The sequence below is a fragment of the Chitinophaga sp. ARDCPP14 genome, assembly GCF_051362515.1.
In the GTDB taxonomy this organism is placed as follows: domain Bacteria; phylum Bacteroidota; class Bacteroidia; order Chitinophagales; family Chitinophagaceae; genus Chitinophaga.
On sequence record NZ_JBKIXB010000008.1, the window covers coordinates 230,686 to 346,028 of the forward strand.

Here is a 115,343-nt window from a genome sequence, read left to right on the forward strand (position 1 = left end):
CATCGTTTTCCCCGCGGGCAGGAAGACGAAGATAATAACCACCGTATGTACTATACCGCCACAAAAGATTTCAAAACATTTTCTCCCGCAAAATTATTTCTCGATCCTGGGTTTAGCGTGATTGATGCCACCATTGTTCAGCAGGCCGCAGGTAAATATGCGCTGGTGCTAAAAGATAATACCCGTCCCGAAAGGAACCTGAAGATGGCGTTCAGTAAGCATCCCACGGGTCCTTATACCAATGTCTCTGCCCCGTTTACGTCTTCTTTTACGGAGGGGCCTGCTACGGTAAAAGTGGGCAGCGAATGGCTCATTTATTTTGATGCTTATGGAGAGAAATATTACGGCGCAGTAAAGACAAAGGATTTTAAAACATTCACCGATATATCAGACCAGGTGCAGGTGCCGGAAGGGCATAAGCATGGTTCTATCTTCCAGGTAACAGAAAATATACTGGATGTTTTACAGCAACCCGCCGCCGATACCGTAAGATATACCGGGCAAACCCGCGTTAATGTCGATTACCATCACGGGCAGCTAAGTCCCGCTATGGGAGTGCATAACATTCAGGTGTTGCGGGCCAATCGCGAACATCCTGAAAAGGCCGAAGGTACCGGTTATACTTATAACCACGCACCAATGCTGGCTTACCGGAACCACACTTTTTACCTGGAATACCTGAGTGATGAGGTCAGCGAAAGTGTGGCGCCCGGGCAAACACTACTTGCCACCTCCAAAGATGGTTACAATTGGTCAAAGCCGGCCATCCTCTTTCCTCTCTATAAAATACCGGATGGCACTACCAAGCAAGGCTATCCCGGTGTGGCGCATAACCTGTATGCGGTAATGCATCAGCGCATGGGTTTTTATACATCAAAAAAAGGACGGCTGCTGGCGTTGGCTTTTTATGGTATCTGCCTTGATGAAGACGACCGGCCCAATGATGGACAAGGCATTGGCCGCGTAGTGCGTGAAATACTCCCTGATGGCAGCTTTGGTCCCATTTACTTCATCCGCTATAACGCTGCCTGGAATGAAAAGAATACGTCTTACCCACACTACAGTGCCAGTCCCGATAAGGACTTTGTAGCCGCGTGCAACGAACTGCTGGCGGATCCGCTGGTAACGCAGCAATGGAATGAAGAAGCAGACAGGAATGATCCGCTGATACCGCTTAAAAAACAATACAAAGCCCTCAGCTATTATCATTTGCCCGATGGCAGGGTAGTAGGGCTATGGAAAAATGCACTCACCGCTATCAGCAACGATGGTGGTAAAACCTGGCCTGAATCGGCTGTAAGGGCGCCGGGCTTTGTAAACGCCAATGCTAAAATATGGGGGCAGCGTACTGCAGATGGCCGCTATGCCACCGTATATAACCCTTCCGAATACCGCTGGCCACTGGCTATTTCTGTAAGTAATAACGGTCTCGATTACACGAATATGTTGCTGGTGCAGGGCGAAATATCTCCCCTGCGCTATAAGGGATATTTTAAGGATTATGGTCCGCAGTATGTGCGCGGCATCACAGAAAATAACGGTACGCCTCCCGGCGGTAATATGTGGATCACGTACAGTATGAATAAGGAAGATATCTGGGTGGCACGCATCCCGGTACCTGTAACCGATAAAGCAACCGCACCTGTAAATGATGTGTTTAAGCAGATGTTGCCGGACACAGCATTGCAGCAATGGAACATCTACAGCCCTGCCTGGGCGCCGGTAAAAATGGAGCAATCCGCAAACGGCCCGGTGTTGGCATTGAAAGACGGCGATCCATACGATTATGCAAAAGCAGAACGCTTGTTTCCCGAAACGCAGCGGGTAGTGGTGGAGTTTTCCATTACCCCTGCACAAAATAATAGAGGACTCCTGCATGCGGAATTGCAGGATACCAAAGGGAATCCCTGCGTACGGCTCATGTTTGAGGCGGACAGTACATTAAAGGCAAAGGCCGGCGCCAAATTTAAAAACATTCTGAAGTACCAGGCCGGCGCTACTTATAATATCCGCATTACCCTGAACACTGCCACCCGTTTTTATACCGTTAATATAAATGGGAAGGATGTATTGACGCAACTCACTTTTGCGCCGGTGCAAAGTGTGGCGCGTATGGTATTCCGCACGGGTATGCCACGGCATACGCCGGATGCAGATACCCCGGCAGAACAAACTTTTGATCTGCCACACGGAGGAGAACCGGAGCAGCCGGCGATATTTTATATCGGGTCATTAAAAACAACAGATCCCAATCACAGCTAAACTATTCTGTCGAAAACAACGCTTATGACTATACGTATTTTTTGTACAACGATTTTATTGTTCGCTGGTTTACTGACACAAGGTCAGGCTGGAAATTATCGCGCCGGCATTGTCACCGACGAATTTATATTTGAAAAAGCAGCATTTCCTTCATGTCATGCTTCTACCATCGCGGAAACGAAGCAGGGCCTCGTAGCTGCCTGGTTTGGAGGCACAAAGGAAGGACATCCGGATGTGGGCATATGGGTAAGCCGTAAAAAGCAGAGCGGTGAATGGACTGTGCCCGTGGAAGTAGCCAATGGCATACAGCCAAACGGTACCCGCTTTCCCTGCTGGAACCCGGTATTGTACCAGGTACCCGGCGGCGATTTACTACTGTTCTACAAAATAGGTCCTAAAATATCCGGATGGAAAGGATGGCTGATTACCTCCAAAGATGGCGGCGCTACCTGGTCCGCGCCGGAAGCCTTGCCGGATGGTTATCTGGGACCGATAAAGAATAAACCGGTACTGTTAAGCAATGGTACATTGCTTTGTCCGTCCAGCACAGAAGGAGACCGCTGGAGAGTACATGTTGAATCAACAAAAGACAATGGTAAAACCTGGGAGAAAACGGCGCCCGTGGATGGTGGTGACACTTACAATGCCATACAACCCAGCATATTGTTTTATCCGGGTGGAAAGCTCCAGGCGCTTTGCAGAAGTAAGAACCGGGCCATACTGGAGTCCTGGTCAACGGATAACGGCCGCACCTGGTCGCCTTTAGCACCTATTGCACTGCCCAACAACAATTCAGGAACAGATGCAGTAACCCTGCCTGATGGCCGGCAGGTACTTGTTTACAACCACGTACTGCCACCGGACGGATTGGCCAAAGGTCCACGCACGCCGTTGAATGTAGCAGTATCAGAAGATGGCAAAAACTGGAGCGCAGCATTGGTGCTGGAAAACTCACCCATCAGCCAGTATTCATACCCGGCGGTGATTTATGGCGCGGATGGATTTATCCATATCGTTTACACCTGGAGACGGGAGCGGATCAAATATGTGAAAGTCGATCCGAAGCAACTACAATTGAAAGCAATTAAAAACGGGCAATGGCCTGAGTAACCTGTAACTACTATGAACCGTCGTCATTTTTTAATCAATACAACCGCCGCTATTACTGCGGGACTGCTGTACCGCAAGGTATCGTTCGCCGCAGCGCCGGCAGCGCAACGTTATAAGATTGCTGTTTGCGACTGGATGATCCTGAAGCGGCAGAAGCTGGGCGCATTCCAGTTAACGAAAGACATTGGCGCTGATGGGCTGGAGCTGGACATGGGAGGTTTGGGCACCCGTGAAACGTTTGACAACAAACTAACAGATCCCGCGATCGCCAAACAATTTATAGCAGAAGCGCGCAGGCTTAACCTGGAGATCAGTTCTATTGCCATGTCGGGGTTTTATGCGCAGTCGTTTGCAGAACGGCCTGGTGTAGACCGCATGGTACAGGATTGTATCAATACCATGCAGCAGTTGCAGGTGAAAGTAGCGTTCCTGCCGCTGGGCGTACAAGGCGACCTGGTACAACATCCGGAACTGCGCCCCGCTATTGTTAAACGGTTGAAGGCTGCGGCTGCACAGGCAGAAAAGGCAGGCGTGGTCATTGGCATAGAAACCGCGCTGGATGCTGCCGGAGAAGTGCAGTTGCTGAAAGATATTGGTTCTCCTGCTATCCAAAGCTATTTCAATTTTGCCAACGCCCTGGAAGCAGGCCGCGACCTGCAAAAGGAATTGCGCATACTTGGGAAAGACCGCATCTGCCAGATTCATTGTACCGATAAAGATGGCGTATGGTTGCAGGACAACCCGCGTATTCATCTCCCCAAAGTAAAACAAACACTGGATGAGATGGGCTGGCGTGGATGGCTGGTGATAGAACGCTCGCGTAATGCACAGGACCCGCGTAACGTAAAATGGAACTTTGGCGCTAACGCCGCGTATTTAAAATCGGTTTTTCAACAAGTGTGATCGGCGTCATGAAAAAAATAGTAACTACTTTATTGCTGCTCGCCACTATTGGCGCCCATGCACAGGAAACACAGCTTTTTGATAACGACTGGCGCTTCCATCGTGGTGGCGCGCAAGGCGCTGATAAAGCAGCTTTTGATGATACGCAATGGCGCATCGTGGATCTGCCGCACGACTGGAGTATAGAAGATCTTCCCGGCACTGCGTCACCTTTTAACCGTGATGCGGTGAGCCAGGCAAGCGGCGGGTTTACCACCGGCGGTACCGGCTGGTATCGCAAAACATTTACGCTGCCTGTAACCCAGAAAGGGAAACGGATACAGGTACAGTTCGATGGTATTTATATGAACGCAGAAGTGTGGATCAATGGTAAACGGTTGGGTAAGCACCCTTACGGCTATACGTCGTTTTATTACGATGTCACTGACCGCGTAAAATTCGGTGAACAAAATGTACTGGCCGTAAAGGTCAGGAATGAAGGGGAAAACAGCCGTTGGTACGCTGGCTCAGGCATTTACCGCCATGTATGGTTAAAGGTGATGGACCCCGTACACGTAGCGCAATGGGGCACTTATATTACTACGCCGGAAGTAAATGCCGCTGCCGCAAAAGTACATGTACAAACTAAAGTGATGAATGAAACCAGCAGCACTGCTGCGGTGAAAGTAATCACCCACCTTATGGATGCAAATGGGAAGGAAGTAGTTACGGCGACGGATACACGTGAATTAACACCGGGCGCGGTTGCCACGTGGGAACAGGATCTCGCCGTACGCAAACCGGCGTTATGGTCGGTGCAATCGCCGGTGCTATATACCGCGGTAACGGAGGTTTACCGCCAGCAACAATTAACGGACCGTACTGTCACGCCTTTTGGTATCCGCAGTATTACCATTGACGCCGTGAATGGTTTCCGTTTAAACGGGCAACCGCTGAAACTAAAGGGCGGCTGCGTGCATCACGATAACGGCCCGCTCGGGGCAAAAGCCTACGACCGTGCAGAAGAACGCAAGGTAGAACTGCTTAAAGCCAGCGGTTATAATGCGGTAAGATGCGCGCACAATCCGCCTTCTCCTGCTTTCCTTGATGCCTGCGACCGGCTCGGTATGCTGGTGATCGATGAAGCATTTGATACCTGGGAAGATGGAAAGAATCCTGACGACTATCACCTGTATTTTAAAGACTGGTGGAAGAAGGATGTAGAAAGTATGGTATACCGCGACCGGAATCATCCTGCCATCATCATGTGGAGCACCGGCAATGAAATCCCTAACCGCGAAAAGCCGGAAGTAGTGGAGGTGGCAAAGGCGCTCAGTAGTTTTATACGCACATTGGATACAACCCGGTTCGTGACCTGTGGTGTAAACGGCGTCACGGAAGATAAAGATGCTTTCCTCGCAACACTCGATGTGGCAGGTTACAACTATGCAAGAGATAAGTATCAAACGGATCACCAGCGGCTGCCGCAACGGGTGATGTTTGCAACGGAGTCTTTGCCGCTGGAAGCTTTTGACTATTGGATGGGCGTGGCAGATCATCCCTGGGTGATAGGTGATTTTGTATGGACCGCTTTCGATTACATCGGCGAAGCCAGTATTGGCTGGTTAGGATATTGGCAGGAGCAGGGCTTCTATCCCTGGAACCTTGCGTATTGCGGCGATATTGATGTTTGTGGTTGGAAGCGCCCGCAGTCGTATTACCGCGATGTATTATGGAAAGAAGGACAGGTGTCTGTTTTTGTAAAACCACCGCAGCCGTCGTTTGCCACTAATCCGCATAAGGTGGACTGGAGCCGCTGGGAATGGCATGATGTATTAGCTAGCTGGAATTGGGAGAACACCGCACAACCATTGGAAGTGGAAGTATATTCCTCCTGCGAACAGGTGGAGCTGTCGCTCAATGGCCGGTCGCTGGGAAAAAAAGCAACCAACCGTTCCAATAAATTCACAGCCACCTGGCAGGTGCCTTACCAGGCCGGCACACTGAAAGCAACGGGTTATAATGGCCGTAAAGCAGTAAGCAATGCAGTATTGCAAACAGCCGGTGAACCGGCAAAGATTAATATGGTAGCCGATCGTATGGCTATCCGGGCAAACGGGCAGGACTTAAGTTACATCACCGTGGAATTGCAGGATGCAAATGGTGTTCGTCATACTAAAGCAGACAACCAGGTACACTTTGATGTGGAAGGCCCTGGAACTATTGTGGGCGTTGGCAATGCGAACCCGCTCAGTAAGGAGAGTTACCAGTTGCCACAGCGTAATGCCTGGCAGGGGAGATGCCTGGTGATTGTGAAATCTTCCGGGCAGGCGGGAAATATTGTTGTAAAGGCATCAGCATCCGGATTGCAAAGCAGCCAGGTAAGCATTGCAGTGAGATGATGTTATCGCAGCATTACCTGGACATCTTTTTTTCTTTCTTCAGGAAATACTTTCAGGGACAACAGCTTACCATTTTTTAAAACGCCTTCTACCGTTGTGTTGTAAGGTGCATGCAGTTTAAAATGAACGTCCCATGCAGCCGGCCATGCCGGGAAAAGATAAAGGTGTTTACCGTCGTTTTGCAGCAGCATTTCCTGCAATCCGATCATGCCTGATCCACCCTGGTTATGATCCGGTGTCCAGTCGAAACCCGGCCCCCAGAAAGCCGGGAAGCGCGTGCTGGCATTCTTCAGTTTTTCGATAGTATAATAGGCGGCGCTGTCGGTAAGGCCGAGCCGGGCGCAGAAAATATTGTCCTGCTTCCAGCCAACGGCGCTGCGGTGTTTAACCGCGGTAGTATCATACAACCAGGTATTAATTGCCGTATCCAGTCCTGGTTTTCCGATGCCATATATGCCATAGGGAAATACCGGGTATAGCTGCGGCGTTTCCTGGTTGTTGATCCGCTCCCAGGATTGGGCCGGCGCAATGGTCGTGTAGCCATTCACGTTACGATAGGAGAGTAAGGGGATACGTTGCCGGAACAACTGCAGTTGTGTACGCGTGCTGTCGGAAAGATATTTGCCTGGTAGCTCCAGCATCCTGCTGGTAACGGTACTTAGCCCGGAGATGGTGGTGGCCGAATTATAGGTCATCTTGTACGTTTCTGCTGCCGAGCCGGGATATAACACCAGGTGGCCGTTTCCATCCAGTGCTTTGGAGCCGCGTAACCTTGCGAGGTATTGATAATGTTCATCAAAAAAAGTAAGACAACTTTCTATAAGCGGTATATACCGTGAAATATCTTTCCCGCTGAAGCGCTCCATGTCCAATATCATCAGGCAAAATTCAAGTACGGTATCCCACTCATATTCCAGCCAGTTGTTGTACTCTACGCCTTTATCAAACCAGGAGGGCCGTTTCCATCCATATTCACTGGCAGCAGGCAAACCAAAATATTCCATTTGTTCGGTGAAGCAGGCGCCGTTATGTCCCCAGTAAAACTGGCTCCTGGTGGTGGCATTTTTCAGCGCACGCAAATAGAAATCAAATTGCGCAGTCATCATATCAAAGTCGCCGCTTTTGAGCATGGGCCAGTATAACAGGCGCTGGTTCTGCGCGGTAAAGGTGCCGCCTCCCCAGTTGCGGTGATCCGGTGTAAAAGGAAATTTTTCATTTACAAATACCGGGTCATACGTAAAAAGCCCGCCATTGAATTTCGTAGGATAAGCGCCATATGCATTACAGCCAAGCATGTAGCGGAACAACTGGTAGTTCCGGCCCGCCTGCCATACGGCATTGGCAGTATCACCGCCCATAAAAATATAGCTCCTGTTCCAGTATTGCTGCCACCATGCGGTGGTTTGCTGAAAGGTGGTTTTTTCTGCTACGCTGGCTATCCGCAGTTGTTCCTGCAGTCCTTTGTACCATGCTTCCTGCGTGGATGTTTGCGCTGTATGCAGCAGCACATTGATGTGATGCGACTTTGAAGGACGGATGCTTTGCAGCTGCCAGGAGGTGTACGCGGTGTTTATATATCGCCCGGTATCTGTACCGGCGGGCTGCATATCACTGCCCCAGACGAAACCACCAAACGTAAGTCCCTGTTGGGGATTCCATAGTTGTGCCTTTACGGAGTCCAATCCCTGTTGTTGTACCGTGAAATCAAATATCAGCGCATCATTCCGGTTGCGGTGATAAAACAACACCTTCCTGTCATCAAAAGTAACTTCATCATGATAAGCCGTAACGGCTACCGGTGCGCCTTTATAACCGGAGCATGCCAGCAGCTCCATTTTTGACATTACACGGTCGCCCGTTCTCCAGTTTTCATAGTGCACGGTGGCCGTTACCGGCTGACGGGTGTTCACGTCCACATGCACTACCGGGTGATGCACATCTACCCATACCCGGATCTGCGCCTGCTGCTTTCCTTTACTGCCGGTAATAGCTATGTAGCCTTCCCGCAGATGCAATGTTTGCCGGAATTGTGTACCTGCTTCAAAAGGATTGGGCATTAATTTTATTCTTAGCCTGCCCTGCTTCAAAAAGGTACTGTTTTCATCAAAGGTGCCGCTGCGCGACAGGTAACATAACAATTCCCCGTTTTCCATCCATACATTCAGTCCTATGTCGCCGCCGCCACAAGGCATGGATTCCGCCGCATTCCGGCTCTGGCTGTTCCAGGTAATATTGTGGTTGTCCAGTTCCGGGAGCTGGGCAAAAGAAGGAGAGGTGTGAAGAATAGCGGCTGTGATAATAATATATCGGAAAATAGTTTTCATACAGATAGTGAGAAGATAAAGTTAACAGAACATTTCCTATTATGCTATACCACCGCGTTCCGGCAACGATTGCGTAAAAAAATACTTTTTTGCATAGATATTTCTGTAGCTTGATTGCGGTAAAGGAGAACAGAATTCCATGTTGATGAAAATATTTACGCGTAGCCTTTTACTATCCGATAAGTGTTACTTACACAATTATTTAACGGCTGCCATACTGATTCCATTTATTTTATTGCTGCCGGCCACAACGGTATGTGCGCAAGCGCCTGCCAGTATTATCGACTGGGGCGCAGATAAAATGCTGAACACCTACCTGATGCAGCAAATGCACCGGCAGTATGCGGGGCGTAGTAACCGGGTGCAGCAGGCCATGCAATCAGTTTCCAGCGTACAGGCTTACCAGCAACAGCTTCGTGCTTCCTATCGCCAGCTGTTGGGCGTATTGCCGGAAAAAACGCCGTTACAGCCAACGGTCACGGGTATACTCCGTCAGGATGGCTATCATATTGAAAAGATCATTTATCAGAGTTTCCCCAAACATCACGTAACGGCCAGTTTGTATGTGCCGGCAGGTAACGGTCCGTTTCCCGGTGTGCTATTGTTTTGCGGTCATGAGGCAGAAGCAAAGGCTACGCCCTCGTACCAGCAAACCGCTATCCTGTTCGCCAGGCAGGGGTTTATGGTATTGATGATTGATCCTGTTTCACAAGGAGAGCGGCATCAGCTGACAGACAGCACCGGCCAGCCTTCCACAAGAGGAGGCACTACGGAACATACGCTGCTGAATACCGCAGCAGCCCTGGTAGGCTCCAGTGTGGCCGCTTATGAATTATGGGATAATGAGCGGGGGCTCGATTACCTGCTGTCCCGTAAAGAAGTAGATACCACCAGGATCGGTTGCCTGGGGAATTCCGGCGGCGGCACACAAACCGCTTATTTCATGGCCTTTGAAAACAGGATAAAAGTTGCCGCGGTATGCAGCTACATCACCACCCGTGAAAGAACGTTTGAACTGTCTGGTCCATTGGATGGCTGCGTGCAAATACCCAATGAAGGTAAATACGGATTGGAGATCACCGACTATATGCACCTGCTGGCGCCTAAGCCGTTGCTGGTACTGGCCGGCAGATACGATTTTGTAGACTATACCGGCGCAGAACAGGCTTACAACGAAGCAAAACAATGTTATACTACCCTGGGAGCACCGGAACGGGTACAGTTGTTAACTGTAGACGACGGGCATGGCATATCGCAACCTAAGCGCGAAGCCGCAGCCCGCTGGTTCAGGAGGTGGTTGTACCAGGATGATAAACCGGTACAGGAAGGGGCTCTTGCCGTGCTGCCAGCTACCGCGCTGAATTGTACCGGCAGCGGGGAATTAAATAATAGTATCTCCGGAGAAATTACCCTGCAACAACATTTCCTGCAAACCGCTTCCGCGCTCGCCGCCCGCCGTACGCAATTTCAACGCACGGCTACTAAAAAAGCGTTTACAGATACATTGCAGCAATTACTGGGCATCCATGTCCGGCGGAATAAAGTGCAGGTGGAACGTGCCGGCACAGGGCAGCAACAGGAATGGGCGTACGAAAAGTTATTGTTGCGCAGCGAAAATGAACCGCCGCTTCCTTTTATACTGATGCGGCCACCGGGCAATAGTGCGGTGCAAAAGGTAGTGATATGCATGAACGATGAAGGCAAGCGCACACTGCTGGACAGCACTGTCCTCCTGCAATCATACCTGCAAAAAGGTTATGCGGTGTTATTGCCTGATCTGCGTGGAATAGGTGAAACGGCCGATGGAGCTGCATTCAATCATCCAAAATTTTATAACAGGGAGTACCGGAATGTGATGTCTTCCCTGCATATTGGCCGGCCGTTGATCGGTCAACGTGTAACAGACCTGTTGCTGCTGCTGGATTACCTGCAGTCGGACCAGGAGTTTCAGAAAACCAGGATCGATATAAAAGCCTCCGGCGCTACGGCGCTGGTAGCCCTGCATGCAGCGGTAATAGATCCACGGATTAACCGCCTGCAAATAGACCAATACCCGGATTCTTTTATCACGATGATCCGCCGGATAATGAAGAAGGATCAATACAGTAACATAATTCCGGGCGCATTGCAATATTATGATGTGCCGGATCTTGTGCGGATGATGGATAAGCGTGTAGCTTTTCTGTAAGCAGCGTAGCAACTTTTTTTAATTCTTTGATAACCTGTCAATGTCGATCAGATCTCTTTTATTACAAAGCCTAACCATACTAAGTGTGGCATCCTGTTCGTCCGGCAGCAAAAATGCCGTTCCGCCGGAAAGCCTGCCCATGGAGGAAATCAACCTGGATAATACGAATGCTTTTACGGCAACGGATCACCATTGGCGTATAGCCGGCAACGTATATGCGGACCGGCAGCAACCGCATCACATGGAAATTGCAGCCGGCAAAGGCATCCTGGTGTGTGACCTTTCCGGAAATACGGCAGACAGTACGGAGCTGCGCACTAAACTGGTACATGGCGATCTTGACCTGGAGCTGGATTTCATGTTATCTGCTGATGCCGCAGCAAGTATTCTTTTCCAGGGAAAATATACATTGCAGCTGAAAGACAGCTGGTTAAAAGACAGCGTTACGAACACAGACTGTGGCGCCATTGAAGGAAGACCGCCTGTATTGAACGCCTGCAAGGCGCCGGGTTTATGGCAGCACCTGTCGGTGAAATATAAGGCATTGCGTCCTTCAACACCGGATAGCAATGGTGTTTACTCCGCAAGCGAAAGCGGCTTTGCATCCGTGGAACTGAATGGCCGCGCGGTGAGCCGGTTGCAGATCATTAACACACACGACACCGCATTGCGTGATGTACCAGGACCGCTGCGTTTTATCGTACACAAAGGCCCGGTGGTCTTCCGGAATATCCGCTATAAAACCTATGGCAATGATCGCGCAAAATTAGCAGATATGCGTTTCCGTGTGTATAAGGGCGTCTATAAAAATCACGATACGCTGCAACAGCTAACGCCCGTAAAATCAGGCAGCACCGATTCACTGACCTTCCATACCGGCGATAAACGCGCCCACTTATTAGTGGAAGGAAAACTACTGGTACCGGTAACAGGCCAATACATCTTCAGGCTGCAGGCCGGTGGTCCTGTGCGGTTAATGATTGATGGAAATGAAATCGCCAACAACGGCGGTACCCGCGACTACCAGCGCGCTTTTTACGGTGATACTACGCTGGAGAAAGGAGGACATACTTTTCAACTCAGCTACGCCAATTACGACGAAAGCCTGGTACTGCTGTATGAAGGTCCGCATATTCCCTTTACCGCCCTTACTACGCCTGCTTCTGAAAGGATGGCAGAAATATCGCCACAGATGGAATATCCTGTTAGGAATGCCCCGGCAGTACAACGCGGTTTTATAGAACATCGCGGTAAGGTTAATCCATACAGCATAGCAGTGGGTATGCCCGGCGGATTGAACTACGCTTACGATATGGTTAACTATAGCCCTTTAATGACCTGGCACGGCCGGTACCTGGATATCGCTGAAATGTGGCATGAACGCGGTGAGAAGCAACTGGAAAAACCTTTGGGCGCTGCCCTGGAACTGGCAGGTACGCCGTCTATTGCGGAGTTGCAGGCCCCGGATGCCCCATGGCCGGACTCCATACGGGAAGACAGCAGCAGCTATACTAACCGCGGATATAAACTGTTGCCGGATGGATTGCCGGTGTACCTGTATACCTTGCATCAATGGTCTGTGGAAGATTATCTGCATCCCCGCAGCGACCGGAAAGGATTGATCCGCGAGGTGACGGTAACCAATAACGGAAGCACTAACGGGAACGCCTGGTGGTTAATGGCAAGCGGCGGCGTCATCGAAAAATTACCGGATGGCAGTTATGCGGTAGATGATAAACAATATTATATAGAAACAGCCTTGTCGCCGCAGATCGTGCAAAGTAAAGGACAATACCGTTTGTTAGTACCCCTGCCGGCGGATAGCAAAAAGGTGAACATTCATTATTCCATTATCTGGTAAAAATTATGATAAGCAAACAACATAGGTCTTTTTTGTTGCTCGTGTGGAGTATGCTGTTACCCTACATCGCAGCTGCACAACAGGAGATGAAGGCCAGGGAAAGTAAATATTATGCTATCACAGACGTGCCCATACCAGACAGCGTAGCGCTGGAGGTTGGAGGTCTCACATTTACACCGGACGACAAGCTGGGAGTGGCCACCAGGCACGGAGAGATATGGCTGATTACAGATCCCTACCAGAAGAAATCAAGGTATCCGCATTACACCCGCTTTGCAGCAGGCATGCATGAAACTCTGGGCCTTGCCTGGCACAACGGTTCCTTTTACACTACGCAGCGCTCGGAATTAACCCGTGTTACAGATACAGACAAAGACGGGAAAGCCGATCTCTTTCAAACGGTTGCCTCGTGGCCTTTATCGGGCAACTACCATGAATATTCCTACGGACCGCTGTTCCTGCCCAACGGAGATATGATCGTTACACTCAACCTTTCCTGGATTGGGCGCGGCGCAAGCCTTACCAAGTGGCGTGGCTGGATGATGCAGATAAAACCGGATGGCACCATGAAACCTTTTGCCGGCGGCATGCGGTCGCCCGCAGGTTTTGGATTGTCGGAGAGCGGGGATATTTTTTTTGCAGAAAACCAGGGCGACTGGATCGGGTCCGGAAGGATCACTCAACTGGACTATGGCGATTTTGCGGGTCACCCTGCAGGTATGCGCTGGTCCGGCGAATACGGATCACCACTGCATTTAAAGCCGCAGCAATTTCCTGACTCCATCGGTATCCTGCACGATTTTGCCCGTAAAATACCGCACTTCAAGGAACCCAGCGTATGGTTTCCGCATACACTCATGGGCACTTCTACGTCAGCAGTCATCAACATCGACTCAGACGCATTTGGTCCTTTTAATGGCCAGCTGCTGGTAGGCGATCAGGGACACAGCAAAGTAATGCGCGCCTTCCTGGAGAAAGTGAACGGCAAATACCAGGGCGCCTGTTTCCCTTTCCTGGAAGGGTTTTCGTCAGGTGTGCTGCGGCTTGTATGGGGAAGCGATCATTCGTTATTTGTTGGTATGACCAGCAGGGGATGGGCCTCTACAGGGCCGGCTCCCTACGGTTTGCAACGGGTGAACTTTAAGGGCAACACGCCTTTTGAGATAAAGGCCATGCGGGCGCAAAGCAATGGCTTTGAACTTGAATTTACATCTCCGGTAAATAAAAAACAGGCGGTGAATAACCGCTTATTCCAGGTAACAGGATTTACGTATAGCTATCACAGTAAGTACGGCAGCCCGGTGATTAACAGTCAACCCTGCGCTGTTGTAAAAAGCGAAGTATCTGATGATGGCCGCCGGGTAAGGATCTATGTAGAAGGTTTACGCGAGGGATATATTCATGCGTTGGATATAACCGGCTTGCAATCGCAGGTTGGTGTACCGCTGTTGCATAATACGGCCTATTACACGCTCAATGCTATTCCGGCTGGAAGTGGCGGTATGCCTGGTTGTGCTATAACACCCAAAAGCGCGGCAGCCACCGCCAATAATAATACTGCCTGTGGCAGTGATCCTTCGAAATGCGTAAATGTGCAGCCGGCCAGCTGGACCAAAGGTCCCGATGTGGTCATCAAAATAGGTACCCTGCCGGGTCTGAAGTTTGACCCGGCTGAAGTGCAGGTGCCGGCGGGAAGCAAAGTGAAACTGGTGTTTAATAATAACGATGATATGCTGCATAACCTGGTGATCGTAAAACCCGGCAAAGGAGATGTGGTAGGAAAACTGGCGATGGATATGGGATTGAATGGTTCCCAGCTCGCCTACGTGCCGCGTTCAGCCGACGTGTTGTTTAACACCTGCCTGCTGCAACCGGAAACATCACAGGGCATTTATTTTATTGCACCGGCAACACCGGGTAATTACCCTTACGTATGTACGTTCCCTGGGCATTATACCGTGATGAAAGGAATAATGAAAGTTGTAAAGAAATAAAGTGATCATGCAACGATTTTTCTATGTTTGTTTATGGATATGCGTGTCGGCCAATAGCTGGGCACAGGACAGGAAAGCTGTATTAAGTACAGATAAACTGAAGAAATATGTTACGCTCTTCAACCGCCTGGACACAGGAGAAGTGAAACAATACATCCCGGATGACCAGGCAGCTGCATGGCTTGAAAGCAATGTGCCGTTATTTGATTGCCCTGATAACGTGATCGAACAAACGTACTATTTCCGCTGGTGGAGTTTTCGTAAGCATCTTAAAAAAACTCCTGACGGGTTTATCTTCACAGAATTTATTATTCCTGTAAAACATGCAGGCAGATATAATGCACTGAGTTGCGCACTTGGCCATCATATTTATGAAGGACGCTGGTTGCGCGATACACAGTACGTTCATCAATATATCCGCTATTGGCTGGAGAAGGACCAGCAGCAGGCCAAACCGCGTTTCCACCAGTTCAGCAGCTGGGCGGCGGATGCTATCTATAATTATTATCTCGTAAATGCGGACCGGAATTTTGCCCTAAGCCTGCTGGATTCACTCGATAAAGATTACCGGCTGTGGGAGCAGGAAAGAGGTTTGCCCGACGGCATGTACTGGCAGTTTGATGTGAAAGATGGCATGGAAGAATCCATCAGTGGTTCACGTAAGGAAAGAAATATCCGTCCCACTATCAATAGTTATATGTACGGAAATGCCAGGGCATTGTCGCAGTTGGCCGCTATGGCCGGGCGCGACAGTCTCCGGCAGAGATACGTGCAACTGGCAGCACAGCTCAAAGCCGGTGTGCAAAACAGGCTTTGGGATGATACCGCCGCTTTTTTTAAGGTGCAGTTGGCCAAAGGCCCGTTGTCAGGCGTAAGAGAAGAAATAGGGTATATCCCCTGGTATTTCAACCTGCCGGACGATCAGCCTGAATATGCAAAGGCCTGGCAACAGTTGACAGACCGCAACGGCTTTAATGCGCCCTGGGGGCTTACCACCGCAGAGCAGCGGCATCCGGCTTTTCGTACGCACGGTACCGGTGGTTGCGAGTGGGACGGCGCCATATGGCCGTTTGCCACTACGCAAACACTAAAAGGGCTTGCGAACCTGCTTACGCGTTACCGGCATCATGATGGCATCACTGCGGGTGTATATTTCCGTGCGTTACAAACCTATGCGCGCTCCCATCAGAAAAACGGGCAGCCTTACCTGGGTGAATACCAGGATGAAAAGAACGGCTACTGGCTGAAAGGTGATGATCCGCGCAGCAGCTATTATAACCACTCCGGCTTCTGCGACCTGGTGATCAGCGACCTGGTGGGACTGAAACCACGGGACGATGAACAGGTGGAGATATACCCGCTGATACCCGCCGGAACCTGGGATTGGTTTTGCCTGGACCAGGTACCTTATCATGGCCGTTTGCTTACCATCCTGTGGGATAAAACGGGTAAAAAATATCATAGAGGAAAAGGCTTCCAGGTATTTGCAGATGGAACGAAAATATACAGCGGAACCAATCTTACACCTGTACTAACGCCACTGCCGCGAAAAAAAGCAGCGTTAACGCTTTGGTATGACCACCCCGCTGCTAAATGGACCGCCGCAATACCCATCGGCAACGGGCGCTTGGGCGCCATGATCTTTGGGGGTGTAAATGAAGAACACCTGCAGTTCAATGAAGCTACCTTATGGACTGATGGTCCGCGTGAACATGCGCGTGCCGGTGCGGTGCAGTACCTGCCAAAGATCCGTGCACTCCTCGCCGAAGGGCGGCAAAAGGAAGCGGAACAACTGGCGGAAGAGCATTTCATGGGACAGAAAAGCGCGCCGCCGGTATCCCGCTATGAGGCGGATTATCAGCCGTTCGGCGACCTTTGGCTACGTTTTAAAGATACCCTGCCGGCCGCAACAGGTTACCGGCGGGAACTGGACCTTGCTAACGCTGTTGCCCGTACGACTTATACTGCCAATAACGTGGAATATACCCGCGAATATTTTTCGAGTGCACCGCATCAGGCCATCGTCCTGCAGCTGTCGGCCAATAAACCCGGCAGCATCAGCTTCACCGCTGCTTTGAAAAGTCCGCAGCCATTGTATTCCACCCGGAAAATAAATGACAGCACACTGGCGCTTTCCCTGAAGGTACAGCACGGCGTGTTGAAAGGAGAAAGCTGGCTGAAGGTGAGTGTGTCAAACGGACGTGTAGCCGTTACAGATAGCAGCATCACGGTTACTAACGCGAACGCAGCTACGCTATATCTTACTGCTGCTACCAGTTACCGCAATTATAAGGATGTTTCAGCAGATCCGGTAGCGCTGTGCAGGAAGGTTATACAGCCGTTATCATCTTACCAAAACATACGCTCCGCACATATCAAAGACTACCAGCAGTATTTCAATACCTTCTCGGTGGATCTGGGCGAGGGACAAACGCAGTTGCCTACAGACCAGCGGATCAGCCGGTTTACCGCGACTACCGATCCCGCGCTGGCCGCATTGTATATCCAATACGCCCGGTACCTGATGATCTCCGGGTCGAGGCCAGGCGGACAACCACTCAACTTGCAGGGTATCTGGAACGATCAGATGTCGCCTCCCTGGGGCAGTAAGTATACCACCAATATTAACCTGGAAATGAATTACTGGCCGGCAGAAGTGTTGCATCTCTCCAAATGTGCGGAGCCGCTGTTCGCCATGACCCGCGAATTATCGGAAGCGGGCCGCCGCACCGCAACGGAGCATTACGGTGCTCCTGGGTGGGTGTTGCATCATAACACGGATTTGTGGAGAGGAACAGCGCCTATCAATGCCGCCAACCACGGCATATGGGTTACAGGCGCTGCATGGCTGTGCCACCATCTGTGGGAACATTATCTCTATACAAAGGATAAAGTTTTTTTACAGCAACAGGCTTATCCGCTGATGAAAGCAGCAGCTGATTTTTTTGTAAGTTTCCTCGTGAAAGATCCTGCCACCGGCTGGTTGATCAGCACCCCTTCCAACTCGCCGGAGAATGGTGGCTTAGTAGCCGGTCCTACGATGGACCACCAGTTAATAAGAGACCTGTTCCGGAATTGTATACAAGCCAGCGAAATATTGCACCAGGACGCCGCCTTCCGTGAAACGTTGCAGGCAAAATATAAACAGATTGCGCCCAACCAGGTAGGGAAGCACGGACAGCTGCAGGAGTGGTTGCAGGATGTGGATGACCCGGAAAATCATCACCGCCATGTATCGCATCTGTGGGGCGTGTTCCCGGGTACCGACATTACCTGGGATCAATCGCCGTCCATGATGAAAGCCGCCCGCCAATCGCTTCTTTTCCGCGGCGATGATGGCACCGGCTGGAGCCTGGCCTGGAAGATCAACCTCTGGGCAAGGTTCAAAGACGGCAATCACGCGCTTACCATGATCAACAAATTGCTTACTCCTGCAGAGGGCCCTACCGGCAAAGCACACGGAGGATCGTATATCAACCTGTTTGATGCCCATCCACCTTTCCAGATAGATGGAAATTTTGGCGGCGCTTCCGGCATGGCAGAAATGATTGTGCAAAGCCATATGGATTATATTGAACTGCTGCCCGCGTTGCCGGATGCCTGGCCCTCGGGACAGGTCAGCGGCATTTGCGCCAGGGGTGGTTTTGTATTGGATATCCGCTGGCAACAAGGCCAATTGCAGCAACTAACGGTAACGGCTACTTCAGATGGACCTTGTGAATTACGCTATAAAGAACAACAGGTGAAATTTACGGCGAGGAAAGGAAAGCGCTACCAGCTACAAATGACAGCCGGCCGGTTACAAATGATCAAGCAATGATTTCTCTATGAAAACAATTTATCTTTTTACAGCATTCCTTTTTTTTACATACGCTGTGCAGGCACAGGAAATAAAACCGGAAGCTACGGAGGACTGGTCCACGCAACCGCCGCAGGTGACGCCCGGTAAAAATGCAGGCCCCCCTTCCGATGCCATCGTGTTGTTTGCAGGGGAAAAAGACCTGGGCAAATGGGAGCATGCCGACAGCAGCCCGGTGAAATGGACCGTAAAAGGAAGCGAACTAACGGTAACGCCTAAAGCAAAAGATATCCGTACCAAACAGGCCTTCGGCAATATACAACTGCACATAGAATGGAAAACACCTGATCCCCGGGAAGATCGTGGTAATAGTCGTGGTAACAGCGGGGTACTGTTCATGGGACTATATGAACTGCAGATATACGAGAACTATCAATATCTTCATAAAATCTATTACAACGGGCAGGCGGGCAGTATCTATAAACAATATGCGCCGCTGGTAAATGCCTGTTTGCCGCCACAAACCTGGCAAACATTTGATGTAGTTTTTGAAACCCCGGTATTCAACGCCGACCAGTCGCTGAAAACACCAGCCTATATCACGGTATTTCACAACGGGGTATTGATACAATATCATGTTGCTATCAAAGGACCAATGGTGTATGCCGGTTACCCGGAGTATCAATATCATGAAAATAAATTACCGCTGGTATTACAGGAACATAACAGCCGCGTGAGCTTCCGGAATATCTGGTTAAGGGAATTCTAAAAATCATCCATATGAAAAAAATATTTTACCTGCTACTTATTATATGCTCCGCCGCAGGCGCAATGGCGCAGCAAACATATCCCTCGCGGTTAACGGTGGCTAAAGATGGCAGCGGAGACTATACCACCATCCAGGAAGCGGTGAATGCCGTCAGGGCTTATTCTCCTGTACCACTCACCATTACTATTAAAAACGGGGTATACCCCGAAAAGCTGGTCGTTCCTTCATGGGTAACAAACATCACCTTCATCGGTGAAAGTCGTGATAGCACTATTATCACCAATGATGATTATTCCGGTAAGCTGGTGGGAGATAAGAAGTTAAGCACTTTCAACTCCTACACCGTATGGGTGCAGGGCAATGATGTGAAAATAGAAAACCTTACGATCCGGAATACAGCAGGGCGTGTAGGCCAGGCCGTTGCATTGCATGTCGACGGTGACCATTTTGTGATCCGCAACTGTAATCTGCTTGGCAACCAGGATACGCTGCTGACTGCTAACAGCAACAGCTGCCAGTATTATGAGAATTGTTTCATTGAAGGCACCACCGATTTTATTTTTGGCCCGGCTACGGCGTTGTTTCGTCGCTGTACCATCCGTAGCCTTTCCGATTCCTATATCACTGCCGCCTCTACCACAAAGGAACAGGCATACGGCTATGTATTCCTGGAATGCAACATCACAGCTGGTAAAGAGGCCAGCAAAGTATATCTCGGCAGGCCGTGGCGTGCGTATGCCCGTACCGTTTTTATCCGATGTGAAATGGGCAGGCATATTTTGCCGGCAGGCTGGCATAACTGGGATAAAAAGGAAAATGAACAAACTGCTTTTTACGCAGAATATAATAACACGGGAGAAGGGGCCACTGTTGCAGGGCGGGTTCCCTGGAGCAAGCAATTGAGCGCCAGGGAGGCCAAAAGATATGTGGCGACTAATATATTGGGAGGGTGGGATCCTGTTAACAAAGAAAAATAACTGGTATGAACATACGAAAGATAAGCATCTTAATGGCCGCAGGCATAGGAATAGCTGTACACGCTTTTTCGCAGTACTCCTGGACGCGGTTACCTGAAATAGCATCTCCTGTTTTTAAGAAAGATACTTTTAATATCACCCGCTATGGCGCGGTTCCGGATGGTATTACATTGAATACAACGGCGATCAATAACGCGATCACCGCATGCAGCCGGAATGGTGGCGGCGTGGTGCTGGTGCCGGAAGGACTCTGGCTTACCGGGCCTGTGGTCATGAAAAATAATGTGAACCTGCATCTGAAAAGTGCCGCTACGCTATTGTTCACACCGGATAAGAGCCAGTATGCGTTGGTGGAAGGTCTTTATGAAGGCCGTTCCGCCGCCCGTAACCAATCGCCGGTAAGCGGCAGCAACCTGCATGACATCGCCATTACCGGAAAGGGTGTGATTGATGGCAACGGTGATGTATGGCGCGCAGTGGGCAAAGGTCAGCTAACCGAAAGTGAATGGAAAAAGAAAGTAGCGTCGGGTGGTGTACTTGGAAAAAATGGAAATGAATGGTATCCGAGTGAGCAATACAAAGCGGCTAAGGAACAAGGCATGAGCATGCTGCTGGTGCCAGGCAAGCTACTGGAGGAGTATGCCGTGATGAAAGATTTCCTCCGGCCCAATCTTGTAGCGCTGAATAACTGCAAAAGAGTATTGCTGGAAGGTGTTATTTTCCAGAACTCCGCTGCGTGGTGCCTGCATCCTTCTCTTTGCGAAGATCTCACTTTGCGTAACCTGCTGGTTAAAAACCCGGCTTATGCGCAAAACGGGGATGGCGCTGATATTGAGTCGTGCCGCAACTTTTTGATAGAAGGCTGCACCTTTGATGTTGGTGATGATGCCATTTGCATCAAATCCGGCAAAGATGAAGAAGGACGCCGGCGGGGCAAGCCAACCGAAAATGGTATTGTGCGTAACAGTATTGTGTATAAAGCCCACGGCGGTTTTGTGATAGGCAGTGAAATGAGTGGCGGCGCCCGGAACATTTTTGTATACAACTGTACTTTTGTGGGAACGGATAAGGGGCTGCGTTTCAAATCTACCCGCGGCCGTGGAGGTGTGGTGGAAAAGATCTATGCAAAGAATATATTCATGAAAGATATTGTGGAAGAAGCGGTATTTTTTGACCTGTACTACTTCGTGAAATTTGCTACAGACAGCCAGCGGGATGAACGGCCACAGGTAAATGAAGGTACGCCGGTATTCAGGGATATGGAGTTTGATAACATTGTTTGTAATGGTGCAAAGAAAGCAATTTTTATCCGTGGCTTGCCGGAGATGCCGGTGAAAAATATCCGGATCAGCAATAGTGTCTTTAAAACAACTATCGGAAAAGAATTAACGGATGCCGATAATATTGTGCTTGATAATGTGCGGATGGACACACAAGTGCCGCGGGATACGTCTTTCGCCGTTTGGAGTACTTATCAGAAACAACGTTTGAAGTTTCCATTTATAAAAATTGCATCGCCAACGCCGCCCGCCGGTATGAAGCAGGCAATGGATGTGCCTTATCGCGAAGCAAGCGGTCGCAGTTTATTACTGGATGTATTTTATAGTAAAGAAAAACAGCGTAAACCTGCGGTGTTACTGATCTTTGGCGGTGGCTGGCATTCGGGCGATAAAACCCATAACCATGCAATGGCAGTGGAGCTGGTGAAAAGAGGATACGTAGCAGTATCAGCAGAATACCGTTTGTCCGGGGAAGCGCAATACCCCGCGGCTGTGCAGGATCTGAAGGCGGCTGTACGTTGGATGCGCGCTCATGCCGGCGAATATGGTATTGATACCAATCACATTGCAGCACTGGGTTGTTCTGCCGGTGGGCAGCTGGCTGCGTTAATGGGCGCCACCAACGGCGCACCAAAGTTTGAAGAGGGCAACATAGCTCATTCCTCCGCTGTTCAGGCGGCCATTGATATCGATGGTATCCTGGCATTCAAACACCCGGAGTCGGCGGAAGCCGGCGCGGCGTCTGAATGGCTGGGCGGCACCTATGAGGAAAAGCCGGAGCTATGGAAGGAGGCATCTGCATTAACTTATGCAGGAAGCAATACGGTTCCCATGCTTTTTATTAACAGCTCCTTTTCCCAGTTTCATGCCGGCAGGAACGACATGATGCGTGTACTGAAAGAACATAAGATCTATTCGGAAGCCCATGAGCTGCCGGATACACCGCATCCGTTCTGGTTTTTTGATCCCTGGTTTGATAAAACAATGGATTATTCCACTGCATTTCTGCAGAAGGTTTTCAGGTAAAACAGCTACTTTAAGAAATGAAACCCGGTTATTTTATATCACACTCAGCTTCTGCGATATCAGTTCTGTTACTGCATTGATGGCTTTCGGGAAAACCCTGCGCAAATCTATGTCCTGGCTGGTCAGCAATTGTTGCTGCAATGTTTTCATAAAAATATTTTTTGTTTCTGTGGCCAGGTTCACTTTGGTGATACCGTTTTTAACCGCTTCTTTCAGCTGGTCGTCCGGAACACCGGAGCAGCCGTGTAATACAAGGGCAGCGGGCGTGGCGGCATGGATCTCTTTAAGCAGGCCGATCTGCAGATGCGGAGGTGATTTATAAAAACCATGCGCGGTACCGATGGCGACGGCCAGTGCGTTAACACCGGTTTCTTCTACAAATTGCTTCGCCTGTTCCGGGCTGGTGAAGGCAGCTGTTTGTTCCTGTCCGAGTTTTGCAATATATCCCAGTTCAGCTTCCACATTCACATCATAACCAGCGGCTACCCTTACAACGGCAGTGGTAGTACGAATATTTTCTTCAAAAGATCTTTCACTGGCATCGATCATTACGGAGTCGAAGCCGGCATCCAGGCATTCTCGGATCGTGTGTATGTTGCTGCCATGATCAAGATGTACCCATCCGGTTACGCCATACTGACGAAGCGCTACCCTCGCCATGTTAACGGCGGAGTTGATACCCAGGTATTGCAACGTGCTTTCTGATAGTTGCAGTATCAGGCTGCAGTTGGCTGCTTTGGCCGCCATCAGCAAGCCTTTCAGTGTTTCGAAATTATAAAAATTCACGGCCAGCAAAGCGGAGCCCGACTGTGAACATTGCTGTAGTTGTTGTTTCAGGTTCATGCTGGTAGGTAATTAAATTTTTGAATGGCAATAGCGTGGAAGGTATCAAGACTATGAAAAGCCGTGGTGCCCCCGGGCGCGGTGGTGTTAATGGCGCCGGCCAGGGCGGCGTATTCAGCGCATTGCCGCAACGAACGGTTACGGATATACTGACTGATAAAGCCTGCATTAAAGCTGTCGCCCGCCCCGATACAATCGGCAATGTCTGTTTGTTTAAAGGAAGGCTGGTGGAACAGCGAGTGACCGTCCCACACATAGGCGCCTGCTTCCCCATGCTTAACCGCTACAATATTGGCATAGGCGCTGATCGTTTGCAGGCAGGAGGAAACGCTGTTGCCGCCGGTGAATGCACATAGTTCGGCGATGTTGGGCAGAAAGACATCTACGTGGGGCAATAATGTGGGGAGGTCGATATCCCACTGTTCTGCCGGGTCCCATTGCGGGTCAAGAGAGGTGGTGAGTCCCAGCATTTTTGCCCGGGCAAAAAGCCGGCACAGATCAGGTTTCAGGGCTGGTTGTAAAAATACAGAGCTTACATGCAGGTGCCGGGCGTTTGCGAGCGTGGCATCTGTAATATCTGCCATACTCAGTTCTTCCATAGCGCCGGGGTACGTGATCATGGCTCTTTCCTGCTCATGACTGAAAGCAATGCTGATGCCGGTACCGGCGGTCCGGCTATATACAATCCCGGAAGTATCCACGCCTTTCGAGGATAGTTCGGACAGCACTTTATGGCCGAACATATCATTACCTATTTTACCGGCAAAGGTAACGGCAGCGCCAAGGGTACTAAGGTTGCAGGCAAAGATGGCGGCGCTGCTGCCCAGTACGAAGGTCATGTCTTTTGCGAGTATTTCTTTGCCCAGAGCGGGCAATGTGTTAAGCTTGTTGAGTATCAGGTCAACATTCAGTTCTCCGACCACCAATACATCAAACGTTGTGTTGTTCATAGCGGTGTTTTTATCAGGCATTGAGCGGATAGATGGCAACACCTTCCACAACGCGGGTGATGGCGCCGTTTACGGAAGGATTGTCCGGCTGAAGGCCCAGGGATAAAGAAGTAAAAAAGGCCAGCAGTTGCAGGGGCAATATACTGCATACACATAACAGATCTTCCTCCAGCAGCAACGGCTGATCGCCCGTGAGCAGAATGGTATCCAGTTCAGGCACTTCGCCGTTAGCCGGCAGTATACCCATTTCCAGGAGTGCCTTGTTACCCTGCTTCATGGAAATGACGAGGTCCTTTTCATAATTTAAAACGTAGCTGTTGTTCGAGAATATATATACGACGAGGGTGTTTTCATCGATGATAGCTTTCGGGCCATGCCGGAAGCCGAGGAAACTGTCGCTTTTGCAAATGACTTTGCCGCCGCTGAGTTCCTGTAGTTTCAGGTGAGCTTCTGTGGCAGTACCGTAAAATGCGCCGTCGCCCAGGAATACCGCGCGGGTAAATTTTTTGCCGGCGATAGTGCGGAGCAGGGCCGTGTAACGGGTGAGCAGCTGCTTCCCATAGGTGCACAGTACTTCCACTTGCTGCCGCATGGCGGCGATGTTATGCAGCCGGGTGATCAGGGCGCCGGTAAGCAGCATGCCGGTATAGCTGCTGGTCATGGCGAGGCTCTTATCATTACATTCCGGTGGCAGCAGGATCATGTGTTGCGGGTGTTGGCTCTGCCAGCCGGCCAGTTGCCCGCTGTGATTGCAGGTAATGATCAGGTGGTAACAGCGCCGGGAGATGTTGTCTGCCAGTTCCAGTGCAGCGCAGCTTTCCGGGCTGTTGCCGGAGCGTGCAAAGGAAATGATCAGTGGTATCCTGTCGGAATGAAAATAATCGTGCGGGTGCGCTACCAGGTCTGTGGTGGGTATAGCCCTGGTGATAACGCCGGTATGGCGGAAGAAGCTGCCTGTGAGCGAAAGACCAATAAAAGCACTTGTACCGGCACCGGTAAGAATGATGTTGTCCACTGTATGATAGGCTTCTTCCAGGAACGCCGACAGGGCAGTGGCTTCGCCGGTCAGCCCGTTCATGATCTTTTCCCATATGTAAGGCTGTTGCGCAATTTCCCGGGCAGTATGGAAGGCTCCTTTTTCTTGCAATGCGGAAGGTTCCAGTTCAAGTACTGATTGCATAGTTAAGATATAAGTGAGTAATACAATACAAATATATCAAAAGGTAAATTACTTTCAAAACCTTTTTATTATTTCGGTTAACTTGTTTTAAATTTCGTTTGAAAGAGATTGCACAATAATTTGTAACTTAGCTGGCTTGTAATAGTAAAATCTCAAAATAAATAACTGCAAATGGAAGAGAGCCAAAACGGATCAACTGTAAACAGGAGGAAAGAAATACTGCAGAAGCTGTATAAAAATGGCCAGGTGATCATCAGTGAACTAAGCAAAGAATTTAATGTAAGCGAGGTGACCATCCGGAACGACCTGGACCAGCTGGAGCAGAAGAACATGCTGTTACGGGCCAGGGGCGGAGCTATCAAGCTGGAGAATAATGTGGGAGTGGATCAGCGGATCAGTGAAAAGAACAAAATTCATTACGTCGAAAAAGTGGCGATCGGCAAAAGTGCCGCTGCCCTCATCAGTGAAAACGATACCATGATTATTGATTCGGGTACCACTACCGCGGAGATGGTAAAGCATATGCAGTCTTTCAAAAGCCTGAACGTCATTACCAATGCCATGAACATTGTGAACATGCTTTCCGGCTATCCAAATATCAATGTAATCATCCCTGGTGGCTATCTGCGGCAAAATTCCATGTCGCTCGTTGGTCCGCTGGCGGAAAAGAACCTGCGCAGTTTCCATGTAGATAAGGTTTTTCTTGGGGTAGATGGCTTTGATACCCGCAATGGTATTTATACGCCCAATATGGAAGAAGCCTACCTGAATGAAATCATGATAGAAATCGCCAACGAAGTGATTGTGCTGGCGGATTCCAGCAAGTTTAACAAAAAGAGCCTGGCATTTATCTGCCCTGTAAATAAGATCCACACCGTAGTTACCGACGCCGGTATTTCCGCAGAAGATAAGAAGCGGCTGGAAGACCTGGACGTAAAGGTGATTATAGTATAGCATTCATTTTCCCGCAAGCCGGAAGCCGCAAAGACGATCATAAAATAGTCGTTTTTGCGGCTTCTGTCTTTGTATACCCCGATGCCTTCGTTTCCTTTGTTATGCATCTTCAAAATCTTTCTAAAAAAATATTTATCACTTGTTTTCTATTTAAAAAACTTATATTTACTTTGTTTTAAAATGAAAAACAAGGTTTCGAAGGTTAAGGCGCCTTGAAACAACAAATATCCGCGTATGCACAAATCCCGGCTTTGGCTTTTATATACCGCTATCAATACTGTATTTGTAGGAGTATGGGGGGCTTTTATAGAAATACCTGAAAAAGCCGGCTTTCCGGCAACGCTCGGATATATTGTGTGGACGCTGACTATGCTGCCCTGTGCTATCGCAGCGTTGCGGATAGTGAAGTGGCAACTGGAACATACGCCGCGGGATATTTTCCTGGGGTCTATGGTGGGCCTGCTCGGTGCCGGAGGACAACTCATTCTTTTCCAGGCATTGCGGATAGGACCGGCCTATATTTTATTTCCGCTCATTGCCCTTTTCCCGCTGCTCACCATCCTGCTGTCGGTGGTGTTCCTCGGGGAAACCTGCTCCCGCAGGCAATGGCTGGGTATTGGCGTAGCGTTGCTGGCCGCATTTTTCCTGGCCTTTCAGCCAGGACAGAATAAACAGGCGCAGGGCTACACCTGGCTGATCATGGCCATGCTCGTGTTTGTGATGTGGGCCACCCAGGGCTTTGTGATGAAGTTTGCCAATAGCCGTATGAAAGCAGAAAGTATCTTTTTTTATATGACAGTGTCGTCTTTACTGCTGGTGCCCGCGGCCATTGGCATGACAAACTTCTCCGGCGCCATCAACTGGGGATGGAAAGGGTTTGGGCTGGCTGTTCCCATCCACCTGTTAAATGCCATCGGCGCCCTGATGCTGGTATATGCACTGCGCTACGGCAAAGCGATTATTGTAATACCGCTCACCAGTTTATCATCTGTCATCACAGTCATTCTTTCCCTCATTATTTATGGAGTAGTGCCGGATGCGGTGCTGACAGCAGGTTTGCTGCTGGCAGCGGTGGCGATCTTCATCCTGTCTGAATAAAAATAAATACGATTAGCAACATAACTGTCCGGGCGTTTATAACGCCCGCGACTATACGGAGTATTGATTTTATTTATTGTTCACCAGCAGTGCATAAAAAATAAAAGCACTGGAAAAACCTCACATAATGACCACGCTAACATGGAAAAAATTCCTTATCGCCCCGGCTATGATAGCCCTCTTTGCCGGATCATGTAAAGTTGATCCAAAAATACTGTCTGCAGAAGCATCACTCACCAAAGGCGCCCTGCTGGCAGATACCGTGAAAATTACGGTAAACAAGAATGCTGTGCTGATGACCAGTTCGCTCAAGCTGGGTGTGACCTATATGAAAAATAACCTCGACGCCTGGGGTGATGGCCCCTCCATTACCAGGGGTACCAATTTGCTGAAAGGAGCGGTTGTTTATCACAACCAGCATATATTCGGTTTCGGTGCAGATAACATTGAGCCAAGACCCGGTGTATTTGACTGGGAATCACTGGACCTCCGCGTAAACATGATGGCCGCGATGCAATCAACACCGGTGATCACTCTTGCCACGGCCCCCACCTGGATGGTAGACCCCGACTGGGCGCCGGGAAAGTATGAAGACAGCAGCGATACGGATTGGAGCAAAGTGGAATGGGCGCCTTTACCGGAACATGAAAAGGATTTTGCCCACCTGTGTGCATTGGTAGCGAAACGTTATCCCGCGGTAAAAACCTTCCAGGTATGGAATGAGCTGAAAAGTATGTGGGACGAGACGAATAACCGCTGGGATTATGTGCGCTATACCCGGCTGTATAACCTGGTATATGACTCTGTGAAAGCGGCACGCCCGGATGCCATCATCGGTGGTCCGTATATCGGGATAGATTCCTGGCATAGTGCGCCAGGCAACGCCCATAGCGGTATCACAGATCCCACTTACGGAGAACTGGATAAACGTTGCCTGGATGTAGTAACCTATTGGCTGCAGAACAAACATGGCGGCGACTTCCTCTGCGTAGACGGAGGCGTGGATTCAAAAGACGGGGTTGCCACCAACGTGATCGCCTCTACGAAGAAGTTCAGGGATGCCAGTAACTGGCTGCATTCGCAAACTACACTGCCTATATGGTGGTCGGAAGATTATGTGGGCCTGAACACAGATACCACCATTCAGCCGGCAGCACTGGGTTGTATGCTGATACACCACGCATTGGCCGGCGATGCCGCATCACTGCGCTGGGCGCCCGAACAGCAGGAAGGGGAAGGGAATGTAAGCAACTTTTTCAGCAGTACCCTGGTGCCGAACGGAGGCAAACCATTCAGGAATTATTCGCTGTACAAAAATTTCAACACCTATTTTCCGGCAGGCACTAACTTATGCGCCACTACGGTATCAGATGAACAACGGGTGATGGTCATGTCTTCCAAAACAAAGATCCTGATGATCAATAAAACGGCGGCCATACAAAAAACAAAGATCAACAACACATTAGCAGTAAACCTGAATCCATACGAGGCAAAATATGTTACATTACCGTAACGCCTATATGAAAAAACAGATCAACAGGGAATATCCGGGTATTCCGGGTATTCCCCATCTGGCCTTGTTTTCAGCCCGTCGCCCGGTACCATGACTAAAGTATTTTATATCCTGCTGAAAAATAAACTGACATTTTAAAAACAGATGATTATGGATCTCGACAAAGTAAAACCAAAGCCATTAGCAGATGTTTCGTCATCACCGGAACATATCAGATTACAGGACTACCGGCCGAAGTCGATATTTAAAACGCCGGAAACAGCCATTGTAAAAGCTGCTTTCCCGGTGATTGATATGCATACCCACGCATGGCAGCCGGAGCTGGATGTAAGCAAATGGATTGCCCGCATGGACGAGGCAAACATTGAAAAAAGCACGGTTCTTACGTTTGAAACCGGCGCCGGCTTTGATGCCGTTACGAAGCAATATGCAGATTATGCCAACCGCTTTGATCTGTGGTGCGGATTCGACTACACCGGTTACGACCAGCCAGGCGACAGCTGGATTGATCATGCGGTAGCAGAACTGGAACGTTGCCACCGGATGGGAGCAAAAGGCGTAGGAGAGCTGGGCGACAAAGGTCTTGGCGAATTTTATTCCCGGCCTGTAGCCGGATACGGCCTGCACCTGGATGATCCGCGCATGAAACCACTCTTCGAAAAGTGCGGCCAGCTGCATATGCCGGTGAATATACACATCGCAGATCCCATGTGGATGTACCTGCCGATGGATGCTACGAACGACGGATTAATGAATGCATACGAGTGGCGCATAGACCACACTCAGCCAGGACTCCTGGACCATCCCACACTGATAAAGACCTTTGAAAACGTAGTCAGGGACAACCCCGGTACCATTTTCATCGCCTGTCATTTTGCCAACTGCACCTATGATCTCAGCATAGTAGGGAAAATGCTGGATCGTTATCCTAACCTGTATGTAGATAATGCCGCGAGGTTTGCAGAAACCGCCACCATTCCGCGTTTTGCCAAAGCATTTTATGAAAAGTACCAGGACCGGCTGCTATTTGGTACCGACCTGGGCTATGATCCTAAAATGAATATGGAGTATGCCGCTAAGTTTTACCGTACTGCTTTCCGGATTATGGAAACAACAGACGATCATTTTTATGAACATGAAATATTCACTTATCACTGGCCTTTATACGGGCTGGGATTAAGTGCCGCCATACTGGAAAAAATTTACCGTTTGAATGCTTTGAAGTTAATGCAGTTATGAAGAATCAGCCAGCGATCAACTATTTACAGACTACCTAATACCGTAAGCGTATGTATTTCCAATGTATGAAGAAGGGCCCGTTGACCGGGCCGTCAACCAAAAGACAGCGCAACGACGCTAAAAGAAAATACCTGTATTGTCATGTGTGCCTGATCCTGTTACTGCTTGTTTTCAGCGGACAAAAAAGCGCCGCTGCCAATGCGCAACTGCGGCAGGATACGCTGATCCCCGTCTCCGGCCTGATCACGGATGAAAAAGGAAATCCTTTTCCCGGTGTAACCGTATACGTGCCTTCCCTGAAAACGGGTACTGCCAGCGATGCCACGGGGCATTACCAGGTAAAGGCACCCGCAAAAGGGAACCTCGTTTTTAAGGCCATGGGATATGCATCGCAGGAAATGCCGGTGAATAGCCGCAGCAGGATAGCGGTGAAGATGGAAGCTGAAAATGCCAACCTGAATGAAGTAGTGGTAACCGGTTATACTTCGAAACGGTTATCGCAGATCTCCAGCTCTGTGGCCGTAGTTTCCGGGAAACAATTAAATGATGTCACCTCCAATAACGTAGCCAGCCTGTTGCAGGGAAAGGTAGCCGGAGTGGTGGTACAAAACGCCTCCGGTAATCCCAGTGTAGCCGCTAACGTTACCATCCGCGGATCCAGTTCTATCACCGCCGGTTCCGGACCGTTGTACGTGGTAGATGGTATCATTGGCGGTACCGCCAACCCGAACGATATTGCTTCCGTTACCATCCTGAAAGATGCCGCGGCAGCAGGATTGTACGGCGCCAGGGCATCCAACGGCGTAGTCATCATCACCACCAAATCAGGCCAGGCCGGTAAAACACAGATCAGCCTGAATTCCAGCGTTGGCTTCAATAAAATGAGCATGGGCAATATGAAGCTCATGAACAGCCAGCAGCTGTATGATTACCAGAAAAGTTATTTTGCTCCCGCCGATTTTGCAAGGGATCGTCCTGCCAGCTTGCTGTCGCAGAACACCGACTGGATGAACCTTGCTTATCGCACAGGGCTTACCCAGAATCACCTGTTATCTGTATCCGGCGGATCTGAAAAAACGCAGTTTTATGTCTCCGGAAATTATTATAAAGAAGATGGTATTATCAGGCATACCAGTAACGAAGTATACAACCTGCGGGCCAACATCACCCATCGCATCAATGAGAAGCTGAAGCTAAGCACCAGGATCAACGCAGCTTCCCGCAATTTTGAAAATGAAGCTTCCGGGAATTACGGCGCACTGGTATTGTCGAAAATCAATTTGCCCTGGGATAATCCCTATAACGCAGATGGCTCCATAAAGATGGGGACTGAAGAAGGATGGATAGGCCGGGAACACGACAACTTCCTCCACGGATGGCAATTCAATTATGATAAAGGAAAACAGCTGATCACCTATGCCGATATCAATCTTGATTATTATATCACACCACATCTCACCTTTTCTTCGTATAACCGTGTAAGTTATTCCAACCTGCGAAGTGAACTGTATTATGATGTGCGCTCCAAAGCAGGCAGGGGACTGGGGGAAATGTATAACAACTCCAGCTATGAAAACAGGTTGATCACCTCCAACCGCCTTAATTACCAGCGCACCTTTGGCGAACACGCGCTGAGTGCCATAGCGGTGGCGGAAGGAGAGAAGAACTATTTTGAAAACAACAGCCTGTATGGCAACAAGATCCCGGCAGGATTGCATATCATGGATGCAGCGGCTAACATCCAGAAGTCGCCCTTTGGCCCCGGCAGCAAGTCTGAGAGCCGTTTTACAAAAGGACTGGTGCAGGTCGATTATACCTTCCGCGAAAAGTATAATCTCATCGGTGCATACATCAATGAGTCGTCGTCCCGCTTTGGAGCCAATCACCGCTCGGCGGGCTTTTACACATTAGGCGGCTCCTGGATACTGAGCAACGAATCGTTTATGAAAGGGCAACGGTTCATTGATCAGCTCAAGATCAGGGCCAGCTATGGCATTACCGGTAATGCGGAAATCGGCGACTACCAATCGTTAGGCATTTATGCATACACCTCGCAGTATGCATCCAACCCGGGTTCTGTGCCATCTGTTTTACAAAATCCTGATCTCACCTGGGAAAAATCAAAGACAACCAACATCGGGCTGGATATAGACCTGTTAAAACGTATATCCCTGACCGTAGATGTATACGATAAAACCACCAGTGCGCTGTTGCTGGATGTACCGGTTCCTTACACCAGCGGGTATGCTTATGTTACCCGCAATGTAGGCTCTGTGCGCAACAGGGGAATAGAGTTCAACCTGAATACCAAAAATATAAATGGCGCCCGCTTTAAATGGGAAACCAGCTTCAACCTTTCCATCAACAGGAACAAGGTGCTGAAGCTGAACAACCATGAAGACATTCCTTATTCATCCCTGCAGTGGATCAGCGAAGGCCGCGATCTGTACAGCTGGCATATGCGCAAATGGGCAGGCGCAGATCCGAAGAACGGCGACCCGCTCTGGGAAGTAGTGAGCACAGACGCCAACGGCAAGCAAACCATTGGTACCACTAATTCATATGACGATGCCACCTTGCAGTACATCGGCAGCGCTTCGCCCGATTTTACCGGTGGTATCAACAACCGCTTTTCCTGGAAAGGAATAACATTGAGCGCCTTCTTCAATTTTGTAAACAGCAACCAGGTATATGAAGAAAACACGAACGATGGCAGCGAGCCCACTTCCAATTCAAGGGTACTGCCTAAAAACCATAACAGGTGGCAGAAAGAGGGGGACATTGCCACAGATCCCAAAGCAGTATACGGCGGCAATAAAAACTCTGACCTGGAATCATCCCGGTTCCTGGAAGATGGCAGCTACCTGCGTTTGCGCAACATCACCCTTTCTTACGATGTGCCGGAATCTTTCCTGCAAAGGATAAAGGTGAACAATGCAAGGATATTTATCAGCGGCGATAACCTCTGGACGCTCACCCGTTTCTCCGGTATGGACCCTGAAATGGGACTGCGCCCGTATTCGCAGCCGGCAGGAGAAAGCGGTAACAATTTCCAGCAGAACAGCACCAAATATCCGCTGGCGAAGAAAGTCCTGTTTGGTATTAATGTCACCTTTTAAAAACAGCAGCTATGAAAAGAAATCTCTTTAAATATTATACACTCGCTGCCGCTATTATAGTCATAACCGGCAGCTGCAGCAAAGACCTGGAGCCTTATAACGGTAAATCGGACGATGCGGCCCTGGAAACGCCGGAAGACCTGCAGACAGCCACCTATGGGGTTTATTCCGGGCTGGTAGACAGGATGTACACTAAAAACCTCAACCAGTTGGGTGAATATCCTGGTGATGATGTGGCATTAAGCGGCGCTACGGGCGACCAGGTATTTTATACCTATACCTATACTCATTTCCCGGGAATGGGAAACACCGAACAGTTCTGGCAGGGCGCTTATAAAGTAATCTATTCTGCCAATGCCATTATTGAAAGAATAAATGATGGCACTTCCCCGCAGCTGGACCAACTGAAGGGAGAAAACCTGTACCTGCGGGCCATGGCGCATTTCGACCTGGTACGTCTTTTTGGAAGACCCTACCCGCAGGGCGCGGGCAACAATCCCGGCGTGGTGATCAAAGACAATACAAAAGATGACCGCCCTGCGAGGAGTTCCGTAAAAGACGTATATGCGTTTGTGATAGCCGATCTCAAACATGCAGCCACGTTAATGAAAGAAAATAAAAGTGCGGCCTTTGCATCCAGAGAAGTGGCGGAGGCGTTATTATCGCGTGTGTACCTGTACATGGAAGATAACGCCAATGCCCTGTTATATGCCAATAAGGTGATCGGCTCCAACCGTTATCGCCTGATGGAAACCCAGCCTTATAAAACGTATTTCCGCGTAATACCGGAAGAAAATCCCGAGACGATATTTGCTATCAGGCATACGGTGGCAGATGACCGGGGTAAAGATGCGATCGGCTCCATGTACTATAATGATCCGGTTACACAATCCACCGGCTGGGGAGAGGTATACGCCTCTCTTGCTTTTGTAAAGCTGCTGGACCAGAATCCCGAGGATGTGCGCCACAGCTTTGTAGAGCCACAGCGTGATGCGAATGGGAACATGCAATTACGCAACCAGACGCCGGTATATTTTATCAACAAATACAACTGGCAGGAAGGAGTGGCTAACCTGAGTTCACCTGTCATCCTGCGGTTGGCGGAGATGTACCTGATCCGCGCAGAAGCCAATGCCAAACTGGGTAATGCGCAAGCCGCCATTGACGATGTAAACCTGATCCGCCGCCGCGCCGGTTTATCAGGTGCCGCGTTATATACTACCGGCAATCTGAAAGGTCGCGCGTCTGTACTGGATGTAGTGCTGGAAGAACGCCGCCTGGAGCTGGCGTTTGAAGCACACCGGCCTTATGACCTGTACCGCAACAACCGTCCCATGGTGCGTGCCTATCCCGGCTTTCATGGCAGCAATCAATATGATCAAACCATCCAGCCAACAGACCCGCAGGTGATCAATTATATTCCCGAACGCGAAACCGGCCTTAATCCTAATCTCACTCAGAATCCATGATCATGCTGTTATATTGTAAACGGGTATTGGTGCTTGCAGGGATCTGCTGCAGCATGTCATTAGCTGCGCAGCAACCCGCGGTGCTGAAAGTAGCCGCTACCAGCGACTTTAAGGTAACCGGCGAGGGCAGTCATCCGGGTTGGACCAAGGCGGCATGGATCACGCTGCCGCAACGCAGCGGGCAGTCGCCTGCATCAACAAAAGTAAAGGCCCTGTATTCACCCAACGGGATATACTTCCTCTTCGATTGCGCGGACCAACGGATCAGCGCCTCCATGCAGGCAGATTTCCTGGATCTGTGGACAGAAGACGTTGCCGAAGTATTCCTGTGGCCGGACACGTTGCAGCCGGCTTATTTTGAATATGAAATTTCTCCGCTGAACTATGAACTGCCTATTCTGATATCCAACCAGCAGGGCGACCTGGTGCGCTGGCAGCCATTTCATTATGATGCCGACAGGAAAACACAGCACGCCACCACCGTACAGGGAGGCAAAAAGAAAAGCGGCGCTGCAATCAAAAGCTGGACAGCAGAATTCTTTATTCCTTTTCAACTCCTGCGGCCATTGCAAAATATTCCTCCCCGGAGGGGAACTACCTGGAAGGCAAACCTGTACCGGGTAGACTACGACAAAGGGGAAGCGGAGTGGTCGTGGCAGCTGACCGGGAAGAGTTTTCATGACATAGAAAAATTCGGTTACCTGGTATTTGAATAAAATCAATTTTTAAATTTTTAATAGTATGAAGATGATGAAACAATTAGTAGCCTGTATCTTTTTTGTTATGCCGGTTATTGCCTTTGCGCAAAAGGGCAAGCTGGTATGGTCGGATGAATTTAATTATACCGGGCATCCGGATCCCAGAAAATGGCGATATGAAGAAGGTTTTGTGAGACATCGCGAAGCGCAGTATTACACAAAAAACCGCTACGAAAATGCACATGTGGAAGGCGGGAACCTGATCATCAGGGCGATCAAGGAAGAGCCGCTGCGTTTGATCAAGGGCGGCACCAGCTTCGTTACTTCCGACAGCGGGGGAGAGTTTACGTCTGCCTGCCTCAACACGGAAGATATTTTTGAATTTACTACCGGCAGGGTGGAAGTGCGGGCCAAACTGCCACATGGCAGGGGCGTGTGGCCGGCTATCTGGACACTGGGTAATAACATGGCCTGGGGTCCCGGTGATTCTACCCAGGTGTATTCTGAAATTGACATCATGGAATTTGTTGGACATGATCCCAACAGCATCCATGCCAACATCCATCCGGGTTATGATGGCGGCAGCCGTGGCGGAAAGATCACCGTGGAAAAACCCTGGGAGAACTTTCACGTGTATGCCATTGAGTGGTATAAGGACCGGATCGATTTTTTCTTTGATGACCAGAAATATTTTTCTTACGAAAAGAAAGATGTACCCGAAGGCAAATGGGCCTATCATGTGCCACAATACCTTTTGCTGAACCTGGCTATTGGCGGTGACTGGGGCGGAGAACAGGGCATTGATCCTACCATCTTCCCGGCAGATTTTGTTATTGATTACGTACGCGTATATGAACTGAAATGACGAAAAAAAATGAACATGAAAAAAAATGTCAGCCGCCTGATAGCGGTGCTTCATTTGTTGCTGTTGCCCGTGATACTGCTCGCGCAAAAAGGCGACCTTAAACTGCTCGACTGGCAGCCACGCAGTCAGCTGGTAGTGAAACAAACCAGCGTGATGAAGCCGAAGTTCCCGGTGATAGATATTCACAACCACCTGGGCGAATTAAAAAATACCGCGCACTACCTGTCGGAGATGGATAAAGCCGGCGTGATAAAATGCGTAAGCCTGGATGCTTATTCTGCCGGTGATAAATACCTGAATCATCTGAAGGCTTCACAAGCCGTATCAAAAGACAGGTTCCTCGTATTTTTCCGGCCCGACTTCGGCCGGATCGATGAACCCGATTTTGGTATAAAAGAGGGGAAGAAACTGGAAGCAGCCGTGAAGATGGGCATCCGCGGTGTAAAAATTGCCAAGGAACTTGGGCTGATCATAAAGGACAAAAGCGGGAAGCTGGTGCCGGTAGATGATCCGCGCATCGATCCCTTCTGGGAGAAATGCGGTGAGCTCGGAATTCCGGTACTGATACACGTGTCTGATCCAAAAGCTTTTTTTACGCCGGCAGACCGCTATAATGAACGGTATGATGAGCTGGGCGCGCACCCGGACTGGTCCTTTTACGGGCCGCAGTTTCCCTCCAAAGAGGCCATACTCACGCAACGTGATCATATCATTGCACGTCATCCCAAAACTATTTTTATCGGCGCGCATGTAGGCAACCTGCCGGAGGAACTGGAGCGGGTATCCGGTTGGCTGGATAAATATCCCAATTTATATGTGGAGATTTCTGCGCGCATCAGTGAGCTTGGGCGACAACCGTATACCGCGCGCGATTTCCTGATCAAATACCAGGACAGGGTATTGTTTGGCACAGACACACCTTGTGATGCAGCAGCCTATCGTATTTATTACCGTTTCCTGGAAACAAAGGATGAATATATAGATCCGTCGCCCAGTCATCATATGCAGGCGCGCTGGATGATTTATGGATTGTACCTGCCGGATGAAGTATTGGAAAAGATTTATAACGGGAATGCTTCGAAAATACTGGGGCTATACAACGGGGGAAAGTAATCTGAACAATTCACATGCGATGATCGATACAGGGATGGCAACTGCCATCCCTGTTTTTATATTTTTAGTGATTGAAGTTTAAAACGCTTTCACCGTTTCAATGATAACAGTAATATCGCCCACACTTTTATTGTCAGTGGACGTGGCGATACAGTGAAGCTTAAACCGGTTATCAACATACGCTTCCTGTTTAACATGCAGTACCACTGCCTCCCCGGAAAACCCCAGGTTATCGGCCAACAACGTCATTTCCCTGACATACATTTTTAATGATTTGTCAGCGGTGATGTGATGAATATACCTGGCCGCCAGGTCCAGCAGCGTATTCATCAGGATAGCCACCGGCATCGCCGGGAAGTGAGGGAAATGCCCTGCACAATAATTATCCTGGATTTTACCTAATGAGGCCGCCGCCGATAAGCCGGAAAACTGTACATCAAAAAGTGGTTTCTTTTGATGATACGGATTTGTTACGCCGAAATCAGGTGTTTCTTTATGGAAATTGTAATACAGCCGTTCGAAGAGGGCATGGGGCACTACATGGAAACTGGTTTCTATTCCACAGATAAGCTGATTGTCTTCATCCAGCAGGCAGGCTTTTATGCTAGCCATTCTTTTACTAAAAAAAGTACACGTGGCGGTGGCCACTAATTTCTTTCGGGTGTAATGTATTTTCTCCGCGGCCCTTTTATAGGTTCCCCGGTGGGCAAGATAGTAGTGTTTTTGTTTTACTGGGTTGATCAGTGCACAACATACGGATCCCAGGATGGCAAGATGCCTGCATGCTTCAGCCGCGGCAATAGGGGAGATCTCTTCTCCCAGCGGTTGTTCTGCTTCTATTGTGGCAGTTACAAAATTATGTTCATCCACACGTACCTCTTTCAGGGCGTAATAGGGCTCATGAACATCTATCAGTTTAAAGATCTCCTCCTTTGATAATACTTTGATTGAATTTCCGGTATGGGTTAACTTAATCGCTTTGGATTGGATCTCCACCATATCGTCACTTTTAATTGTTTGCAGGCTTTCCATAGTTTATATGTTTCGGTTTTAAATGGTTATCTGAGGATGCAAAAGGATATCACCACCACCGGATGCGGGTGGTTTGCCGGGCTGCAAAAATGCCTGGTAGTTTACGTGTATAGGAGGAACTATTCCCGTATACGGCAATACAGCATATAAGATAGTTTTTGGAAACCGGTGAGGCGCTCCATGGTTATTAATTGAGTAAATGATTACAAACAACTGGTTTTTCAGGTAACGGTAAATGTCTTATGGTAATGATACTTTTACAGCGGGTAAACATGCTGTATTATGCAGCCGGTGAAGGATGCAGGGTTTTAGGAATAGCTATTTACGGTCGTTACATAGGATTCAGTCGATATTTAAAATTAAATAGTTTTGTCAAAAAACCAAAATGAAAACCCGGCGGGAATCAGAATGAATAAAATGAATAGCTGTATCCAAATAACATCTGAACGTAATATATTTGTCCGATTGACAATAATTTATGAAATTGGCTGGTAAAATTTAGTATTTTACCAGCACAGTGACTGTTCATTATCATAAGCAGATGGATATTCTGTCGCGGCAACCATAATAATAAAAGGGAGTCCATCTTTTCAAGTCAACCAATAAATGCCGGTTACCATCCTGTTGTTCCTTTCATGGCGAATAATCCTAATTAAAAGAAGGCGCTCATTGACTGCCGGCTTCGTGGTTATTCATTTTTTTAGTATATCATATAAGCGGGGATGCAGTTGATTAAATCGTTTGAACGTGACCAACCATATGGAGAAGCAGAACTGCTGCAACGGCTTGCTGTTGCCGATGAAGCCGCGTTTTCTGTTGTTTTCAGGGAATACTATGGTGTTTTGTGTGCTTTCGCACAAAAAATTATCCAGGAAGCAGGCGATCCGAAAGACCTGGTAAACGACGTGTTCCTGAAGTTATGGAACAGGCGCCAGGCATTTGAAGACGTCCGGCACCTGAAGGATTTCTTGTTCAAATCTACCCGCAATGCGTGTTTCGATTCCATAAAGGTGGCCATTCACAGTAAAGAACGCCAGGCTGTATTTCTCGGCGCCCAGGCCGACTGGGAAACCGCTGCAGATCTTGAAATGATCCGCCTGGAAGTATTCAATGAACTTTATCATGAAATCAACCAGCTGCCGGAACAATGCAGCAAAATTATACGCATGGGTTATATAGAAGGGTTGAAAAACGATGAAATTGCCCGTGAGCTGGGGTTATCTGTACAAACGGTGAAAAACCAGAAATCCCGGGGAATAATGCTGTTAAAACGCAGGCTCCCGCCTGAAATTTTTGTCATTCTCCTGCTGATGACAACTCATTCCTGATTTTTTTTTGGATGCTTTGGTACGGTAAGAATATCACGTCGTAATAAGAGAAAGCGCCGTGCCAATATGGATGAACCAACATCAAATGCCTTTTATATAGCCGCCCTGCTCAGCAAGCATTTAAAGGGAACCCTGACGCCGGAAGAGGCGGTGGAGCTACATGCATGGGTGGCGGATAACAAGCAACACCAGCAGGTATGGGAGGAAATTAATGATGCCGCCGTTCAACAGGCGGCAGTAAAGCTGATCGCCCAGTACAATGAGAACGAAGCGCTGGCGCAGTTCCTGGCCAGGTATTCACCAAACGCACAACCAGTCCCCGGGGAGCGCGTTCATTTCCTGCAACGATGGAGATGGGCGGCTGCTGCAGCGGCTATTATATTTATGGCAGGCACCTTCTATTGGTTCCAGTCCCAACGACCGGCTCCTGCCGGTTTTGCCGGTAATGCGCCGGTAACCGACATCGCACCCGGAAAAAATGGTGCTATCCTGAAATTAGCCGACGGTTCCCGCATAGCGTTGGATAGTCTGCAAAACGGTGTGGTGGCCACACAGAACGGCACCCGGATCTTATTTGATAACGGCCGGCTGGTGTATGGCCCTGGCGGAAAAGAAAACAATGAAGTTGCCTATAATATCATTACGACCCCGAATGGTCGCCAGTTCCGGGTAAGCTTACCGGATGGTACGCAGGTGTGGTTGAACGCCGCCAGCTCTATCCGCTATCCTACGGTATTTGAAGGTAAGCACCGGAATGTGGAGATCACCGGGGAGGTATATTTTGAAGTAGCACAAAATGCGCAAATGCCATTCCAGGTAACCGTGCCGGATAATGTCCGTATTGAAGTACTGGGCACCCATTTCAATGTAAATGCCTACGCAAATGAAGAAAGCCAGCATACCACCTTGCTGGAGGGCGCTGTGAAAGTACTGTCGCTGAAACCACAGGCGTCAGACCTCTACCGCAAGGGTATTGTGCTCCGCCCGGGGCAACAGCTGCAATTGTCAGAAACCCCCAGGGTGATCAGCAATGCAGACATCGACAAGATCATGGCCTGGAAAAACGGGCTTTTTGATTTCGATGGAATGGATTTGAAATATGCAATGAAACAAATCGCACGATGGTACGATGTAGAGATCGTATACAAAGGGGCTGTGCCCGATATTAAATTTTATGGAAAGATCAGCAGGAACATAAGTCTGGCTGGCCTGATCAAAGGCCTGAACAGCACCGGGGTACATTTGAACATTGAAGAAGGAAAAAGACTGGTAGTCACACAATAATCATCATCATAAAAAAGATCATCAAACAGGGTTAGTCGAAAAAACAAAAAGCCGGAAGCAGTAGGAGCGCTTCCGGCAGGTAGCCGGCTAAACTTAAAATTTCGGTGTAACGAATTTTTTATCAACCAAACCACAACCAAATTTATGCAAAAAATCGCTCATGTAGAACGAAAGGGATTTCTATTGCCGGTCCCTATACAAATATTGCGGATTATGAGAATTACTACCTTCTTCCTCTTCGCCTCCTTACTGCACGTTTCTGCAAAATCTTTATCCCAGGCGGTCACTATTTCGGGGAAGGATATGCCTCTGAAGAAAATCTTTGACGCCGTTTACAAACAAACCGGTTTCGTGGTATTCAGCAACGACCGGTTGATGGAACGTGCGATCCCTATTACCATTAACGCCAGGGAAATCCCTTTGCAGGAGTTCCTGGAAAACGTATTTAAAAACCAACCATTAACTTTTTCTATCGACAGTAAAACCATCTTCCTCTCTGAAAAGCCTTATCAGCAGGAGTCTGCCACGCTTTCAGATTCTACGGTGATTCCCCTGCTGAAAGGCAGGATCCTGGATTCCACCGGTTTGCCGATACCGGATGTTACAGTGGCGGTACGCAATACAAAGCTCATGGCCGTTACCGATATCCAGGGGGATTTCTCTTTTGTAAATGTGCCCCGGAACGCTACGTTGGTAGCCACTAATATTGCTTATCAGCGAAAAGAATTAAAGCTGGAGGGAAGAAGCGCGGTTACATTCCGGCTTTATGCAGACATCAGAAAACTCGGGGAAATACAGGTAGTGGTGAATACCGGGTATCAGGCGCTTCCACAGGAACGGGCTACCGGATCATTCGGCGTGGTTACCGGGAAGCAGCTGGCACAGGTGCCGGTAGTAAGCATCCTGGAGCGGTTGCAGGGCATGGTGCCGGGCGTGGAAATTTCCACCAAAACCACGGCGGGTAAAAGCCGTAACGGGTCGGTAAAAATCCGGGGCCTGTCTACTATTAAAAGTGAGTACACCAAAGTAAGTTTAGATCCTTTGCTGGTCATAGACGGATTCCCTTCGCAAGTGTCTATTGCCAATGGCGCGCTGGACCTGCTTAATCCAGATGATATTGACCAGATCACTTTTCTGAAAGATGCGGCAGCGGCTTCTATCTGGGGCATCCAGGCAGCCAACGGCGTAATTGTGATCACCACAAAAAGAGGAGTACGTAACAGCAAACCGGTTTTCAGTTTCTCCACTACGATGGGTACCAGCAGTAAACCTACTCTTGGATATGGAGAAATGATGTCGGTATCACAATACGTTGACCTGGAAAAAGAACTGCTGGATAAAGGAAGATATTCTGATCCGGTTCCCCGTAGCACACCGGGAAGCTATTATCCGGAGAATGGCAGCCAGGTGCAGGCTATTTATTTCAGGAACAAACGCGGAGAAATAACAGATGCCGAGATGAACGCACAGCTGGCGGCGTTAGGCGCAAACGACAACCGCTCGCAGATGGAAAAATACATGATCCAGTCACCCACTACCCAGCAATATAACCTCTCTGTTTCCGGTGGCGGAGTAAACAGCTCTTACTTTCTGTCGGGTTATTTTTATAAGGAAGACCGTGTTTACAGAAATAATACGAACAGGGGATATTCCCTCAAAGCAGGGAACACCTCCAGTTTGTTGAATGGACGCGTTACAATCAGTACAGATCTGACTTTCGGGAATACAAAGGATAAGATAAACAACGCCGCTGTAAAGGCAATGAGCACTGTGTCGGGCGGTATGCGGCCTTACGATATGCTCAAAGATGCATCTGGTAACAATATTTATTATGATCTGCTGACTATTCCGTCAACAGCCAGGTACCTTGAAAACAAGGGATATCTTCCGTTTCGTTATTCTCCCATCGACGAACTGCAGTATTCCAACAGTTATAATACCGCTAATAACGTGGCATTGAATCTGGCGGTGAACGGTAATATCACGTCCTGGTTAGGAGTTAATATTTCAGGAAATGTAGGCAGGATGTTTACGGAATACGAGCAGTACTGGGAACCGGACAGCTACGACGCCAGGATGCTGGTGAATAAGGCTACCAGTTTGAGTTCCACGGGCACCCGTGTGTATGGCGTGCCTCCGGGCGGCAGGCTCGATCTGGGCAACGGACAGGGAAGAAGTTACAACCTGCGTGGGCAGATCAATGTAAACAAGAACTGGAAAGACCGGCATCAGCTGAATTTACTGGCAGGTAATGAAATCAGGGAATCCTATAGTAAAAACAGCGGGGAAATGCGCTACGGTTATGATAAGTCTATCAACGCTTTTCGCAGTGTGAATCCTTTTGTCGGATATACAGATATCTATGGGATCACGCAGAGTATCGGCGCCACTACCAGGCCGGTCACAGAAAAAACCACCAGGGCGCTGTCGTACTACGCGAACGGATCTTACACATTCGACAATAAATATACCGTTTCCGGAAGTGCACGTTTTGATGACTATAATTTACTGGGTGTGGAACGGCGTAAAAGAGCCATCCCTTTATGGTCTGCCGGCGCGAAATGGAACCTGGGTAAGGAAGAATTTCTCCGTAATATTACCTGGATAGATCAGCTGTCGGCACGTTTTACCTATGGCTTCAGCGGAAACGCGCCACAGGGTTATGCGCCGGTTACTACTATCAATATACTCGGTGCTGACTATTATACCAACTACCCTTATGGTGTGATTGCCACTCCCGCTATGGAAAACCTTGGATGGGAAAAAACCAGGATGATGAACTGGGGTCTCGATTTTTCCCTCTTTAAAAACAGGGTATTCGGTTCTGCAGAATATTATAAGAAATATACGACAGATATCATCTGGCAACTGCCGATCAACGGTACCTACGGTTTTATATCTACCTTATTTAATACCGCCAACCTGGAAGGTCATGGGGTGGACCTGGGAATCAATGTAGTGCCGGTTCTCAGCAAAAACTGGAGATGGACAGCCACCATCAATATGTCTTATAATACAAACATTATCAAAGATCCACGTTTCGAAAAACCGACTACTTACTTTGCGCCGGAGATGCTTTATTCAGGTTATCCCACAGATTACCTGTTTACCTACGCCTGGGCAGGATTGGATAATACCGGTCAGTCATTGATTTATAATGGTAAAGACCGTTCAAAGAAATATACCGTAAATGAGTATCCGTATGAAAACGTCCGTGTCTATGCCGGGCGGACGACTTCTCCCTGGTTTGGAAGTTTCAGTCACTCGGTGCAATACAAAGGCTTCGACCTGAACGTACAGTTCCAGTGCGCTTTTGGTGGTGTTTTCCTGAAACCTTCTATCCAGGATATCGGATTCAGTAATAACCTTTTTGTAGGAAGAAACGGGGACCTGGCCAATCGTTGGAGACAGCCGGGAGATGAAGCTTTTACCAATGTTCCGGGACTGGAATTCGGTGACAATACCTCTTTCTATACCAGCTCGGCCCGTTACAGGGAATCAGATCTGTTGGTAAGAAGCCGCAGTAATATCAAATTGCAGCAGGTGATGCTGTCTTATACTATTCCTGCTACTTTACTGGGAAAAGCAGGACTGAAAAGCCTGACCGTTTCAGCGCTCGCACGCAACCTCGGAATGATCTGGGCAGCCAATAAGGAGAAGCTGGACCCCGATTATCTCTATACCACCGGGAATAACTACCAGCTTCCTCCATTAACCAATTATTCTTTCAGAGTTGCACTGAGTTTCTAATTCATTAAACCGAAAAGTATGCGTCACTATACAATAGTTATTGTTTTTTTATTACTGGGTGCCGGCATGGTTTCCTGCCGTAAATATGTGGAAGAAGTGCCCATACAGGGCCAGCGTGTGCTGGTGTATACAGAAGACTACCGCGCTTTGATGAATAACCGGGATCAGCAGGAGAGCGCCTTTGGTTCAGCCCCGCTTGTGAGCTGTGATGACGTGGAGTTCCGTGCGCCGGAGATCCAGGATAATATTAAAGGTAACACTGTTCAAACGGCCACCTATACCTGGCGTAAACCCGTTTACACGGATCTTATGCAGGACAATGACTGGAATTCCCTGTATGCCGGTATGTACACTTACAACGTGGTAATTGACGGCGTAATGGACAGTAAAGGAGGAGATCAGCTGTTGAAGCAAACGATCCTGGCAGAGGCGCTGATGCAAAGGGCCTTTACCTACTTTAACCTGGCTAACCTGTATGGAAAGCAGTATGATGCTGCTACTGCGGAAATCGATCCTGCTGTGCCGGTATTACTAAAGGCGGCTCTTTTTGTGGATTTAAAACGGGCCACGGTGAAACAGGTATATGAGCAGGTGCTGAAGGACATCACGGCGGCAATTCCCATGCTGCCACTCAAACAGGATATTAATTTCAGGCCCAATAAGGCATCGGCTTATGCGCTGTTAGCCAAAGTATACCTTAACATGCGCGACTTCACCAATGCCGCTGCTTTTGCTGATAGTACGCTGGCGTTATCAAGTACCTTGTACGACTATAATTTAGCCGTTGCCGGAAGTACCTATTTTTTCCCTTCCCAGTTCAACGATAAGCAGATCCTGCTGCGGAAAGTGCCCCGTGGAATGTATAGCGCTCCGCAGTTAAGTCAGGCAATACTGGACCTGCTCGGAACAAAGGATTTGCGCTACCAGCTTTTTGTAAAAACCGGTACTTCGTTTTATCCTTCATTTACCGGGTTGGGTTTCTGGTCGCGTGAAAAATATTCAGGCGCCCCGGATAAGCCCGCAGTGGGCCTATCCGTAAATGAAACCTGGCTGATAAAAGCAGAATGCCTTGCCCGTGCAGGCAAAACAGATGAAGCTGTGGGTATGCTGAATACACTCCGTAAATTCCGTTTCCTGGCCGCCGATTATGCAGACCTTACCGCTGCTACTGCAGCAGAAGCATTGCAACTGGTAGTGGAGGAACGCCGTCGCGAATTCTTCGGCACCGGCCTGCGTTGGTTTGATCAGCGCCGGCTGAACAAGGATCCGCAGTTTGCTAAAACTGTTACCAGGTCATTCAATGGTAACACGTACACATTGGCGCCCAACAGCAGCGGCTACGTATTTCCACTGGCCAATATACTCATCACCCAGAACCCGGAAATGGAACAAAATCCATAGACTGTACATCTGCAAAAAAAAATTATAAAATAAATGGCATCAAGTATTCTCAGAATTGAAAAGTTGTCCCACCGGTACAGTACTTCCTGGGCCATCCGTGATATTAATATGGAAATAAGCCCAACAGGTATTGTCGGTTTGCTGGGCTCAAACGGTGCGGGAAAGTCGACCACCATGAATATTGTATGCGGGGCACTGAACCAGACCGAAGGCGATGTTTATATTAACGGCGTTAACATGAAAGAGCATCCGCAACAGGCCAAAAGGGATATCGGTTTCCTGCCGCAGCATCCGCCGCTTTACATGGATCTTACGGTCGATGAATACCTCAGCTACTGCGCCGGTCTGCGGCATTTGCCAAAAGATAAAATGAAACCCTCCATAAAAGAAGCCAAGGAACGTTGCGGGGTGGATCATTTCAGCAAAAGACTGATCCGGAACCTTTCCGGCGGTTACCGCCAGCGTGTAGGCATTGCACAGGCCATTGTACACCAGCCCAAACTGGTAGTGCTGGACGAGCCTACCAACGGACTGGATCCTAACCAGATCATAGAGGTACGGTCGCTGATCAAAGAAATCGCCCGCGACAGGGCCGTGATTTTTTCTTCGCACATCCTGTCGGAAGTGCAGATACTCTGTAAAGAAATCAGGATGATCGAAAACGGGAAAATTGTTTTCTCAGATACAATGGACACGTTTAACAACTATGTAGAACCACACAGTGTGCTGGTGCATATGGAGAATCCCCCGGTGGAAGCAGAGCTGTTAAAAATTAACGGTGTTACCCAGGTGGAATTTCTTACAGAAAGACAATTGCGCATTTACTTCAATGGTGAACAGGAGATCACGGAAAGGATCATTGCTGTGTCGGTACATAATGGCTGGCGACTCCGGGAGATCAGCCTTGATAAAAGCGCACTCGACGAAATATTTAAGCAGTTATCCCATCCATCATCAAAACAATAACGGATTAATGAAGACGATATTCAGAATAGCCAAAACAGAGTTACGCACCCTGTTTTACTCACCTATTGCCTGGTTTTTAATGATTGTATTTCTCATCCAATGCGGGGCAACCTACCTCGGCGTAATGGAAGCCATCGCAAGGGACCAGGATGCGGGCGGGAAATTTTTCGGCAGTGTAGGAGAATTTGTTTTCCTGAGTAACAGGGGTGTATTAGGCGGCGTAATGCGCAATTTATACTTATACATTCCATTGCTCACGATGGGCCTGATCAGCCGTGAAACCAGCAGCGGCACTATTAAACTGTTGTATACTTCGCCTATCCGGGTAAGGGAAATTGTGTTCGGGAAATTTTTGGCGATGATGATCTACAGCTTGTTGCTGGTGATGATCTTTGGGATCTTTGTTACTTCCAGCATGTTCCAGATTAAATCGCCGGATACCGGTATGCTGTTCAGCGCTATGCTGGGGCTTTACCTGTTGCTTTGCGCCTATTCGGCCATCGGGTTGTTCATGTCGTGCCTCACCACTTACCAGGTGGTGGCTGCGGTATGCACCTTTGTAATGATAGGCCTGTTATCCTATGTAGGCACACTCTGGCAGGATATTGCATTTGTGCGGAACCTGACTTACTTTCTGTCTATTTCAGGGCGTACGGGGAACATGCTGCTGGGGCTCATTACTTCAAAGGATGTGATCTATTTCCTGGCCATCGTTTATCTTTTCCTCGGGCTCAGTATCTATAAGCTGAAAGCCGGCATGGAATCCAAACCGGCTATTGTAAAAACAGGAAGATATGCTTTTGTGATAGTGTCCACACTGGCCGTTGGCTACTTTAGCTCCATCCCTTCAATGGTGGGCTATTATGACGCCAGCCGTGGCAAGCAAAGAACGCTGACACCCAATGCGCAGAAAATTATAAGGGAACTGGGAGATGCTCCCCTGGAAGTGACGGCATATAATAACCTGCTGGGACGCCACTGGGACCTGGGCAGCCCCGATTCATATAACCGGAACCTGGGCCGTTGGGAACCCTATACCCGGTTCAAACATAACATTGAACTTAAAACGGTTTTATATTATGATTCATCCTATGAAAATCCCGGTATGTACCGGTACTACCAGGGCAAAACGTTGGACCAGATAGCCAAGCAATATGCAGATAGCAGGGATCTTTCAATGGATCAGTTTAAAACGCCGGCTGAAATGCGGAAGGTGATTAACCTGAAACCGGAGTTGAACCGGTACGTAATGCAACTGAAGTATAAAGGGAAAACGACGTTCCTCCGGGTGTTTGATGACAACCAGGAATGGCCGGGCGAAACGGAAGTATCGGCTGCATTTAAGCGTTTGCTGCAGGCAAAAATGCCCAAAATAGTTTTCCTGACAGGGCACCTGGAGAGAAGTATAAATAAGCTGGGAGACAGGGAATATAAAGTGCTCACGAACCTCACTACCTTCCGTAACTCATTGCTGAACCAGGGTTTTGACGTGGATACACTATCATTGGAGTCGCAGGATATTCCCACTGATATCTCCGCCCTGGTATTGGCCGATCCGAAGGTGGCCATCACAACGGCTGGTATGGAGAAATTGCAGCGTTATGTAAACAATGGCGGAAACTTGCTGGTGGCCGGAGAGCCGGGCAAGCAAGCCATATTGAATCCTTTTCTGCGGCAGCTGGGCGTGCAATTGATGGATGGTATATTAGTGCAAACCAGCAAAGACCTGCAACCGGAGCTGATCACGCCTTATCTCACAGCCACGGTCGCATCGTTTTATCCGGCGCTGGCGCATAGTCACCACGATAGCGCTATGGCTTCCATGCCGCGGGCAACAGCCCTCTCTTATAGCGATACCGGCGCATTCACCATCAAGCCATTGCTGGTAACGGATATAAGAAACTGCTGGCTGAAGAAAGATAACCTTGTAACCGATTCTGCGGAAGTGGTTTTCTTACCGGAAAGGGGCGACGAGCGCAAATCTTTTGCCACAGCGGTTTCCCTGACACGGAAGATCAATAACAAAGAACAACGCATTATAGTGACCGGTGATGCCGATTTCATGGGCAACGCGGAGCTGCAGCGTTTTAATTTAAGAGCCGCCAATTTTGTTTTTAATACCGCTTTGTTCAGCTGGCTCAGTTATGGCGAATTCCCGATCGATAGCACCCGCCCCAAGCCGGAAGATACAGCCGTACTGTTAACAAAAGACCAGGTGAAGTTCCTGCGGATTATTTACCTGTGGGTATTGCCCGGCATCCTGCTGGCATTCGGCGCCATATTGCTCATCAGACGGAAAAGGAAATAGTCAGGGATAGTTTTAATTTTTTATAAGATGATTTTTAATACCGATAAGCAAACCCTTACTGATCTCAATATACTGGGGAAACCGGGAGCTGATTCCATCTACACTGTTTTTAATCATACCAGCACACGTGGTGGCGCCGCTGTGCTGGAAGATATGTTCAGGTACCCGCTTGCGGAAAAAACCGCTATCAACAATAGAAGCGGCAAGATCCGGTTTCTTCAGTCTGTTGATGCCCGTTTCCCCTTCAGCAGCGGTTTGTTCGACGTAATAGAAGGCTACCTGGCCGTGCAGGACGACCGGACCCGTTTATCGCCGGAGGGCAATACCCTGGCAAGGAAATTCAACCACCTGATAGCGGCCGATACTAATTTTAAAACGGTCAGCGATGGGGTCCGGTCGGTGATAGAAATGCTGCAAACGCTGCAAGGGTTTTTTATTGATATGACAAAAATGTCCGCTGATCACCCATACCTGCCGGATATCGCTGAAATGAAAAAACTCCTGCAAGACCCGGCACTGGAGCCGGTATTGCAGGAGCCGGCGGGAACTAAATTGCCTTACGACAAAGTAGTAGCCTATGATCAACTGCTCAGGTTCCGGTTCAGAAATGAACTGGGCAAAATGTTGTCGCTGATCTATCACTTAGATGTATATATCACGGTAGCCAACGTGGCGGCACAAAGAAAATTTATATTCCCGGTTGCATTGGATGCCGGTAGTCATCATATACGGCTGGAGGGCGTTTACCATCCCCAGGTAGCGAAGGCGGTGCCCAATACGATACATATTACCCCGGAAAGCAACGTGGTTTTTTTAACCGGCGCCAACATGGCGGGTAAGTCCACCTTTATGAAATCACTGGGCATAGCCATGTTCCTGGCGCATATGGGTTTTCCCGTTCCTGCGGAGAAAATGGAGTTTGCCGTAAGGGATGGTATTTACACCACTATCAATTTACCGGACGACCTTTCCTCCGGAAGCAGCCATTTTTACACGGAGGTATTGCGGATAAAAAAGATCGCCAGGGAGCTGTCGAAAGCCAGGAACCTGTTGCTCATCTTTGATGAACTTTTCAGGGGCACCAATGTAAAAGACGCCTATGAAGGTACGGTGGCAGTTACCGCTGCCTTTGCAGAAAGAGAGAATGGTGTTTTTGTCATTTCAACGCATATCACCGAGGCGGGAGAAGTGCTGAAAGAGCAGTGCCGTAACATTCAATTCATTTTTCTGCCTACCCGCATGGAAAACAACAAACCCGTTTATACCTACCGGTTAGCCAATGGTATTACCACCGACCGGCATGGGATGATTATTATCAAAAATGAAGGTATCCTGGATATCATTGGCAAAAAGAAAGATAAAAATAAGGACGTATGAGTTTTCTCGCAGACAAACAAACGCTTGATGATCTGAACATTCCCGGGAGGTACAACAACAAATCCATTTACCGTATATTCGACAACGTTATAACCGGTGGTGGCAGAAAGTTACTGGATGATATGTTCCGGTATCCGTTAACAGATCATCTTGCGATCAATGAACGCAGCAGTATATTTCAATACTTTGACAGCAACCCTGCTGTACTGCCTTTCAGTGCTGAATCATTCAGCATAGCAGAAAATTATCTTACCACTGGCGCCAGTGCTACCATGCCGGCCACTGCATGGAACATAGTATACAGGAAGTTACTTAAAACAGTGATCCGCGATAACAGCTATGAGCTGCTTGTAACAGGGCTGGGAAAAACGATCACATTGTTAATAGCCTTTCGTGATTTCATTTACAAATTAGCCGAACCGGGCGCCTATGGCCCTGTTCAGGAACAGGTCGAAAAAATCCGGCAGATCTTTAACGACCGGCGGCTGCTGTGGCTCCGGAAAGAAACAGATGTAAAGAATATTCCGCTGCCAAAGCTTATAAAATACGACTACCAGTTAAGAACAGGATGCCTGGAGGAGATGAAGACTGTGATAGACATTATTTACCAGTTTGATGTATATATAGCCGTATCCACTGTTGCGCGGACAAAGCACTTTTGTTACGCCAGGGCTTTACCCAAACATAAAAATGTAATCAATATCAGCGGATTGTTTCACCCCTCAGTGGAGCATGCCGTGCCTAACGATATTTCATTTCATCCGGCATCGAATGTTGCTTTTCTTACCGGGGCAAATATGGCGGGGAAGTCAACATTTATGAAGTCGTTTGGCATTGCCGTTTTTTTATCACATATGGGGTTCCCGGTGCCGGCAGCGGAAATGGAGTTCTCTGTAAAAGACGGGCTCTTTTCTACAATTAATGTCCCCGATAACCTGGAGCATGGCTATAGTCACTTTTATGCGGAAGTATTGCGGGTGAAAAGTGTAGCGGAGCAGGTAGGAGCGTCAAAAGATCTCGTAGTTATATTCGATGAGCTATTTAAAGGCACCAATGTAAAGGATGCTTATGATGCTACGCTCGCTATTACTGCTGCTTTTTCGGAACACAGGAATTGTTTCTTTATTATATCCTCGCATATTATCGAAGTGGGCGAGGCCCTGAAAAAACAGGATGGAAGTTACCGCTTTTTATACCTGCCAACGGTGATGGAAGGAAATGTGCCCAGGTATACTTATCAATTGAAAGAGGGTATTACGGCAGATCGTCATGGTATGATTATTATCGGGAATGAAGGGTTAATAGCATTGATCCGTAAGCGGGAGTGAGTTTTATGCACGATCATAAATTTACGATATGTCGTATATTTTTTATTAAATAGTTTTGCTTATGATGTTGATTATGAGATGATTGCGAGGTGGCATCTTTGTTGTCTTACCGGGCGGAAACTATTTAATTTATGAAACCGTCACCGAATCTGTTATCACCGGAGAACCACGCATTAGTATTAATTGATTTTGAAGGCCAGATGGCTTTTGCCACCAAGAGTATTCCGCTCAGTGAACTGCGTACCAATACCGCCATTGTTGCCGGCGCTTCAAAGATCTTTAATATCCCTACCATTGTAACAACAGTTGCCGAAGAAACCTTTTCAGGCCCTGTATTTCCTGAAATTGAAGAATTTTACCCACAGGCTACTTCCGGGTACATCGACCGTACCTCCATGAATACCTGGGAAGATGAAGCTGCGTATAAAGCCATTACCGGCGCCGGCAAAAAGAAGCTGGTACTTGCTGGCCTGTGGACAGGCGTTTGTATTGTAGGTCCTGCGCTGTCGGCCATTGAAGAAGGCTATACCGTGTATGTTATTACCGATGCCTGTGGCGACGTTAGCCCCGAAGCGCATGAACGCTCCGTGCAACGCATGGTGCACGCAGGCGTTAAACCCATTACCGCTATTCAGTACCTGCTGGAATTGCAGAGAGATTGGGCCAGACAGGAAACGTATGTAGCAGTTACCGACCTGATGAAAAAGTATGGTGGTTCTTATGGCATAGGCATTCATTATGCCCATCATATGCTTAAACACTGATTTCTTCTGTAAAATCCTCTACCAGCTTTGCGAGTTTCCAATTTCTGTTTATGGCAAAAGTCAGCAATGCTGATCATGCTCCTGCTGATCAGCCATGCAGGTTTCACACAATCATTTAAAGGGATGCGTTTTGATGAGAATTATGCCTACCTGCGTGATTCTGCACCCACCTTTTATCGCCAGGTAAAATATACTTCCCTCTCCGCTGAACATAACATCTATGTTTCTTTCGGCGGATCGGCAAGGTGGGAATATGTTGATTTTAATAATGAAGACTGGGGACGGCTGGGAACAGGTCACAATAATTTCTTATTGCAGCGCTACGACCTTCATGCGGATGTTCACCTCGGAGAACGCATCCGGGTGTTCACGCAGCTGCGAAGTGCCTGGGAAGGAGGTCGTAAAAACGGTCCCAGGCCTATTGATGAAGATCACCTGAATATTCAGAACCTCTTTATTGATGCACAGCTGTATAAACGTAACACAAACAGCCTTACTGTCCGCGCCGGCCGCCAGGAGCTGGACTATGGCAGCGGGCGGCTGATCTCTGTCCGCGAAGGGCCCAACCTGCGGCTTTATTTTGATGGACTTAAATTAATGTATGCCGCCGCAGGTTTTACCGCAGACGCATTTGCAATGGCAGCAGACACCGTGAACACAGGCGCATTCGACAATAAGATCAGCAAACAGGTAAACCTCTGGGGGCTATATGCGAAGCGTATTTTCCCCCGGGCTGGTAACCTGGATGTGTATTACCTGGGTGTCCGGCGGGATCTGGCAGTTTTCGAAGATGGAGCTGCAAAGGAAGTAAGACATACACTGGGCAGCAGGCTTTGGAAATATGGCGGCGGCTTCATTTACAACTTCGAGGCGGCATGGCAGTTCGGAAAATTTGGCGTTGCGGATATCAGCGCCTGGACTGCTTCCGCAGATATCGGCTATATGTTTGAATCTGTGAAAGGCCGGCCAACGATCAATTTACGTAATGACTACATCTCCGGAGACCGTAACAAAGGCGACGGAAAACTGGGCACCTTTAACCCGCTGTATCCCAAAGGAGGATATTTCGGATTCAGTCCGCAAATAGGCCCGGTAAACCTCATTGATATCCATCCTTATGCTACTGTGAACCCGGGGCCTAAACTGCTGTTGCAGGCAGATGTGGTATTCAACTGGCGTTACTCCCTGCAGGATGGTGTATATCGCCCCAGTGGCAATTTTAACCTGGCAGGTGCTTCTTCAGCAAAAAGATATATAGGTACCGCTTACCTCGCAAGTGCAGTATACACACTGAACCGGTTTATTTCGCTGAATGCCGGTATACAATATTTTAAGACAGGCGCTTTTGTAGATGATCTGATCAAAGATCATAAAGACGGATTATTCATCAACACCAGGATTGCATTCAAATTTTAACAGGAAAATAAACTATTCATCATGAGAAATTATAAGCGTAATGGAAGTCTTTGGGTAACAAAAGTAAGAAGCCTGTTGCCAGTAATTTTTGCGTTGCTGCTGGGAACCACAGCATATGCCCAACAAGCGGCAACCGCGGATACCACTGTGAAGACAACTGCGATCGGCACTTCAAAGATCTGGGGAAAGGTAGATGGGATCGCCATCGAGGGATTGGTCCAGGGGCCTTCAGCCGCTGAATCTCCTTTACAGGTGGCTTGTGTGTTCGAGTACACGGAAGGGGATATTTTTAATCCTCCTGCATTGCCCGCCGCGCTGAACGGCATGGTTCATTTGGATGAGGCGCTGCACGGTCAAATTACAGCACTGCGCAAAACAGGCAGGTTTGCCGGGCATGCATTGGAAACGATTCTGATTACGCCCGCCAAAGGCGCATTGAAATCCCCGCGTTTATTATTGATTGGTATGGGCAACCGGAATAATTTCACGCCCGATCTTATGACCTCCGTGGCAACTGTGGCCATGCGTGAAGCACTGAATTTAGGCGTGACCAGTTTTTCTTTCGCCAGCGATATCAAAGATGGCGGTATCGATTCACCGACGGCCCTCGTTGCAGGTAACGTCACCAAAGGCATTATTGAGGCATACAGAACGCAGCTGTATCTCCATAAAAATAATTTAGCCGCCCCGAAAAAAATAACCAAAGTAATACTGCTTGCAGGCCCCGCATTTTTCGTCACTGCCGGCGAAGGAATCAAAGAAGCCATTGCTTCATTTCATAACTAAAACTGACGACGATGAAAAAGGCCGATTTAATTCTTTATAACGGTAAAATCCATACCGTAGACCGGCACCAGCCTTCAGCAACAGCAGTGGCGATCAAAGAGGGCAAATTCATTGCTGTGGGAGACGACGCTACGGTACTGAACGGATTTCAGGATACCGGCACGGTATTGATCAACCTGAAAAACAAAAGGGTGATACCAGGATTAAACGATTCGCATATCCATTTAATCCGCGGTGGCCTGAACTATAATCTTGAATTAAGATGGGATGGAGTGCCTTCCCTGGCAGATGCATTGCGCATGCTGAAAGTGCAGGTGGCGCTAACACCATCGCCGCAGTGGGTGCGTGTGGTAGGTGGCTGGACTGAATTCCAGTTCGCTGAAAAACGAATGCCCACCTTGGATGAAATCAATGCTATTGCGCCGGATACGCCGGTGTTTATTATGCACCTGTACGACAGGGCACTGTTAAACCGTGCAGCATTGCAGGCAGTTGGATTTACAAAAGACACGCCGGCGCCGCCGGGAAGCCGCCTGGAGAAAGATGCCAAAGGCAATCCCACCGGACTGCTGCTGGCAGCGCCCAATGCACTCATCCTGTATGCCACACTCGCCAAAGGACCGCGGTTGTCGTATGAACACCAGGTAAATTCTACCCGTCACTTTATGACGGAGTTAAACCGCTTTGGCATCACCAGCGTGATAGACGCCGGTGGCGGCTTTCAGAATTTCCCCGACGACTATAAAGTTATCAGTGAACTGAATGAGAAAAAGCAGCTGACCGTTCGTATCGCCTACAACCTGTTCACACAACGGCCTAAACAGGAGCGGGAAGACTTTGAAAACTGGACCAGCTCCGTTACCCTTCACCAGGGAGACGATATGTATCGTCACAACGGCGCCGGCGAAATGCTGGTGTTTTCTGCGGCCGACTTTGAAGATTTTCTCCAGCCGCGGCCGGACTTGCCCGATACAATGGAGGAGGAGCTGGAACGGGTAGTGAGGCTGCTGGTAGAAAAACGCTGGCCTTTCCGTTTACATGCTACCTATAACGAAAGTATCACCCGGTTTTTAAATGTTTTTGAGAAAGTAAACCGGGAGATTCCTTTTAACGGTCTTCCCTGGATCTTCGATCATGCGGAGACCATCGATGAGCGCAACATTGACCGTGTTCGGGAACTTGGCGGCGGCATTGCCATTCAAAGCCGCATGGCTTTCCAGGGCGAATACTTTGCCGATCGTTATGGGCCTGCCGCAGCGGCGCATACGCCACCGGTTAAACAAATGCTTCAATCAGGGGTACCCGTTGGCGCAGGTACTGATGCCACCAGGGTTAGCAGTTATAATCCATGGGTAGCCCTGTACTGGCTTACTGCCGGCAAAACCGTAGGAGGGTTGCAACTATACGGCGATGCGAACAAATTAAGCCGGGAAACTGCACTGGAACTGTATACAAAAGGGAGTGCATGGTTCTCCGGGGAGCAACAAAAGAAAGGCAGTATCAGGGTAGGGCAGTTTGCCGACCTGGCGGTATTGGACCAGGACTTTTTTGAAGTGGATGATGAAGCGATCAAATCTATTGAGTCCATCCTCACCATTGTTGACGGAAAGGTGGTATACGCCAAAGACGATTTCGCTACCCACGCACCGCCAACAATACCTGTGTTGCCCGACTGGTCACCCGTAAAAAACTATCCGGGTTACCATAAAGATGCTGCGGTTGTTGCCAAGGCGCCAGCTGCCGAAGCAGTTGCTGCTGCCGGGATACATAGCTGCAAAGGCAGTTGCGACGTTCACGGGCATCATCACGATATTGCCCGTAAGAGCAACATCCCTGTTAACAATTACACCGCATTCTGGGGGGCATTTGGTTGCTCCTGTTTTGCATTTTAACGCGCATATTATGAACGATATTATCATCTCCATACTTTACTCCGACCTGGGCAGCACCTGGAATAACGCCGCTATGCTGGTATTCCGCTGCCTGCTGGCACTGGAGCTGTTCAGGGTACATGGCATGAAAAAATTCCGCGTAGTGAACGGGCAAAAAGAGCATGTACCCAATCCGCTTCATTTACCGGAAAAGCTCAACGCACTGGTGGCTACGTTTTCAGATACGGTAGTGCCTTTCCTGGTAATGCTGGGCATCGGTACGCGGCTGGTAATTCTGCCGACGATTGGAGTAACCGCCATCGGTTACTTTGTGGTACACCGTAACGACGACCTGGAGGTACGCGATGTGCCCTATATGTACACGCTCTCTTTACTTTTTTTACTGGCGCTGGGCGCCGGTACCTATTCTTTGGATACCTTTTTTATTGCTTCAATTATTTAATTAAAAAAGATGATTACACGTATTGGTATTAAACCAGAACACCTTTCTGCCGTAGCCCATTCGCTGGGAAAAATAATGGCAGACGAATTCGTTCTCTACACCAAAACCCTCAAAGCGCACTGGTGTGTAACAGGACCTGATTTTCACAGCAAGCACCTGTTTTTTGAATCCCAGTATGGGCAGATGGAAGAAATAGTGGATGATGTGGCGGAAAGGATCCGGTCCCTGGGTCATTTTCCGCCGGCAACGCTGAAAGAATTTTTAAGCCTGACGCACCTCACGGAGCAGTCGAGGGAAAAAAATGATGCAACAGGGCACATCAAAGAACTGCTGTCGGACCATGAAAGTATACTGATCCGCCTGCGGGAAAACATTGACGGCTACGTAACCGCATTCCATGATGCAGGAACCAGTGATTATATCACAGGGCTGATGGAAAAGCATGAAAAAATGGCCTGGATGCTAAGGGCGCATCTTGAATAGCAAAAAAGGTTTTAAACACCACAAAATTAAAACATGACAGAAGCTACACACAATATCAATTGGGTAACCTTTTTACTTGCATGGGTGGCGGGTTTTTGCGATACCGCCACCTTTGTATCGGGAGATGGCATTTTTTCTGCACACGTGACCGGCAATTTTATTGTGTTTGCGGCGCAGGTGGCAACGGGTGGCGATCACATGGAGTCCTGGATGAAACTAATCACCTTTCCTGTATTTGTATTCGCTGTAATGGCCGCCGGATGGGCCGTTGAGAAAACGCAGAAAAAGTATAAAATACTCCTCGTGGAGGGCATCGTACTCATGATTTGCGGAATTGGCGCTATCTTGCAGCCTATGCTAACGGGAGTGGAAGAGAAAGTAATGATCTATTCAATTGTGATGACTACTGCAGCAGCAATGGGGCTGCAAAATGCTTTTGGGAAATTATTTGCCAAAGAAACACACGGACCAACCACCATGATGACCGGCAACGTTACCCAGGCCTCGCTGGATCTGGGAAACCTGATCAGGAAGGGCCGGAGCGGCGATGCCCTGGCGTGGAAGGATTTCCAGGGCCAGGTGTTCACCATCGGGGGGTTTTTAGCCGGTTGCGTGATCGGCGCAATAATGGCTAAATGGCTGGGACTCAGTGCTATCCTACTGCCGGGAGTGGCCGTTGTTGTTTGTTATTTGCAGGGAGAGGTGCTGGCGCGTAAATTTGCGCCATGAGGAAAATGATCCGGGGGAAAATATGGATATGGATGTTGCTGGGACTGGCGGTTACCGGGGAAGCATATGGACAGTCCGTTGCGGGCCCCGAAACAATAGGCCGGTTGGTTCAAAGCAGTAAAGGAGATACCGCTACTATCACCGCCTGGATGAAGCGGGGAGAATCGTTCCTCGACAAACCGGGGTCACTGGAGCCTGATATGAAAATGGCTTTCCAGATCGCCGGCCAAATGGAAAAATTAAGTAAGGAGCTGAGATACCCGGCAGGACTTGGGCTGAGTAAACTGTTACTGGCAAAAGCCTACCGGGAATCCGGACGTTCTGCTGAAGGCAGAAAGATAAGTGAGGAAGCGGTTCGCCTTTTAAGTGTTTATGGAACACCCAGGCTAAAGGCGGAAGCAATATTGGAGCTGGGCGGCAGCTATTCCAATTCGGCGGAAGACCTTCCAATAAAGATCAGTTTATACAAGCAGGGCATCGATATTTATCAAAGCTTGGGCGACAGTCTTTCTGCGGCCAAACTTAATGAGTTCAGGGGAGATCTGCTGCAGCTGAACGGTCAGTATACGGAGGCGCTGGAAGTACTCACGGCCACTTTATCCGTTTACCAGCAAATAGGATACCCGCGCTTACAGGGAATTTATTCGATAATGGGTGAAATCAATCACGAGTTAAACAATTTCACTCAATCGCTCCGGTATAATTTACTCGCCGTGGAAGCCGGAAAAAAAACAGGGGATACAGGACCGGTGATGACGACCGTATATAACCGTGTTGGGCTGAATTACTATAGTATTAAATATTATGACGAGGCAATTGATTACTTCAATAAAGCATTAGTACTGGCCCGGAGTAACCGGGACACCGGCAGTATTAAAACCATGCTTGTCAATATTGCAGACGCCTGCCGCAATAGGGGCGGATACAGGAGAAGCCTCGACACCTTGTTGGTTAGCGCGCAATATGGGCCGTCTGCGAGTGAAACGGAACGGATGCTGGAACCAATGATTTATATGAAGGACTATATGGCGCTCATGGAGTTCGACAAAGCAGATCATTACTTCAGGAACCTGGTAAGCAGCTATCAGCAGCGCAGGATACCTGACAGAACCAGCCAGCTTTTGCGCCTGGCGATTATTTATTACCTGCAGTCGGTGGGCCGTTATAAGGAAACGATTCCCTATCTCCGGAGTTATGCCCACTATAAAGATAGCATACCACTGGCGCTTGTACGGAAGGTGGAAGGAGAGTACCTGTTTTACAGAACTGATTCGGCAATGGGTAATATTTCTTCAGCTTTCAGCCATTTCAGGCAATATAAATTGCTTTCCGATTCTTTAACCAGTGTTGCCCAGGCGAAACAACTGGGAGTACTGCAATTACAGTTTGAAACCAGGCAAAAAGATAAAAATATAGAATTACTTACGCAGAAAAGTGCGCTGCAGGAGGTGTTGTTGCAAAACGAGAAAGTATTCCGCAATGCATTTGCCGCAGGTGTAGCCATGCTGGTGCTTTTCTCCGCATTAATGTATAACCGTTACCGGCTGAAAAAACGTTCTAACCTGGAGCTGGAAAGTAAACAACGGGAAATAAATGATCAGAACGAAGTGCTGAAAAAGCTGGTGGAAGAAAAAGAGTGGTTATTGAAAGAAGTACATCACCGCGTTAAAAATAATTTACAGATTGTGATCAGCCTGCTCAATACGCAGTCTGAATACCTGGATAACGCAGATGCAATAGCTGCTATCCGCAACAGCCAGCACCGCATGTATGCGATGTCGCTCATTCATCAGCGGCTTTACCAGGTTGATAATCTCGGGAAAATAGATATGAAATGGTACATGGGAGAATTGATTGGTTATATGAAGGAGTCATTTGAACAAACAGATAAGATTTCTTTCACTACGGAAACTGATCCGTTGCTGCTCGATGTTATCCAGGCAGTGCCTATTGGGCTGATCATTAACGAGGCCGTGAGCAATTCGATCAAATATGCGTTTCCGGGAGACCAGGGAGGCAATATTTATGTTTCATTGAAACGTACAAACGAAGCCGGTTGTTTGCTGCTGATTTCAGATGATGGTATTGGCTTTTTGCAGGAACAGGATCCGGAGAACACATCGCTGGGAATGAGCCTGATGCACGGCCTTTCCGGTCAGCTTGATGGCAATTTCCGTATATCGGCTGCTGTGGGAGCCGGCGTAAGAATCAGGTTATCCTTTCAATGCAGGACCTTTAGTACCATAAACAGTTAAAACGCCCGCAGGATGAGTTTAAAAGAGAAAATACTGATCGTGGAAGACGAATTTATCGTTGCCAATGATCTGCGTATTATGCTGGCGAAAGCCGGTTATACCATGTGTGGGATTGCTTCTTCTGTAGAGCAGGCCCGCGAGTTAATTGCGCTTAAAGATCCCGACTGGGTGCTGCTCGATATTACGTTGAAGACGCCGGTGTCGGGAATTGAACTGGCAAAGGAATTGTTTCTGCAGAAAAAACCGTTTTTGTTTATCTCTGCAAATACAAACCAGGCCACATTGGAAGCAGCAAAAACAACGCAGCCATATGGATTCCTGGTGAAGCCTTTCCGCGAGCGTGACCTGCTGGTGATGCTGGACATTGCCCGGTACCGTTATAGCGCGGAGCATGGTGTTGCTGAAAATAATACGACCGTTGTAAGCGATGACGACAACAGCTTTCCCGACATTATTGGTAAAGGAGCTGCATTGAAAAAGGCCCTCGAAAAAATCCGTGCAGTAGCCCGCAGTAACAGCTCCGTATTGCTGCTGGGAGAAAGCGGAACAGGAAAAGAACGGTTTGCGCAGGCCGTTCACAAAGCTTCCAACCGGAAAAACAAACCACTGGTAACGGTTAATTGCGCTGCCTTGCCGTTGGCTCTTTTAGAGTCGGAATTATTCGGTCATGAGCGGGGAGCCTTTACCGGCGCCGGTCAGAAACGGATTGGTAAGTTTGAACAGGCGGGTGGAGGTACCATCTTCCTGGATGAAATCGGTGAATTATCTTTAGAAGCGCAGGTAAAACTCCTGCGCGTATTACAGGAAAGGGAAATTCACCGCCTTGGCGGCGATATGCCCGTGCCGGTAGATGTGCGGGTGATTGCGGCAACCAACCGCAATCTTGAAAAAGAAGTGGCCGAAGGAAGGTTCCGGCTGGACCTGTATTACCGGCTGAATGTATTTCCGATAGCGTTGCCGCCTTTACGCGAAAGGGCAGAAGATATTCCGCCGCTGACAGCTTACTTTCTTAAAAAGTTTGCACTGGCATTGGGAAAGCAGGTACCGGAAGTGAGTAAGGAAGCCATGCAATCACTGCTGGAATACCGCTGGCCGGGCAACATCCGGGAATTAGAGCATGTCATTGAACGGCAGGTTATTCTGACGATGAACAATGAGATCACTGATTTTGATTTGCCGGTACACCTGGAAAAAAATCCGGGTTCCACCTCCTTTGAAACGATGGAGCAGATGGAGCGGAACCATATTATGAACGCATTAAAACTATGCAAGGGCCGGGTTTCTGGCGTTAATGGCGCTGCCGAAATGCTTGGGTTACCTGCGCAAACTGTATACTCCAAAATGAAAAAACATGGAATTGAATCGGGTTACAAATAGTATTATTTTTTGAATGCCGTCACATGGAAAAAGAAACAACAAGGATAGAAGCTTTCAGCGATGGGGTTTTCGCCATTGCCATCACTTTACTGGTATTGGAACTGCATGTGCCGTTGATGGAAGAAAACGGGAAAGGAGATTCGTTGTTGAAAAAGCTGGCCGCGGAATGGCCTTCTTTCCTGGCTTTCAGCCTGTCTTTTTTCAGTATTTTCATTATGTGGGTCAACCATCATAAAATCTTCAAACAGATCTACCGGCGCAATACCCCGCTGATGTTCGCCAACGGGCTTATCCTGTTCCTGGCTACCTGCGTTTCCTATCCTACGGCATTACTCTCCCGTTACTACCATACTTCCTCCGTTCATATTGTAGTGGCCATTTATACCGCTTTATTTGTATGCATTAACCTGGCATTCAACCTGCTTTGGTGGATCGCCAGCCAGGACCGGCAACTGTTAAGACCAGACATCACCGACGACGGTATTAAGCGTATAAAAAGAAATTACCTGTATGGCATCCCGGTGCATACCCTGGCCTTTATTCTCTCCTTCGTACAACCAACAGCCGCATTGTTTCTTTGTGTGGCCTTATGGATCTACTGGGCTTACACTTCCGGTAAGCTCGATCTTAAAGGAAAATAGTTTCACGCTTCCCCGTCTTCTTTGCCGGTAACAAAATGTTCTTTTTTAATGCCTAACCGCTGCATTTTTGATATCAGGGTAGTTGCCGGCATCTTTAATTTTGTAGCAGCGCCATTGGGCCCTGAAATTCTTCCCCTGCATATTTTAAGCACCTTCAGAATATACTCCCGTTCTATTTCTTCCAGCGGCAGGATCTTAAAAGCTTTGTCATTTAAACTGCTTTCTGCACCAATTTGCTCAGGAAGCTGGATCATTTTAATGATGCTCTTATTAGTCAGCAATACCGCGCGTTCAATAAGGTGTTCCAGTTCACGGATATTACCCGGCCAGGCATAGGAAATTAATTTTTCCATTGCTTTTTGGGAGATGCCCGAAATTTTTTTCCCGGAGTTCCGGGAGAACCGTTCTATAAAATAAGAGGTGAGGGCGGGAATATCTTCTTTTCGTTTCCGCAAGGGAGGTAAGGTAATAGGGAATACATTTAACCGGTAGTATAAGTCGCTCCGGAAGCGGTTTTGCGACACTTCCTTTTCCAGGTTCCTGTTGGTGGCGGCAATGATCCTTACATTCACACTGATGGTTTTTCCACCACCCACCCGCTCTATTTCTTTTTCCTGCAATGCCCTTAATAATTTCACCTGGAGCTCCGGTGGCAATTCCCCGATTTCATCGAGGAACAAGGTGCTGTTATTCGCCAGTTCAAACTTCCCGATACGGCGGTCGGACGCACCGGTGAAACTTCCTTTCTCATGGCCGAATAATTCGCTTTCTATGAGGTTCGCCGGCAATGCAGCACAATTCACTTTGATCATGAGCTTCCCCCGGCGCGGAGACGCCTCATGTATGGCACGGGCAACCAACTCCTTGCCGGTGCCGGTTTCCCCGAGTAAAAGTACGGTAGCATCTGATGGCGCTACCTGCGAAATTAAACGGAAAATCTTCTGGATTTCAGGTGAATGACCAATGAAGCCTGAAAAGCGGTTGGCCGATTGTTCGGCTATCAGGTAAGCCTTTTCTTCTTCCAGCTGTTGCCGGTACCGGTCTATTTCCTCCATCTGCTGTTCTATCTTTTCATTGGCCAGCACATTGCACATACCAGTTCCTAAAAGGTCTGCCACACCAGCCAGCAGGTTGAATTTTTCAGATGAAAAGGCGCCTTCCTTATTTGAGTAAAGAAATAACACGCCCCTGTCTTCATTGGCATTGGTGATTTTAACCAGCATCATTTCTTTGATGCCGAGTTTAAACCAATAGTGAACATAGGGAGCAATATCTTTCTGTTGGGTGAGTGCAGCAAGTTGAAAAATCACCGGCTGATCAGCGGACAACGCGAGGTTAAAAACCCCGTCATTCACAGGATGCTGGCGGTGAATAATGGGACTGTCCACCTTACCATTTTCCAGTTTCTTATCCCGGCTATGCAAAAACGGATAGTGCGTCGTAGCGTCTTCAGACAATAAACATAAAGTATAATACTGGCTGTTAAACAGGTCCAGTATTTCATTATTGATGATATCCCACAGGTCGGCCCGGCTGCGCACCGCAGCAATTCTGCCGGCTACGCAAAGCAAACTGGCCTGTTCATTTTCTTTTTGAATAAGTTGATTTTCAAAGATGGCATTCTTGTCCACATGACTGCCCTGTTCCATATCCACCGGACCCGTATGATTGGTTTTCTGCATCATCGAAAGTACTGAATTTCATAGAGCCGGACAAGAAAGCGATATCATAATATTACGACATGTCGTATTTTTTAAAACTAATTAATTTCATAAGAATTTGATTGTTAATTGATTAAAGCTGGGCACACCGTTTGACTTGCCTGGGCAAAACAAACCAATAACTATGAGCACAAAAGAAACTACACAGCAGGTGCCTGCGGTAGCAAATGATCCGGCCATTTCAAAAGACGTCAAAGCTTTTTTAAGTGTGCTGAATGTACCGGGTGCACCGGGACTGGAAACACTTTCCGTAAGTGAAGCCCGCCAGGTGCTGATCAATGCGCAGGCGGCTGCGGATGTTGATTATTCCGGTATTGAAGAAAGTGAAAAGACGATCAGCGCCGGTGGTTTTTCGATCAAATTAAATATCGTAAAACCAGCAGGAAACAAAGAACAACTCCCGGTATTCATTTTCATCCATGGCGGCGGCTGGGTATTGGGCGATTATCCCACACATAAAAGAATGGTAAGAGACCTGGTGGTGTTATCCGGTGCAGCAGGCGTTTTTGTGAATTACACACCGTCACCCGAAGCCCGCTATCCCCAGGCGGTGAATGAAATTTATGCAGCCACCAAATGGGTAGCGGAGCATGGCGCTGAAATTGGTGTGGATGGCAGTCGCCTTGCCATTGTAGGCAACAGCGTAGGTGGCAATATGGCTACCGTAACAGCGATTAAAGCCAAAGAAAACAAAGGACCTGAGATCCGTGTACAGGTGCTGTTCTGGCCGATTGTTGACGCCGGCTTTGAACATGATACCTACAAAAGATTCGGACAGGACCGTTTTCTGACCACGCCTTTAATGAAATGGATGTACAATCAGTACACTACGGATCCTGCAGAACGTGAGCAGGTGTACGCATCTCCACTTAACGCTACGATCGATCAGTTAAAAGGACTTCCTCCTGCCTTAATACAGGTAGCCGAAGCGGATGTGCTCCGTGATGGCGGTGAGGCTTACGGCCGCAAACTTGATGAAGCCGGCGTAGCGGTAACCACCGTTCGATACAATGGAATGATCCACGACTTCGGATTACTGAATGCTTTGGCAAACATTCCCCAAACAAAATCGCTTTTTGTGCAGGCCGCAGCAGAACTCAAAAAATACCTGGGGTTAAAGTAAAAGATCGCCTTTTATCCATTCCATCATCTTTATAATATCATAACATGAGTGCTTCTTCTGTAAAAAATATCGTTATTGTACACGGCGCCTTCGCAGACGCTTCCGGCTGGGAAGCTGCCTACAATATCTTAAAATCAAAAGGATATAATGTTACCCTGGTACAAAATCCTACCTCTACACTGAAAGACGACGTGCAGGCGACCAACGTTGCGCTGGACCGGCAGGATGGACCCACCGTGCTGGTAGGTCATTCCTGGGGCGGTACTGTTATCACTGAAGCGGGCGTACATCCTAAAGTAGTGAGCCTGGTGTATGTGGCTGCTTTTGTTCCTGATGTCGATGAATCAACGCTGGCCCTTGTTCAGTCGGCCCCAATCCTGGAAGTAAATGGTATTCTGCCCCCGGATGAAAAAGGGCTGGTGTACCTGGATAAGGATAAGTTTAACCAAACATTTGCCACGGGGCAAAGCAAGGAGAAATCTGACTTCATGTATGATTCGCAGATTCCTTTAACCGTGACAGCCTTCGTTGATAAAGTAACCGCGGCGGCCTGGAAAACTAAACCTTCCTATGCTATTCTTCCCACCGACGATGGCACCATCAATCCTGTACTGGAAAGAACCATGTATCAAAGGGCGGGCAGCAAGGTAGTGGAAATGAAAGGTGGTCATACACTGTTCATGACCCATCCGGGAGAAGTGGCTGACGTGATTGTAGCCGCTTCCATACTTCAGTAAACCTGCTGAAATCATCTTTACAAATTTAAAAAGAACATTATGAAATTAACTTTATCAGTTGCTGCAGTCCTCGTGTTTTCGCTGATGACTGCCGCTACTTCCGCTCAAAATAAACCATCTGCCAGGGCTGAATACATCGAGGTAGAGCCCAATGTAAGATTGCATGTTACCGATCTCGGGGAAGGAACGCCCGTTGTGCTTATTCATGGATATCCATTGAGCGACGCCTGCTGGGAATACCAGTACCATGCCCTGGTAAAGGCCGGCTACCGGGTTATTGGCATTACTTTGCGGGGATTTGGTTTATCCGGCAAGCCTTATGGCAAGTATAACTATGATCAGTTTGCAACGGATATTAAAACAGTACTCGATAAGCTAAACATTAAAGATGCCATTCTTGGCGGTCATTCGATGGGCGGAGCGATATCACTGCATTATGTCGCCAAATTTAATGCGGCGCATGTAAAAAAACTGGTGTTGTTTGATGCGGCAGCTCCCTGTCACACAAAGAAAGCGGATTATCCTTATCCGCTGTTCACCAAAGATCAGATTTCCAGCTGGATTGAGTTGCACAACAACAACCGCCCGGCCTTATTTGATGCCGTAGCGGCAAAGTTCACGCTGTCGCCAACTTCGCTGACACCAGGTTTGGGTAACTGGCTGGGAGGTATTGAAGCACAGTCTTCGCCATACGCCACAGAACAGGCGCTTATTGCACTCCGGGACGAGGATCTGCGATCAGACCTGCCCAAAATAAAGATACCTACGCTCATCCTGCACGCTACGCACGACAGCATCGTGTCGTACGCATTGGCTGAACAGATGAAGGCAGGTATAAAGAATGCAACACTGGTGCCTTTTGAGAAAAGCGGGCATGCTGCATTTATCGAAGAAAAAGATAAGACCAATGCTGAGTTGATCAAATTTATCAAAGAATAGCAACGTAGTTAATGTAACGGGGACAAGCCATTGGGCGTAGTCCCCGTTGCATTAAACATCTTCTCTGATTGTGAAAAATTCTGCCGGGTTTACGATATATTTATTATAATTGCAGCACTGGTTCCTCCTTACCAGCGTACGCGTATGGTTAATTATAGCAATTATTCCGATCCTGATCTGGTCTTATTACTTAAGGAAGGAGACCGGAATGCCTTTGCAGAAATTTATCACCGGTATAAACTGGTACTTCACCATCACGCCTGGAATAAAACCCGCAACGACATTGATGCGCAGGATGTGATCCAGGAGATTTTCTCTAATCTCTGGGTAAAAAGAGAGGCCATTCAGATTGAAAGTAATTTATCAGGTTACCTGTACAGCAGTGTGAGGAATCATATTCTGAACCTGTTTGCGAAAAAACAACTTCAGCAGAAATATATTGACTCCATACAACATTATTCCCAACATGGAACGGCCGTTACCGATCACAAGGTGCGCGAATCTATGCTGGCAGCGGCAATTGAGAAAGAAATAGCCGACCTTCCGCCAAGAATGCGGGAGGTGTTTGAGCTAAGCCGGAAACAGCACCTGAGCCATAAACAGATCGCTGAAATCATGGGCACTACCGAGCAAACGGTAAAAAAGCAAATGTCTAATGCCTTAAAACATCTCCGTAAAAAAATAGGTTTCTTTGCTTATCTCTACCTGCTCTGGATGCTAAAGCACTAAGTGGGGATGGTCCGCTTAAAAATATTTTTCTCCCGGCTATACCACTTATAGTCTTCCTGCCTGTCTTATGATGTATAAAGCACTTTTTTAAAGCTAATCATCAGAAAATTGGACAACAGCATTGTAAAAGTATCACACCTGTCTCATAAATACAGCCGGGACTGGGCCATACGCGATATCAACCTTGAAATCAGCAAGCTGGGCGTACTGGGCTTACTGGGTTCAAACGGCGCCGGCAAATCAACCACCATGAACATCCTGTGCGGGGTACTGAGCCAGACAGAAGGTACCGTGGAGATAGATGGGATTGATATCCGGCAGCAGCCGGAAGCAGCCAAAATGAGGATAGGCTTCCTTCCTCAGAATGCCCCGCTGCACCTTGATCTGACGGTTAGTGAGTACTTAACGTATTGCGCTTACCTGCGCAACATCGATAAACGGCATGTAAAGGTGGCAGTAGCGTCGGCGATGGAAAAATGCGGGGTTGCCCATTTCCGCAAAAGGCTTATCAACAACCTCAGCGGCGGCTACCGGCAGCGGGTGGGCATCGCTCAAAGCATCATACACCGGCCCAAACTTGTTGTGCTGGATGAGCCAACAAACGGGCTGGATCCTAACCAGATACTGGAAGTGCGCAAGCTGATCAAAGAAATCGCCACGGAAAGGGCCGTTATCTTTTCTTCTCATATTTTATCGGAAGTACAGGCTACCTGCGATGATGTACGCATGATTGAAGGCGGAAGAATGGTATTTGCGGATACCATGAAGGCTTTCAATAATTACATTTTGCCAAATTCCCTGCGCGTTTATATGAACAATCCGCCGCCAATTGAAACAATGGCGGCCATCCCCGGGATCACCCATGTAGAACTGCTGAATGATGGTGGTTTCAGGATGCATTTTGACACTACTTCATTGGTGTCTTCTACTATTATTCAACTCGCCGTTGACGATAACTGGCAGCTCACAGAGATCATGCTGGAGAAAAGCAGCCTGGACGAAATTTTTGCACAGTTATCAAACAAAACTTCCTGAACCTGTTATGACTAAAATATTTAAAATAGCTAAGCTGGAGCTCAGCGTACTTTTTTATTCCCCTGTAGCCTGGCTCGTGCTGGTGATTTTTATGGTGCAATCAGGGATGGGTTTCTTTGGAATGCTGGGCAGTTTCCAGGAGTTGTTTATGATGGGAGAAAAAGCAGATAATTTAACGCAGCTTCTCTTTCCCGCTACCAATGGACTGTTCGACAAAGTGTTGCAAAATCTTTATTTATATATCCCGCTGCTTACCATGGGACTGATAAGCCGGGAAATCAGCAGCGGTTCTATCAAATTATTACTATCGTCGCCGGTAAAAATCAGTGAAATCATTTTGGGTAAATACCTCGCCATGATTTATTACGCGCTGATGCTGATGGCTATTTTAGGCATTTACTGTTTGATTGGTATGTGTGTGATTAAAGATGCGGATGCTGGATTGATCGGCGCTGGGTTGTTGTCTTTGTTCCTGTTAACAGCCACCTACGCGGCTATTGGCCTGTTCATGTCGAGCCTTACCGGGTACCAGGTGGTTGCTGCCATCAGTACCCTTGCTGTATTTGCGGTGCTGAAGTATATTGGAACGGTAGGACAAAGCATTGATTTTGTAAGAGACCTTACCTATTTTCTGTCTTTATCAGGACGAACGGAAAGTATGTTGAATGGCCTGATTACCTCCAGGGATATTATCTATTACCTGCTCATTATTTTACTTTTCCTGGGTCTTACGATGCTGCGGTTTAAGGTGAGCCGTGAGTCTGAACCATTGGCCATACAGGCAGGCAAGTATGTTGCGCTCCTTGCATTTGTTTTGCTGGCAGGATATTTAAGTGCAAGACCCTCCGGTATCTTCTACCTGGATGTTACCGCGCAAAAGTCCCAGACGCTGACACCGGCCAGCCAGGCTGTTGCCAAACAGATGGAAGGCCCCCTCATAATCACCACTTACGTAAACCTCCTGGACCAGCATGTATACGCCGGGCTGCCGGTATCACGAAACACGGATCTGTCGCGTTTTGAAGATTTCCGCAGGTTTATACCTGGTATCAAAATGAACTATGTTTATTATTATGATGCTACCGATCTTGCCAGTAATCCCAATATGATTTACCAGGGAGATATTACCGGTTTGAATACAAAGCAAGTGGCTGAAAAAGTGGCGGACAACATAGGAGTTGACCTCGACGATTTTTTAACGCCTGACCAGATCCATCAAATTATTGACCTGGCGCCGGAGGAAAATACATTTGTCCGGCAGCTCAGCTACCGCGGCAACACCAGCTTTCTCCGGCTGTATAATGAAAATAACCAGTTCCCGGAAGAAGCGGAAATTACGGCTGCTATAAAGAAGCTGATGGCGCCACGCCAGCAGATTGTTTTTATAGAAGGAGATGATGAACGCAGTATCCGGATAAAAGGGGACCGGAGTTACAATTTGTTCAGTAACGCCAGGAAAACCAGGAAGTCGCTGATCAACCAGGGCTTTGATGTAGTAAGCGTAAACCTGGATGTAGCGGATGTGCCGGAAAGCACAACCCTGCTTATACTGGCAGATCCGGCCAAGCCATTGAGCCACCATGCCGACTCCAGTGTGCGCCGTTATATAGCTACGGGAGGCGATATGCTGATTACAGCAGAACCTTCGCACCGGGAGGTGATCAATCCATTCCTGCGTCAGTTTGGTGTGCAGCTGTCCCCGGGCATGATGGTGAACCCCGATAAAAATGCGCCTGCCGATCTTATCCAGGGGCGCATTGCCACAGAAAATAACGAATACCTGGATCAGCTGATGTACATGAATGCGGCTGTGGCCATGCCTTCCGCGGCCATGCTGGAGGTAACAGACAGTGTTTTCACCGCGGATACCGTGCTGCAAAGCAGCGCCCTGGGCTGGAACAGGAAGAATGGATTTGATCCTTCATCGTCGTCGGTATCCTATCAACCCGAGCTGGGAGATCTGAAGGGAAGCAAACCGTTAGTCCTGATGCTCAAACGTAAAATAGCCAACAGGGAGCAAAAGATCCTGATCAGCGGAGATGCCGATTTTATGAGTAATAATTCCATTCCGCAGGCATACAATTTCCCATTTATTAATGGCATCTTTAGATGGTTCAGCGATGGCCGGTTCCCGGTGAAGGTGAGCCGCCCGGCGCCGCAGGACGATGCCATTTTAACCAGCAGAAAGCAATTATCGGTTTACCGGTCAGGAACATTATGGGGAATACCTGCATTAATGATCGCCTGTGCAGCAGCGCTTTTGATCAGCAGGAAAAGAAAATAAAAAAAATATACCTCCTGGGGAGGTGTTGATTGTCTTACATAATATACGCAGGTTATGAGCGAACTAACTGAACAACAAATCCGGGAGATGCTGGAGCATTACAGGCTGGGAGAGGCCACCCCGGAGGAATTGGCGTTGCTGGAGTCATGGTACCTAAGCTACCGGGAAGAAGGGGTGGCCGCTCCTGATATGATAGCGCAGCTTGCTGCCGTTGACCAGGTATGGGAGCGGCTGGAAAATGAATACCGCCCGGTCAAACGCCTGTTTGGATGGCGGCGTAACCTGGTGGCCGCAGCAGCTGTTGCAGCTTTCATGATCGGGATAGGCGCTTATTTTCTTTACCGCCCGGCGCATACACCGGCAATTTCTGTCAGCCAACTGGCGGAGAGTAAGAATGATATTCCTCCCGCCACAAACAAAGCAACCTTGTCTGTTGCCGGCAGTGGTACGACGGTGCTGGATTCTTCCAGGACGGGTATAGTGGTGAACAGCGGCGATGTAAGGTATGATGATAATACAAAGCTCAAGGGGGATGCCGCTTTAAGCGATGGTATCCGGATGCTAACCTTGCAAACGCCTAAAGGAGGTACGTACCGGCTGGTATTGCCCGACAGCTCTGTCGTTTGGCTCAATGCAGCTTCGCGCCTGGTTTTTCCTTCCAGCTTTAGTGGACAACAGCAGCGGGAAGTGGAGTTGCAGGGAGAGGGCTACTTCGAAGTGGCAAAAAATAAAGCGCAACCCTTTGTCGTAAAAAGCCGTGGGCAAAAAGTGGAAGTGCTGGGAACACATTTCAATATCAGCAGCTATACCGATGAGTCGATCACCAAAACAACCCTGCTGGAAGGCAGTATCCGTATCGGTAATGTAGTATTGAAACCAGGAGAGCAGGCGCAGAAAAGTGACGCCGGAATTAAAACCATCCTGGTAGATACAGAGGAAGCCATCGGCTGGAAAAACAATTATATCGTTTTCCAGGATGAAAAGATCCAGTCGATCATGCGTAAAATAAGCCGTTGGTATGATATGGAAGTGGTGTATGAAGGAACATTGCCAACCGATGATTTTGGCGGCCGCGTAAGCAGCCGTGCCTACGTTTCACAGGTATTAAGAAAACTGGAACTGACCAATAAAGTGCATTTTAAAATTGTGGGAAGAACAATTATCGTCACCAAATAATAAGTCACTGAAGGGCGAAAAATAGCCAGATGTGGTTGCACACAACTGGCTGACGCCTGGCAGTATTGTCAATAAAATTCCTGATTGTATCAACTATCAACCAAACAAGACAAATGTATAAAAATTATGCGATGAAATCCGGCATGCATCATTTGTATGTCCGTAAAATCCGGCGGATCATGCGATTAACGTCCTGCTTACTGTTCATCATGCTCTTCAGCACGTCGGCAGCCTTTGCCCAGCAGATATCACTCAAGGAAAAAGAGGTGGCTATCCGGGTGATTATTACAAAGATCCGGCAGCAGAGCAATTATGAATTTGTGTACACTACCCAGCTATTGGAAAATACCCACAAAGTAAGTATCAATATAAAAGCGGCTGATATCAGAACCGTATTGGACCTGGTTTTAAAAGACCAGCCACTGTCCTATACTATCGATGATAATACCATTATACTAAGAGAAAAGCCGGTAGGCGCCGTCGCGCCGGCGATCAATTTCGTTGATATCATGGGATTCGTTTCCAACGACCAGGGCGTGGGCCTTCCCGGGGCCACCATCCGGTTGTCAGGCACCCCTATATCAGTGGCAACCGACCAGGGCGGTCTGTACAAAATACTCAGGGTACCCGACGATGGCCGCCTGATATTCTCTTATGTCGGTTACCAGTCCGATACTATTGCCGTAAAAGGCAGAACGGCCATCAATGTGTTGCTGAAGCAAGCATCCATTGAAATGAAGGGTGTGGCCATCGTTTCAACCGGTTTGCAGGAATTGCCGAGAGAAAGAGCCACGGGATCTTTTGAAGTCATTTCTAAGGAGCAGCTTCAACACAGCACGGATCCTAACCTGATCCGGCGGTTGGAAGGGATTACCACCTCGCTGGATTTTCGTAACGATCTTCGTCCTATCAATTCAGCTTCGCCTAATGCCAGGCAGTCTCCATTGGCCAACCTTACCATCCGTGGTAAAAATACCCTGAATGACGCAGTGAACGCAGACCTGAACGGTAACTACAGCGGCCAGGTGCTGGTGGTGATCGATGGTATTGCCAGTCCGTACTCTATCGACCGGGTGAACCCTAATGATGTAGAGAGCGTAACCATCCTGAAAGATGCCGCCGCCGCTTCTATCTGGGGCTCCCGCGCTGCCAACGGCGTTATCGTTATTAAAACAAAACGTGGGGGGTATAACCGCGCACCACGGGTAACCTTTAACAGCAATATTAATGTCACCGAAAAGGTGGACCTGTTCTACAATAAAACAATGAGCGTTTCTGATTACATCGACGCACAGGCAGCTTATTTTGAACAGCAGAACCGGCCATTGCCGGATCTGAGCATCTCCCACTTATACGGGCAGGAAATAAAATCACCGGTAGCAGAAATTGTAGATGCCTGGAAGTTTAAACATACACTGACCGACGCGCAGGCCAACGCGCAACTGGATGCTTTAAGGAACAATGACATCAGGAAAGATTATGATAAATATTTTCTGAGAAATGCAGTTACCCAAAGTTATTCCTTAGGAGTAGATGGTGGCGGCGAACGCTTTAACTACCGCTTGTCTGGCGGATGGGACAAGACCATCAACAATACAAAAAATTCGGACTACGACCGGATCGCACTCGGTTATTCCATGTCCGTTAAACCACTCAAAAAACTCGAATTACAGGGAAATATTTCTTACAATGTTCAGCAATACAACGAACAAGCCCCGCAAAACAGGATCACCGGCGCTACTGATGCCACCTTTTATCCTTACTCACGCTTAGCCGATGACCAGGGTAACTACCTGGAACTTGCCAAACTTTACCGCCAGGGCTTTGCCGCTGCGGTGGAAAAGGAATATGCCGATAAATTTTTAAGCTACCGCTATGTGCCGCTGAACGATATCAATGAAGGATACAACAAGCTGAAATCGCAGAACCTGAACCTGGGCATCAACGCCAATTACAGGATATCAAACGGGCTTACCGCACAGCTGACGTATAATTATAACACCGGCAGAAATAATGATAATACCCTTTACCGGCAAAACTCATTTTATATGAGGAACCTGCTCAATTATTTCACCACTTCGCCGGCGTCTGTAGATCCCAGAACACTGGAACCAGTGGAGCCTTATAACCGTCAACTGCCCTTAGGAGGCCAGTACACGATTATGCAAACTACCTCCAGCAATCATACCTTCAGGGGACAGTTGAACTTTGACCATACCTGGAAAGAAAAGCACCAGTTATCGGCCATTGCAGGTTTTGATATGGCCCAGTCTTATAGTCTTGCCGCCAGCAACGGTTACTACGGCTATGATGAAGGCACCTTGTATACCAATAACAAGCTGGATTTTAAAACCATGATACCAATTGCTTTTGCAGAAGACTTCAGCGGGTACAATGGTGAATATATTCCTAATCTTTCAACCGGGTTTATCGACAATAAAGTGCGCACCCTCAGTTACTATGCCAATGCTGCCTATACGTATGACGCCAGGTATACGCTTTCAGGCAGTATACGCAAGGATCTTTCCAGTGAGTTTGGCCGTGGCACCAACCAGAAAGGGACACCATTTTATTCTGTAGGCGGCGCCTGGAATATTCACAACGAAAGTTTTTATCACTGGGGCCTGGTGCCTTCACTGACCCTGAGAACAACTTATGGTTATAACGGAAACGTAAACCCGCTGATTATTGCGAGGCCACTGATCACTTACTCCACGCTCAATGGCACCAATAATCTTCCGTATGCCTATACTTCCTTCGGCACCGGCATCACCAACAGCCAGTTGCGTCCGGAGCGGACAGGCGTGCTCAATATAGGTGTAGACTTCCAGTTTAAAGGCAACCGGCTTTCCGGTAATATCCAGTACTACAGCAAGAAAACGACCGACCTGATTGCCGGCGGCGCGCTTGATCCCAGCACAGGGTACACCAATATCAATTACAACACAGGCAACCTGCAGGGACATGGGGTAGAGCTCACACTAAACTCGCTGAACGTAAGCGCAGGGGCGTTCAAATGGAACAGCAACCTGTTGTTTGCCTACAACCGGGTTAAGGTAACGAAGCTGTTTGCCACGGCTACCAGCCAGGCCGGCGCGGCGGTGAGTAACAGCACCGGTTCCTATAACGAAGGCTACGACCTGTCACGGTTGTTTGGATATCAGTGGGCGGGCCTGGACCCTAAAACCGGCGATCCGCGGGGATACCTGGATGGTAACATCGTAACCATATCTAATTCCCCCGAGGGCGACAACAATTACAAAGCTATTCAGAATGCCCCGCTGGGTACCTTGAAATATTTTGGCAGCGCGGTTCCTGTGTATTATGGGTCATTCAGGAATACATTTTCCTACGCTTCTTTTGCGCTGTCGGCCAACCTGCTTTACAAACTCGGCTACTATGTACGCCGGCCTTTAGCGCAGGTGGTTAACTATGGCAACCTGTATTCCGGTAATAGTTTGCAGGGGGAAGAATATAACAACAGGTGGCAGCGCCCCGGCGATGAAACAGGCACTAATGTGCCGTCGGCCGTCATGTCGACGGGTAACCCCAACAGGGATAATTTTTACTATTACTCGGCCATCAATGTAGTGAAAGGGGATCATGTAAGATTACAGGAGATCAACCTGTCTTATACCCTGAAAGTAAAGCCTGGATGCCGTATTAAAGATCCAAGAGTATATGCCAACATCAGCAACCTGGGTATTATCTGGCGCGCCAACGATAAAGGGATAGATCCGGAAGTATTCGATTATCCTTTGCCGCGTACTTACAGCCTGGGATTTTCAACTAACTTTTAATTGAACGAGTCATGAAAAATTATATAAAATATATTCTTTTGATAGTGTGTGTGCTTACGGCTACCGCTTGTCAGAAATATGTAGACATCAAAAAAAGTGGGTCGCAGTCTTTTATTGAAACAACAAAAGATTGCCAGCTGATACTGGATAATTATGATCTGTTCAACATCAATTACCCGATAGACGGGGAGATTGCCGCTGATGATTATTATCTGGATGATAACCGTTATAATTCAGATGCGATTACACTGGAAGATAAAGCGCTGTATACCTGGCAGCCTAATGCTATTCGTGCCGCGTCAACTCAGTGGGTGGCATCTTACAATAAGATCTATCATTGTAACCTGGTGCTGGAAGCCCTGGAAAAAATTAAGGACACAGACCAGCCGGCAGTGATCAATAACCTGCAGGGCAGCGCCTTATTTCTGCGTGCCTATGCTTTATGGCCTTTGGCACAAGTGTATATCAAACCTTATGGCGCCGCTACCATGCAGGAACCAGGCCTTCCTATCCATAAGCGTTCAGATATCAACGATGTTCCCGGCAGGGGCACCGTAAAAGAAACTTATGATGCGATCGTTGATGATCTTACCCGGGCGGCGGGTTTACTGAACAATACTTCCAGCATATCTTCCCGGCCAAACAAAGCAGCAGCACTGGCCATGCTCGCCCGCGTTTATTTGTCGATGGAAGATTATCCCAATGCCTTATCCGCTGCCGATGCAGCGCTGAAGCTCAAAAGCGGCCTGCTTGATTATAACACACTCGAGTTGGGCAGTTATAATCCTTTTCCGCGTTTCAATAAAGAAGTAATATTCCATTCAGTTATTGACTATCAAAACAGTGTATTGGAAGTAGGTTTTGGCGATGAAAACAAAGCGCTGATCGATCCCGTGATTATCAGCGCGTATCAGAACGATGATCTTCGTAAACAATTGTTGGTGAAGGAGAACCTGGATGTGCCGGTACCTTCAGGTACGTATCGCTTTGTCGGTAACTATGAAGGAGCAGTGGGTTCATCCGCTTTGTTTAATGGTCTTGCGGTAAATGAATTGTACCTGGTACGGGCAGAATGTTACGCACGCGCAGGGCAAACCGCTAATGCGGTGAACGATATGAATACCTTACTCGCCACCCGTTGGTCAACGGGAACTTATCCCGGCTTTACTGTAAGCAACGCAACTGATGCGCTTCAAAAGATCCTTTTGGAACGGCGTAAGGAATTGCTGATGAGGGGACTCCGGTGGACGGATCTGCGGAGGCTTAATAAAGACACCCGTTTTGCAAAGAACCTTTCCCGTACCGTAAATGGAACGGTATACAGTCTGCCTGCCAATGATGCCCGTTATACGTTGCTCATACCGCAGGAAGTGATCACCAATTCCAAACTTGCACAAAACATCCGTTAGCCAATGCTTCACGTGAATTCATAAATTTACGATATATAGTATTTTTTTGAAAAAGGGTTTTGTGATAAAGTGCTGATTTAAAGGGAAATATGCAGTGGTATGCTTCTTGACTACCAGTACATCATTATGAACAACAGTATTTTAGGATTGCACCATATCACCGCTATTGCGGGAAGTGCGCAGGGAAATTTAGATTTTTATACCAAAGCTTTGGGTTTAAGGTTAGTGAAGAAAACAGTCAACTTCGACGATCCCGGAACTTATCATCTTTACTATGGTGATGAAAGCGGATCTGCCGGAACGATCCTTACATTTTTTCCTTGGGAAGGAATTGGACAGGGACGTGAAGGTGTTGGAATGGCTACTGAAATTGGGTATGCGGTTCCTGCCGGGAGCCTGGAGTTTTGGTTAGACAGGTTTGCAAAGAAGCAGGTGAAGACCAGCGAAATTGCGGAGCGTTTTGGTGAGCAGTTTCTTTCTTTCCGTGATCCGGACGGATTGTCGCTCAGCCTCATTGTTCCAAAAGCGGAAGATAACAGGGTACCCTGGGAAACGGACGAGATTAAGAAAGATACTGCTACCAGGGGTTTTCACAGTACCACGCTTACCTTACGGAAAATGGAGGAAACCGCGAAAGTACTGACCGATATCCTGGGTTATCGTTTTCTTTCTCAGGAGGGTAACCGGTACCGCTTCATTACAGACACCGTAAACACAGCAGCAATCATAGATCTACTGGAAGTTCCGGATGGCCAGAGAGGGATAAATGCTGCAGGAACGAACCATCATGTGGCTTTCCGTGTAAAAGATGAGCAGGTGCAAATGGAGCTCCGGGAAAAAGTATTAAGCAGGAACTTACAGATTACCCCAAAAATTGACAGGGACTATTTCTTCTCGCTGTACTTCCGGGAGCCGGGCGGCGTCCTTTTTGAAATCGCTACAGAGAACCCGGGTTTTACAGTTGATGAACCTTTGAATGAACTGGGTACCCACCTGATGTTGCCTCATCAACATGCGCATCTGAGAGGAGATTTAGAGAAAGTGCTTCCAAAATTAGTATAGTTATGCAGGAAATATTGACAGCAGGAAAGCGCCTTGATGTGGCAGAGAAGGCACTGATCATGGTACATGGCCGCGGCGGATCGGCGGAGGATATTTTATCGTTGGCGGCGGAGCTGAATACTGTGGCATTTGCACTTATTGCTCCCCAGGCGAAAGGTAATAGCTGGTACCCGCAATCTTTTTTGGCGCCAAGGGAAGGAAATGAACCGTTTCTTTCTGATTCCCTGAAGGTATTGGGAGATATAGTGGAAGATCTTGAAGAAAAAGGTTTCTCAAAATCGCAGATCTTCCTGTTGGGATTTTCACAAGGTGCATGTCTGACACTGGAATTTGCGGCATCCAATGCAGCAAGGTTTGGTGGCATCGTGGCTTTTACCGGCGGGGTTATTGGTGACCATGTTGACCACCGTAATTATAATGGTGATTTTGATGGTACACCCATTTTTATTGGAAGCAGTGATCCGGATTTTCATGTACCGGTGAGCCGGGTGAAGGAAAGTACCACCTTATTGGAAGCAATAGGAGCGAAGGTAACCGAAATCATCTACCCTAATATGGGACATACCATCAGCCGCCAGGAAATAGCAGCGGTAAATAAATTGATCTTTCACGATTAACGTAATTACAAAAAGGATTTTCTAAATTTATGAACCAGGGCCATTGAACCAAAATTCAGGAATAGACGTTTAATCATTTTATTTACCCTTTAGATCCTTTTCCTATGAGTATTTTAGGTATTGTACACACCATTATCGCCATCGTTGCTTTATTATTTGCTGTAGCTGCCTTGCTGAAAGAAGGTATCATCAACCCTTTCTCCAATACGGGCAAGATATATAGCATACTGACGGTGATCGCCTCGGTCACTTCCTTTGGGCTTTCCAAAGCGGGTGGCTTTAATCCCGGGCACGGTATCGGGATACTAATACTTATTTTACTCGGAGTGGCCTATTTGCTGGGGCGCAAAGCGTCCGGCAAAAGAAGTTTGTTGCTGATACAGGTGCTTTGCATGACGCTTACCCTGTTCCTTTCCCTGATACCGGCGATAAACGAAACCTTACTACGTGTGCCGGTGGGGCACCCGCTGTCCGATGGACCTACTTCTTCAATTGTGCAGAACTGCATTAAGGTGTTGCTGGGATTACTGGTGGTGGGACTGGTACTGCAGTTTTTTAAAGTGAAGCAGCCAGTGAAGTAAACCATAGCGTCATAAAGCAGTTTCTATAGAGCCGCCAAAAAGATCATAAAATCTTAAAGCCTTACAGTATTAACTGTAAGGCTTTAAGATTTTACCAGCCATATTGGATCAGCAAGCGGCCGTCAGGGTCTATGCTGCGATGTCCTAATACGTTTTATACATCACCTTACACCCTGTTACCCCGCTCAAATGAGCATGTTCTATGGTGTAAGTATAAGTTCCATGCTGGCGGGTTTCTTTTATAATTTCTCCGGCCTGTTTTTGCTGGTAGCTTTCAAATAAACGGCTATAAGCAGCGCTTCGTTCGTCGTAATCAGTAATAGTTAAGGGCAACTGCCAACCGGTATTAGAATAGCGCCGTTTAAACAACATGCGGTCCTTTTCCTTGTTGAAGCAGGAGTAATATACATTTCCATCTTTTTCTTCCAGTGTAAATTCAAGGCCGGTATTTAACTTTTTCTTCTGGTAACTTTCCGGTGAAAGATGGTATTCTTCAATCAGGAAGAACGTTTTATTAAGCATTTTATAAACCCTTAACCAGTTGGGACTATATGCAATGATTGTATCCATATGGTAATCCAGCGACACATTGCCTGCTTTAACGGGAATGGTTTGCTGGTATGTTATGGCATGCTGCCTTGTATCAAACCCGAAATTTGCCTGATTGTTATCGGTGATAGGAACAGTTGAATATGCTTCCGCATCGAAAGGAATATAGCGCTCCCAATCCCTTTCTGCGGAAGGTTGTTGTCTTTTTAATAAAACAGCCGTTAATTGTCCGGCTGTATTAAACTGGTATTCCAATGAACGTTGTTTTTCATTATCCGGGCTTATGAAAATTGATTGTGCGTTGGCGTAATCCAGGAATTGAAGGGGAAGGTAATGATCTTCAAAAATATGGTGAAGTATAAATTCGTTCATCTGGCTGGGTACACCAGGGGCAATGGGATTGGTTTTAGCAGGATGTATATACCGTTCTATTTTAAGTGAATCGATCTGGAAGCGGTCATATTCATATGAATTGAGCGCTGTTGGCCGGTTCTGTTGATCCGGCATCTCTATCATTACATCGGAAGTTGCCGTTGTTTGCGTTTGCCAGAAACGAATAGTATACTGTTTCTTATCATTTCCTTCCGAAGGATTGATAAAACAAAAAACAAACCTTCCCTCCGGATAGGGCGACGGCGGAGTGGATGATAATGCGGTATTCCGCTTCTCCAGGTAAGCATATCTTTTTTGCAGGAATGTTTTGTTGCCAGGACCTTTTGCCAGTGCGGCGCTGTCGGTCAACTGATAGCGGGAGGTAGCACTGCTCAATACCACTTTTGCCGTTGGGAAAGAATAAGTTTGGAATAACAACGCGGTAACACGTCCGTAATAATACACCAGGAGGATCTTATCACCTTTTGCATTATTGGTTACTACCGTGTCTTCGTTGTAATCATTATTGTCCAGGAGGTGTGCGTTTTTAAATCCTTTTTTTGCCAGGTATTGTTTAACGTTCTCGCCGGCATTGAAAGTACTTTCCAGGTCTTTTATGGAAAGCGTTTGTGTGGGGGCCGTTTGGGTTTTCTGTGCAAAGCTCTGGGAAAACAAAGAAAGGATGCCGAATAAAATAATCAGGTGTTTTTTCATAGTTGTTAAAAGAAAGTATTGACCTAAGCTAACTTAATAGTTAGGATTGCCCAAAAAAAATTTGATATACTTCCCGGAAAAGTTCACCATGTTGCAGGTATGGATTTATAATCTTTAGATAGTAAATTTGTAAAAAAGTAATAATGGCTGATATTGGTACCAAACGGATAAAACGGAGTGAGGAAATAACCAGTCAATACTTCACGCTGTTGGATAAGCACCTCGATGACCTGGTGAAGGGGAGAGCGACGGAAATGATGGAGCTGAATGAAATCGCGGCTGAGTTATGCGTTTCACATAAGCACCTGACCGATACCATCAGGCAAACAATGGGGGCTCATCCCTGCCACTTCTACGATCAGAAAATTATTGAAAAAGCCAAACAACTGCTGCAGGAAACCAACGCGTCTATTGCGCATATCGCCATCACCCTGACCTACGACCCATCTAATTTTTCAAAATTCTTCAAAAAGTATGTAAAGTTAACACCTGATCAGTGGCGGAAAAATAACCTGCCGGATTGAAAGTTCCGAAAAGTTCACCATGATAAACCTGCCGGACCTGCAGATCTTTGCCATAATTAAAAACAACTCATATGGCAAGAAACGATTTAAATGGAAAAGTGGTTTTAATCGCAGGCGGAGCGAAGAACCTGGGCGGACTATTAAGCCGTAATTTTGCAGAAAAGGGCGCCAAACTGGCCATTCACTACAACAGCGAAAACACGAAGGCTGACGCAGAAAAGACACTGGCGGATGTACAATCCCTGGGAGCGGAGGCATTCCTGTTCCAGGCAGACCTCACTGATGTAAATAACATTGTTAAATTCTTTGATGAAGCCATTGATAAATTTGGCGGAATAGACATCGCCATCAATACTGTTGGTAAGGTATTGAAGAAACCTTATATAGATACTACCGAAGCGGAATACGACAGCATGTCCGACATCAACTCCAAAGTAGCCTATTTCTTTATCCAGGAAGCGGGTAAAAAATTGAATGCCAATGGTAAGATATGTACCATCGTTACCTCTCTGCTGGCCGCATTTACAGGATACTATTCCACTTATGCCGGGATGAAAGCCCCAGTGGAGGACTTCACCCGTGCCGGATCAAAAGAGTTTGGCAGCCGTGGTATTTCAGTAACGGCGGTGGCACCCGGGCCAATGGATACCCCGTTTTTCTACGGTCAGGAAAGCGCGGAGGCCGTAGCGTATCATAAATCAGCTTCCGCATTAGGTGGACTTACCGATATCAAAGATATCGCTCCCCTGGTGGAGTTCCTGGTTACGGATGGCTGGTGGATTACGGGGCAAACCATTTTTGCGAATGGTGGCTATACGACACGATAATTTTATCAATACAAATATGTTCTCCGGTATTCGCTGGGCGTTTGTTCTTTAACTTCTTTAAACTGTTTACTGAAATGCGCCCAGCTTTTATAACCACTTTCATAACAAATATCCAGTATCGGCTGCGTAGTGGATGTCAGCAGCTTACAGGCATGGCTGATCCGTAAATCCCTCAGGAAATCGAAATACGTTTTTTTGATATTTTTCTTAAAGAAGCGGCAAAAGTTAGGCACGCTCATGTTGGCAATAGCCGCCACTTCTTCCAGGGTCACTTTTTCGAGATAGTGTTTAAAAGAGAAATCAATAATTTTCTCAATAACCGGGTTGAGCACATTGCCGGTGTCGGTGAAATCTTCTGTCAGTATTTTATATTGGGTGGAATGACCTATCTGATGCAGGCATTGCAGTAAAAGCATCAGCTTATCAAACCCTTTTTCGTGGTGTATCTGCTGCATGCTTTCCGATACGTCCTTTTTCAGGGCGTGTTCCAATTGTATGCCGTTGTTCTTTTGCAGCAACGATTGGATCGTTTTCATTTCTGCCATTTGCAGCAACCCTTCTCCCCAGCAATCCCTGGTGAAATGTATAACCAGGGCGGCCCCCCTCATTTTAGGATGACTTTTCCTGAACCAATGCGGAAGATTACCCGCCATGAAAAATACATCGTTCACCGTGTAGTCGCTTACATAGTCGCCGATCATGGCGGTGCCATGTCCTTTTAATATCAGGATCAATTCGTATTCAGGATGCTTGTGCCAGTTGGTTTCAAACTGCGGCGTTTCATAAATACGGCAGGCAAAACTCTGGCTGGAGTCATTGGTGATTTTTTGAAGAATCGTTTTCATGCAGGCTTAAGATAACCCATCTTATCATATAAATGACTGAATTTATCAAATTATTGATAAGATAGCATATTTTCTTTCAAAAATAACGGTTGATAACCTTTTAAATTCAGGCAATATTTGCGTATTAAAACACGGATATGAAAATAATTACAGGAAAGAAAGAATTTTTTAGCGGCATTACTGCCGTGCAATATGAAGGACCACGTACAGATAATCCTTTAGCTTACCGCTGGTATGATGAAAACAAAGTCGTAGCCGGCAAATCCATGAAAGAGTGGTTACGCTTTGCAGTCGCGTACTGGCATTCCTTTAACGGAACCGGCGCCGATCCCTTTGGCGAAGCAACACATATTTTTGAATGGGATAAAAATGCCGACCCCATTGAGCGCGCAAAAGATAAGGCCGATGCCGCTTTTGAACTGATCACCAAACTCAATCTGCCTTATTATTGCTTCCATGATGTAGATGTGGTTGATTACACCAACAACATCGCAGATAATGAAAAGCGCCTGCAAACGCTCACGCAGTACCTGAAGCAGAAGCAGGAGGAAAGCGGCGTTAAGTTGTTGTGGGGTACCGCCAACCTGTTCAGTCATCGCCGCTATATGAACGGCGCCGCTACCAATCCCGATTTCCACGTGCTCAGCCACGCCGCCGCCCAGGTAAAAGCTGCGCTCGATGCTACCATTGCACTCGGAGGAGAGAACTATGTTTTCTGGGGCGGCCGTGAAGGCTATATGAGCCTCTTAAACACAGACATGAAGCGGGAAAAGGAACACCTGGCCAGGTTCCTGCAGGCGTCAAGAGATTATGCACGCAAAAATGGCTTTACAGGTACCTTCTTTATTGAGCCTAAACCATGCGAACCTACCAAGCACCAATATGATTATGATGCAGAAACGGTGATCGGTTTCCTCCGTCAGTACGACCTGCTGAATGACTTCAAGCTCAATCTCGAAGTAAACCACGCAACACTGGCAGGCCATACTTTCCAACATGAACTGCAGGTAGCCATAGACGCCGGTTTACTCGGAAGCATGGATGCCAACAGGGGCGACTACCAGAATGGCTGGGATACAGATCAGTTCCCGACCAACCTCAACGAACTTACCGAGGCCATGCTGATTATCCTCGAAGGCGGCGGCTTTAAAGGCGGCGGCATTAACTTCGATGCAAAGATCCGGAGAAACTCTACCGATCCCGCCGACATTTTCTATGCGCATATTGGTGGCGTCGACAGCTTCGCCCGCGCACTGATCACTGCCGATGCCATCCTGGAGAAAAGTGACTACCGGAAAATACGCCAGGATCGTTACGCCTCTTTCAATGTTGATACAGCCAAAGCTTTTGAATCAGGACAGGCGGGCCTGGAAGAACTGCGCGCCTTTGCAATTGCCCAGGGAGAACCAGCAGTGAAGAGCGGCAGACAAGAGTACCTGGAAAATGTTATCAATAATTATCTGTAGAACGTTTTTATAAAACACCTTCCTGACTCCGCCGGTATTACCCGGCGGAGTTTTTTTTGCCTGCAAATGAGTAACAAACAACCGGTCAAAACATTTTTACCCTTCATTTCAACATTTGTACCTGCCGGTTGGAGGAGCGCGGAATTATCTTACCACTACAAAAAACCACGTTTGTCAAATGTTACTAAAATCTATTGTTCTTGTCTTTTTATTTTTTAGCCTGACGATACAAAACGGGCTTGCCCGGCAAGGCGGTCCTGGCAGGAAGCCGCCCGCTGAAACAGATTCCACACGTTTTTATTCGGAGGTAAATACCTATGTCAACCCTGTTTTACCGGGAGATCATCCCGACCCAACCCTGCTGAAAGTTGGCGCCGACTTCTATCACTGTGGCTCCTCTTTTCATTTCAATCCCTACCTGCCCATCTACCACTCCACAGACCTGGTGCATTGGAAAGTGATCAGCCGTGTATTGCCGCCGGTACATGCCGGTATGGTGGCAGATCGTCCCAGCGCTGGTGTATGGCAGGGCGCCATCACTTATTTTTATGGCTCATACTGGATCTATTTTTCTTCAGGCGGACAATGGTTTTCCAAAGCATCGTCGCCCGAAGGCCCGTGGACTGCCCCCGTGCGGGTGAAGGAGAACCGGGAAACAGGGCCGCTGGGATATGATAACTCCATTTTTGTAGATGATGATGGAAAGCCATACATGGTAATTAAAAACGGTCAGAAGGTAAACCGGCTGCAAGCGCTGGGGCAGGATGGCCAGCTTACAGATTCGGTGATCAACCTCGACTGGATCAATGCGAACCTGCAATACAGCTGGGCGGAAGGTCCTGTGATGTGTAAGCGTAACGGGTATTATTATTACTTCCCGGCCGGCGATGTATCCGGCGGACAGTACGTTTTGCGGGCAACGGCCCTCACGGCTGATTCCACCAGGTGGGAGCGGTTAGGGGATTTTTTCAAACCAAGTCCCGACCCGGACAATACTTTTCCCCGTCCTAATCATATTTCAGCGCCCGTTCAACTGGCGGATGGTACCTGGTGGACGATCGGGCAGAGTTACCAGAAAAGAGGTAACGACGACTGGTCAGGTATGGGCAGGCAAACTTCTTTGTACCAGGTATTATGGGAGGGCGACCGCCCCTGGGGCGCCCCACCGGTAAGCGGACCAGTAGTAAAGCCTGCACTGGATAACAATAACACACCCTGGCGCAGCGTGCATACCGATCATTTTAATACCGACAGCCTGGGCCTTTGGTGGCATTTTTTAACCAGGCCTGCTGCTGCGCACTACTCACTGGCGCACCGGAAAGGTTGGATCCGTTTATCTCCCGACAGCGGCAGAACGCACCTGCTGCAAAAGGAAACCGACCATTTCTATTCGGCAGTCACCCGGGTGGACATTGGCGCGGGCGAGCCGGCAGCACATGGTGGCATCTACCTCACCAATGGCAACCAAAGTGTGTTTGCCCGTCTTTATTATTCCAACGGACGCATTGTATTTCAATTGGATTCCGCGTTGAGGGAGCTACCCTATAATAAAGGACGCCAGGTTTGGCTTAAACTGGAAAGATTGGAACATCAGCTGACCGGCTTTTTCAGCTCCGATGGTAAAAGCTGGACACCCGTTGGCGGCGCTGTCAGTGCAGTGCCTTTGGATAAAGTTCAACCTAATTATAACAGTTGGGTAGGCACCAGCATTGGTTTGTTTGCGGAGGGCGGTCCGGTTGATTTCGACTTTTTTGTTTGTAAAGATGGATTTTCTGCCCTGCCAGCTGCAGGAAGCAGCAATCACTATGGAACCTATAAAGTAAAACGGGGAGATGATTGGGTAGTCACTAACGCTTCCGCACACGGTGGCTGGCTGATGATATCAGGAGTGGACTTCGGCGCCGCCGGAGATGCCAAAGCGATTGAAGTCACAGCTGATGCAACTAAAAGTGGTGAACTGAAGGTATGGATAGATGACCTGAAGAACGGCCGGCAAATTGCCGGCGTCCCCATCAAACCCGGTAAACTTTCCGGGCATGCTCCTTTGCTGAATAAGGATATTTCCGGTCAGCACGACCTCTTTATTTGGTTTCCCGCAGGCGCCTCACAGGAAATATTTATTAAAAGTATCCGGCTGCTAAAAACAGGAAAATAAACATCCCGTTTTTTTGTAGCGAACTGATTTCGCAGCTCCTGACAGGGCCATCTGCGCTTTATTTAGACATTATTTCCATCCTTTTGGAGATTCGTGCCATTCATATATACATGGCTATTGTAGATTCGTCTGTTGCTTTTCCTTTCAGCTCCACCTGATAGGCTTACGCATTACCGTTATGAAAAATTGTCAATTTAACACTAAATGATTACTTATGAAATTTGAATGTCCCCCGGGGTACCACGTCCCGATATAATCATTTTCAGTTCCATCACTTAATGGGTAGCATCCGATAATTACTTTAGGGGTTCTGCTTTTTATCGCATCTCATTGTTCCCGCCGGGTGTGCCGGCGTGATAGTCATGTACTGGCTGTCAGAACCCCTCATTGCCCTAACATTAAATATTTTGAATTCCATGTTTAAAATGATTCTTTCGCAAAAGTCGTGGAAATGGCTTGTCGTGACAGCAGTAATGCTGTCAGGTACGCTCACCTGTGCTTCCTTACAGGCCCAGGATACACGGGTAGTACAGGGAGTAGTGCTGGATGAGAAAAAGACGCCTGTTCCCGGTACCACCATACAGATAAAAGAAACGAAGATTAGTACCAGCACAGATAATGATGGTAAATTTCTCATCCGCGTTCCTGCCGACAAACACATTCTTATTTTCAGTTTTATAGGAAAGGCGCCGCAGGAAGTAAACGTCCGTAACCAGTCGACCATCGCCGTTACCCTGAAAGACAATGTTTTTGGTCTTGAAGATGTAGTGATAGTAGGTTATGGGCGGCAGAAAAAGGAAAGCGTTGTTGCCGCCGTTTCCCAAACTACCGGTAAAACATTGGAAAGGGCCGGAGGCGTGTCAAATATCGGCGCTGCCCTCACCGGCAATGTACCGGGTCTTATCACTGCCCAAAGTACCGGCTTGCCCGGTGAGGAAGATCCTCAACTGATCATCCGCGGTCTTAGTACCTGGAATAACAGTAACCCGTTAATATTAGTAGATGGTGTGGAACGGCCCATGTCCAGTGTCGATATCGGCTCCGTAGAAACGGTGACGGTTTTAAAAGACGCTTCGGCAACGGCGGTATTTGGTTCACGGGGCGCCAATGGCGTTATCCTCATCACCACAAAAAGAGGAAAGCTCGGCAAAGCTTCTATCCGGGCTACGGTGAACAATGTCGTGAAAGCGCCATCCAAACTGCCCGGAAAGGCAGATTCGTACGACGCTTTGCGTACTGTTAACGAAGCCATAGAATATGAGCTGGCATTAAAACCTGAAAGCTGGAATAACTATTACCCACAGGCAATTCTGGATAAATACCGGAATCCCGCCAACCTGGAAGAAGCCGAACGTTATCCTAATGTGGACTGGGCAAAAACCTTATTCAAGGATTATGCTACGTCGCAAAATGCTAATCTCAATATCAGCGGCGGTACCCGTTTCGTAAAATATTTCACCAGCGCAGATTTTCTGCATGAAGGCGATCTCTTTAGAATATACGATAACAAACGCGGATACAAACCCGGTTTTGGTTTTACAAGATTAAATGTCCGGTCCAACCTGGATTTTCAATTAACGCCCTCTACACTCTTCAAGGTAAATCTCTCCGGATCATATGGTGTGCGGAAAAGTCCCTGGGGATTTTCGGGTAATCAGTATGGTTCCTGGATCGACGCTTACACTACCGCGCCGGATGTATTCCTGCCGGTATATGCGGATGGTTCCTGGGGCTACTATGCGCCAAATGAGGGACGGGCGGAGAATTCCGCCAGAAGCCTGGCAGTGGGCGGTATTCAATACCAGACCACTACACGCATCACCACCGACTTTACCGTAGAACAGAACCTGGATATGCTCGTGGACGGACTGAAACTCAACGCCACCATTTCAATGGATAATACCTTCCTTGAAAGCGACAGGGGAGTGAATGACCTTTACCACGATGTACAACGCAAATGGATTGATCCTGCAACGGGAAATGTATTTTATAAGAGTGCTTTTGACGGCGTCACCAATTTCGATTTCCAGGAAGGCATCAAGTGGACACCGGCAGCAGGTGCGGTTTCGGATAATCAACGGCGACTGTTTTACCAGTTGCAGTTAAATTATGCAAAAACGATTGCGGACGATCACCAGGTAACTGCCATGGGATTGCTGAACCGCAATGTTACCGCCAACGGCAGTATGATACCCTCGTACCGCGAAGATTGGGTATTCCGTGCCACTTACACGTATAAAAACAAATACACCCTCGAATACAATGGCGCCTATAATGGCTCGGAGAAGTTTGCACCTGATTACCGGTTTGCCTTCTTCTCGTCAGGCGGTGTAAACTGGATTTTATCCAATGAGCACTTCATGGAAAATATAAAATTCCTGGACCTGCTGAAATTCCGTGCCTCTTATGGACAAACGGGTTTTGACAACGTAGCAGGCCGTTTTCTATACATGACAGAATGGGCATATGGTGGACGCTCGCGGCTGGGAACTACAGGCGAAGGTGCGGAGCAAAGTCCGTTTAACTGGTACCGTGAATCTACCGTTGGAAATCCGAATGTGCAATGGGAGCAGGCGGAGAAAATGAATGTTGGTGCCGACTTTGAATTATTCAAAGGTTTCGTAAAAGGTAAAGTGGATTTCTTCGAAGATAAACGTTCCAAAATATTGCTTGCCAACAGGTCGTCAGTGCCGTCTTATTACGGCACCACTCCCCCGGTAGCAAATCTTGGCCGCGTAACATCGCGGGGTTATGAGGTGGAGTTACATTTCAGTTATCCTGTCACAAAACAGCTGCGGGTGTGGTCAGACCTGAACATGACTCATACCAAAAATAAGGTGATTGAAGCCGACAATCCTGAGCTGCTGCCGGCTTACCAGAAATCGGAGGGCATGCAGATCGGGCAGGCTTACTCTTATGTGAGCCAGGGTTACTACAACACATGGGATGAACTTTATGGCAGCACCATGCATAATACCAACGACAATCAGAAGCTGCCAGGCAACTATTACATCGTGGATTATAATGGCGACGGCGTAATCGACGCGAGCGATAACATTCCCTATGGTCATAGCGGATGGCCTACCAATACTTACAACGCCACGTTTGGCGTGGACTGGAAAGGGCTCAGTGCTTTTGTACAATTCTATGGGGTGAATAACGTAACCCGCCAGGTGGTATTCAACAGTTTAGGTTCCCAGGGCCACACGGTTTATAACGAAGGCAGTTATTGGTCGAAGGACAATACCAACGGAGATGTGCCCATGCCACGCTGGCTATCCACACCAGCAGGCTATTACCGCGGTACCCAATATATGTACGACGGTTCCTACCTGCGCTTAAAGAACGCTGAAATTGCCTACACACTCGATAAAGGATTTATAAAACGGATAGGTCTTGAATCGCTGAGAATATATCTCAACGGCAATAACCTGGCCGCCTGGAGCAAGATGCCGGACGATCGGGAATCAAATTTTGCAGGTACCGGCTGGGCATCCCAGGGAGCTTATCCTACAGTGAAGCGTTACAATCTCGGCGCCAATTTTACTTTCTAAACATGACCTTTATGAATAAGTATACAAAGATGTTGTTGGCTGCCACAGGGATCGTAACGATACTTGGCCTGGCATCCTGCAAGAAGTTCCTGGATAAGGAACCACAATCTATCGTGTCGGAAGAAAATGCCTTTAAAACCTTTATCGGTTTCCAGGGCTTTACCGAAGAACTTTATCACTGCATACCGGATTTTACCAATGCCTACTGGACCAATTCCTGGAACTGGGGAGAAGATGAAATTCAATCTACCGCACGTGATTTCCATTTCATCATAAAAATAGATAATGGTGATTTCTGGGGCTGGCAGTCGCAGTTTGACGGCTGGCAGGCTGGCTGGATGGACCGGAATAATACCAGTACCAATGACGACCGTTTTGCAAAGTCGATGTGGAAACTGGGATGGTACGGTATCCGGAAAGCCAATATGGGACTGGAAAATATTGATAAATTAACAGACGCCACGCAGGAAGAGAAAGACCTGATTAAAGGACAGTTGTTGTTTTTCAGGGGATGGTTTCATTTTATGTTCATCCAGTATTTTGGCGGGTTACCATACATCGACAAAGTACTTCCGGGTGATCAGAAGCTCACCTTACCACGTCTCAAATACAGTGAATGTGCGGATAAAGCGGCGGCCGATTTCAGAGAAGCGGCAAACCTGCTGCCCGTAAACTGGGACAATACCACAGCAGGTAAAAGAACGCTCGGAAAAAACCAGTTGCGCATTAATAAAATTATGGCGCTGGGTTACCTGGGGAAAAACTATTTATGGGCAGGTAGTCCGCTGATGAACTATGTATCTGCCGGCAGCAAAACCTACAACGCGGAGTATTGCAAAAAGGCGGCAGAAGCATTTGGTGAATTACTGCAATTGTGCGAGTCCGGAGAGGCGCCTTACAAGCTGGTAGAATTTTCGAAGTACTATACCAATTTCTATAGCGCCGGTCAGAACTGGTTAATGCCAGGCGGTACCGAAGCTATTTTCCGTGGGCCTTACTATGGCGCGCATGGCTCCACTTATGGCACCGCCAAGCAATACGGTCCGGCTTTGCTCACAGAAGAAGCCATCACTTTTGTGCCTACGGCTAATTATGTGGACTATTACGGTATGGCTAACGGCCTGCCCATCAAGGACATTACAAAGGCCGATCCGGAGTCAGGATACGACCCCGCTTATCCGTGGAGAGGCAGGGATCCGCGTTTCTACAATGATATCGTTTTCGATGGGGTTAAATGTGTACAGGGCGCCACTACCGATGAAAGAAACCGTTACGCCAATCTTTATACAGGCGGCACTTACCGCGACATCAGCAGCGGCAGCCGCTCCGGTTACCTGCTCTATAAGTTTATTCCTATCACAGCCAACAGATTTGATAATGGCTGGACCTACGACAAAGCGCTGAATATCCACCTGCCGTATATGCGCCTGGCGGACGTGTACCTGATGTATGCCGAAGCTGCCGCACAGGGCTATGGCGCCGCCACAGGCAAGGCCGGCAACTATGCTAAAACGGCATTAGATGCTGTGAATGTAATCCGCGACCGGGCAGGCGCAGGACACGTTGCTGCTGCCTTCACCGCCTCCCTGGATGGCTTTATGAGCGAAGTTCGCCGTGAACGGGCCGTAGAGCTGTCTTTTGAAGGCCATCGTTTCAATGATTTAAGAAGGTGGATGTTGCTGATACAAAGCCCGTACACACTGAAAAAATCGGTGGAATTTGACCGGTCGTCCTCATTCAGTACTGTAGATCCAATGAATAACCGGGTACTCAATTTACGCGAATCCGTTATCCTGGAACGCAGGTATACAGAGAAACACTACTGGCTGCCGTTAAAAAATTCAGATGCTAATATGTACCTGGAATTTCCACAGAATCCGGGTTGGTAAAACGTGCAACCCTTACATGTATCGTTTACTGTTAATTTCAAAAATTCATGAATCAGATAAAAGCATTAATAGCCTTTGCAGCGCTGATGAACCTGACGCCGGTTTCGCAGGCGCAGGACACCACGGCAAAAACTACCACTGTTATTCCTCCCGGTAACCCGGTACAGGTGGCCTTCCGGAAGGTGGATAAAAAAGACCTGTCAGGAGGCGTTTCAGTAGTGGACGTGGCATCACAAATGAAACTAAACTATATGACTACCAGCCTGGAAAACATGGACGGCTGGGTAAATGGTTATAATGGAAACAGTATGTGGGGCATGGGTAGCTATCTGCTCGTCATCGACGGGGTGCCCCGTGATGAAGGAAATGTAGTGCCCACAGAAGTTGAACAGATCTCTTTTCTCAAAGGAGTGAATGCCGTAGCGCTTTATGGCAGCAGGGCCGCCAAAGGAGTTGTATACATTACCACCAAAAGAGGTAAAGCAGGCAACCAGCGGATCGATATCAGGGCCAATGCCGGCGTAAACGTTCCCAAAGCGTATCCCCATTACCTGGGATCGGCGGAGTATATGACACTTTACAATGAAGCCCGCCGCAACGACGGACTGGCCGAGCTGTATAGCCCTGAAACGATCTACCAGTTCGCGTCAGGTAAAAATCCATACCGGTATCCCAATGTAGATTATTACTCCGACGAATATCTTAAACAATCCTTTGGCCGCTATGATATAACAACAGAGATATCCGGGGGAAATGACAAGGCGCGGTATTATACCAATATTGGATACCAGACGGCCGGTTCGTTGCTCAACTTTGGTGAGGCTGTTAGCAACGGCAAGTCCGACCGCCTCAACCTGCGCGGTAATGTGGATGTGAATCTTAACCAGTATATTTCCTGTAATGTAGATGCCACCGCGATTTTCTATACCGGTAGGGGCGTAAACACCGACTACTGGCAAAGCGCTGCTACCTTGCGCCCGCATCGTTTTTCCCCACTCATTCCTTTGGATATGATCGAGTCAAATGATGAAGCATCCAACGTATTTGTGAAGAACAGCAATCACATTATTGATGGGAAATATTTGCTGGGCGGAACGCAGCTGGATCAAACCAACCCGTTTGCCGCCATTTATGCCGGTGGAAACAACCGCTATATCAGCCGGCAATTCCAGTTCAATACCGGCGTGAATGCCGATCTGAGAAATTTACTGAAAGGCCTTTCCTTCCGCTCTGCGTTTGCTGTTGACTACAACACCTCTTATAACCTCGCTTTCAACAATACCTATGCGGTATATGCGCCCACCTGGAATACGTATTCCGGCGTGGACCTGATCAGTAGCCTAACGCAATACGGACAGGATGCCACTTCAGGTGTGCAGAATGTAAGCAACAGCTGGTACCGGCAAACGATCTCTGCTTCCGGTCAGTTCAATTATGTGAACTCCATTGACAACAGGCATAATCTTTCTGCCGTGTTACTGGTGAATGGCTTCCAGCAATCTGAATCAGCCGTGTACCACCGTACCAGCAATGCCAATCTCGGTTTGCAACTGGGCTACAACTTAGACCATACTTACTACATCGATTTCAGCGGCGCCGTCATTCACAGCGCGAAGCTGCCCGAAGGAAACCGCACCGCTTTTTCGCCTACCGTGTCGCTGGGCTGGCGGCTCAGCAACGAGCCCTTTATGCGTGGTGTAAGGGGAGTGGATGATCTTCGTTTAACTGCTTCCGCAGGTGTGCTGCATACCGACCTGGATATTGCTTCTTATTATCTATACCAGGGTGTTTATACCACGCAGGGAAGCTGGTTCGGCTGGAAAGATGGTACCGGCGTGCAGGCCACGGAATCAAGGCGAGGGGCTAACCCGGATATGCGTTTCCCAAAAAGAGAGGAGATCAGCATTGGCCTGGAAGGTTCTTTCTTCCATGAATCTTTAAAACTGGATGGTAACTTCTTTGTCAATAAAATTACCGGCAACATTATCCAGCCCAACGTGTTGTTCCCTTCTTACTACACCACCGGCTGGCCATCATCTTCTTTCATTCCCTATGTAAATTATAATGACGATAAACGGATGGGAGTTGATTTCAGCCTCAGTCTGAATAAGAAGCTGTCTGATATTAACTATTCCATCGGGCTGGTAGGTACTTACTATAAAACGATTGCCACAAAACGGGCGGAGATTTATGAAGACAATTACCAATACCGGCAGGGAAGGCCACTGGACGCCATATGGGGACTGCAAAACATGGGCTTCTTCCAGGATGCGGATGACATCAAAAATTCTCCCTCCCAAACTTTCGGCCAGGTAAAACCGGGCGATATCAAGTATAAAGATCAGAATGGAGATGGGGTTATTGATACCCGCGATGAAGTATACCTGGGCCGTGGGGGCTGGTTTGGCTCACCGCTTACACTAGGTGTGAACGTAAGTGTGCAATGGAAGCATTTCTCCTTCTTTGCACTGGCGCAGGGTCGCTTCGGTTCCTATGGAATGAAGAACAATTCCTGGTTCTGGGTAGATGGAGAGGATAAATATTCTGAAGTGGTAAGAGACCGCTGGACACCCGAAACAGCCCAGTCAGCGAAATATCCGCGACTCACCACTTTCAACAGTGACAACAATTTTCGCAATTCGGATTTCTGGTTGTACAAGGCTAATCGCATCGACCTGGCCAAGGTGCAGATCTCTTATGATATGAGCGATCTGATTGGCAATAAAAAGATCGTGAAGGAGATGGGGGTGTATGTGAGTGGCTTCAATTTGCTGACGTTTGCTGCCGAGCGTAAATTGATGGAAATGAGTATTGGCAGTGCACCTCAAACCCGCTTATATAACCTGGGAGTAAAAGCTATGTTCTAATGATGCCTTTCACCCAATCAAGTTTCCACTTTATGAAAAGAAATATTATCATGCTGCTGGCATCCGTTCTGCTGCTAACCAGCTGCAAGGATCTGCTGACACCGGAAATTGAAAATAACCGGGACCTGAACCCGGCAAATTATAATCCTAATGATGCCGGACTCCCGTTTGGCGTGCTGCTCAATGGTTACAACCGCATACCAACCAATTCATGGTCGTTTAATGATGTAGCCACAGATGATGCGGTAACAAATGATCAGAACAATGGCTTCCTGAAAATGGCCAATGGCCAATGGACCGCCAATAATAATCCGCTTAACCAGTGGGAAAATGCATATGCCGCTATTCAATATCTTAATATCACACTGCGGGATGTTGATACCGTGAAGTGGGCCGCTGATCCTGCTGTCAGCAAACTGTTTGGTATGCGGGTAAAGGGAGAGGCTTATGGCCTGCGCGCCCTTTTCTATTACCACCTGTTGCAGGCACATGCCGGCATGTCTGAAAGTGGCGCTGTATTAGGTGTGCCCATCAACCTGGAAGTGCAGGGATCTAATGCTGATTTCAATAAACCCAGGAGCAATTTTGATGCGTGCATGAAGCAGATCTACAGTGATCTGGCACAGGCGGACCAGCTGTTGCCAACCGACTACGAAAACATTCCCAATGCGTCCCTTATCCCGGCAAAGTATGGCACGGTGACCAAGGAACAATACGACCGTGCCTTTGGCGCTGCCTTCCGTGGATTTCTTACCGGTCGTATCGTAAAGGCGATCCGGTCGAAAGCAGCGTTACTGGCAGCGAGCCCAGCTTTCAGCAGCGGCACCACTACCACCTGGGCAGACGCTGCGAATTACGCCGGTGAAGTAATTGCGCTGAAAGGCGGGATAACTGCCTTGTCTGCAAATGGCCTCAACTGGTATTCCAACGCTTCTGAAATTGCGGGGTTAGCCGATGGCGCAAATCCTTCTGAAATACTCTGGAGAAATAATTATGGCGACAATCGTGATCTGGAACAAGCCAATTTCCCACCAAGTTTATTTGGCAATGGCCGCATCAATCCAACACAAAACCTCGTGGATGCTTTCCCCATGGCGAATGGGCTTCCCATTACGGATGCCGCCAGCGGTTATGATGCTGCCAATCCCTACGTGGGCCGCGATCCCAGGCTGCGGATGTTTATTTTAGTCAATGGCGGCACCGCAGGTCCAAATAATTCCGTGATCTCCACCGCGGCAGACGGCGCTACCAACGATGCGCTGAACAAAGTAGAAACTTCTACCAGGACCGGCTACTACCTCCGCAAATTGCTGCGCCAGGATGTGAACCTCAATCCTAATTCGGCGAATAATCAACGGCATTACAAACCTCATATCCGGTATACAGAAATTTTTCTCAACTACGCAGAAGCTGCCAATGAAGCCTGGGGACCAACAGGCAGTGGCGCCTTCGGATTCTCCGCTTATGATGTTATCAAAGCTATCCGCAAAAGAGCAGGGGTAGGCACTACTAACGGCGATGCATATCTCGAAGAATCAAAAGGCAGCAAGGAGCAAATGCGCACGCTTATCAGGAATGAGCGTAGAATTGAACTGTGCTTTGAAGGCTTCCGCTTCTGGGATCTTCGCCGCTGGAAGGCAAACATCGCCGAAACGGCCAAAGGCGTTAGCATACGCAACAACAGTTATGCTGTTATTAACGTGGAAAACCGCCAGTTCCAGCCGTTCATGATCTATGGTCCTATTCCCTACGGCGAAACATTAAAGTTTGGGTCGTTAGAACAGAACAAAGGCTGGCGCTAACAGCTCCTGGTACATAAATAATTTTCTTTGATTTTGAAATTAACAAAGATGAAAAAGTTCTTAATACCCATCATGCTACTCGTTGTGTCAACAGCATGCAATAAAGAGGTAGAATTCCCGGATTATAAATACCAGACGGTGTATTTCGCCTATCAGTACCCCGTGCGAACCATCACTTTCGGGGAAGATATATTCAGCACGGAACTGGACAACCAGGGCAAATGTAAAATCATGGCAACAACCGGAGGTGTTTACTACAGCAAAAAGGATCTGCATATCGGGATCGCGGTAGATAACTCCCTGCTGGGAAACGGCTTGCTGTTTGGCGCCGGCAAAGATGAGATCTTAGCGATGCCCGCTAACTACTATTCGCTGGCGGCAAATGAGATTGTTATCCCGGAAGGCGGCCTCACAGGCGGCGTGGAAGTACAGCTCACAGACGCTTTCTTCAATGATCCAAAGTCGATCCGGAATACCTATGTGATCCCGCTGCGCATCAATAATAAATCGGGCGCTGACTCTATCCTCAGCGGGAAAGACTTCATCCTTTACGCTATCAAATATGTGAACACCTGGCATGGCAACTACCTGCGCAGGGGAAAAGATGTGGTGTCCGGAAGTGTAAGCCAAACAATTGTAAGGCACAAAGAATATGTTGAGTCGGATGAGGTGAATAAATTGAACACGAAGTCCAGGAAGGAACTTGAGTTTCCGGTAGTGTATAAAGACAAAGACGGCAATAATATTTATTGCACACTGCTGCTCACTTTCGACGACAACGGTAAATGCACCATTTCGTCTGCCACCAGCGGTTTCACAGCCACGGGGAGCGGCCAGTTTGTAAAAAGAGGAGAAAAGAACAGCTGGGGCAGCAAAGACCGTGATGCATTGTATCTCAATTACCAGGTGTCCTTATCGGGTATGCAGGTGTCTACATCAGATACGTTGGTATTAAGGGACCGGTCCGTAACCATGGAAACTTTTACACCGGTGAGCAAATAATTTTCTGCCTACAATTAAAGTAATTTATATGCATCAACATCATAAAATAGCAGTTGGCTTTATGGCATTCATGGCCATTACTTCCTGCAGTAAATATAAAGCGCTTGATTTTAACGTGGACAAGCCTGAAAGTATTGCGCTTCAGGAAGACATAGACGCTTACCCCGCCCTGAAAAGCTATATTAACCGTGTGGCGCAACCCGGGTTTAAATTGGGTGTGGCGCTGGGTTTACAGGAATATCTTGACAAAGGCGTGATGTACCGGTTAGCCAACAGGAATTTCGACGAGGTGGTGATAGGCTACGATATGAAACATGGCGCCGTAGTACAGGCCGATGGCAGTTTAAACCTGGTAAAAGTAAAATCATTGCTTCAATCTGCCGGCGAAGCGGGAATGCAGGTATATGGTCATACCCTCATGTGGCATGCCAACCAGAATGCCAGCTACCTGAATGGATTGCTTAGTCCTTTGCTGGTAACATCCCCCGCTTATCAGAATGACTTAAATCTTGCAGCCCTGAAGGATAAAACCTTCACCGGTTGGTCCCTGGCCAATCCGGGGGCGGGCATTTCAATAGCGGAAGGTGAAGGCATGGGAACCGGGAACAAAGCCATTAAGCTGGTGTCAAAAGGCGGCTCGTCGTCAGCTGCCGATCTGCAGCTCGTTACCCCGCAGGTTGGCGTGAACAAATTGCATAAGTATGAAGTAGTGATGTATATAAAGTCGGATGCAGCGGGTGAAGGAAGGGTTTCTTTTGAAGGGTTAAATAACAATACGCCATCGATCGACTGGACCAAATCAGGTACGCCTTCCCCGACTTTTACAACCGGGATTTCGTGGAAAGAAATCCGCTTTACTATTGATGATTTTTCCGCCGGTAATATTAAACTGCATTTTGACCTGGGCTATAAAGCCGGCGTAACTTATTATATTGATGTCAACAATTTGTACATCTACGATACGCAAGGCGCACCCGTAGTAAACAACCTGGTGGCCAACGGTGATTTTGAATCCGGAGGTGGCTGGGGAGGCTGGGGCGGCAGCTCCACCCGCGGCGTAACTGCTGACGGTATGGGTGTTGGTAACAAAGGCAAGGCTTTTTATGTGACCAATCCTACAAAAGGCGCCAATTACTGGGACGTGCAAACCAGCTATGATTTTGCAGCGCCGCTTGCTAACGGAGAAACTTACGAATTGAGCTTTTGGGTAAAAGGAACCGCCGATGGCGTAATCCGCCCGGAACTGCAAAGCGCCAACTATTCGTCTAATGGGTACGGACAGGTGGCGGTTACTACCGCATGGAAGCAGGTAACTGTCGCCACCACGGCTACCGCGGCCGACCGGACACGATTGATCTTTAGCTATGGTGAATTTGCCGGTACCGTTTACATTGATGATGTAGTACTGAAAAATTCCAAAGCAACCGGTGGATCCACTACCATCGTGGAAAAAACAGCCACAGAGAAAAAGGCTATCCTGACCGCTGCACTCGATAAATGGATGGATGGCATGGTGGGAGCCGGAAAAACAGCAGTGAAGGCCTGGGATGTTGTGAATGAACCCATGGATGACGGTAATCCATATGAACTAAAAACGGGTATTGGCAGGCCGGTCATAGCGGCTGATGAGTTTTTCTGGCAGGACTACCTGGGTAAAGACTATGCAGTAACTGCATTTAAAATGGCCCGCCAATACGGCAATCCGGGCGACATTCATTTTATCAACGACTACAATCTTGAGTATAGCCTGGATAAATGCCGTGGCCTGATTGCGTATGTCAATTATATTGAAAGCAAAGGCGGAAAAGTAGATGGCATTGGTACGCAGATGCATATAACCACTACTACCAGTAAGGAAAACATTGCCGAAATGTTTAAGCTGCTGGCCGCTACGGGCAAGTTGATAAAAGTTTCTGAACTGGATCTTGGTGTGGGGGTAAAAACAACCGAAGCTACTGCCGAACATTACAAAGCACAGGCAGAGATGTATAAGTATGTCATTGATAAATATTTTGAACTCATTCCTGCGAAGCAACGTTACGGTATTACGATCTGGAGTCCTTTGGACAGCCGGGCGGGTTCCTTCTGGCGTCCGGGCGAACCCATCGGACTTTGGACTGAAGGGTATGTGCGGAAGCTCTCATATGCTGCAGTGGCAAAGGCACTAGAAGCTAATGCGAAATAACAGGAAGCCCTATTTTTGTTTTTGATAAGCATCCCCGGCAATAGAAGCCGGGGATTTTTTTTGAAGAACGGTTATTCGCTGCTGTTCTCTTTTTTAACCTGCGCTATAAATTCAGAGGGCAGCATATTGTATTTATTCTTGAACGATTTAGCGAAGTAGTTAGGCGTGGAAAATCCTACCTGGTAGGCGATTTCGGCAATGGTCATATCGCTTTTTTGCATGAGGGTCATCGCTTTTTCCAGCCGGTAGGAACGGATGTATTCAACAGGTGTTTGCCCGGTGAGCTCCAGTAATTTATTATACAGGGAGCTGCGGCTCATGCCAACCTCTTTACTGAGGCTTTCAACAGAAAGCTGGGAATCGGTGAGCTTCTCTTCGAGATGACAAACGATCCTGTTCAGCAGTTTTTCATCTGTTGATTCTTTCTGCACTTCGGGGGCATGCACTTTTATTTGTTTGGTATAGGTGTTTTTCAGGGTATGATTGAGATGCAGCAGGTTCCGGATCTTCGCATGAAGTATCTCAAAATTAAACGGCTTAATCAGGTAATCATTGGCGCCGGTTTCCAGTCCTGAGATCTGTTGTTCTTCATTGGTAAGTGCGGTCAGTAATATCACCGGTATATGGCTGGTTCTTTTGTCTGATTTCAGTTTTTGCAACAGGCTGATACCATCCATCTGCGGCATCGTGATATCGCTGACAATCAAATGCGGATGCAGTGCCAGTGCCTTTTGCCAGCCGTCCTTACCATTAGCTGCTTCTATTACCTTGTAGCTGTTGCGGAGGTTGTCTTTAAGATAGAACCTGAAGTCTTCATTATCTTCCACCAGTAATATCGTTGACATCTCTGAGAAACTTTGTGCGGCGGGCGATACGCGGGATGCCTCCGGTAACGCAGTCTCTTCCTGCTGGAATGGTAAAACTGTGGCCAGGGGAGGTGTTTCCTGCTCGGCTATTTTTAATGGAAGTTGTATAAAAAAGGTAGCGCCTTGCCCGGATTCGCTTTCCACTTCAATATCTCCTCCGTGCATCTTTACAAATTCCTTTGTAATGGATAACCCGATACCTGTGCCCTGGTTAAGTATGGCGGAACTGGTATTGGTTTGGAAGAAGTGGTCGAATACTTTTTCTCTCTTATCTTTCGGAATACCAATACCGGTATCTTTCACTGTAATGAGCACCCATTGTAAGCCGGGAGTAGCGGGCTTTTTCAGCAACTGCAATTCCACCGTCACCGCATCCTCTTCCTGGGTGAATTTAAATGCGTTTGAAAGCAGGTTGAAAAGAATACGTTCCATTTTATCATGGTCGAAGAAAACATACAGGGAGGCAGGTTTGCTGCTGAAAGTGAAACGGATGTTTTTCCGTTCAGCAAAGTCACTGAAAGAGTCCGTTACTTCTTTTATAAAAGATACGAGTTCTCCTTTTGCCAGCTGCAGTTTTAGTTCGTGTTCCTCCATCTTCCGGAAATCCAGCAGCTGATTAACGAGATTGAGCAACCGCCTGGAATTGCGCTTGATCATATTCAGTTTTTCCAGCCTGTTGCCGGTTTGTTCACTGCCAATCAATTGCTCCACCGGCCCAAGGATCAGCGAAATAGGCGTCCTGAAATCGTGACTGAGGTTGGTAAGGAATTTAATTTTCATCCGGTCCAGCTCACGGACACGCTTTATCTCCTGTTTTTCCTGCTCGGCCAGGAATTTCTTTCTTATCCTGGTTATCCCGCGGTACCGGCTGTACAACAGCAGGGCGCAGATGGCGGAGATATAAAACAGGTAGGCATAAATGGTTCGCCAGAAAGGTGGTCTTACATAGATCTTTATCGTGGTATCCTTTGTATTCCATACCCCGTCGTTATTGCTGGCTTTCACGTGAAAGATATACTCTCCCGGATCCAGGTTGGTATAAGAGGCGGTATTGACGGTTCCGGTATAGTTCCAGTCTTTATCAAATCCTTCCAGTTTATAGGCGTAATAATTTTTCCTGGGGATAGTATAATTCAGCGCTACGAAGCTGAGGGCAAAGTTTTGTTTGTATTCAAGCCTGATTTCGCTGGTAACCGAAATGTGATCTTTGATGGGACTGTCTTCCCCCGGGATCACTGATTTGTTGGACACTTTTAAGTCTGTCAGCAGAACAACCGGCACATTCCTGTTCACCGTTAACCCGGAAGGGGTGAAGTAATTAAAGCCTTCCAATCCGCCGAACATGATATCCCCGTCAGACAGCCGTAGCCCGGACGTATGTACGAAGTTATTATTTTGCGCACCGTTGTAATGGCTGTAGTTCCTGATTTTTTTTGTGGCAGCATTAAAGCTGCTGATGCCCGTGTTGGTACTTAACCAAAGGATGCCGTCTTTATCTTCCAGGATCTGGTAGATGGTGGTATTCTGCAGCCCGTCTTTTTCGTCGTAATTGATGAATCGCCCGGTGGCTTTATCGAACAGGCTCAGGCCTCCGCCATAGGTGCCTACCCATATATTTCCGCGGCTGTCGCGCAGTATCACCTGCACTTTATCGCCTGCCAGCTGGCTGTTGCTTTGGGTATAGATATCCCATTTGTTGTTGGCGGGATGATAGACGCCGATTCCCCCGCCGTGTGAACCAATCCAGATGTTGCCTTCTGCATCTTCTTCAATGGTCCTGATGTATCCATTAAACGGGAGCTTTTTTTCTTCAGGTATGCCTGGTCTGGGATGCGGACTAAATCTGGCAACAACTTTTTCATTTCTTAATATATTCACACCCTCACCGTTGGTACCCACCCAAACGTCGCCCTTACTATCTTCCTTTATACAAAAAACATCATTGGCGTTCAGGTTGTCCGGGCCGGTTCCTTTTACCAGGTGTTTATAATTGCCGGCGCCGTTGGAAATCAGCAGACCATGCGCGTAAGTGCCAATAAACAGTTTTTTGTCCTGCGTGTAGTGAAGCGCCATGATGGACACGTTGTTGTTTGCCGGAAGCGGGATATTGACTGGCTGGGCTTTCCCGGTATTACGATTGAACTCGAACAAACCTCCGCCATCGGTGCCGATCAGGATATTTTCCGCACTCTTTTCTGCAAAAGCACTTACTATCGACGACTTGCGGTCGGATGTATGAAAGATAGTGCCGGGCTTGAAATTGAAGAGGTTCAGGTTTTTATCGTATTTATTCACGCCGCCGCGAAAGGTGCCTATCCAGTAAATTCCCTGCCGGTCGATATAGGTGCATCTGATCGACTGGCTGGTAAGGCTATAGATATTTCCATTGTCCGGAAGATATTGATCAACGGCTTGTGTCCTGGTATTAAGCACCATGAGTCCTTCCTGTGTACTGATCCACAACTGGTCATCGTCGTCGGGCTCAATATTGTTCACCTGCACATTGCTGATGGGCGCATTCCCGGTGGATGCCCGGTAGGGGGTAAATCCGGAGCCGTCTGGTTGCAACATGCATAGGCCGGCTAAGGTACCCACCCAGATCTGGCCGTTTTTGTCGGCTGCAATGGCCTGTATATCATTATCCGGTGCGCTGGATTTCGCTGCTGTGTTGAATACCAGCTTTAAGGCGCCTGTTGATGGGGAATAGCAGTAAAGACCAATGGTAGTGCCTATCCAGATTTGTTGTTTTTTGTCGACCAAAACACAGCCCAGGGTTTTTGTTGCTTCCTGGCTGTCTTTTCCCGTATCGAGTTTGATCCTGGAAATATGGCGGGTAACAGGATCAAGCTGAAAGAGGTTCTCATACTGCGCTATCCAAACCTTTCCTGAAGTATCGCTGCAAATGTCCATGATAACAGCGTTGGAGGGCAGTTCAGGCGTATTGGCGTTTACCGGGAAGTGAATAAAAGCATCCTTTTTGCGGTCATACAGGCTGAGCCCGCCGCCACTGGTGCCTATCCAGAGGTTGCCGTTTTTGTCTTCATGAAGTACCAATACCTCGTTTGCCCTGAGGCTGGAAGAATCACCGGGATTGTGCCGGTACGCGGTAAAATTAGTACCGTCAAATTTATTCAGGCCATCATCCGTGGCAAACCACATCAGGCCGTAGTGGTCTTTGATGATGTAGTTCACCGCATTGGACACCAATCCGTCTTTTGCGGCCAGTGAGGTGAAGTTTATTTTCTTTGTTTGCGCCCAACCTATCTGAACCAGGAACAGTAAGCAACAGAGGAACGGGAATTTATATTTAAACATATCAGGCAGTCGTTAAAAAACAAGATGTTGGTTGAACTTTCGTACATGGAACTTTGCCGGGACTATTTCATCACCCAATTTAAGTATTGTAAAGCAATCTTAAAAGTGTTACCGGTGTTTATCTGCGCCGCGCCGGTCCCCTGGTAGTTTCTTGCGCTTAAAATGATTGTCTGTAAGACAATTGTGCTATCAATTTCAACAAATGAGCTATCAACAGAAACATAGTCCGGGTATTTTTGTTTTATCGCTGGTCACCATTTGCCGCGCTTAAACGTAAGTGACTAAATGTCTAGTGTGGACAAAACGGCAGCCGGTGATAGTATAATTTTTTGAAGATGCTTATAGATCTAACCGCGAAAGGTTTGAAAAGATTCCTCGTTATGGCCCTCTTGTTTACAGGTACCGCTCTCCAGGCGCAGCAGTCTGATAATGGAGACGGTACCTTTACAAATCCGATTATCTGGGCTGATTTTCCGGACAATGACGTGATCCGTGTGGGAGATACCTATTACATGGTAACTACTACCATGTATTTTTTCCCGGGTGTTCCTGTGCTGAAGTCGAAAGACCTGGTGAACTGGGAGTATGCTTCCAATGCGGTGGAGCGGTTTAAACAACATCCCTTCTACGATCTAAACGGCGGTAACCGGTATGGGAAGGGCCAGTGGGCCAGCAGTATCCGTTATCACAATGGAAAATTTCACATCCTCTTTCTTACGCTGAATGAAGGCGGCTTTTTATGCACAGCCCCTAAAGCCGAAGGTCCCTGGGAGATACGAAAGCTGGCAAGACCTTATTACGATGCAGGCCTTTTTTTCGATGACGACGGGCGCACTTATATCGCGCATGGTTATAACAAAATATCAGTCACAGAAGTAGATTCCAGCCTGGCCCCAATTAGCAGGGACAGTGTGGTGTTTGACAAGGTGCAGAGACCCGGGCTGGAGGGATCGCATGTTTACAAGATAAACGGGTACTACTATATCTATGCTACTTATGGTGGTGGGGATGGTTATCAATGTTGTCTCCGGTCAAAAAATATTTTTGGTCCCTATGAAGAGAAGATTGTGTTAAAGGACGATATGAACCTTCATGGCAGGGGTGTTCACCAGGGGGCATTGATTGAAACGCAGAAAGGGGAATGGTGGAGTGTGATTTTCCAGGACAGGGGAGGCGTAGGAAGAGTGCCCACGCTGCAGCCGGTTCAGTGGGTAGATGGCTGGCCCATGGTAGGAAAAGATGGCCGGGCAGTGGTTACCTATGCCAAGCCCAATACAGGTACTCTTTCACCCGTGCGGGTGCTGCCTACCAGCGACGAATTTAATACAGATAAGCCAGCCATTCAGTGGGCCTGGAACCATAATCCAAACGACAGCGCCTGGTCGCTCACCGCGCGAAAAGGTTATCTGCGGCTGATTACCAGCGGTATTGTAACCAACCTTCCGCAGGCGCGGAATTCCCTGGCCCAACGGATCTTTGGTCCCTTCTCCGATGCCACCACGGAGTTGGATGTGAGCCACATGCAGGTGGGAGATGTGGCAGGTCTTGCAGTATTACAAATCCCTCATGCACTCATTGGTGTAAAGGCAGCAGCAGGTGCAAAGTTTATTGTAATGGAAAATGCAGGGAAAACCATCGATAGTATTGCTTTAGGGAAAAGGAATGTTATCTTTTTCAAAGCGTCGGTCAATACGGTTAAAGACCAGGCTCATTTTTCTTATAGTTTTGATAACAAGGTGTTTGTTCCCATTGGCGATACGTTGAACATGAAGTTTGACCTGAAGATGTTTACCGGCAACAGGTTTACGTTGTTTAACTATGCCACCGTGCGGCCGGGCGGGTATGTGGATTTTAACTGGTTCCGGATGGATACCCGCCAGGGGCCGCCCAATCTTTTTAAAGCGGCTTCGTTTGTTCAGGCGGAAATGTATGATGAAATACACCTGGGGCATGCCACCGCCAGCAAGGATTTGGGCCATCCCGGTGATCAGGATATCTCCAATTTAACCGATGGTTCCTGGATCAGGTTTAACCAGGTGGATTTTGAGAAGGGCTACCAGCAGCTCCTGCTGCGGGTTTCTCCCGGACAGGGGCATGTTACCGTGTATGTTGACAAAGATTCCCTGAACCCTTATGCGTCCATCACGCTGCCTTCCACTACGGCTAAGGAATATAGCACCATCTCTATACCAGTTAAAAAACTGACGGGGAAACACCGGCTGACTTTTAAGTTTACGGGAGATGCGGGATCGCCGGTGAGTCTTAACTGGTTTTCTTTCACCAACGCCACACCCGGAAAGAAGGGCAACGCCGCCAGCGTTGTTCCCGGGTTATAACTGCTTATGTTGAAATTATTTTATTCACTTAAATCAAAGAAAATGTATTGTACACCGGGAAAAACATCGTTTAAGTACCTGTTGTCCGTGATAGTTATTTTTTACATGGTTGCCTGTAGTCCGCCACGTGCCGGACGTGCGATCACTGAAGGAACAACCGGAAAATATGCTTCCCGGCCACTGGTGTCTCATATCTATACTGCCGATCCATCGGCCCATTATTTTGATGGTAAAATATTTATCTATCCATCTCATGATACTGCAACAAGTACTACAGAGAATGATAATGGTGATCATTTCAGGATGGCCGACTATCGTATCCTTTCCATGGATTCCATTGGAGGAAAGGTAACAGACCATGGTGTTGCCTTGAAGGTAGAAGATGTACCGTGGGCTTCGCAGCAACTATGGGCGCCGGATGCAGCGTTTTCACAGGGAACTTACTACCTGTATTTCCCCGCAAAGGATAAGCAGGGTTTATTTAAAATAGGGGTGGCTACTTCCCCGAAGCCAGAAGGTCCATTTACGGCAGAAAAAGAGCCGCTTAAAGGAACCTATAGCATTGATCCGGCTGTATTCCGGGATGATGATGGCTCGTTTTATTTATACTTTGGAGGTATCTGGGGAGGGCAGTTGCAGAACTGGAACAACAACCGGTACGATTCTTCCGCAAAGCTGCGTAATAAAGATGAGACAGCGATTCTTCCGCGTGTGGCCAGGCTTTCGCCGGGAATGAAAAGCCTGGAAGGGGAGCCTGCAGAAATAAAAATAACAGACAGCAATGGTAACCTGTTCCTGGAAAAGGACAATGACAAACGTTTTTTTGAAGCCGCCTGGATGCATAAGTATAATGGGAAGTATTATCTCTCTTACTCAACAGGGGATACGCATAATATCGTGTATGCGATCGGGGATAATCCGTACGGACCGTTTAAATACCAGGGGGTGATACTGAAACCTGTTGATGGCTGGACCAATCATCACTCCATTATTCAGATTGGCGATAAATGGTATTTGTTTTACCACGATACGCAGCTGTCCGGTAAAACCCATTTGAGAAACGTGAAGGTAACTGAGATGAAGTATAATAGTGACGGCACTATCCAGCCTTTGAGTGCATTTAAATAAAATTGGAATAACCACTTCATGAACAATTTTCATATGAAATATACCAGCTTTGCTGCTATTACTTTGATCGTTATTTCGGTGAGCTTTTGTTGCCTCGCCTACCGTTCACAACCCGCTGCTGCTCCCGGAACGGGCGGGTTGAAGGATTACTACAAAAATTATTTTCCTATAGGCGTGGCTGTTTCCGCCCGTGCCCTGCGAACAGATGAAGCGGGATTGCTTATCAGCCAGTTTAATAGTCTCACGCCCGAAAATGCCATGAAGATGAGCGTTATCCATCCCCGTGAGCAATGGTATAACTGGAAAGACGCCGACTCCATAGCGGCATTTGCCCGTAGAAACGGCATGAAGTTGCGGGGGCATACATTAGTCTGGCACCGGCAGGCGCCGGAGTGGATCTTTAAGGATGCCAGCGGACAGCAGGTGTCTAAAGAAGTATTGCTGCAGCGGTTAAAAGATCACATTACAACAGTAGTGAAAAGGTACAAAGGCGTGGTGTACGCCTGGGATGTTGCCAACGAAGTGATAAGTGATCAGCGGGATGAAATGTACCGGAATTCGCCCTGGTACCAGATCTGCGGTGAGGAATTTATTGAGAAGGCATTTCAGTGGGCGCATGAAGCCGATCCGGAGGCGTTGTTGTTTTACAATGATTATAATGAAATTAACCCCGTAAAGCGGAAAAAAATAATGCAACTGTTGACTGGCCTGATCGCCAAAGGCGTGCCGGTGCATGGTATTGGCCTTCAGGGCCACTGGGCGATCAATGAGCCCTCCAAAGAGCAGTTGGAAAAGACTTTTGAGGATTTTCTCACCCTGAACCTGAAACTACAGGTCACTGAACTCGACATCTCTGTTTACGCAAAGGAGCACGAAATGCGGGAAAGGCAACCGGGTGACAGCGCCTTTGCTTTTACTGCTGCCAGGGAACAGCGGCAGATCGAACAATTCCGTATGTGTTTTGATGTTTTCCGGAAGTATAGTAATGCTTTAACCGGTGTGACGTTCTGGAATATATCTGACAGGTACAGCTGGCTTGATAACTTCCCTGTACGTGGCCGGAAAGACTATCCCCTTTTATTCGACAAGGATTTGCAGCCAAAGAAGGCGTTTTGGTCTGTTGTCAGGTTCTGACAACGTAGTTTCCTTTGGGTTCCGGGAATCTACCAGCAGTCGGTTATTTAGCCCGCCTGTGCCGTAGCCGTGCACTCGTCCCACCAGGCCGATAGCACGGCTACGGTGTCTTAGTACAGAAAAGCCTTACAGTTGATGTATTGAATACAGAATTAGCTTTACATTTTGGAGATTCTTTCAGCGAGCACTTTACAGTAGCAGAGCAATCTCATCCAGGATTCGCCGGGGAGATGTATTTTTGAGGTAGCCTTGGTTAAGGAACCAGGAAGTAAAAGGATGACGTGGAAATGCTTACCTGGCCTAATATGCGGTGGTATAAAGCCATAGCCGGCACGCGGCCCTCAAATCAAAAAAATGTAAATTCGCATTGTTTTATATACACCGTTTTATGAAGCAATTTATATTACCTGCCGGTCATCCTACTGCCGGTTCACAAAATACGATGGAGCAGGTGGCTGTTATGCTGTATAACCCGGATGTGGCAAATATTAATGGCAAAATTGAATTGCGGCAAAACTTATTCAGTTTCCTGCTGGAGGGCCAGAAGAGCGTTCAATACGCCGGATCACAGGTAACCATAAACCCGGATCAGTTCTTACTGCTTTCATCCGGCAATTGCCTCATGAGCGAGAAAATTGCAGCGCCTGGTGGTCGTTACAGGAGTATCCTGCTTTTTGCGGATAATAAAGTGCTGGCAGATTTCTTCCTCCGTCATCCCCAGGCCCCGGCGCAAAGAAAACAGGATGCACCTTTCCTGGTGTTTGAGAAAGATGCATTCCTGATAAACTTCATTGAGTCGCTGGGTTTTATTTTAGCTTCCGGTGTGCCTCCATCCGCGGAATTGAGGAAAGTGAAACTGGAAGAATTGCTGCTGTATTTAAGTGAGCACTATCCTGAGAAAATCCAGGGGCTCCGCAATTTCAACGATGAAACTGACAACGATTTGCTGATCCGCCACGCTATCACGGCGAACATGTATAATACGGTGACCGTTGAAGAGCTGGCCTTTCTATGTCACATGAGCCTGTCCACCTTTAAGCGTCGCTTTGCCAGAATTTATGGTACTTCGCCCAATAAATGGCTGCTTGAAAAGAGAATGCAGAAAGCGGCTCAATTGCTTAAACAAGGCGAATGCAAAGTAAGCGAGATATATTTTGAACTTGGTTACGAGAACCTGTCGAGCTTCATTCAATCATTTAAACAAGTACACGGAATAACCCCCAAGCAATTCCAGCTGTCAAATTGAACGTTTAGCAACACTTTTTGAACGTTGCACTATCTGTTGCCAGCCCTCTTCCGGGCTACCTTTGAATAAAATTCATAAAGTTATGGCAACACTAGCAACAGCTACGGCACCCGGCGGCGGCGCCCTGGCGCAGGCATTCACCCTGAAGAGCAACGAGCTTGGCGGTCAGTTAGCCCGCAAACAGTATTTCAATGGCATGGGATTCTCCGGCGAAAACCAATCACCGCAGCTTTATTGGGAGAACGCCCCGAAAGAAACGCAGGGTTTCGCAGTAACCATGCATGACCTGGACGCTCCAACCGGCAGTGGCTTCTGGCATTGGGTAGTTTTCGATATCCCGGCCGATGTGCACGAACTCCTGCCGGATGCGGGAAATCCGGCAAAGGATTTACTTCCTGAAGGCGCCGTGCAAAGCAATACGGATATGGGAACTCCCGGCTACGCAGGGGCTGCGCCTCCTGATGGCCCCGCACATCGTTATGTGATCACGGTTTATGCCCTGGACAAAAAACTGGAACTGGATAAAAGCGCCACCCCGGCGTTAGTAGGTTTCAATATACACTTCACTACCCTCGCTAAAGCCTCGCTGCTGGTATACGGACAAAAACAGTAAGCCGCATTGAGGTAAAGAGAAACATCAGGAAAATGGACAAAAAGTATTTTATAACGCTGGCAGACTACAACGTCTGGGCAGATAATATTGCTATGGGATGGCTCAATCAAATCGATGAGGAGCAATGGAACCAGGCTATCATCAGCAGTTTCAGCAGCATTCAACAAACCGCCATGCATATTGCCAGTGCTGAAAAAATCTGGGTGGACTTCTGGAGAAAGGTTCCTGATCCGGTTTATTTATCTGCCGGGTTTAAAGGCACGAAGAATGATTTAATAGAAATTTGGAGAAAGGCATCCGCCGGCCTGAGAAATTTCATAGAAGAATATCCGGAAGAAAATTATCTGCAAAAAATTTCTTTTATAAAACCGAATGGCGAAGAAGACCAGATGGAGTTTGTGCAAACATTCCCTCACATCATTAACCATTCTACGTTTCACCGGGGACAGTTAGTAACCATGCTGCGCCAGGCCGGCTTCACAAAGCTGTCTTCAACCGACTTGTTTACCTTCTATCGTTTACACTGCTGACATAGGGTTGTCACACGGCCGGAATAGCTTTGTACTAAACAAAACGAAGTACAATATGAATTTATCTTCCATCCGTATTATTACTGCCGATATTAAACGCCTGGTGCAGTTTTATGAGAGCATCACCGGAGTGCCGTTTAAATGGTATACTGATGATTTTGCCGAACTGCGAACGCCTCTTGGGGCCCTGGCTATAGGAAGTACCCGCACGTTAGCTCTTTTTGGAGGAAATGAGGTGGCTACAGCTTCGAGTAACAGGTCGGTTATCATTGAGTTTGGTGTTGACGATGTTGATGACAAATACCAGCAGTTGGCCAGTTTGCTAGGCGAACAGGTGGTGCAGCAACCAACCACAATGCCGTGGGGGAATCGCTCACTGTTATTCAGGGATCCGGATGGCAACCTGGTTAACTTCTTTACCCCGGTGACGCAGGAGGCAAAGAAAAGAAACGAAACAACAGTGTAGGGAAAGCCTTTGAACTGATGGTGATTTTCCTGGTTTTATTAAAAGGTGAAAGCTGCTCCCTGAGCGGCTTTCACCTTTTAAATTGGCACATTCAAACTATACTCACTGAAAACCGGGTCTAAAAATAGATAATTCCCAGTTCTCCGTCTGTTTCAAGAATGGTGGCATTACCTGCCTGGTGACTTCTGAGTATTTTAACGGGTGGATTTGTTTCCCCGTAGATGCCTGTCAGTTGCGCATATTTTTCGCCACCCTGTTCTATTATTGAAACGGAGTTTCCATACTCGTCGCTGTAATCATCTCCATATACCATTTTCATGGTATAGGCAGTAGGGAAAAGATCGCCTGCATGCAGGGTTTGCAGCTGGAGCTGGCGGCCTGGAATAATTGCTGTAATCAACAACGAGTTATAATTATAAGGTGTTGCCTTTATTTTATTCAAAAAGGTTTCCCGGCTGATATTATTCCTGAGATAACTGTCACTTGCCGGTAGAAAGATAGTGTAAGGCCGGTCGGTATGTGCTATATACAGCAGCACGGAATCGTAGATCCTTTTATGGACGTCGGCATAATTACCGCCAGCGAGCACGGGATAACCCCGTACGAGCGTATCCATATAAGAGAACGCAGGATCCAGGTGCAGCCAATCCTTTACGGTATTGACTGCATAGCTGGCCTGCCTGATAGGGAAAGGGACAGGAAAAGTATCTGAAGGGCCATCATAAGTATGCCATGATAAAGGTCCGGTATCTGCATTTGCAGGTAGTTTAACAAGAAAGGTATCACTGCCTCTCTTTGAAACGATTTTTAATGCTGCGTTTCCGATATAGAAGAAATTATCACTATCCTGCCTGCTGAAATTCTCCGTGTATAAAGCAATGGTATCTCCTGCAAACGCATAGCTGGGCCAGTAGCTTTTTATTAACGGGGTGGGGTTTACCGCTATTTCAGGACCATCTGCACTTTTAAATTGCTGATTATGGCTGATCGTTACCCGGATCCGGCCATTCAGCACTTTGGCCGGAATTATAATGGCGATGCTGTCTGCAGACCGGTTCAGTATAGCGCCGGGGCGCCCACCGATAAATACTTCCGTAAGCAGGCCATCCTGTATAAGCAGGTGGCCATATATCGTTAGCCGGTCTCCGGTTTGTGCAAACGTTCTGCTGACTTTATTGATCACCGGTGTTTGTATAGCCAGGTCATCTGCCGGAGGCTGATCTTTCTTACAAGCAATCAGCAAAAACATTAACACAATCCCGGGTATATGTTTAAGTAAAAAAGTTGTTTTCATTATTACGGTTGTAAGGTCAGAAATTGGTGATCGTAGAAAGGTTGATGGTTTTATTTACATTGCCATCTACCGGTTGGCGGTAGCCGCGGAGGATGACTGTATAGCATCTGCCTGCTTCCAGTGGTACCGATTTGCGGACCAGTGTTCTTTCTTCACCTGTAACATCATCCCTGTACATGATCCGGATGGCGGGCTTGGGACCGGGGGAAACGGTGGCATAGTTGCTCACACCACGGAAGGCAATGTTTTTGATCGCATCAACCGCGGTGGTATCAATCTTCATATATACTGTGCCCATATCAGGCGTCAGATGTACCAGCCTTATTTTTGCATGGTCAGGATCTGGCTGTACGTCGTCATGGGTATAGCGTATTTCATAAAACCCCAGGCTATCCAGCAGGTAAAGCGTATAATGTTGATGGTTTTCAAATTTCAGCAGGGTTTCCGAAATTTTATGCGCGTTGTCCGGCAGATTGGTGGTATCAGTAAATCCAATTTTGAAAACACCGGTATCTGTGTAAGTGTATTTGGAAAAATTGAATGCGCCCACCAGTCCATTGCCATTATCATTATAGCTACGGGGCCCATAAGGTGTATTATTCACCAGCACCATACTATTGGCGCCATAGAAATCCGGTACACCATTGTATACCATCAGGTACGCAAGGGTGGGAGAAGCTGGTAATTCATTATCCTTCTTACAGGATATCAGTAACCACCCTGTTGCCAGGACCAGGAGAAGATATTTTTTTATCATTGTTTTTTGACTTTAAATGTGTGGTTATTATTTTCCAATGACTATTTTTACAATTCTCACATCTGCTCCACAGCACACATTGTCATAACCTACATACAGATCGCCGAATTGATCAAATACGATCCTGTTTGGCCTGGCGAGTATACAATTATTGCCGGGATGTGGCTCCTGCATAAAAGCCCGCTGGGACTTATACTCCGGCGGAATAGGATTTTGCATG

79 protein-coding genes (2 of these 79 only partly in view) are annotated in these 115,343 nt (G+C 47.9%); 67 read left to right on the top strand and 12 right to left on the bottom strand.

Annotation, left to right across the window (positions count from 1 at the left end; translation table 11 throughout):
- The 4 genes in view from ACLHR0_RS22180 to ACLHR0_RS22195 are tightly spaced (at most 24 nt apart) and all read left to right on the top strand, a layout consistent with a single transcriptional unit that may run on beyond the window.
- Positions 1-2,262, top strand: partial view of an apiosidase-like domain-containing protein gene (locus tag ACLHR0_RS22180; RefSeq protein WP_436489583.1) — the 3' portion only. Its footprint begins 1,773 nt before the window's first position; 2,262 of the gene's 4,035 nt are visible here — the last part of the coding sequence; the start codon falls outside the window, past its left edge; its stop codon occupies positions 2,260-2,262.
- Positions 2,263-2,286: 24 nt separating this feature from the next.
- Positions 2,287-3,372 carry a sialidase family protein gene (locus ACLHR0_RS22185; protein ID WP_436489585.1) on the top strand — a complete coding sequence of 362 codons (1,086 nt, stop codon included), beginning with the start codon at positions 2,287-2,289 and terminating at the stop codon, positions 3,370-3,372.
- A gap of 12 nt (positions 3,373-3,384) precedes the next feature.
- Entirely contained in the window at positions 3,385-4,275 is an 891-nt protein-coding gene (locus ACLHR0_RS22190) for a sugar phosphate isomerase/epimerase family protein (protein WP_436489586.1), read from the top strand.
- A gap of 8 nt (positions 4,276-4,283) precedes the next feature.
- The gene (locus ACLHR0_RS22195; protein WP_436489589.1) at positions 4,284-6,656 is read left to right on the top strand and encodes a sugar-binding domain-containing protein; all 2,373 of its coding nucleotides are present in this window, start codon (positions 4,284-4,286) and stop codon (positions 6,654-6,656) included.
- Between the two features lie 2 nt (positions 6,657-6,658).
- On the opposite strand, the gene ACLHR0_RS22200 is transcribed toward ACLHR0_RS22195, so the two are convergent.
- The gene (locus ACLHR0_RS22200; RefSeq protein WP_436489591.1) at positions 6,659-8,980 is read right to left on the bottom strand and encodes a DUF5703 domain-containing protein; all 2,322 of its coding nucleotides are present in this window, start codon (positions 8,978-8,980) and stop codon (positions 6,659-6,661) included.
- A gap of 145 nt (positions 8,981-9,125) precedes the next feature.
- Between ACLHR0_RS22200 and ACLHR0_RS22205 the strand changes: the two genes are divergently transcribed.
- From ACLHR0_RS22205 to ACLHR0_RS22235, 7 genes are all read left to right on the top strand, one after another.
- Complete coding sequence (locus ACLHR0_RS22205) at positions 9,126-11,168, top strand: alpha/beta hydrolase family protein (RefSeq protein WP_436489593.1); 2,043 nt, start codon at positions 9,126-9,128, stop codon at positions 11,166-11,168.
- A gap of 85 nt (positions 11,169-11,253) precedes the next feature.
- Positions 11,254-13,029, top strand: coding sequence for a family 16 glycoside hydrolase (locus ACLHR0_RS22210; protein ID WP_436489595.1), 1,776 nt, complete (start codon positions 11,254-11,256; stop codon positions 13,027-13,029).
- A gap of 5 nt (positions 13,030-13,034) precedes the next feature.
- Positions 13,035-15,023, top strand: a complete 1,989-nt coding sequence (locus ACLHR0_RS22215; RefSeq protein ID WP_436489596.1) for a plastocyanin/azurin family copper-binding protein — start codon at positions 13,035-13,037, stop codon at positions 15,021-15,023.
- A 7-nt stretch (positions 15,024-15,030) separates the two neighbouring features.
- The gene (locus ACLHR0_RS22220) at positions 15,031-18,843 is read left to right on the top strand and encodes a glycosyl hydrolase family 95 catalytic domain-containing protein (RefSeq protein WP_436489598.1); all 3,813 of its coding nucleotides are present in this window, start codon (positions 15,031-15,033) and stop codon (positions 18,841-18,843) included.
- A 7-nt stretch (positions 18,844-18,850) separates the two neighbouring features.
- Positions 18,851-19,591, top strand: a complete 741-nt coding sequence (locus tag ACLHR0_RS22225; RefSeq protein WP_436489600.1) for a 3-keto-disaccharide hydrolase — start codon at positions 18,851-18,853, stop codon at positions 19,589-19,591.
- An 11-nt stretch (positions 19,592-19,602) separates the two neighbouring features.
- Positions 19,603-20,568 (top strand): pectinesterase family protein, encoded by a 966-nt coding sequence (locus tag ACLHR0_RS22230; RefSeq protein ID WP_436489601.1) that lies wholly within the window; start codon positions 19,603-19,605, stop codon positions 20,566-20,568.
- A 5-nt stretch (positions 20,569-20,573) separates the two neighbouring features.
- Complete coding sequence (locus tag ACLHR0_RS22235; RefSeq protein WP_436489603.1) at positions 20,574-22,874, top strand: glycosyl hydrolase family 28 protein; 2,301 nt, start codon at positions 20,574-20,576, stop codon at positions 22,872-22,874.
- Between the two features lie 33 nt (positions 22,875-22,907).
- On the opposite strand, the gene ACLHR0_RS22240 is transcribed toward ACLHR0_RS22235, so the two are convergent.
- From ACLHR0_RS22240 to ACLHR0_RS22250, 3 genes are read right to left on the bottom strand one after another with little or no spacing between them, the layout of a single operon-like run.
- Positions 22,908-23,717 carry a class II fructose-bisphosphate aldolase gene (locus ACLHR0_RS22240; protein WP_436489605.1) on the bottom strand — a complete coding sequence of 270 codons (810 nt, stop codon included), beginning with the start codon at positions 23,715-23,717 and terminating at the stop codon, positions 22,908-22,910.
- A complete protein-coding gene (locus ACLHR0_RS22245) occupies positions 23,714-24,667 on the bottom strand; it encodes a carbohydrate kinase family protein (RefSeq protein ID WP_436489606.1) in 954 nt (317 codons plus the stop codon). Before ACLHR0_RS22245 ends, ACLHR0_RS22240 begins: the two co-directional genes overlap by 4 nt.
- A 13-nt stretch (positions 24,668-24,680) precedes the next feature.
- Entirely contained in the window at positions 24,681-25,847 is a 1,167-nt protein-coding gene (locus ACLHR0_RS22250) for an SIS domain-containing protein (protein ID WP_436489607.1), read from the bottom strand.
- A gap of 171 nt (positions 25,848-26,018) precedes the next feature.
- Here ACLHR0_RS22250 and agaR point away from each other — a divergent pair, with 171 nt between their 5' ends.
- From agaR to ACLHR0_RS22295, 9 genes are all read left to right on the top strand, one after another.
- A complete protein-coding gene (gene agaR, locus ACLHR0_RS22255; protein ID WP_436489609.1) occupies positions 26,019-26,801 on the top strand; it encodes a transcriptional repressor AgaR in 783 nt (260 codons plus the stop codon).
- A 234-nt stretch (positions 26,802-27,035) separates the two neighbouring features.
- Complete coding sequence (locus ACLHR0_RS22260; RefSeq protein WP_370912927.1) at positions 27,036-27,899, top strand: EamA family transporter; 864 nt, start codon at positions 27,036-27,038, stop codon at positions 27,897-27,899.
- 127 nt (positions 27,900-28,026) lie between these two features.
- The gene (locus ACLHR0_RS22265; RefSeq protein ID WP_436489611.1) at positions 28,027-29,412 is read left to right on the top strand and encodes a beta-galactosidase; all 1,386 of its coding nucleotides are present in this window, start codon (positions 28,027-28,029) and stop codon (positions 29,410-29,412) included.
- A 150-nt stretch (positions 29,413-29,562) separates the two neighbouring features.
- Positions 29,563-30,651 carry an amidohydrolase family protein gene (locus ACLHR0_RS22270; RefSeq protein WP_436489613.1) on the top strand — a complete coding sequence of 363 codons (1,089 nt, stop codon included), beginning with the start codon at positions 29,563-29,565 and terminating at the stop codon, positions 30,649-30,651.
- Between the two features lie 50 nt (positions 30,652-30,701).
- Entirely contained in the window at positions 30,702-33,770 is a 3,069-nt protein-coding gene (locus ACLHR0_RS22275) for a SusC/RagA family TonB-linked outer membrane protein (RefSeq protein WP_436489615.1), read from the top strand.
- Between the two features lie 11 nt (positions 33,771-33,781).
- A complete protein-coding gene (locus ACLHR0_RS22280; RefSeq protein WP_436489616.1) occupies positions 33,782-35,239 on the top strand; it encodes a RagB/SusD family nutrient uptake outer membrane protein in 1,458 nt (485 codons plus the stop codon).
- Complete coding sequence (locus tag ACLHR0_RS22285; RefSeq protein WP_436489618.1) at positions 35,236-35,955, top strand: carbohydrate-binding family 9-like protein; 720 nt, start codon at positions 35,236-35,238, stop codon at positions 35,953-35,955. The genes ACLHR0_RS22280 and ACLHR0_RS22285 overlap by 4 nt, the downstream gene beginning before the upstream one ends.
- A gap of 31 nt (positions 35,956-35,986) precedes the next feature.
- Positions 35,987-36,802, top strand: coding sequence for a glycoside hydrolase family 16 protein (locus ACLHR0_RS22290; RefSeq protein ID WP_429065173.1), 816 nt, complete (start codon positions 35,987-35,989; stop codon positions 36,800-36,802).
- Positions 36,803-36,817: 15 nt separating this feature from the next.
- A complete protein-coding gene (locus tag ACLHR0_RS22295; RefSeq protein ID WP_436489620.1) occupies positions 36,818-37,915 on the top strand; it encodes an amidohydrolase family protein in 1,098 nt (365 codons plus the stop codon).
- Between the two features lie 78 nt (positions 37,916-37,993).
- Here ACLHR0_RS22295 and ACLHR0_RS22300 read toward each other — a convergent pair whose 3' ends face one another.
- A complete protein-coding gene (locus ACLHR0_RS22300; protein WP_436489622.1) occupies positions 37,994-38,947 on the bottom strand; it encodes a hypothetical protein in 954 nt (317 codons plus the stop codon).
- A gap of 722 nt (positions 38,948-39,669) precedes the next feature.
- Here ACLHR0_RS22300 and ACLHR0_RS22305 point away from each other — a divergent pair.
- From ACLHR0_RS22305 to ACLHR0_RS22390, 18 genes are all read left to right on the top strand, one after another.
- The gene (locus tag ACLHR0_RS22305) at positions 39,670-40,275 is read left to right on the top strand and encodes an RNA polymerase sigma factor (protein WP_436489624.1); all 606 of its coding nucleotides are present in this window, start codon (positions 39,670-39,672) and stop codon (positions 40,273-40,275) included.
- Between the two features lie 66 nt (positions 40,276-40,341).
- Entirely contained in the window at positions 40,342-41,559 is a 1,218-nt protein-coding gene (locus ACLHR0_RS22310) for a FecR family protein (RefSeq protein WP_436489626.1), read from the top strand.
- Positions 41,560-41,772: 213 nt separating this feature from the next.
- Complete coding sequence (locus ACLHR0_RS22315) at positions 41,773-45,309, top strand: SusC/RagA family TonB-linked outer membrane protein (protein WP_436489628.1); 3,537 nt, start codon at positions 41,773-41,775, stop codon at positions 45,307-45,309.
- 18 nt (positions 45,310-45,327) lie between these two features.
- The gene (locus ACLHR0_RS22320; RefSeq protein WP_436489630.1) at positions 45,328-46,710 is read left to right on the top strand and encodes a RagB/SusD family nutrient uptake outer membrane protein; all 1,383 of its coding nucleotides are present in this window, start codon (positions 45,328-45,330) and stop codon (positions 46,708-46,710) included.
- A 33-nt stretch (positions 46,711-46,743) separates the two neighbouring features.
- The gene (locus ACLHR0_RS22325) at positions 46,744-47,676 is read left to right on the top strand and encodes an ABC transporter ATP-binding protein (protein ID WP_436489632.1); all 933 of its coding nucleotides are present in this window, start codon (positions 46,744-46,746) and stop codon (positions 47,674-47,676) included.
- Between the two features lie 7 nt (positions 47,677-47,683).
- Positions 47,684-49,984 (top strand): Gldg family protein, encoded by a 2,301-nt coding sequence (locus tag ACLHR0_RS22330; protein WP_436489634.1) that lies wholly within the window; start codon positions 47,684-47,686, stop codon positions 49,982-49,984.
- Positions 49,985-50,011: 27 nt separating this feature from the next.
- The gene (locus ACLHR0_RS22335; RefSeq protein WP_429047024.1) at positions 50,012-51,361 is read left to right on the top strand and encodes a MutS-related protein; all 1,350 of its coding nucleotides are present in this window, start codon (positions 50,012-50,014) and stop codon (positions 51,359-51,361) included.
- Positions 51,358-52,689, top strand: coding sequence for a MutS-related protein (locus tag ACLHR0_RS22340; protein ID WP_436489637.1), 1,332 nt, complete (start codon positions 51,358-51,360; stop codon positions 52,687-52,689). The genes ACLHR0_RS22335 and ACLHR0_RS22340 overlap by 4 nt, the downstream gene beginning before the upstream one ends.
- Positions 52,690-52,820: 131 nt before the next feature.
- Positions 52,821-53,453, top strand: a complete 633-nt coding sequence (locus tag ACLHR0_RS22345; RefSeq protein WP_429047027.1) for a hydrolase — start codon at positions 52,821-52,823, stop codon at positions 53,451-53,453.
- 66 nt (positions 53,454-53,519) lie between these two features.
- Positions 53,520-54,869, top strand: a complete 1,350-nt coding sequence (locus tag ACLHR0_RS22350; RefSeq protein ID WP_436489639.1) for an alginate export family protein — start codon at positions 53,520-53,522, stop codon at positions 54,867-54,869.
- 21 nt (positions 54,870-54,890) lie between these two features.
- Positions 54,891-55,655: a M17 family peptidase N-terminal domain-containing protein gene (locus ACLHR0_RS22355; RefSeq protein ID WP_436489641.1), complete on the top strand. Its 765-nt coding sequence runs from the start codon at positions 54,891-54,893 to the stop codon at positions 55,653-55,655.
- A gap of 11 nt (positions 55,656-55,666) precedes the next feature.
- Positions 55,667-57,547 carry an amidohydrolase gene (locus ACLHR0_RS22360; protein ID WP_436489643.1) on the top strand — a complete coding sequence of 627 codons (1,881 nt, stop codon included), beginning with the start codon at positions 55,667-55,669 and terminating at the stop codon, positions 57,545-57,547.
- A gap of 10 nt (positions 57,548-57,557) precedes the next feature.
- The gene (locus ACLHR0_RS22365) at positions 57,558-57,989 is read left to right on the top strand and encodes a DoxX family protein (RefSeq protein WP_436489645.1); all 432 of its coding nucleotides are present in this window, start codon (positions 57,558-57,560) and stop codon (positions 57,987-57,989) included.
- A 9-nt stretch (positions 57,990-57,998) separates the two neighbouring features.
- On the top strand, positions 57,999-58,472 hold the full coding sequence (locus ACLHR0_RS22370) for a Dps family protein (protein WP_370912950.1): 474 nt from the start codon (positions 57,999-58,001) through the stop codon (positions 58,470-58,472).
- A 33-nt stretch (positions 58,473-58,505) separates the two neighbouring features.
- Positions 58,506-59,201: a YoaK family protein gene (locus ACLHR0_RS22375; protein ID WP_429065161.1), complete on the top strand. Its 696-nt coding sequence runs from the start codon at positions 58,506-58,508 to the stop codon at positions 59,199-59,201.
- The gene (locus ACLHR0_RS22380; RefSeq protein WP_436489648.1) at positions 59,198-61,456 is read left to right on the top strand and encodes a tetratricopeptide repeat-containing sensor histidine kinase; all 2,259 of its coding nucleotides are present in this window, start codon (positions 59,198-59,200) and stop codon (positions 61,454-61,456) included. Before ACLHR0_RS22375 ends, ACLHR0_RS22380 begins: the two co-directional genes overlap by 4 nt.
- 12 nt (positions 61,457-61,468) lie before the next feature.
- Positions 61,469-62,833 (top strand): sigma 54-interacting transcriptional regulator, encoded by a 1,365-nt coding sequence (locus ACLHR0_RS22385; protein WP_370912953.1) that lies wholly within the window; start codon positions 61,469-61,471, stop codon positions 62,831-62,833.
- Between the two features lie 23 nt (positions 62,834-62,856).
- Positions 62,857-63,474, top strand: coding sequence for a TMEM175 family protein (locus ACLHR0_RS22390; protein ID WP_370912954.1), 618 nt, complete (start codon positions 62,857-62,859; stop codon positions 63,472-63,474).
- A 2-nt stretch (positions 63,475-63,476) separates the two neighbouring features.
- Here the strand turns inward: ACLHR0_RS22390 and ACLHR0_RS22395 are convergent, their stop codons facing one another.
- A complete protein-coding gene (locus ACLHR0_RS22395) occupies positions 63,477-65,159 on the bottom strand; it encodes a sigma-54-dependent Fis family transcriptional regulator (RefSeq protein WP_436489651.1) in 1,683 nt (560 codons plus the stop codon).
- A gap of 160 nt (positions 65,160-65,319) precedes the next feature.
- Between ACLHR0_RS22395 and ACLHR0_RS22400 the strand changes: the two genes are divergently transcribed.
- From ACLHR0_RS22400 to ACLHR0_RS22455, 12 genes are all read left to right on the top strand, one after another.
- Positions 65,320-66,318, top strand: a complete 999-nt coding sequence (locus tag ACLHR0_RS22400; RefSeq protein WP_436489653.1) for an alpha/beta hydrolase — start codon at positions 65,320-65,322, stop codon at positions 66,316-66,318.
- Positions 66,319-66,362: 44 nt separating this feature from the next.
- On the top strand, positions 66,363-67,055 hold the full coding sequence (locus tag ACLHR0_RS22405; protein WP_436489655.1) for an alpha/beta hydrolase: 693 nt from the start codon (positions 66,363-66,365) through the stop codon (positions 67,053-67,055).
- A gap of 39 nt (positions 67,056-67,094) precedes the next feature.
- Positions 67,095-67,994 carry an alpha/beta fold hydrolase gene (locus tag ACLHR0_RS22410; protein ID WP_436489656.1) on the top strand — a complete coding sequence of 300 codons (900 nt, stop codon included), beginning with the start codon at positions 67,095-67,097 and terminating at the stop codon, positions 67,992-67,994.
- 144 nt (positions 67,995-68,138) lie between these two features.
- Positions 68,139-68,723, top strand: coding sequence for an RNA polymerase sigma factor (locus ACLHR0_RS22415; protein WP_370912958.1), 585 nt, complete (start codon positions 68,139-68,141; stop codon positions 68,721-68,723).
- Positions 68,724-68,831: 108 nt separating this feature from the next.
- Positions 68,832-69,758: an ABC transporter ATP-binding protein gene (locus tag ACLHR0_RS22420; protein WP_429065150.1), complete on the top strand. Its 927-nt coding sequence runs from the start codon at positions 68,832-68,834 to the stop codon at positions 69,756-69,758.
- 7 nt (positions 69,759-69,765) lie between these two features.
- Positions 69,766-72,042, top strand: coding sequence for a Gldg family protein (locus tag ACLHR0_RS22425; protein ID WP_436489659.1), 2,277 nt, complete (start codon positions 69,766-69,768; stop codon positions 72,040-72,042).
- 54 nt (positions 72,043-72,096) lie between these two features.
- A complete protein-coding gene (locus ACLHR0_RS22430; protein WP_436489660.1) occupies positions 72,097-73,218 on the top strand; it encodes a FecR family protein in 1,122 nt (373 codons plus the stop codon).
- A 179-nt stretch (positions 73,219-73,397) separates the two neighbouring features.
- On the top strand, positions 73,398-77,018 hold the full coding sequence (locus tag ACLHR0_RS22435; RefSeq protein WP_436489662.1) for a SusC/RagA family TonB-linked outer membrane protein: 3,621 nt from the start codon (positions 73,398-73,400) through the stop codon (positions 77,016-77,018).
- Positions 77,019-77,029: 11 nt separating this feature from the next.
- On the top strand, positions 77,030-78,427 hold the full coding sequence (locus tag ACLHR0_RS22440) for a RagB/SusD family nutrient uptake outer membrane protein (RefSeq protein WP_436489664.1): 1,398 nt from the start codon (positions 77,030-77,032) through the stop codon (positions 78,425-78,427).
- Positions 78,428-78,526: 99 nt separating this feature from the next.
- Positions 78,527-79,489 carry a ring-cleaving dioxygenase gene (locus tag ACLHR0_RS22445; protein ID WP_436489666.1) on the top strand — a complete coding sequence of 321 codons (963 nt, stop codon included), beginning with the start codon at positions 78,527-78,529 and terminating at the stop codon, positions 79,487-79,489.
- Positions 79,490-79,491: 2 nt separating this feature from the next.
- A complete protein-coding gene (locus ACLHR0_RS22450; RefSeq protein WP_436489668.1) occupies positions 79,492-80,106 on the top strand; it encodes an alpha/beta hydrolase in 615 nt (204 codons plus the stop codon).
- 104 nt (positions 80,107-80,210) lie between these two features.
- Positions 80,211-80,687 (top strand): hypothetical protein, encoded by a 477-nt coding sequence (locus tag ACLHR0_RS22455; RefSeq protein ID WP_429065139.1) that lies wholly within the window; start codon positions 80,211-80,213, stop codon positions 80,685-80,687.
- Between the two features lie 144 nt (positions 80,688-80,831).
- Here ACLHR0_RS22455 and ACLHR0_RS22460 read toward each other — a convergent pair whose 3' ends face one another.
- Positions 80,832-82,322, bottom strand: coding sequence for a hypothetical protein (locus ACLHR0_RS22460; RefSeq protein WP_436489670.1), 1,491 nt, complete (start codon positions 82,320-82,322; stop codon positions 80,832-80,834).
- 143 nt (positions 82,323-82,465) lie between these two features.
- Here ACLHR0_RS22460 and ACLHR0_RS22465 point away from each other — a divergent pair, with 143 nt between their 5' ends.
- Together ACLHR0_RS22465 and ACLHR0_RS22470 are read left to right on the top strand one after the other, a co-directional pair.
- Positions 82,466-82,846: a helix-turn-helix domain-containing protein gene (locus ACLHR0_RS22465; RefSeq protein WP_429047065.1), complete on the top strand. Its 381-nt coding sequence runs from the start codon at positions 82,466-82,468 to the stop codon at positions 82,844-82,846.
- 71 nt (positions 82,847-82,917) lie between these two features.
- A complete protein-coding gene (locus tag ACLHR0_RS22470; RefSeq protein ID WP_436489672.1) occupies positions 82,918-83,673 on the top strand; it encodes an SDR family oxidoreductase in 756 nt (251 codons plus the stop codon).
- Between the two features lie 5 nt (positions 83,674-83,678).
- On the opposite strand, the gene ACLHR0_RS22475 is transcribed toward ACLHR0_RS22470, so the two are convergent.
- Positions 83,679-84,518: an AraC family transcriptional regulator gene (locus ACLHR0_RS22475; RefSeq protein WP_436489674.1), complete on the bottom strand. Its 840-nt coding sequence runs from the start codon at positions 84,516-84,518 to the stop codon at positions 83,679-83,681.
- 137 nt (positions 84,519-84,655) lie between these two features.
- On the opposite strand from ACLHR0_RS22475, the gene xylA reads away from it, so the two are divergent.
- From xylA to ACLHR0_RS22515, 8 genes are all read left to right on the top strand, one after another.
- Positions 84,656-85,984 (top strand): xylose isomerase, encoded by a 1,329-nt coding sequence (gene xylA, locus ACLHR0_RS22480; RefSeq protein WP_370912973.1) that lies wholly within the window; start codon positions 84,656-84,658, stop codon positions 85,982-85,984.
- A 178-nt stretch (positions 85,985-86,162) separates the two neighbouring features.
- Positions 86,163-88,139 (top strand): family 43 glycosylhydrolase, encoded by a 1,977-nt coding sequence (locus ACLHR0_RS22485; protein WP_436489676.1) that lies wholly within the window; start codon positions 86,163-86,165, stop codon positions 88,137-88,139.
- 416 nt (positions 88,140-88,555) lie between these two features.
- Positions 88,556-91,693, top strand: a complete 3,138-nt coding sequence (locus ACLHR0_RS22490; protein ID WP_436489678.1) for a SusC/RagA family TonB-linked outer membrane protein — start codon at positions 88,556-88,558, stop codon at positions 91,691-91,693.
- 11 nt (positions 91,694-91,704) lie between these two features.
- On the top strand, positions 91,705-93,582 hold the full coding sequence (locus ACLHR0_RS22495) for a RagB/SusD family nutrient uptake outer membrane protein (protein ID WP_429047077.1): 1,878 nt from the start codon (positions 91,705-91,707) through the stop codon (positions 93,580-93,582).
- 47 nt (positions 93,583-93,629) lie between these two features.
- Positions 93,630-96,449, top strand: a complete 2,820-nt coding sequence (locus tag ACLHR0_RS22500; RefSeq protein ID WP_436489680.1) for a SusC/RagA family TonB-linked outer membrane protein — start codon at positions 93,630-93,632, stop codon at positions 96,447-96,449.
- 32 nt (positions 96,450-96,481) lie between these two features.
- Positions 96,482-98,251 carry a RagB/SusD family nutrient uptake outer membrane protein gene (locus tag ACLHR0_RS22505; protein WP_436489682.1) on the top strand — a complete coding sequence of 590 codons (1,770 nt, stop codon included), beginning with the start codon at positions 96,482-96,484 and terminating at the stop codon, positions 98,249-98,251.
- Between the two features lie 48 nt (positions 98,252-98,299).
- On the top strand, positions 98,300-99,253 hold the full coding sequence (locus ACLHR0_RS22510) for a DUF5627 domain-containing protein (protein ID WP_436489684.1): 954 nt from the start codon (positions 98,300-98,302) through the stop codon (positions 99,251-99,253).
- 28 nt (positions 99,254-99,281) lie between these two features.
- Entirely contained in the window at positions 99,282-101,438 is a 2,157-nt protein-coding gene (locus ACLHR0_RS22515; protein WP_436489686.1) for an endo-1,4-beta-xylanase, read from the top strand.
- Positions 101,439-101,509: 71 nt separating this feature from the next.
- On the opposite strand, the gene ACLHR0_RS22520 is transcribed toward ACLHR0_RS22515, so the two are convergent.
- On the bottom strand, positions 101,510-105,619 hold the full coding sequence (locus ACLHR0_RS22520; protein WP_436489688.1) for a hybrid sensor histidine kinase/response regulator transcription factor: 4,110 nt from the start codon (positions 105,617-105,619) through the stop codon (positions 101,510-101,512).
- A 335-nt stretch (positions 105,620-105,954) separates the two neighbouring features.
- Between ACLHR0_RS22520 and ACLHR0_RS22525 the strand changes: the two genes are divergently transcribed.
- From ACLHR0_RS22525 to ACLHR0_RS22555, 7 genes are all read left to right on the top strand, one after another.
- Positions 105,955-107,955: a family 43 glycosylhydrolase gene (locus tag ACLHR0_RS22525; RefSeq protein ID WP_436489691.1), complete on the top strand. Its 2,001-nt coding sequence runs from the start codon at positions 105,955-105,957 to the stop codon at positions 107,953-107,955.
- A gap of 42 nt (positions 107,956-107,997) precedes the next feature.
- Entirely contained in the window at positions 107,998-109,083 is a 1,086-nt protein-coding gene (locus ACLHR0_RS22530) for a glycoside hydrolase family 43 protein (protein ID WP_436489692.1), read from the top strand.
- An 18-nt stretch (positions 109,084-109,101) separates the two neighbouring features.
- Positions 109,102-110,217 (top strand): endo-1,4-beta-xylanase, encoded by a 1,116-nt coding sequence (locus ACLHR0_RS22535; RefSeq protein ID WP_436489694.1) that lies wholly within the window; start codon positions 109,102-109,104, stop codon positions 110,215-110,217.
- Between the two features lie 388 nt (positions 110,218-110,605).
- Positions 110,606-111,463, top strand: coding sequence for a helix-turn-helix domain-containing protein (locus tag ACLHR0_RS22540; RefSeq protein ID WP_436489696.1), 858 nt, complete (start codon positions 110,606-110,608; stop codon positions 111,461-111,463).
- A gap of 82 nt (positions 111,464-111,545) precedes the next feature.
- Positions 111,546-112,076, top strand: coding sequence for a YbhB/YbcL family Raf kinase inhibitor-like protein (locus tag ACLHR0_RS22545; RefSeq protein ID WP_436489697.1), 531 nt, complete (start codon positions 111,546-111,548; stop codon positions 112,074-112,076).
- Between the two features lie 32 nt (positions 112,077-112,108).
- Complete coding sequence (locus ACLHR0_RS22550) at positions 112,109-112,606, top strand: DinB family protein (RefSeq protein ID WP_436489699.1); 498 nt, start codon at positions 112,109-112,111, stop codon at positions 112,604-112,606.
- A 55-nt stretch (positions 112,607-112,661) separates the two neighbouring features.
- The gene (locus tag ACLHR0_RS22555) at positions 112,662-113,072 is read left to right on the top strand and encodes a VOC family protein (RefSeq protein WP_436489701.1); all 411 of its coding nucleotides are present in this window, start codon (positions 112,662-112,664) and stop codon (positions 113,070-113,072) included.
- Between the two features lie 118 nt (positions 113,073-113,190).
- On the opposite strand, the gene ACLHR0_RS22560 is transcribed toward ACLHR0_RS22555, so the two are convergent.
- The 3 genes in view from ACLHR0_RS22560 to ACLHR0_RS22570 are tightly spaced (at most 27 nt apart) and all read right to left on the bottom strand, a layout consistent with a single transcriptional unit that may run on beyond the window.
- Positions 113,191-114,366: an IPT/TIG domain-containing protein gene (locus tag ACLHR0_RS22560; protein WP_436489703.1), complete on the bottom strand. Its 1,176-nt coding sequence runs from the start codon at positions 114,364-114,366 to the stop codon at positions 113,191-113,193.
- 16 nt (positions 114,367-114,382) lie between these two features.
- Positions 114,383-115,123, bottom strand: a complete 741-nt coding sequence (locus ACLHR0_RS22565; RefSeq protein ID WP_436489705.1) for a DUF4397 domain-containing protein — start codon at positions 115,121-115,123, stop codon at positions 114,383-114,385.
- Between the two features lie 27 nt (positions 115,124-115,150).
- On the bottom strand, positions 115,151-115,343 hold the 3' portion of the coding sequence (locus ACLHR0_RS22570) for a hypothetical protein (protein ID WP_436489707.1). Its footprint extends 1,520 nt past the window's final position; the window shows 193 of its 1,713 coding nt (coding positions 1,521-1,713); the start codon falls outside the window, past its right edge; it ends in the stop codon at positions 115,151-115,153.

Bases quoted from the DNA above. Each gene is read 5' to 3' on its own strand.
- ACLHR0_RS22185 (WP_436489585.1), top strand. From the start codon at position 2,287: ATGACTATACGTATTTTTTGTACAACGATTTTATTGTTCGCTGGTTTA.
- ACLHR0_RS22190 (WP_436489586.1), top strand. From the start codon at position 3,385: ATGAACCGTCGTCATTTTTTAATCAATACAACCGCCGCTATTACTGCG.
- ACLHR0_RS22195 (WP_436489589.1), top strand. From the start codon at position 4,284: ATGAAAAAAATAGTAACTACTTTATTGCTGCTCGCCACTATTGGCGCC.
- ACLHR0_RS22200 (WP_436489591.1), bottom strand. From the start codon at position 8,980: ATGAAAACTATTTTCCGATATATTATTATCACAGCCGCTATTCTTCAC.
- ACLHR0_RS22205 (WP_436489593.1), top strand. From the start codon at position 9,126: ATGAAAATATTTACGCGTAGCCTTTTACTATCCGATAAGTGTTACTTA.
- ACLHR0_RS22215 (WP_436489596.1), top strand. From the start codon at position 13,035: ATGATAAGCAAACAACATAGGTCTTTTTTGTTGCTCGTGTGGAGTATG.
- ACLHR0_RS22220 (WP_436489598.1), top strand. From the start codon at position 15,031: ATGCAACGATTTTTCTATGTTTGTTTATGGATATGCGTGTCGGCCAAT.
- ACLHR0_RS22225 (WP_436489600.1), top strand. From the start codon at position 18,851: ATGAAAACAATTTATCTTTTTACAGCATTCCTTTTTTTTACATACGCT.
- ACLHR0_RS22230 (WP_436489601.1), top strand. From the start codon at position 19,603: ATGAAAAAAATATTTTACCTGCTACTTATTATATGCTCCGCCGCAGGC.
- ACLHR0_RS22235 (WP_436489603.1), top strand. From the start codon at position 20,574: ATGAACATACGAAAGATAAGCATCTTAATGGCCGCAGGCATAGGAATA.
- ACLHR0_RS22240 (WP_436489605.1), bottom strand. From the start codon at position 23,717: ATGAACCTGAAACAACAACTACAGCAATGTTCACAGTCGGGCTCCGCT.
- ACLHR0_RS22245 (WP_436489606.1), bottom strand. From the start codon at position 24,667: ATGAACAACACAACGTTTGATGTATTGGTGGTCGGAGAACTGAATGTT.
- ACLHR0_RS22250 (WP_436489607.1), bottom strand. From the start codon at position 25,847: ATGCAATCAGTACTTGAACTGGAACCTTCCGCATTGCAAGAAAAAGGA.
- agaR (WP_436489609.1), top strand. From the start codon at position 26,019: ATGGAAGAGAGCCAAAACGGATCAACTGTAAACAGGAGGAAAGAAATA.
- ACLHR0_RS22260 (WP_370912927.1), top strand. From the start codon at position 27,036: ATGCACAAATCCCGGCTTTGGCTTTTATATACCGCTATCAATACTGTA.
- ACLHR0_RS22265 (WP_436489611.1), top strand. From the start codon at position 28,027: ATGACCACGCTAACATGGAAAAAATTCCTTATCGCCCCGGCTATGATA.
- ACLHR0_RS22270 (WP_436489613.1), top strand. From the start codon at position 29,563: ATGGATCTCGACAAAGTAAAACCAAAGCCATTAGCAGATGTTTCGTCA.
- ACLHR0_RS22275 (WP_436489615.1), top strand. From the start codon at position 30,702: ATGTATTTCCAATGTATGAAGAAGGGCCCGTTGACCGGGCCGTCAACC.
- ACLHR0_RS22280 (WP_436489616.1), top strand. From the start codon at position 33,782: ATGAAAAGAAATCTCTTTAAATATTATACACTCGCTGCCGCTATTATA.
- ACLHR0_RS22285 (WP_436489618.1), top strand. From the start codon at position 35,236: ATGATCATGCTGTTATATTGTAAACGGGTATTGGTGCTTGCAGGGATC.
- ACLHR0_RS22290 (WP_429065173.1), top strand. From the start codon at position 35,987: ATGATGAAACAATTAGTAGCCTGTATCTTTTTTGTTATGCCGGTTATT.
- ACLHR0_RS22295 (WP_436489620.1), top strand. From the start codon at position 36,818: ATGAAAAAAAATGTCAGCCGCCTGATAGCGGTGCTTCATTTGTTGCTG.
- ACLHR0_RS22300 (WP_436489622.1), bottom strand. From the start codon at position 38,947: ATGGAAAGCCTGCAAACAATTAAAAGTGACGATATGGTGGAGATCCAA.
- ACLHR0_RS22305 (WP_436489624.1), top strand. From the start codon at position 39,670: ATGCAGTTGATTAAATCGTTTGAACGTGACCAACCATATGGAGAAGCA.
- ACLHR0_RS22310 (WP_436489626.1), top strand. From the start codon at position 40,342: ATGGATGAACCAACATCAAATGCCTTTTATATAGCCGCCCTGCTCAGC.
- ACLHR0_RS22315 (WP_436489628.1), top strand. From the start codon at position 41,773: ATGAGAATTACTACCTTCTTCCTCTTCGCCTCCTTACTGCACGTTTCT.
- ACLHR0_RS22320 (WP_436489630.1), top strand. From the start codon at position 45,328: ATGCGTCACTATACAATAGTTATTGTTTTTTTATTACTGGGTGCCGGC.
- ACLHR0_RS22325 (WP_436489632.1), top strand. From the start codon at position 46,744: ATGGCATCAAGTATTCTCAGAATTGAAAAGTTGTCCCACCGGTACAGT.
- ACLHR0_RS22330 (WP_436489634.1), top strand. From the start codon at position 47,684: ATGAAGACGATATTCAGAATAGCCAAAACAGAGTTACGCACCCTGTTT.
- ACLHR0_RS22335 (WP_429047024.1), top strand. From the start codon at position 50,012: ATGATTTTTAATACCGATAAGCAAACCCTTACTGATCTCAATATACTG.
- ACLHR0_RS22340 (WP_436489637.1), top strand. From the start codon at position 51,358: ATGAGTTTTCTCGCAGACAAACAAACGCTTGATGATCTGAACATTCCC.
- ACLHR0_RS22345 (WP_429047027.1), top strand. From the start codon at position 52,821: ATGAAACCGTCACCGAATCTGTTATCACCGGAGAACCACGCATTAGTA.
- ACLHR0_RS22350 (WP_436489639.1), top strand. From the start codon at position 53,520: ATGCTGATCATGCTCCTGCTGATCAGCCATGCAGGTTTCACACAATCA.
- ACLHR0_RS22355 (WP_436489641.1), top strand. From the start codon at position 54,891: ATGAGAAATTATAAGCGTAATGGAAGTCTTTGGGTAACAAAAGTAAGA.
- ACLHR0_RS22360 (WP_436489643.1), top strand. From the start codon at position 55,667: ATGAAAAAGGCCGATTTAATTCTTTATAACGGTAAAATCCATACCGTA.
- ACLHR0_RS22365 (WP_436489645.1), top strand. From the start codon at position 57,558: ATGAACGATATTATCATCTCCATACTTTACTCCGACCTGGGCAGCACC.
- ACLHR0_RS22370 (WP_370912950.1), top strand. From the start codon at position 57,999: ATGATTACACGTATTGGTATTAAACCAGAACACCTTTCTGCCGTAGCC.
- ACLHR0_RS22375 (WP_429065161.1), top strand. From the start codon at position 58,506: ATGACAGAAGCTACACACAATATCAATTGGGTAACCTTTTTACTTGCA.
- ACLHR0_RS22380 (WP_436489648.1), top strand. From the start codon at position 59,198: ATGAGGAAAATGATCCGGGGGAAAATATGGATATGGATGTTGCTGGGA.
- ACLHR0_RS22385 (WP_370912953.1), top strand. From the start codon at position 61,469: ATGAGTTTAAAAGAGAAAATACTGATCGTGGAAGACGAATTTATCGTT.
- ACLHR0_RS22390 (WP_370912954.1), top strand. From the start codon at position 62,857: ATGGAAAAAGAAACAACAAGGATAGAAGCTTTCAGCGATGGGGTTTTC.
- ACLHR0_RS22395 (WP_436489651.1), bottom strand. From the start codon at position 65,159: ATGATGCAGAAAACCAATCATACGGGTCCGGTGGATATGGAACAGGGC.
- ACLHR0_RS22400 (WP_436489653.1), top strand. From the start codon at position 65,320: ATGAGCACAAAAGAAACTACACAGCAGGTGCCTGCGGTAGCAAATGAT.
- ACLHR0_RS22405 (WP_436489655.1), top strand. From the start codon at position 66,363: ATGAGTGCTTCTTCTGTAAAAAATATCGTTATTGTACACGGCGCCTTC.
- ACLHR0_RS22410 (WP_436489656.1), top strand. From the start codon at position 67,095: ATGAAATTAACTTTATCAGTTGCTGCAGTCCTCGTGTTTTCGCTGATG.
- ACLHR0_RS22415 (WP_370912958.1), top strand. From the start codon at position 68,139: ATGGTTAATTATAGCAATTATTCCGATCCTGATCTGGTCTTATTACTT.
- ACLHR0_RS22425 (WP_436489659.1), top strand. From the start codon at position 69,766: ATGACTAAAATATTTAAAATAGCTAAGCTGGAGCTCAGCGTACTTTTT.
- ACLHR0_RS22430 (WP_436489660.1), top strand. From the start codon at position 72,097: ATGAGCGAACTAACTGAACAACAAATCCGGGAGATGCTGGAGCATTAC.
- ACLHR0_RS22435 (WP_436489662.1), top strand. From the start codon at position 73,398: ATGCGATTAACGTCCTGCTTACTGTTCATCATGCTCTTCAGCACGTCG.
- ACLHR0_RS22440 (WP_436489664.1), top strand. From the start codon at position 77,030: ATGAAAAATTATATAAAATATATTCTTTTGATAGTGTGTGTGCTTACG.
- ACLHR0_RS22445 (WP_436489666.1), top strand. From the start codon at position 78,527: ATGCTTCTTGACTACCAGTACATCATTATGAACAACAGTATTTTAGGA.
- ACLHR0_RS22450 (WP_436489668.1), top strand. From the start codon at position 79,492: ATGCAGGAAATATTGACAGCAGGAAAGCGCCTTGATGTGGCAGAGAAG.
- ACLHR0_RS22455 (WP_429065139.1), top strand. From the start codon at position 80,211: ATGAGTATTTTAGGTATTGTACACACCATTATCGCCATCGTTGCTTTA.
- ACLHR0_RS22460 (WP_436489670.1), bottom strand. From the start codon at position 82,322: ATGAAAAAACACCTGATTATTTTATTCGGCATCCTTTCTTTGTTTTCC.
- ACLHR0_RS22465 (WP_429047065.1), top strand. From the start codon at position 82,466: ATGGCTGATATTGGTACCAAACGGATAAAACGGAGTGAGGAAATAACC.
- ACLHR0_RS22470 (WP_436489672.1), top strand. From the start codon at position 82,918: ATGGCAAGAAACGATTTAAATGGAAAAGTGGTTTTAATCGCAGGCGGA.
- ACLHR0_RS22475 (WP_436489674.1), bottom strand. From the start codon at position 84,518: ATGAAAACGATTCTTCAAAAAATCACCAATGACTCCAGCCAGAGTTTT.
- xylA (WP_370912973.1), top strand. From the start codon at position 84,656: ATGAAAATAATTACAGGAAAGAAAGAATTTTTTAGCGGCATTACTGCC.
- ACLHR0_RS22485 (WP_436489676.1), top strand. From the start codon at position 86,163: ATGTTACTAAAATCTATTGTTCTTGTCTTTTTATTTTTTAGCCTGACG.
- ACLHR0_RS22490 (WP_436489678.1), top strand. From the start codon at position 88,556: ATGTTTAAAATGATTCTTTCGCAAAAGTCGTGGAAATGGCTTGTCGTG.
- ACLHR0_RS22495 (WP_429047077.1), top strand. From the start codon at position 91,705: ATGAATAAGTATACAAAGATGTTGTTGGCTGCCACAGGGATCGTAACG.
- ACLHR0_RS22500 (WP_436489680.1), top strand. From the start codon at position 93,630: ATGAATCAGATAAAAGCATTAATAGCCTTTGCAGCGCTGATGAACCTG.
- ACLHR0_RS22505 (WP_436489682.1), top strand. From the start codon at position 96,482: ATGAAAAGAAATATTATCATGCTGCTGGCATCCGTTCTGCTGCTAACC.
- ACLHR0_RS22510 (WP_436489684.1), top strand. From the start codon at position 98,300: ATGAAAAAGTTCTTAATACCCATCATGCTACTCGTTGTGTCAACAGCA.
- ACLHR0_RS22515 (WP_436489686.1), top strand. From the start codon at position 99,282: ATGCATCAACATCATAAAATAGCAGTTGGCTTTATGGCATTCATGGCC.
- ACLHR0_RS22520 (WP_436489688.1), bottom strand. From the start codon at position 105,619: ATGTTTAAATATAAATTCCCGTTCCTCTGTTGCTTACTGTTCCTGGTT.
- ACLHR0_RS22525 (WP_436489691.1), top strand. From the start codon at position 105,955: ATGCTTATAGATCTAACCGCGAAAGGTTTGAAAAGATTCCTCGTTATG.
- ACLHR0_RS22530 (WP_436489692.1), top strand. From the start codon at position 107,998: ATGTATTGTACACCGGGAAAAACATCGTTTAAGTACCTGTTGTCCGTG.
- ACLHR0_RS22535 (WP_436489694.1), top strand. From the start codon at position 109,102: ATGAACAATTTTCATATGAAATATACCAGCTTTGCTGCTATTACTTTG.
- ACLHR0_RS22540 (WP_436489696.1), top strand. From the start codon at position 110,606: ATGAAGCAATTTATATTACCTGCCGGTCATCCTACTGCCGGTTCACAA.
- ACLHR0_RS22545 (WP_436489697.1), top strand. From the start codon at position 111,546: ATGGCAACACTAGCAACAGCTACGGCACCCGGCGGCGGCGCCCTGGCG.
- ACLHR0_RS22550 (WP_436489699.1), top strand. From the start codon at position 112,109: ATGGACAAAAAGTATTTTATAACGCTGGCAGACTACAACGTCTGGGCA.
- ACLHR0_RS22555 (WP_436489701.1), top strand. From the start codon at position 112,662: ATGAATTTATCTTCCATCCGTATTATTACTGCCGATATTAAACGCCTG.
- ACLHR0_RS22560 (WP_436489703.1), bottom strand. From the start codon at position 114,366: ATGAAAACAACTTTTTTACTTAAACATATACCCGGGATTGTGTTAATG.
- ACLHR0_RS22565 (WP_436489705.1), bottom strand. From the start codon at position 115,123: ATGATAAAAAAATATCTTCTCCTGGTCCTGGCAACAGGGTGGTTACTG.